This is a genomic window from Shewanella seohaensis (assembly GCF_023283775.1).
Taxonomy (GTDB): domain Bacteria; phylum Pseudomonadota; class Gammaproteobacteria; order Enterobacterales; family Shewanellaceae; genus Shewanella; species Shewanella seohaensis.
In genome coordinates, this window is sequence record NZ_JAKILE010000006.1 from 173,015 (window position 1) to 257,450 (window position 84,436).

Below are 84,436 nucleotides of genomic sequence, written 5' to 3' on the forward strand. Positions count from 1 at the left end.
TCGGCCGAATCCAGCATAGCGAAGCCACACTTAGAGATTTTTTCAGCATATTTTGGGTTAAAGATCAGCTCCATTGAATCAAATGGCGCATCTTCACCTACCGCGGCTTTCACTTTATCGATGTTGTAACCGATACCATTGGTACCCCAAAGGTAAGGTACGGCATATTGGTTACCAGGATCAGCCTTCTCTAACTGTTTCATCAGATCGGCATTGAGGTTTTTAAAATTGCTGAGTTTAGAGCGGTCTAGCGGCTTGAATGCGCCAGCCTTAATTTGTTTAGCGAGGAAATGGTTAGATGGAACCACGATGTCGTAACCACTGCGGCCAGACAGTAACTTGGCTTCCAGCACTTCGTTACTATCAAACACATCGTAAATCACCCGAATGCCCGTTTCTTTCTTGAAGTTTTCTAAGGTATCTTCGGCGATATAATCAGACCAGTTATATACGCGCACTACTTCTTCAGCTTGAGCAGCAACGCTTGCGAGCGCGCCCGCGGTTACTAAAGCCAAAGTCGTCATCTTATTAAATAGCTTCATGCTTTCTCCTTTCTCGGGTAGCAGAATTGCCTTTAACAATTCTGAAATTGTGTCACCGACCATCTGCTCGGTTATTGTTGTTATTCTCGACCAATGCTACACCTTAAAAACCGCATCGGCAGTCTCTACAGCACCATAATGCCTTCATCTCTAGGTGGCTGCAATGAATGGGAGTATCAGATTTCATGCCAAATTTGTCGATTTGCCCACTTGCATTAACAAGCAAAAAAAAAGACTAGATATTTGTACGCCCTACATCTTGCAACATTCAGGCAAATGCCTCAAGCCCCTAGAAAAACCGCTGAAACCATCTCAGGAAAAACTATTTTAAACCTTAACTAACAGCGAGTTACAAACCGTTTCATTCAACTTAATTTATGTATTAGCAACCAAGGTACAAAATCATCATCGCTTTGAGTTCATTGAATGAGATTTCACAGCGCGACTCAGTTACCGTAAAGCATACGTAAGCATTTCAATTTAAAAGCACTCTGCACCAAAGTTAAGCAAACTCACCGAATTGGTGCAGAGCATTTTTACTGATTGTTCAAATATTCCCGCTATCTTGACCCTAAATCCGTTAAGGCCGTGACAGTTTTGAACAAAAACAGTGCAAATTACACACTGAGTAACAGGAACTCACGCTCCCACGAACTCACGACGCGGCGGAAGTTTTCGAGCTCGGCCTGTTTTACCGCCACAAAGCCAGTGGTAAAGGCTTCACCTAAATATTCCTTACAGGCATCGCTCTCTTCCATCGCCGCTAACGCTTCTTCTAAGGTCAACGGCAGGCAATGTGGATTGTTGCTACGGCTTTCGTTCGATTTCCCCTGCACTGGCGTCGAGGGTTTTAACCCTTCCACCATACCGATGTAACCGCAGAGTAAGCTCGCTGCGATGGCTAAATAGCAGTTTGCATCCGCCCCAGGAATACGGTTTTCAATGCGGCGGTTTTGCGGTGAAGACTCAGGAATACGCAGGCCGCAGGTTCTGTTCTCAACGCCCCATTCCAAGTTAACTGGCGCAGAGGTGCCCGGTAAGAAACGACGGAACGAGTTGGCATTAGGTGCCATCAACGGCAAGAGTTCAGGAATAAACTTCTGTAAACCAGCGATATAACTTAGGAATAATGGGCTTTGAGTACCGTCTTCATTGGTGAAGATGTTTTTGCCTGTTTCCTTATTAATCACGCTTTGGTGAATGTGCATGGCACTGCCTGGCTCATCGGTCACAGGTTTAGCCATAAAGGTGGCGCACACATTGTGCTTTAATGCCGCCTCACGCAGGGTGCGCTTGAATACAAACACCTGATCCGCAAGAGATAATGGATTACCGTGGCTGAAGTTAATCTCCATTTGCGCTGGGCCGTCTTCGTGGATCAGCGTATCGATATCTAAACCTTGCAGCTCACACCAGTCATACATATCTTCGAAAAGCGGATCGTATTCGTTAGCCGCATCAATCGAGAAAGACTGACGTCCCGCTTCGGGTCTGCCCGAGCGACCAATTGGTGGCTTAAGGGGTAAATCGTGGTCATCGCTACGGCTGGTAAGATAAAACTCCATTTCAGGTGCAATAACTGGCTCCCAGCCTTTTTGCTCGTATAGCGAGAGCACTTTCTTCAATACGTTACGTGGCGATAATTCGATGGGATTGCCCATTCTGTCGTAGCAATCGTGGATCACTTGCGCTGTGGCTTCAATGGTCCAAGGCAACATAAATACGGCATTTTCATCAGGGACACAGACAAAATCGATGTCGGCGTCGTCGAGCAAACTGTAATAAATATCATCGTCGACAAAGTCACCAGTAACGGTTTGCAGCAACACGCTTTCGGGTAAGCGCATGCCTTTTTCGTCGAGGAACTTATCCACTGGGGCAATTTTTCCGCGGGCGATACCTGTCATATCGCTGATAACACATTCGACTTCTGTGATTTTTCGTTCTTTTAAAAAAGCGATTAGCTTATTCATTTTATTTCACTCGAGTTGTAGCCCTACGACGGCATGCATCACCAAAGGCATTGAATATAGAGAGGAAAAATGGGTTTTCACTCACCTTCCATTCAGGATGCCATTGCACACCGAGGGCAAATTCATTTGCGTCTATAACGGAGAAGGCCTCCACTAGACCATCTGGAGCATAAGCTTCTGGCCGCAACCCAATCCCAAGACGCTCTACGCCCTGAGTATGTACAGAGTTTACCTCTGCCGAGTTACGGCCCCAGGCCTCGTAAATGACCCCCCCAGGCTCCACAGTAATACTGTGGGATGGCCCATATTGCACCTCTAATGAGGCCTCTTTATCTTCTCTGTGTTCAATAAAACCGCCCACTTCGTGCAACTTCTGATGCAGACTGCCACCAAAAGCGACGTTCATCTCTTGAAAGCCACGACAAATCCCAAGCACAGGCACACCCGCCGCAATGGCCGCACGAATAAGCGGTAAGGTGGTGGCATCGCGTTTGGGATCGTGGTGAGTACCGATTTCACTCGGTTCACCCGCATAGAGATGGGGTTCAACATTCGAAGGCGAACCGGTAAAGAGAATGCCATCGAGACTTGCCAGAATCGCCTCTATAGGTTGTTCAGCACCTAATGAGGGGATCACTAAGGGCCAGCCCTTAGCACCATTCACTACACCTAAGAGGTATTTTTCACCAACAATATTAAAGGGATGTGATCCCAATTGTTGATTACACGCAATAACACCAATAAGGGGCAACTCGACAGACATAACTCACCTTCACCTTGAATGACTGCATAATGAACATGTTAAGTTTTGATGTTCATTTTTTCACACAGTACACCGAATTTTAACCTCAGGCAAGAGGTTAAACACTTGTTAATGATCGTTTAGTTGCAAGACAGCATTTTGGGATGTAATACAGGAAATTAGGGGGTATTGTGTTGCCTAAGGGTAACAGAATCGGCTTATAGCGGTTGTTTATGATGAAAATTAGGCAAAGATAATCAGAGCTGATTTAGAGTCATTTGAAAAATATTATTTACACTTTGAAAAATATTTTGTAATCCAAAGCCAGTTTGATGCGAGGTAGATAAGGGGGAAATCTCAAGATGGCGCCATCCTAGACAATCTAGGACAGCGCTCTGCGACTAGCTATGCGATTAGAAATTCGCTGGCGTTGTTGCACTGACCAGTCGACAGGGTTCATCGAAAGGGTTACGAAATCTATGGGGTAATTCACTGTTAAAATAGTAACTATCACCCGCTTCTAAGATATATACCTCATCGCCAACGGTCAGTTCGAATTTGCCTTCGATCACCATGGCCGCCTCTTCACCTTCGTGTTTCAGCATTTCCTCGCCCGTATCCGAACCCGGTGGGTAGGTTTCACTCATCACCGACATGGCACGATTGGGAAAGTCGCGGCCAATCAACTTAAATTCTAACGGCCCAGTACCTATATCGAGGAGTTCATCGGAGCGATAAACCACTTTTTGCTCACTCTCAATCGAGGCTTCAATCGAGAAAAAATCCACTAAAGACATAGGGATACCCGACAATACCTTTTTCAAAGAACTGACGGACGGGCTAACACTGTTTTTTTCGATCATTGAAATTGTACTGTTAGTCACACCAGCACGCTTAGCCAGCTCACGCTGGGATAAGCCTTTCATTTTTCGAACAGTTCTGAGACTGGCTCCAATATCCAAATTTCGCATCTCCCCAAAGGATCGGTTGCCCCGATAGATGAAGAACAGGTTGTTCAGGATAAACATCATCCCAAACACATTTTAGCCCTAAAAGCGTGAGTTTAATCGCTTCCATTGTATTCTATCTAAAAAGTGTGTTAAATAAAATGCACACTTTTTAGCAGTATCACAAAAGTGTGATGAGTATACTGGGACAAGCCCAATTTACAATAAAAACAATTTTTTGGAGCTCAAATGACCACCAAACCTCCCGTTCATAGTGAACAATATCCCCAGTCTTATTATGTTGATACTGCAAAAGAAATTTACGCTCATCCCCAACTTGAGGGCAAGGTAAGCACCGACGTTTGCATTATCGGCGGTGGTTTCAGTGGTATTAACACAGCTATCGAACTGCGGCAAAAGGGCCTAAACGTGGTGCTACTCGAGGCCAAGCGCATAGGCTGGGGAGCCTCAGGGCGTAATGGTGGTGAGCTGATCCGCGGTATTGGCCATGATCCTGCGCAATTTATCAATGAGATAGGCCAAGAAGGCGTGAGCGCCATTGAGCAAATGGGGTTTGAGGCGGTAGAGATTGTGCGAAATCGCATCCAGACCCATCACATCGATTGCGATTTACAAATGGGCTATTGCGATCTGGCAGTTAAACCTCGGCATATGCTCGAACTAGAACAAGAGTTCGACCATCTTAAACACCTTGGATATCAGCATGAAATCAAACTATTAACTCAGTCTCAGCTCGGAGAGGTTATCGGCTCAGACTTTTACCAAGGCGCCCTAGTCGACATGGGCAGCGGCCATTTGCATCCGCTGAATTTGGCCTTGGGCGAGGCTCGTGTCGCCCGTGACTTGGGCGCTCAATTATTTGAATACAGCGCCGCAGAAAAGATTATTCCTGGGGATAAACCGCGAGTATTAACGGCAAAAGGCGAAGTGACTTGCCAATATCTGGTGCTCGCAGGCAACGCTTATATTGGCCATAAACTGAATAGCTACATAGGCGGAAAAGTCCTGCCCGCGGGGAGTTACTTGCTTGCAACCGAGCCACTGACAGAAGTGCAATGCCAAAGCATTATCCCGCAAAATATGGCCTTTGCAGACATGCGAATCGCCTTAGATTACTTCCACTTATCGGCGGATAGACGCTTACTCTTCGGCGGACTTTGTACTTATTCAGGCAAAGATCCTAAGGATATTGAAGCAGCGCTCAGGCCGAACCTCGAGAAGGTATTCCCACAGTTAAAAGGCGTACGCATCGATTACGAATGGGGCGGCATGATAGGCATTGGCGCCAACCGTATGCCCCAAATCGGTCGCCTCCCCGATTCGAGTAATATTTTTTACGCCCAAGCCTACGCAGGCCACGGCGTCAATGCCACCCATATGGCTGCCAAACTGCTCGCCGAAGCCATATGTCAGCAGGCGGGATATTTTGATGTGTTTGCCAAAATCAAACATATGACCTTCCCCGGCGGCCCCACATTCCGCTCGCCCATGCTGGCTGCGGGTATGCTGTACCACAGGTTTAAAGACTTATTCTAAGGTTTGCCCTGTCGTTGGATATGCGAGCAAGCTATCCAACGACACTAAATGGCGCGGACAGAGTTAAGGCGTTTGCGGCGCCTTGACCACAGAATAAAGGGCACCGAGCCAAGATAATGGACTATTAGCGCCACCAGCACGCCAAAGCCTATCCCACTGGTGGTTAACGGGATGCCCGGCTTAAAGTTAACTATGGTTTGCTGTAAATATTCAAAACGAGCTGGATTAAACATATAGGCGGTTTTCTCGAAGAGATTCCCCTGCGCAAAGGTCTGCATTCCCTGCTGCAGCGCTTGATAAAGGGCTAGCGTCTGGCGCTTTTGCTCGGCATCCGCCCTAACGCTAGGCTCCTCGTTTTGCAAATGGCGGGCAATCATGGTTTCTACATCGCCGTAGTGATATTCCTTCGCCGTGGCCTCATAGCCCTCAACTTGCCATTGAGTCGAGGTATAGAGTCCCGCCAAAAATTGCTGATAATGATCGGCTAATTGGGGAAGTTGCAGCGCCATCACTAAGATAAAGCCGAAGATCAGCTTATCGAACAATCGAGTTATCATGGTAAACTCCTTGATAAGTCAAAGGATATATCACTGCCAATGGAGTGCTGCAGGGTGTCCTGCATAGCACTCCAGCTATCAACGCTTATTGCGCTATGGGTAAATCGCTGCGACTGCCCCAGTCGGCCCATGAGCCATCGTAGAGCACAGCATCGGCATGGCCAGAAGCGAGCGACGCTAAGATTAAGATACAGGCGGTAATGCCCGAACCACAGCTGAAAATCCTTAACGGTTTATCACCAGCAAGCCCTTGAAACAGGGTTTGTAATTCGGCCGAGCTTTTGATTTTGAAGCCATCGAGCACCTCTGCAAAAGGTAAATTAACCGAATGGGGAATATGCCCACTACGCACACCTGGGCGTGGCTCACTCACTTGGCCTAAAAAGCGGGCGGCGCCGCGGGCATCGATAATCGCGCTGCCGCTATCATCAAGCTTGGCAAACACGGCCTCGGCATCCATCACCTTGGCAGGCTGATATTCCAAAACGGCAGTGAGTTCCTCACTATCGCTTGCACCATAATCTATCCCTTCTTCCTGATAGCGGGATGAGGTGACTCTGTCTTCAGCCATCCATTGGGGTAAACCACCGTCGAGCACATACACACGGTGAAATCCCATCACCTTGAATATCCACCAAGCGCGCGGAGCTGAATAAATCCCTTGATTATCATAGATAACCACCACGCTTTGTGAGTCTATTCCGAGCTTGGCAATGCCTTCGATAAACTGTTCAAACCTTGGTAAGGCGTGGATTTGAGTGGACGTTTTATCGCAAAAATCCGTTTCGACATCAAAACGCCTTGAGCGCGGAATGCACACAGGTTCGGAATAGATGATAGGCTCTTTGCCCAACACCACGGCCATGCTGGCATCGAGTAACACGAGATCTGGCGAGGTGAGGTGCTCTTCGAGCCATTGAGTACTCACGAGAGGATATTCCATTGGCTGTCCTTATTCTGATTTCCAACTGGGATAATGACTTATCAGCCTGCGTTTTGCTGCACATGCTAAAACCCAAGCGCTATTCAAACCATTCGAACGATACTGTTTCGGTAAAGCACACATAACAAGCTCATTGAGGGTCGATTACTGACTCGCGGCTTGAATCACTTCAATTTTGACATCCAGTAAACCTGCCGAAGTATTGCCTATGCTGCTAAATGCGGATTTGGACAAATCTATAATTCGGCCCCGCACGAAAGGCCCCCTGTCGTTAACCTTAACCACAACCGTTTTACCGTTCTTAAGATTTGTCACTTTAACCACTGAACCAAAAGGAATTTCCTTATGGGCGGCCGTTTTTAATTTATGGCTATAACGCTCACCACTGGCGGTTTTTTTATTTTGATGTTTATCGCCGTAGAAAGAGGCTTGGCCAGACTCGGTAACCCCCTGCCAGCTTCCCGAATGGGTAGAAGAACACCCTGACAAGGCCAAGGTGACTAGCAGCATTAAGGTCAAAGATAAGTATTTGAGACTCACAGAACATCCCTTAGCAAATGAGTTCATCATCCGAGCAATGTACAGCAAAAATCCCTAAGAGGCACCCTTGCGCCACTTTATCCATTTAATTAGAGGGTTAACCAGAAAAAATAAAGCCCCTTTCGCATCGGCGTAAAGAGGCTTGAGAGGGAGTCAAACGACTTATAGGGCTATCCAAGTCGCCTTGATTTCGGTGTATTTGTCGAAGGAATGCATGGATTTATCGCGGCCATTGCCCGATTGTTTGTAACCACCGAAAGGCGCCGTCATATCGCCACCATCATAATGGTTAATCCACACCATACCCGAACGCAGTGCCTTGGCGGTTTTGTGCGCCTTGCTGATATCCGCCGTCCACACCCCAGCCGCTAAGCCGTAAATGGTGTCATTGGCTATCGCAATCGCCTCGTCCATGCCGTTGAATTCAATAACAGATAACACTGGGCCAAAGATTTCCTCGCTGGCGATTTTCATCTTGTTGTGTACTTGGCTAAAGATAGTGGGCTGCACATACACGCCGCCCGTTTCGGCCAGCACTTGTTGTCCACCATGGACTAAACAGGCACCTTCATCCTGGCCCGCCTTGATATAGCTTAAGATGGTATCGAGTTGTTGCTTATCGACCACAGCGCCGCTCACGGTAGCGGGATCCAGCGGATGCCCGGGCTGCCACGAGGCGAGTTCTTCAGCAATCAGCGCAATCAATTGCTCTTTAACCCCAGACTCCACCAGCAAACGCGAGCCAGCGGTACAGACTTCACCTTGGTTAAAGGCAATGGCTTCGGCCGCCGCCACCGCCGCCGCTTTGAGATCGGGCGCATCGTTAAATACAATGTTCGGGCTCTTACCGCCCGCCTCGAGCCACACCCGCTTCATATTCGATTCGCCCGCATAAATCATTAATTGCTTGGCGATTTTTGTTGAACCAGTAAAGACTAAGGTATCCACATCCATATGCAACGCCAGTGCCTTACCGACCGTATGCCCATAACCAGGCAGTACGTTTAGCACGCCCTTAGGGATCCCTGCCTGTACCGCAAGCTCGGCGATACGAATGGCCGTTAAGGGGGATTTCTCAGAGGGTTTAAGAATAACGCTGTTGCCCGTCGCCAGCGCTGGCCCCAGCTTCCAACAGGCCATCAATAACGGGAAGTTCCAAGGCACAATCGCCGCCACCACGCCTACGGGTTCGCGGGTGATCATGCCGATTTCATTATGCGCCGTAGGCGCCAGCTCATCGTAGAGTTTATCAACGGCTTCACCCGACCAACGGATAGCACGGGCGGCGCCGGCAATATCTACCGCCTTTGAAAAACGGATTGGCTTACCCATGTCCAAGGTTTCTAACAGAGCGAGTTCATTGGCATTTTCTTCCAATAACTCGGCAAAACGGATCATCACTTGCTTACGTTTAACGGGAGCTGTCTTTGACCATACGCCAGATTCAAACACCTCACGGGCATTAGCGACGGCAATATTGGCGTCCATCAAATCGCAACTGGCGACCTTGGCTAATACGCGTCCGTCGATTGGGCTGACACAATCAAAAGTGCTGCCCGCTGCCGCATCGCGGTATTCGCCATTGATATAAGCCTTGCCATTGATTGCTAGGCTAGCAGCGAGGCTTTCCCAATCACTCCGTTTTTTAGGTGTACTCATGATGACCTCTTAATCGTTTGTATTTGTTTATTTTAGCTTTATTGGGATGAGGGCTATCTCGACGGCCAAATGCCAAAGATGACCTAAGTCGTTAACTGCTGCTTAGATTACGCTGTTCAATCATTAATATTCAATATTTTTTACAAAAATAGCATTTTTGCCACAAATAACTGCACACACCTCTTCCATGTTCATTATTTCTAACATAGCATAGCAAATATTAGCCACCCTTAACGAAGACCTGACCTCAATTAACAAGGAAAAGGACAAGGTAAACACTATGGCCGATTCACCCTACAACACAACGCATGAGCATCCTTCTCTCGAACATTATTGGATGCCCTTTACCGCCAACCGCCAGTTTAAAGCCAGCCCTCGCCTGCTCGCCCAAGCAGAAGGCATGTACTACACAGATATCAATGGCAACAAGGTATTAGACTCAACGGCTGGCTTGTGGTGTTGTAACGCCGGCCATGGTCGCCGTGAGATCAGCGAAGCCGTTAGCAAGCAAATTCGCGAGATGGATTACGCGCCTTCCTTCCAAATGGGTCATCCCCTCGCCTTCGAACTCGCCGAGCGATTAACTGAACTCAGCCCTGAAGGACTCAATAAGGTCTTCTTTACCAACTCGGGATCAGAGTCCGTCGATACCGCGCTTAAAATGGCACTCTGTTACCACAGAGCCAATGGCCAAGCATCGCGCACCCGTTTTATTGGCCGAGAGCTGGGCTACCATGGCGTAGGATTTGGCGGCATTTCAGTGGGGGGCTTGAGCAATAACCGTAAAGCCTTTAGTGGCCAACTGCTGCAAGGCGTGGATCACCTGCCCCACACCTTAGATATTCAAAATTCAGCCTTTAGCCGTGGCTTACCTAGCCTAGGTGCCGAAAAAGCCGAAGTATTAGAACAACTCGTCACACTCCACGGCGCCGAGAATATTGCCGCCGTTATCGTTGAACCTATGTCGGGTTCGGCGGGGGTGATTTTACCGCCACAGGGTTACTTAAAGCGCCTACGGGAAATCACCCAAAAATACGGCATCCTGTTGATTTTTGATGAGGTGATCACTGCCTTTGGTCGCGTTGGCGCCGCCTTTGCCAGCCAGCGCTGGGGCGTTATCCCCGACATAATCACTACGGCCAAGGCCATCAATAATGGTGCGATCCCAATGGGCGCCGTGTTTGTGCAGGATTTTATTCACGATACCTGTATGCAAGGCCCCACCGAACTCATCGAGTTTTTCCACGGTTACACCTATTCAGGCCATCCAGTAGCGGCGGCCGCGGCGCTCGCCACGCTGTCCATCTATGAAAACGAACAGCTATTTGAACGCAGCTTCGAACTTGAGCGTTATTTTGAGGATGCCGTTCACAGTCTCAAAGGTTTGCCGAATGTGATTGATATTCGCAACACCGGATTGGTCGCAGGCTTCCAACTCGCGCCGAATAGCCAAGGCGTCGGTAAACGCGGTTACAGCGTGTTCGAGCATTGTTTCCATCAAGGCACGCTCGTGCGGGCGACGGGCGATATTATCGCCATCTCCCCACCGTTAATCGTAGAGAAACACCAAATAGACCAAATGGTTAACAGCCTAAGCGATGCGATTCGCGCCGTAGGATGATGCACAATTTTTTATCTAACGCCCAAATTGGGGGCAATTGAAAGGTTACCTATGCTGACAATGACTCATTATGTGAATGGCGAGCACACCGCCGCCAGTACAAGAAGCCAAGAGATTTTCGAACCCGCTACGGGAGAATGCCGAGGTCAGGTCTCCCTCGCGAGTCGCGACGAAGTCTCCGCCGCCATTGCTATCGCCAAATCGGCCTTCGACACTTGGTCACAGGTAACGCCCCTCAATCGTGCTCGTGTGTTATTTAAGTTTAAAGCGCTGGTCGAGCAACATATGGATGAGCTGGCGCGGCTGATTACCTTAGAGCACGGCAAAGTGCTCGATGATGCGCGGGGAGAACTCATCCGCGGCCTCGAAGTCGTCGAATTTGCCTGTGGTATCCCACACTTGCTCAAAGGGGAGCATACGGAGCAGGTCGGCGGTGGCGTAGACGCTTGGTCAGTCAATCAAGCTTTAGGTGTTGTCGCAGGCATAGCGCCCTTTAACTTCCCCGTGATGGTTCCCATGTGGATGTTCCCAATCGCGATTGCCTGCGGTAACACCTTTATTATGAAACCTTCGGAGAAAGACCCAAGCGCGGTAATGCGTATTGCGGAATTACTCACCGAAGCAGGTCTCCCTGCTGGGGTATTTAACGTGGTCAACGGTGATAAAGAGGCCGTCGATACTCTGCTCAGCCATGAAGATATTCAAGCCGTCAGCTTTGTAGGCTCCACCCCGATTGCGGAATACATTTACAGCACCGCATCTAAACACGGTAAACGGGTTCAGGCCCTCGGCGGCGCGAAAAACCATATGCTACTGATGCCGGATGCGGATTTAGATCAAGCGGTGAGTGCCCTCATGGGCGCCGCCTATGGCAGCGCTGGCGAGCGTTGTATGGCTATTTCGGTGGTATTGGCTGTGGGGGATGTGGGCGACAAGCTAGTCGATAAATTATTACCGCAAATTCAACAGTTAAAAGTGGGCAATGGCCTCACCCCAGAGATGGAAATGGGGCCGTTGATCTCCCGCCAGCACCTCGCCAAAGTCACGGAATTTGTCGATGCTGGCGTCCAAGAAGGCGCGACCTTAGTGGTGGACGGTCGCCAGTTAAGCGTGGCCGACCATCAGCAAGGTTACTTCTTAGGAGCCTGTTTATTCGATAACGTCACTCCAGAGATGCGTATTTACCGCGAAGAAATCTTCGGCCCAGTGCTGTCGATTGTGCGGGTTAAAGACTATGCCAGCGCACTGGCGCTTATCAACCAACATGAATTTGGCAATGGCACAGCCATCTTTACCCAAAGCGGTGAAGCTGCCAGACATTTTTGCCACCATGTGCAGGTCGGTATGGTCGGGGTTAACGTGCCCATCCCAGTGCCTATGGCCTTCCACTCCTTCGGTGGCTGGAAACGTTCGCTCTTTGGTCCCCTACATATGCATGGTCCTGATGGGGTACGTTTTTATACCAAACGTAAAGCCATCACGGCACGCTGGCCCGTAGGCAAGCAGACTCAGGCCGAGTTTGTTATGCCCACCATGAAATAACCTCGGTGGAGCCTATATGACCATGAGCGTAACCTCGATCATTCGCTTTGCCAGCGCACAGTCGCCGGTGGAAAGTTATCAAGTCGCCCCAGAAAAGCGCATCTCTGGTAACCCCACCCAGCAATTACAGAATCATTACTCTAGCCCCTGTAATCAATTCCATAGTGGAATTTGGCAAAGCGAATCAGGCGCTTGGAAAATCAACTACACTGAATACGAGTATTGCGAGATCCTCGAAGGGACCAGCGTCATCACCGATCTTGAGGGACTGTCACAAACCTTCAGTGTCGGCGACCGATTTATTATTCCTGCGGGGTTTCAAGGGGTGTGGCAAGTCGTTGAGCCATGCCGCAAGGTTTATGTCATCTTCGAACAAAAGTGAGTTTCATAGGGGGTGCTTTTTACCTCGTTTAACCAAGCTAAAGCAATTTAGCTTAACTCGCCATGAGGTCACAGCTACGGGGTTTCCTGAGTTGTTGTTTGGCAAAGCAACGAATGTACTAGCCTGTTTTAAAAGCTAAAAGAACTTAGTACATCCGTGTCAACCAAGAAAATGGGAGAAATACCGTGAATAACAACCTAAATAAAAAGCGGCTGGCACAAGTTGTTGGGCTCGCGCTAACGACCAGTTTATTCTCCGGCATTGCCGCCGCAGAAGTGTCGGGGGAAATTGGCGTAACCAACGATTATCGCTTCCGTGGTATCTCGCAAACAGCGGGCGATCCTGCGGTTCAAGGTGGTGTCGATTGGAGTTTTGAGTCGGGATTTTCGGTCGGCGCCTGGGCCAGTAATGTCGACTTTGACGAGCCAGGCTACAACGGTCCAGATATCGAGTACGACTTTTATGTTGCCTACGGCGGTGACATCAATGATAACGTCAGTTACGACGTGACCCTCAACCGCTATAACTATTCGGGCGAGAGTGAACTCGGCTATTTCGAAGTAACGGCTGGCGTCGAGTTTAGCGGCTTTCGCGTGGCCTATTGGTACACCAATGATTACGGCGGCAGCGATTTAGATTATCACTACGGCGAAATCAATTACTCCTATGAGTTTGTTGAAAACTGGAGCCTCGATCTGCATTACGGCTACAACGTAGGCGATGCCTTAGACGATGGCGAAGGCTTTGATAGCTACTCGGATTATTCCGTTGGCGTATCCACCGAATTTATGGGATTTGGCCTGTCACTCGCTTGGCTTGGCACCGACTTGAGCGGCGATCAGAAAGTCTCCGACGGTGTGTGGAAAAACGACGATACAGTATTAGCAAGCGTCAGTTACGCCTTCTAATTCACACCCTGCAAATACTAAAAAGCCCTCTGATGAGGGCTTTTTTACATCGCGTGATAACCGATTACCAGTGACGCATCTTATGACCTTTAACGGCATAGAAGAGAATAAACAGGTAGCAAGGTAACATCACCATATAACCGCCCTGCTGCCCCATCTCGGTGGCAGAACTCGTGAGTCCCCAAAACAGTGGACCAAAAGCACCACCCGCAATCCCCATGATGAGCAATGCCGAACCTGTGCTGGTGAGCTTACCTAAACCCGATAGCGCCAGAGGCCACACCGCAGGCCAAACAATCGCATTGGCTAATCCTAAGAAGGCAATGAAGAGTAAGGTATCAGGCAAGGCCACACCGCCGAAAGGCACTAACAAAGCATTTGCAATCACGTAGGAATGGTTATCCCCAAACAGTATGGCTAAGGTCAGTAATAGGCCAAGAATCGCCGAAATCATCAGTGCCGTTGGCTGAGAGATAAAACGAGGAATAAGGATAATCCCTAAGGTATAACCCAGCACCATACACACCATTGTATAGGAGGTCATCACACCGTAATGTTCAACCCCGAGCGATAAGGCAAAGGTACCGATAGTGTCGCCGGCAATCACCTCAACCGCCACGTACACAAACAGCGCGATAACGCCAAATGCGAGGTTAGGATGGGATAAGGCCGCTTTGATTTGGCCTTTATCTGTGTGCTCGGCTGCTTCGTCTTCATTAGAGAGTTCTGGCAGTGGAGATTTTTTAACAGCAAGCGCCAATATCCCAATAAAAATCGCCATGCCGAGGTAAGGGAAAACCAAGCTGTTTGCCATTTCATCAATTTGCACTTGGGTTAACGTAGTGCCAATGCGGTCTTTAAAGCTATCTAAAATCAATGCAGAGAAAACTAAGGGGGCAATCACCCCCGCACCTTTATTCAAAATGCCCATCACACTCACACGGGCCGCGGCAGACTCTTCAGGCCCAAGGCGAACCACGTAGGGATTGACCGCCGTTTGTAACAAGGTTTGGCCTGTGCCCATCACTAATTGCGCACATAAAAACAGACCAAATATTTGGGTCTTAGCCGCAGGAATAAACAGTAAGCCGGCGAGCATCATGATGCCCATTCCCAGTGCCATACCATTTTTATAACCCACTTTACGGATCACCCACGCCGAGGGCAGCGCGGTAAAAGTCACTGCAATGTAGAAAGAGAACAGGATTAATGAGGCTTGGAAGGGATTGAGTTGCAAAATTTGTTTTAAATAGGGCATCAAAGATCCATTCAACCACGTTGCGAATCCGAGGATGAAAAAGAGTGCTGCCACTATCGCCATGGGGAGAAAACTGCTTTTCTGCTGGCTTTTATCGAGTGTCATTTCCATAAACCTGCTTCTTATAGTAATTAATTTTTTAAGGTGATGGCGGGACTAAAAACCGCTGAGTATTCCGCACATCCGTATCGCAACTCATCTGCAATGGCTAATGTTATCATCCGAACGCACCATTGTTTCAGTGATGTTAAAACAAACAACGCAAAAAGACAACGCTGTCATTTGCGATTTAGCCAGCAAAATGGCCTTGTTTGCCCAGAATGAGCCATAAACACTCAGTTAACCGCTGATTTACAACCAAAGATGCTCTGAGCTCTTTGTGTGCTAGAAATAAAAAAGCCACAGAGGTGAGTCTGTGGCTTTAAGAAAAATCTGCTATCGACGTTAGATCCGCACAAAAATATTGCGACGATACATCCAATACAGCACTAACCATTGAACGGTGAGCAAACCAATCACGGCCGCTAAGGGCTGAGCATTTTCCGGTAATGCCGCGATAACACCCCCGAACACACTCTGGGCGATATATTTCCAATCCACCAGACTAGAGGCCAGATAAATAATGATGGCGTTAGTGCCTATCACCACAAAAATAAAGGCGAGCTTTTGCCATTTGAGCACATCCACGAGGGCATAAAACAGCGCTAACAGCAGCATGCTCCAACCGCTAGTGACCAACACAAAAGAGCTTGTCCACAGCTCTTTATTGACGGGAATAACTCCATCCAGCAACCAGCCTAGAGCTAAACAAACACCACCGGCAACACTCAATAGGCCAACCTTAGCCCACTCCCCTTTTGGATGGGATTTCACAATAAAGTGACCCACAAATACACCCGCTAAGGCGTTGACTACGGCAGGCAGTGTCGATAACACGCCTTCAGGATCGGGCGTTCGTCCTTGATAACTCACACCAGGCAGTAAAAGGCTATCCACATAAGCATTGATTGACTCTGTGGGTGATAACACTCCAGCCTGTCCACCAGGAAACGGCAACCAGAGTTGCACCGCGCCATAGGCCACTAATATGCCCAAGGCCATCAGCACTTGGGTCCTCAAACTGGTATGCCACACCAGCAAGGCGGCAAAAAACCACGCAAAGGCGATTCGACCTAAGACGCTGGCATAACGGACTTTTTCAGGATCGGCAGGCGCCCCCGTTCCCCAACCATGGTTGTAAAGAATGCCGAGCAATAATAGAAGAAACAGCCGCTTAACCCCGTGGCGATACACAGGCATACGCTCATGCATTGGCAGTTTATCTAAGCGTTTTGGCGATAATCCAAGAGCAACACCTGAGAGGAATATAAACAGCGGAAAAATCAAATCATAAAAGCGAAACCCATTCCACTCACTATGGTGCATTTGGGTATCACCCCATTGCCAGCCCGCCCAGCCCGTCAAGATAAGCAAGGTGCCAAATAGGGCTTCGCCACCTAAAATCCAAAACATATCGAAGCCGCGCAAGGCATCGAGGGACATCAACCGCGGTTTTGACTGACGCTTTTTCGCGGCAGCCTCCTGAGCATTCACGCCCGTATTGGTGACAGATTCCGGCGCAGTCGTACTCATACCATTATCCTTTATTATTGTTATTTCACTTATTTTATAACTTTTGAGCAAAATGCAGACTGTACAATAAAAAAACTTAGCCCCTGTCATCAAAATAAGACAAGGGCCAAGGTTAACGCTTTACTGACTCAACCCACACTAAGGGCGAACATAAACCGCATTTCCAGCAATATAGTTGGCCAGCACTTTATATTGATTATCCAGCAACACTAAATCGGCACGCTGCCCAACCGCTAATCGACCTACATGCTCGGCAATGCCAAGGAACTCGGCAGGATACAAAGACGCCATCCGCAAGGCCTCACCGAGCGGTAAACCGAGCATGTTCACGCTGTTCTCAACCGCGGTCGCCATGTCTAACACACAGCCTGCCAGTTCACCCGTCACCGCATTTAATTTATCGCCGACACGCAGAACCTGAGTACCAAACAGCTCAAAACTGGTTTCATCATCCATGCCCACTGGCGGCATAGCATCGGTCACCAACATCACTTTGCCACGGGGTTTAGCGCGCAGGGCGACCCTTGCGGCAGCTGGATGCACATGGTGGCCATCGACAATCAAACCACACCAAGCGGTTTCGCTCTCAATCGCTGCGCCCACCACGCCAGGCTCACGGGAACCTAAGGGTGACATGGCATTGTAGAGGTGAGTAAAGCCTGTCGCCCCCGCAGCTAATGCCGTAACAACGGTATCATAGTCCGCATTGGAGTGGCCTAAACACACTTTAACCCCCGACTCCACCAACAGGCGGATCACCTCGGACGAGACATTTTCAGGTGCTAAGGTCACCACTCGAATACCTAAATCCTGACGGCAAAAAATCGCCAGTTCAGCCTCGGTGATCTCACGAATAAAACCTTGTGGATGCACGCCTTTTTTAGGAACCGAAAGATGCGGCCCTTCAAAATGTACGCCTAATACGCCTGCGCTCTTTTGCGCGACCGCACTGGCAACCGCATCGGCAGCCTTGGCCATCACCTGCACATCATCAGTGATAAGCGTGGGTAAAAAGCCTGTGGTACCAAAGCGAGCATGCGCCTTGCCTATGGTTTCAATGCAAGCGACCGTTGGGTTGCTATTGAACAACGCGCCGCCACCGCCGTTAACTTGCACATCGATAAAACCTGGCACTAGGGTGCCTCGGTAGCGGATTTCCTTAGCACCCAATGCGGTGTCTAAGCTGGCTATCAAGCCATCTTCAATGGTGACAGGCACATCCCGATGGAAGGCTTCACCATCAAACAGTTGCTCGGCAATTAAGGTGAATTTCATCCCAAACCTCTTTTCAAATTAACGCGACAACAACGGCCATCCATTACAGCGTTTGAGTGACTTTTTTCAGCCCAGCGGGTTGGTCTGGGTCAATACCGCGGGCAACCGCGACTGCGGCCACGTCGATATAAAAACGTTGTAGCAGGGCTAACGGCGCAACACGTGGGTGAATATCAGTCGATGTTTGATTTAAATGCACTAAATCGGCGCCACGTTGGCTCACATTTTCAATCTGTTCGATATGGCTAGCGTACGACTCATCGCCAATGCAGACATCCACAATCGTGAGTTTTTTCTCCACTAAGGTCACAGGACCATGGAGGAACTCTGCACTACTAAAGGCTTCGGCATGGATAGAACACACTTCTTTTAACTTAAGTGCGATTTCCTTAGACACGGCATAACCTAAACCACGGCCTAACACTACTAAGTTTTTCACGTTTTCAACCGATGCTGGAGTCAATTGAGGCTCAGCATCGACCGCAGTTTGCAGTGCTTGAGGTAAAGAGTTAACAGCCGCCGCGAGGGATTCGCTCTGCGTCCACGCCGAGGCTAATTGTAGAATCGCCGACAGAGTTGCAAGGTAGCTCTTTGTTGCAGCAACGGCTTTCTCTTCGCCAGCACGTAATGGCACCACCACATCGACGATATCCTTGATTGGCGCGGTTTCATCATTCACTAACGCCACACAAAACGCGCCTGCGTTTTTCGCCATACGCGCCTGGGCTAAAATATCAGGGCTGCGGCCAGATTGCGAAATCACAATCACTAATCCGCCTTCTAACTTCAAGGTTTTACCGTAAACGCTGGCCACAGATGGCGCGGCAGCAAAGGTGGGGACACCCGCTTCGATTTCAAAAAGATATTTAGCAAATACACCCGCATGGTCCGATGAACCACGGCCCACAATCATCACAAAACGGGGATCGAAAGCACGCAGTTTTTCACCTAACTGCTGCATTAAATCGGCGTTAGCGGCTAACTGACCCGCAATCTTCTGCGGCGCGGTGCGAGCTTCTTGCTCCATAATAGTGTTTGTCATGTTATTTACCTTACAAATCAATACGGGTATTGCTTTAGCACTGATGCGCTAAAACGGCTTATTCATTAATGTTGACTGAGTTAAATTGCTGCTGAGCGAAGTACATGGCACCCAATTCTGGCGGCGCTAAGGTTTCAGAAATCTTGGCCACCACATCGCTGCCAAGCCATGCCTGTAGCGGTTCGGCAAGACCACCGATCATAGAGAATCGTACCGGATTGAGGCTAAACAGCTTGCGTGCCATTTCACTGATGTAATCGGCGCCTTCCTGCACAATCCCGCGAGCGACTTCATCTCCCGCGTTTGCGCAATCGAGTACGCTTCTAGCCAATTCGGCATAGCAACTCGAAGACTTACCGGCGAGATGCTCGACTATGCCCAAGGCATCACTTACCCCAAAATGGTTTAACAGCATTTTGGTTAAGGCGGTCGGCGCGGCAAAACCATCGAGGGCGAGTAATACATGCTCGGCAGCTTTTAAGCCAAGCCAAGCACCGCTGCCCTTATCGCCCAGCGCAAAACCGTGTCCGCCAATGCTTAAGCTGTCATCACCTACATGGGCATAACCGCAAGAACCTGTACCCGTAATGATCACCGCACCATCCGCGCCGCGGTGTGCACCGATACAAGCGGTATGAAGATCGGTTGTGACATACATGGCAGCAAACGGATGCTGCCAGCTGATCACATCCTGATACAGGCGCGGCACATTGACCCCTGCCAGCCCTAAGCCCGCAACCAGTAAATGGCTATCGGTTTCCTTCATGCCCGCATCCAGCAGAGCTTGGCGAGTCGAAGCTTCAATAGATGCAAATGTTTGTGCAAGACCATGCAGCGGATTAGCGCGCCCAGCAACACCTGTCCCTAAAACGGTACCGTCCGCAGTATAGATAGTGGCTCGGCACTTACTGCCGCCCCCATCTACACCGATAAACAGTTGTTGATCTTTTGTCTGGACTAACCCCATGACACCCCTCTTCATCTCTTAATGCAGCGCTACCGTTGCTTATACTTATGCCGTTAATACGACACTCAACTTTAGTTAACTCAATGTTACAGCAAAAATGACAGCGTTGTCATTTACTTTTTGAAGCAATTTCTAATCAAATGTCAGGCGAAAGAATTGACTGAAAGTGAAAAAGAAAAAGGCTGTATTTTTATTTTAAAATACAGCCAGATATAGCTTTTTATTAATTAACGACTAAGCTGCGGCCTTTACGTTTTCCATCGGCCGCGATGGCGCGGATCTCAACGGGGCCCGTTACCGCCTGCCCAGCTTGATAGGATTGCCATTGTCCACTCGCTTGGCGCCATTCAATCTTAAGTCCCGGATAAGCCACGTTGGCAAACAGTTTACCGTCGCGGATCTCGGCGCCGACGGTCGGCACTCGATAATCGATACCCGCTTTATCGAGTTTGATAAACTCCTTATGTCCTAAGGTGTTAGCCATTTGCTGCCAAGATTGCGCCTGAGCCTCACGCATCGCTGCGGTGAAATGCCCCGTAGTCTGATTATACAAAGCGCCTTGATATTGATATGGCACTTCCCACGCGGCTTGATGCCAAGCACGCTCCGCCAGCATCAGTAAACGCGGGAAAATCATATATTCCACGGTGTTATCGCTGCGGATGGTTTCACTCCAGAGCTGGCCCTGTAATCCGGCAAAGGCTTTACCTTGTTCCCTTGGGCCGGATTGTTTGCCCTTCTCATCGGTTCTGGCCCTATCGTCGGCCTCAAAAGGCAGATTTTGAATGTCGGTCCACTGCTCCGCGTTTGCCACTAAGTTGTCCGGCATAAAGCTAAACACTTTGTGTGCGTTGGTTGCGCGGCTTGCCCAGTAGTAGCCATGCTCCTTAGGATCGGCTTCATAGGGGAAATCAAAGTACAGCACCTCAGGATTTGAGAGCACCACATCCCAGCCGTTGTTGACTTGTTGATTGGCATGCTCGTAACCCTTATAGGCAATCACATCCCAAATGTTGGATTGGACTTTTGCAGGCATGTTGCTTGGGCGCACATGGCTCATACCATCGCTCCAACCCGCCGCTTCTATGCCTTTACTCGCGAGTTGATTCGAAATGCGCTCGATAAAGTACGCCCCTAAATCGTCGATGGATTTCACGCCTTTATCGTTATTGGCCACAAAGTCCAAACAGGCGGGCGATTGCTTCCACGCCCCTGCCGTTTCGTCGGCACCGATATGGTATCGAGTTAATGGCTGGCCCGCTGCTTGGTGTAATTTTGCAATTTCATCAATGACTTTATCGACAAACAGATAGGTCGACTCCATGCAAACGTTCAGGGTGTTATCGTTGTAATACTGCACCGAAGAATACACTGTGGTGTCCGCCGCATCCGACAACAGATAGGTTTTAGCCTCTTCTGCTTTACCTTCGGCCACTAGCTTACGGTAACGCGCCTCCATGGATTTTATCGCCGCGCGGCTATGGCCAGGCATGTCCATCGAAGGGATCACTTGAATTTGGCGCGCATCGGCATATTTAACAATATCGATATAATCTTGCTTGCTATAGAAACCGTTAACAGGCACATCCGCAAAAGGCCCGCTGCCAAGCTGCGGTAACAGACAGGTATTTTCCTCAAGATCGTGGCAACGCTTACTGCCGATGTTGGTTAGTTCAGGCAGGCCATCGATCTCTAGGCGCCAACCTTCATCGTCGGCCATATGTAGGTGCAATTTGTTGAGCTTGTATGCCGCCATTTGATCCAGCAGGTCAAAGATCAACGCCTTGCTATGGAAGTTACGGGCCACGTCGATATGCATGCCGCGGAAGGGATACCTTGGGCTATCCTCAATCGTCATGGTATTTACGCGCAGATCCTGCACATCAATCAAACTGGCAAGTGACGATAACGCATAGGAAAACCCGGCAGCATCGGCAGCGGCAATCTCAATCGCATCCGCTTTAATATCCAGCAGATAGCTGCCCTCAGCGCCTTGACGCCAGTTCAGCTTTACCGCTAAACCTTGTTCTGACTCTTTAACGCCTAAGCGCGCTAAACGGGAAAGTGCCGCCGCCAAGTGTTCAGGATCCAAAGCCTGTTGCGCCGCAGATGCGTTGGTGACCGAGCCGAAATCCAGTTTAATACCAGAAGTCAGTGACACGGCTTTATCTTGGCTGTGGATAGCGACTTTTTGTGGCGTCGGAATAATGGTATTGACCGCTAAGTTGGCATCTTCACTGACGTGTTGATTATTACTAAATAACTGTGCAGGTGTGGCTGGCGCTAATTTGTCCGCATCGGTTCGGCGATACTGCTTCACCATATCGGTGTACGCCTCAACATAGGGGCGCACCTCCATCTGAGTCTCAGGATCTTGCTTTACTTGCGTGCTGGCGATCACTACTGGCGATAAATCGCCTGCAACTATGTAATAGTTGGGCATGGCATCGGTTTCTGAGAGCTGCCACAATTCACCACGGAACCTTAGGGTCTTTTTCTCGCCCTTACTAAAACCGCTAAATGCCTCGGTGGGTGCGATACGATACAGATCGCCCTTGATATGCGTAATACTAAACTCTTCACTTTCAACAGCTTGAACTGGACGCATTTGGCTAAAATAAATCGCCCAATCCCGGCTCTTAAGCTCAACCTCTGGGACAAAATCGATTTCAGCAACAAAACAACGACCTTCGGCGGCAGCTTTGTCACAGCTATCGTCGGGCCTGTTAGTAAATACGCGATAACTCACGCCCAAGGAATCCCCAAACAGCTGCAATTGCGCTTGGGTTAATTGGCTATGCTTAGCCTGCTCGGCAGTACTTGAGCTAGGCACAGCATTGGTTTTAGGCGCATCGCTACAGGCCGTTAAGCCCAGAGCCAATAAAATCGCTGTGGCGGCAATCGTTTTATTCATGATATTCCTTTTCTAGCTTCAGAAATGGCTACAGTCTGAAGGAAGTTACTAACGTCCGCAGTCTTTCCCCTTGGTGAAACAGTCGCTCACTCGATTGTGCTAAGTGCTCACTATCGAGGGAGGCTGAACCTGAGACATTGGCAAGATCATTTAATGTACGAGAAATCGCTTCGGTGACGCAGGTTTGCTCCTGCGCCGCATGGGAAACTTCGATATTCATATTACTGATATTGGAAACTAAATCAGTCACTTTAGACAGCACTAGCTTAATTTCTTCCGAACGGTTGACCCCTTGATTGGAGAGAGTCTGGCTCGATTGCATCACATTCACGGTTTCAGCAACTCGGCTCTGCACCTGTTGGATCATTTTTTGGATTTCTCCCGTCGCCTGTTGGGTGCGGCTCGCTAAAGAGCGCACTTCATCGGCAACGACGGCAAAACCACGCCCCTGCTCACCCGCTCTGGCGGCTTCAATGGCGGCATTGAGGGCGAGTAGATTAGTCTGTTCGGCAATGCTGTTGATCACCACCACCACTTCATCGATGCGTTGGGTTTCCTGTTGTAGCTGCGATACCGATTGGGCAGAACGCGCTAATTCCCCCGCTAATTGACGGGTAATGGCTAAGCCCGAGTCAAACTGACGTTGACCATCGTCGACCGCTCTATCGGCTTGGGTTGCCGCATCGGCAGTACGTTTTGCATTGATGGCCACTTCGTTGGCACTGGCACTCAATTGAGTCACGGCCGTGACCGCGGCTTCGGTTTCTTTAAGCTGAGCTTGCACCCTTTGATTGTTGCTTTGCGACAGCGTCCCAAGTGCCTTAGCATCGCCCAATAGCAGACCTGAGGTTTCATGCACTCTGGTAATAGTGCCATGAATCTGTTCGACAAAACCGTTGAAAGCATTGGCAAGTTTGCCGATTTCATCTTCGCTCTCCACGGGTAATCTGTGGCTTAAATCGCCATCACCATTGGCGATTTCTTCTAACGCGGCGACAACCTTATCTAAGGGACTAATCACTAAGCGTTTAAGAATGATGAAAATCACTAACAGACTGCCCGCTAAAATCAGCAGCGCCTGTAAAAAGTACCCCAGCAGTAACTCAGATAATTGCGCCTTAACCGGCAAAGTCGAGAAGGCAATGGTTAAACGCCCGGTCGGATTACCTTGGTCGCTGAACTGTAACTCTCTTGTTTGTAGATCGCTTGCGGCAACAGCCTCGGCTTGTTTGTCTTCGGCGAGCAACTTACCCCGATGATCCACAACGGTAATTTGATAGATTTGCTCAGACTTTAACATGACAGACAACACGGCACGGATCTGCTCGTAGTCGTAGGTAAAAATCGGCTGCGCCATGGTGACTTGAAGATTAGCAACGGTATTGTCTTCAAAGGCCATTTCGTTGCTGGCCAAGCTATCGCTCGCCAACCAATAGGACACCCCAAACAGCACGCTGACAATCATAAATATCGCAGCTGCTAACCCAATTTGTACTTTTAAGGCTAATGTTTTCATTATTTTGCACCTTGCATACTAAATAGATCTAACCACAACTCTTGGCGTTCAATGGGGGTTAAGGGACTTAAATCGGGCGTATCGAGACGAATAATGACGCGCTGCTCAAACTGGGCATCACGGTAGAGCTTGTCTATCTTAAGCTCACGATTAAACATCTCATCAAAGCTGCCGTCGCTTATCATATTTTCGAGCCCAGCTAAGATTGCCGCCGCTAACTCGGGGCGTTTTGGGGACACAAAAAAATATGCTGGCGAACGGTATTGCAGCAGGATATGAGTATCGATTTTCAGCGCAGGATCGGGGTGGCTTGCGAGTTCATCGCCAATTTCCTGTGCGCCGAGGGCAAGGTAATCGAATCGGCCACCCTCTAACATCGGATACAGATTGGTGTATTGATAGCTAGTCACAACAGGCAAACCATTGGTTTCAAGGATGCTGGCATCGGGCCAATAGCGGTTTTGCCCTGCTTTTAATCGCTTAAAATCCGCCAGCGTTTTTACATTGGCAAATCTAGCCTCATCCGTTTTGCGGATAATTAACAGGCGGTTACCGAGTAATCCCTTAAACAAAGGGATACGAACCGGGAGCACGGTTTCCTCAAGCTCCTTCGAAGTCATGCTCCAAAAAACATCGACAGTACCAGCAAGCGCTTCTTCGACCTTACGTTTTTGGTTCATCTGCGTCGACATTTGTTCGACCTGATAGGGCTGACCTGAGCGGCGCAGCGCCTCTTTGAGGAGATTAAACTGCCACTGCTGTTGGATTGTGGTCACTATCTTAATGGGAGCGGCATTGTTTGCCGTAGAAGTGCCTGCAGTAGCTGCATTGGTAAGCGTAAACGACGCCGACTCCACGGCGGCTATCGCGGTGAAACTAAAAGCGCAAACCATAGCGCTCGCCCAGAGTCCAAGGATGGGCATCAGCAAACGCTTAGCAAAAGTAGTTACTACACTGCCAAGCAGTGTAGCAATATGAATAACCATGAATCGCAGCCTCTTTTTTATGACTGGAATATCCAGCGAGTTTTATTTTTTAATGCCGCTAACTTGTCTGCTTATCCTAAGCAAGGTCGCTCTACCTAAAAAAATGGCTGGGCACTGCTTACAGTACCCAGCCAACGCTAGTTTCTGGGGAGAGACTATCAAAATATTAAAGACAAACGTATCGCCGCCCGACCAGCAATACTTCTGCCAAGTACATGAATAAGGAGACCTCATCCTCTTCATGCAGACCTTACAAAACAACGAATCACACAAGCAGATGACAGCGTTGTCATTGATTAAATTACACAAGAAAGAACAGGTTTTCTACATTTTTTTGACATTTATCGGTACTTTTTTAGCCGAAATACTTTTAACCCTTAAATATCAATATATTATGTTTTAACTTTTTATTTCCACACCAGTGTGACAACGTTGCCTCTGACTGATAACATGCATGCAACAACTCACCCATCCCGCGCGCTAACTCAAAATGCTGCCATATGGCCTTATCTTCAAACGTAGACATATTAACCTCAGCCAATATTATCGACCGATAGCAATCGTCATTGTGCTATTGAGTGTATGGCTATGTTGGTTAGTCCAATTTCATCAACCCGTTGAGTTAATAAAACAATACGGTCAGTTTGTGTTTTTGGGGATAACGGGAGCCATCTTTGCAAACGCCACGGGAGCGGGCGGTGGAGTGATCTTTATTCCGGTGTTCTCTAGTTTAAATTTCAGTGAAGTTCAGAGTGTCTCCACGTCATTTATGATCCAATGCTTTGGTATGACGGCAGGGGCGATTTCATGGTCAGGCTACTATCGACGACACCATCACCATGACAAAACCTGGTCAGGCTTTATTCCGAGCATTTTATTAGCGGCAACCTGCTCAGTGCCTGGTCTTTGGAGCAGTCAGTTATGGCAATTGAACTCACCTTCCTCGCTGCATACCAGCTTTAGCCTTTTCTCTATCGTATTAGGGATAGCGATCATTATCAGCAGCCAGCGCCGTACCCTTCAAAGCCATCGCCTCAACGCCCTAGACTATTGCTGGCTAGCAGTAATTGGTTATTTGGGTGGGATCATCACCGCCTGGTTATCGGTTGGCGTGGGCGAGTTGCTAGTGATCTATCTGATGTTACGGGGAGTGTGCGCCAAGATGGCCGTTGCTATCGGAGTGGTTGTCTCGGCTATTACCGTCTGGTCGGCAAGTCCGATACATGTCTTTTCAAGTAGCAGTCATGCCCTATTCGAACTGGTACTGTTTGCAGGCCCTGGCGCAATTATCGGCGGTTTATTAGCGCGAAAACTGGCGCTATTTCTCCCAGTCAAAACCTTAAAGCTGTTTTTCTCAAGTTGGATTATCTTGACTGGGAGTGTCATGCTCGCAAACTAAAATGGAAAGCTCGCTATCTTATCTATCCATCACTAAATCAATTAAACTTAATGAGCAAAGATGCGCATAAATGGCTGAATAGAAACCCCGTTTCGCGAAATTCAGCAAAGTCGCATCATCAAGCTGCTGTAGTTTAGGCTCATCAATCGTATAGATCCCGTCGATGTTGGTTTTCGTGCCATCCAGCGCCGTCACTGTAAGTGTTCTTGGTTGTAATAACTCATGCTCCAACAATACTTTGATAAAGTACTTCGTCATATCTTGGTAGCTAGCTTGTAAACCCGCGAGTTCAAGCTTCTTGGACAAGTAGTCCGTTTTCTCACCAGCCTCAGTAAATAATCGGTGAGTTTCATTTTCAGCCACGGATGAGTTGTTAATGTCGATACCTAAGATAATCTTTTCCTCATCGACATGGGTCATGCCTAATGGATACAGCTGCACTTGAATAGGTAAGTATCGTGATTGCCATTGCCCATTTTTTAGCAGCTTATTGGTATTCGGTTTTAGCGCGGTAATCGCGATAGAGACGAACTCGCCAGTTTGGTTATTCTTTGTAAATACAATAGGAAAGCTTGTCGCAGCCGACATAAACTCTTGCACTTGCAGTGGTAGCATATGCACAGTTTCAAAGTAGCTGTAATCGACCTTATCACCAATAGCCAAATTCTTATGGCTCGAGTCATTTAAAGGTACAAATTGTGTTTTCATTATATTTTTCCTTTTTACCCATTAAATTTAAAACGATTAAATAGATTGCAAACCATAGGTACAGATTTTATCGAGCAATTCCCTATGCTCAGGCAAACCATCTAGCATCTGTTGTTTTACCTTCGACATTTTGTTCATATACATGTTCAAAGAGGCCTGTGTTGCCGATGACCCACCACGCAAATTAGTCTGATATTTCATGCCATAAAGCACGTATAAATAATTGTCTAAGTTAAACACTTCAAACTTAGATGGAAAATCTTCAGCAATAGGACTATAGGATTTCCATAGTTCGAGTCGTTGCTTTAATCCTTCGGGAATAGTCTCTGAAGCCTGATTATCTAGCCAAAATGACGAGTCAGTTCTATCCGATAAACAGTAATGTAGTTTGGCAAATTCAACGACCCGCTCCCATGCATAGCCCACGGTATCATTAAATCGCTTTGCTAAGTAATCAACATCATCTGTATGCACAGGAAAACGTTCTGCCAGAAAACGTGCAGAGAAATCCGTTAACAATATGGATGTCGCTTCAATCGGCTCCAAAAAGCCTTGAGCTAACCCTAAAGCTACACAGTTTTTTACCCAAAACTGTTGACGATGACCCACTGTCATTGGAATTTTACGATGGGGAACATCGGCAAGTTTGCCACCGAGATAATGGTCAAACTTTCGCTCTGCCTCTGACTGCGCCATATGAGCAGACGAATAGACAAATCCCGTGCCTCGGCGCTGAGTCAATGCGATATCCCAAATCCAACCCGCTTGATGGGCCGTTGCTTGAGTATAAGGAGGGATGATATCCGTAGGTTGCGTCGGGATTTGCGCGACTAACGCAGTATCAATAAACAGTTGATGCGCTTTACTGATAAATGGCACTTTTAGTGCCTTAGCTAACAAAATCGATTCAAAGCCACTGCAATCAATATAAAAATCGAAAGAGAGAGTCCCTTGCTCGGTCTGCAAAGATGAAATTGCACCATCATCGCCTAAACGAACATCCTGCACAGTGGCAAAAATGTGCTCAACGTTGAATTTCTCAATCGCATTTTTAGCCAGTAATTTGGCAAATTTTGCCGCATTTAGATGATAGGCATAGCCTAACACTCCGGCATATTCGGGTGTTGTGATTAGCTTTGGCGCTTTTGCAGCCTCACAAACAAGATGCTGGGGAGAAACATAATCAGCAAAATCGCCTTGTTTCTCGGCCAACCAAGCAGAAACAGTATCTAAGCCTTGTAAATTAATAATATCAAATAGATGGTGGTAGAAATTATCCTTACCATGTCGAGCTTGATCTAACCAATTGACAAATTTAATTGACTGCTTAAATGTCACATCGCATGAGCGAATAAACTCTGATTCACTGATCCCAAAACTCTGTAGTGATTTCCGAATGGACGGTACAGTACCTTCACCAACTCCGATGATAGGAATATCAGGAGATTCAATCAGCGTGATAGATAGCTCAGAGCGCCCCTGCAACACTCGCCCTAAATGATTCGCCGCTAACCAACCTGAAGTCCCGCCCCCTATAATGGCTATTTTTCTGATTGTCATAACGCGCCTCTAAAAATTGCGTAAGCTGAGTTTATTGTTGGTGTTTTTGATAATAAAAAGCCTAGCGATTGCTAGGCTTTTTGGTCACTGAATTGAATTAGAAGCGCAGTGCTACACCAAGTTTGTAGCGAGCTTCACCATCGAAGCTCCACACTGGGTAGTTATCTTTAAACTCACTGATAACGCCTTCAGCATCAACAGGTGATACACCTTTCTGAATGCTATCCTCTTCAAGTAAGTTAACCACTTCAAATGTCACAGATAAGTAGTCAGTTACATCGTAGTTAGCACTTAAATCTAACGTGCCGTAGGCTTGGTGCTCGCGGTTACCGTAGAAGCCTGGTAATTCGCGCATCATGTACTCAGAACGCCAGTTATAAGCTACACGAGCAGAGAAATCATCGATTTCATAGTAACCCACTAAGTTAACAGTATGCTTAGATGAGTCAGAGAACACCCCTACGCGATCCGCATAGTTTTCAGCTGGAGATGAAGCATCTGCAAAGGTGTAGTTAGCTGAGTAACCAAAACCATTGTCAAATGAATCTTGCAACTGCAACTCAATACCATCGATAGAACCACCGTTAGCATTGTAGTTTTCACTCACGGTCCAGCAGTCGTAGATGCCTGCACCACAAGAACTGCCACCTTGCGCAACTAAGTTAGGATCATCAATACCAATCTGTTGGTTCAGCTTTTCTCTTGTCGAAATGAAAGAGTTAACATCTTTAATGAAGTAAGTAACAGCAAATAATCCTTCACCGCTGAAGTACCATTCTAAGCTCAGATCAGCCTGAGAGGCTTTGAACGGCTGCAGATTCACGCTACCAGTCACTTTCTTCTCGTTGCCTGGCGTACCATCGTTGAAACCTGGTAACTTAGACGTCGCGAAGAGATCCGCATAGTTAGGACGAGAAATAACTTGCGCAGCTGATGCTCTTAAAATTAAGTCACTTGCCAAGTCAAACGCAATGTTCATGCTTGGTAATACATCGTGATAGCTTGCCTTATCAGTACTTAAAACATCAGCATAAGTACCAGTTTGGCTAAACGCGTAGTAGTCAGACTCAACATCGGTAGAGATATATCTTAAACCGAAGTTACCACGCACACCTTCACCGGCAAAAGTAGCCATAGTGTACAGGGCTAAGTTTTTCTCTTGCAGTGTACCGTAACCAGACTTATCTAAAGTAAAGCCATCAATAGCGCCATAAGCATCTCTGATCATATTGTCAAAAATTGGCTTAGGTAAGGTAAAACCAGCGCCAGATGACATAGTGCCAGAGTAATATTCAGAGGCATCTTTTGCGACAATATTAGATGATTGTGCAGCTTCAGTCGTTTGAGTTACATCGTGGTCTGCATAGCTAATACCTGATTTAATAGAGGTAATAACGCCAAATTCAACCGGAACAGTAATATCGAAGGTCGCAAATGATTCTTCGTCTGTGTTAGGTTGTTTTTTCAGTGCCCAACCAGCAGTTTCCAATTGACCGTTGAAGTCACCCGCATCAAATGAGTTGTTTGCAATGTTGATGTCAATCACATCACCAGTTGCATCGTAAGTCCCTGCGAAATCTTCTGGTTTACCAATTGATTGACCGTAGTTAGAAGTAAGATCGGTACCTCCTTCAGCTTTAGTTTTACCGATACGGCCTTCTAACTTATAGTTATCAGCCTGATAAGCGAAATCTAAATCCACAGTGTCTGATGACATACTTGCTTTACGAGCCCATGTTTGTGCCCAAGCAAATCCGCCTTTATCTGTGTGTTCAACTAATGTACATACGCCTGCGGCATTTTTCTTAAGACAAGTATTCTCACCTTGCTGGGTTGGGAATAAGAAAATTGACGTGTTAGCGTTGTTAGCATCGAGCTGTAAGCTCATTAAATTCAGACCGAATTCCAGGTTATCAGTTGGTCTGTATTGGAATGCAGCATTTAAAGCTGTGCGCTCACGGTCTTGCTGGAAAGTAGTAGGAACAATTTCCCCCCAACCTAACAGAGTTTCAATACCGTTACGTTGATATTGTGTTTGATCCAAAGAACCTGCCACTAGGAAACCAAACTTCTCATCTTCCGTTTTCCAGCTGTACAAACCTGAAGTTTGTGGATCAATTTCTTCTGAAACGGTTCCGTAATCCCCTTTCGCACTCAGAAAGACTGAGTTCGCTTCCAAATCTAAAGGTTTACGAGTTTTAACAATTACAGTACCGCCGATACCACCTTCAGCGATATCTGCTTGAGATGATTTGTAAACTTGAATACCACCAACCATTTCTGGTGGCAGTAAGCTGTAGTTAAAGCTACGGTCGATAGCTTGTTGGTCAAACCAACCAGTAGAAGCAACTGAATGGCCGTTCAGTAACGTGCTCGTTAATTGGCTTGAAGCGCCACGGATAGAAACTTGCTGTCCTTGACCAAACTGACGGTTTACAGCAACGCCAGGAATACGACCTAAGGACTCCCCTACGTCACCATCAGGGAATTTACCGATATCTTCTGCAGTCACAGCATCAACGACAGAATCAGAAAAACGTTTGTCGTTAACAGAAGCTTTCATCGAAGCTCTCATACCACGAACTTCAATTTTCTCAATATTTTCAGCAGCTGCAGTGGCTTCAGCTTCTGCAGCAACAGCTCCGATTGAAACAGCGCTGCCGAGTAGGATAGCAATGTTTGTAGCTAGTACACTTTTCTTAAAGGATGATGGTCGCATCTCGTTTCCCTTCCATAACTTTATTATCGTTTTAGTATTCATAACCATTCCGATGGAATGACAACGCTGTCATGTCTAGTGCAAACATTACACAATAATTAACAGCCTTGCCACAACAAAATAACTCTGGACGAAAAAAAATGTCATAAAGCGAAGTGTTGAGAAGAGAAAAATCAATATATTCAAGCAAAAATAATCACTTAGATGTTTTGATGTAAAATTACAACTTATAACCGAGTGTTAACAGTTGAAAAATGCCTCAGTTTGTAACAATTCAGCATTGCTATACGCGGTAAATGCTCGCACTATAAGAAGCATAAGAAAAAGTAAGCTGACAACGCTGTCGGCTTGTAAATTGCGCCTAAAGGATTTAGGTTCATCAATTAGCTAGCCCTTCGCACATTTGAATAAAGAGTTTGTAGATCAATGAAAGTCACTATCAACGACGTCGCTAAATATGCTGGAGTGTCAATCAAGACAGTTTCCCGCGTAACCAATAACGAACCTTCGGTAAAACAAGCCACGGTTGATAAAGTGAATGAGGCCATCAAGGTATTAAACTACCAGCCCAATCTCGCGGCCAGAAACCTTGCTGGTACAAAATCCTATGCCATTGGATTTATTTATGATAATCCCAACGCTTATTACATTATTGATATGCAAAACGGGATTTTGTCGGCCTGCAAAGATAAAGGCTATGAGTTGGTTATTCATCCTTGTAATGCCAAATCTGACACCATTTGCGATGAACTGACTCAACTCGTGAAACATTCTCGACTGGCGGGTTTAGTGTTAACACCGCCTCTTTCTGAAGATCCTAAAGTCCTTAAAGCCTTAAGTGATATTGACGCCAACTATGTGCGCATTATTGCCGGCGAAGGTGATAAAGAGCAGGATGGACTGACGATTTTAGTCAATGACAAATTTGGTGCGGTTGAGATTACTCAGCATTTGATCGACTTAGGCCATAAAGAAATTGCCTTTTTAAGTGGCGATCTACACCACGAGTCTACCAAAGAGCGGTTACTTGGTTATAAACAAGCATTAACAAAAAATCGCCTGCTTTTGAATGAAGATTACATAATTGAAGGAAAATACTCATTTGAGTCTGGCGTTGAAGGAGCTAACACACTGATCAAACAGAAGAACCGTCCAACAGCGATAGTTGCCTGTAACGACGAAATTGCAGCAGGGGCACTTTTTGCAGCTCGTTTAGCAGGGCTAGATATCCCTGGCGATCTATCCATTGTCGGCTTCGAAGACAGTCCATTCTCACGCCAAACTTGGCCAAAACTAACAACAGTGCATCAACCTAACGCTGAAATTGCCCAAGTGGCAACAGAGCTGTTAATCGCGAAACGCCGTGAACAAGATGCCAAGTTTGCAAAAACATTTACGCCAGAGCCTGTGATCCGAGACTCTTCAGCCTCTCCCAAACATTAATTTTTAGCTCAGCAAGGCTAAAACAACACAGAGAGCCAAGGCTCTCTGTTTTGTTTTCAGTTAATGCAATTTCAGCTTTGGCCTTTGCCATTTCAGTAGCTTTTGCGCAATGCGATAAATAATTGCGGAGAACCAGCCATATAGGCTCGCTAAGTGTCTTTGGTATAACGAAATATACATGATCCTTGCGATATGACCTTCCACGAAGAAAGTCCCTGAACGCAAATTCCCCATTAGATTACCGACCGCAGAAAAACGACTTAAAGACACCAGAGAACCATAGTCTTTATACACAAAAGGTTTTTCCGCCTTCCCTTGTAAACGATTCACAATATTCTCATACAGGGTATCCGCCATTTGTGCTGCCGCTTGAGCACGCGGTGGCACAGGTTGGCCGGACTCCAAAATTAATAGAGCGCAATCCCCAAGCGCATAAATATCTTGATGGCCTTTAACTCGCATACAAGCATCAACTTCCACTTGATTGCGTGGCGTAATGGGTAACTTAGAGAAGTTTTGAAACGCTTTTGGACCTTTCACACCAGCCGCCCACACTTTAAGCCCCGCTTCGATAACGTCACCATCCTGTGTAATAAACCCATCGCGGGTGACTTCTTTAACCTGCACCCCGATATGCAAGCGGATGCCAATTTTATCCAATACCGCTTGAGCTCTTGCGCTCACACGTTCGGGTAACTGTGGGAGAATTTTTGGTGATGCTTCAATAAGATGCACATCAAGATGATGCTTAGAGATATTGAGGTAACCATACTCTTTCACCGACTCAATAACATGGTGAAGCTCTGCGGCTAATTCGACACCTGTGGCGCCAGCGCCAACAATACCTATACTGACTTTCTCTTGTGTTTCATTAAGTTGCAGTAATGCATCCAATAGCTTTTGATGGAATAAGTTAGCGTTATCTAAACTATCAAGGAAAATACAATGTTTCTCAGCCCCTAGGGTATTAAAGCTATTAGAGACCCCACCTAAGGCTAGCACTAAGTAATCGTATTCAATTTGACGGGGCTCAAGCAGTAATTCACCCGAGTCACTATAAACCGCAGCAAGTTGGATGGTTTTGGCATCGGGTTCACATTGCTCAATTTCGCCACGAATGTAGCGATAGCCATTCTTAAGACCATGATCTCGATACAACAATCCCTCTATAGACTGGTCAATAACCCCAACAGCTACTTCGTGTAATTTTGGCTTCCAAATATGGATTGTGCTTTTATCAATTAAGCAAACATCGACGACATCACTACCGCCCATCTTGCGGCCTAATTTAGAGGCTAGCGCTAAACCTGCCGCCCCACCACCTACTATCACGATTCGTTTCGTAGCCAAAATAACAACCTCAACAAGCCTATTTAAGTGGCTAAGTTATACCATGGAACAGATAAGAGATAACTACTTTAGTCTAACTAAAGAGGCTATTTTGCATTAAAGATATTTCAGGAACAGAAAGACTTAGTCCCATTAATCATAAATTTTAAGCAACAAAAAAGGGCCTAATGGCCCTCTCTTTAAACGGATGAATCACACCGCTTCTTCGTTTTCTTCACCAGTTCTAATGCGGATAACGCGCTCTACATCAGTTACGAAAATCTTACCATCGCCGATTTTACCGGTACGAGCTGTTTCCACAATAACATCAATCGCTTGGTCGACTAAGTCATCTTGAATCACGAGTTCTATTTTAACTTTAGGTAAAAAGTCGACCATATACTCCGCACCGCGGTAAAGCTCGGTGTGCCCTTTTTGACGGCCAAAACCTTTAACCTCTAGCACTGTCATCCCGGTGATACCTATCTCAGCAAGTGACTCGCGTACATCATCCAATTTAAAAGGCTTAATAATCGCTTCAACTTTTTTCATCAAACATTCCTCGGCACTTGCTGACAGATAATCAAATAGAATGCCATTAGCTTACACGGGGTTAGGCGATTATTGAAGTATAGGCAGCGCTTTCCTCATAAAACACAGTTTCTATAAAACAATTCTTAGTCCGTAAAAATCTAAAAGGCTCGTTGGTACGCTTCTATACTTTAACAGCAGCAGTTTTGCTCCAAAGGCTCGTAGGATGCGAGCGACATTTATAACAAAGGAACTGTTATGAAAACTCTACCACATGGCTTTAGCCTGATTGAACTCATCACTACGGTATCCATTTCGACCATTCTGTTATCGATTGGAGCTCCCTCGTTAAGCGATTTCAACACAAGATTCAGAGCTGATAGTAATATCAAAGTCATCCAGCAAACACTAATGCTCGCCCGAAATCATGCCATTTCCTTCAATCGAAAAGTGACAGTCTGTGCCTTAAGCAACAATCAGTGCACATCTAACTGGCAGCTTGGCTTAACGGTATTTATTGATGTAAACAGCAATAGTCAACTCGATGGCAATGAAACGACTATTTTTACCACTAACGCTTTCAATGCCAGTGATACTGTCATCTACAATCGAACCTCAATTCGTTTTCAACCAGATGGTCTTGCCTCTGGTACTAATGGAACATTGAAGTATTGTCCATCAAGTCCCACGAGCCCTCATTCGCGAGGGATTGTGGTAAATCAAGCTGGCAGGGCAAGACTATCGACTGATGCCAATATCCGCTGCGGATAAATGGCGAGAATTGATTGAAGGCAATATCAACTAACAACATAAAGGATTAAGACTATCTTTCAGAAACTAAACAGCACAAAGGATACAACTTAGATACTGAAATCCCGCCTATTCTCGCTTATACTTTAGTTTGTATAAGTGAGGGTTGAGTGCATGCTAAATAAATTGCTTGGTTTCACACTAATTGAACTGATGGTTACGATTGCAGTGGCTGCAATATTATTAACTATCGGAGTACCATCTTTAATATCCGTCTATGAAGGTGTGCGTGTTAATAATAATATCGCCAAAATTCATGACATTATGGTTTTTGCCAGAAATCAAGCCGTCAGTTATGGCGCAACAATTAAAGTTTGTGCATCAAATGGAAGTGCATGTGGTACAAATTGGGGGAATGGGATTAAAGTGATTAGTCCTGATAATAAAGATATTCGTGTTATTGACGCATTCAATACAAATGACAGTGTAAAAAGTAATTCGGCAAGTTTTACCTTTAGCTCTGAAGGCATGTTATCAGCAAACAGTGCTGTAGAAATCATCTACTGCCCAGGCGGCTCTGCGACAAACTCCAAGAGTGTAAACATAAGCTCTAGCGGATTAATCTCCTACGGAGCAGATGGTAAAAGCTGCTCATAAACCAGAAGATATTCCACACACATAAGCTTATCTCAAGGTTAGCTCATCAATTTTCTTACTGTTTTCATTAGTAAACTCTTGACTAAGCTCAACACACTCTACGACCTCTTTAATAAAGAATTTCTTTTTATCTCCACCTATTTTTTGCTTGCTAGGAAGACTAGCCATGTTCAAATTGACATCTTTAATCCTCCATCGATAGAACAGTACTTTATCACCATTTGTCGTTGTGACATGGCATTTGTAATCCTGCATAACAACTGTAGGTTCCGCAGCAAACACAAATGTAGGCAAAGCTAATGCTAATGCTAAAGCAATACAATATTTTATCATTTCCAACACTCCGCAGAAGGCCCCTTTACACCAGCAGATGTCATCGTAATAGTCGCACACGTTGAGTCTCGACTAGCCTGCGAACCTTGTGCAGTCGCAGTGATAGTGAATGAACTGGTTCCACTTGACGCTAAGCTATAACGCCCATGCTCTGTAACAAAAGGATTAGCGGCTAACCCCAGTTTGGTCATATCAGTAGTATAGGCTCGGTTATCCAAATAATACTGCTCTTGAAGATTTGCAACCTTCATCACCGCCGCAACACCTTCAGACCGTCCACTCTTAACCACGTAATCAATGTATGATGGATACGCTATCGAAGCTAAAATCCCCACAATAACAACAGCGATCATGACTTCAATTAAAGTGAACCCTTGCAGTCTATTTTTTTTCATTAATGTTCTTACTCATCAATATGATAATAAATTTTGTTAGTCTTTAAGCCACTACCCAATTCGATCGTTCCCTTGCATTCACCGTTCTCACACTCGCCTTTACCAACACCGATAACATACGCTTTCGGCTCTTCACCCGGTTGTGGCTCAGGGATAACGATTTGGGGGGTATCAGGAATACGTTCACCAACCTCATAGTAAAGTGTACTTGATGTTCGAGTACCTTTATGTAGGTCAAATACATAGAGTCGTCCCTGTCCTGAAAAACCACATACCCCCGCATCCAAATCAACGGCTTGGTTAGTCGGCGGAACAAATGAAGTGAAATAAACTTTACCATCAAAAATAAGCGAGGAAGATAGGCTTTTCTCTCCCGTGGCAGGGAAATCATAATACCAGCCTCTCTTTTGCCCAAAAGCAATATTATCACTCTGCGAAGTAGGTGCCGCAGAGGTCACATCATACAGATTAGAAATCGTTAGAGGGGCCGGTATATCGGTGCCAGTGAATTGTTTAGTGACAACATTTCTATCCTGAAATACATAAAACATGTCATTAGTGGCGATGTCCAATGGATGCGTTCTATTCCCCGTACCCACAGTGACAGCGTCATACGGGATACTCTGATAGGATAAGACCCCATTTTCAGAATGAATATTATTAAACTGGGTTTGGGCCACTGTAGGTTCAGCAAAAAACATGCGGTTGTTAGGAGAGCTCGTTGTTGCAATTTTAGCAAATTGGAATACAGACCAATTTGTTTTATTCGTCGAAGGTAAATCTATTCGCCAAATACTTCCCTCGATGTCACTTGCATATATCCGATCAGAGATACCATCATTATTACTGTCTAACACAGCCACTTTATTTGGGATACTGCTCATTCCCGTAGCGGTAAACTTAGTCACAAATTCACCAGTAAATGCTTTGACAATATAAACAGCAGCCCCAGAACCCTCTGCTGATTCCATCCCGCCACCAAAAATCAATACTGGTTCAGAGATTGATGGGATAAAAGTGACGACAGGTTCTGACCAGCTTTGGCCTAAGTCTTCAAACTTTTCCGTACTAGAATTGATCAGCCACTTATACTGTGGTGAATCTGGGTTTGTGATATCTAACGCATAGTAAGATGTGCCGCCGCGCCTCATCCCAAGGAAAACCCAAGCCTTATTAACTTTACCAACCGAATCCGTCTCAGTATATGCAACCGGTGATAAGTCCATCCCATAAACACTGTGAGTACCAGTCGAATCATCTTGCCTGAGTGTTGGAATGTTATGTACTAATTCAGATGGTATAAATGCCCAAGACTCGGTAACTGAACCAACAGCATAATCGCCACTACCAGTGTCAGAATCTTTAAACATATGTACCAATCCCTGATTGGTGCCAACTAAGATTCGAACATCAAGATTTTCAGATGTCACATTGCCATCGGCATCTGTTGTAGGTTTATTACCGAAGTTAATGGCGAGAGGCTTCGAATGGAGAGGATCCCCCATAATATCATCTCGAGGGTCGGTATAGATTTCATCATTATCTTCATCATCAACATCTACACCATAAATCCAGTCTCGATTCTTGGAGACAGTATCAGAAACGGAGCTAGTTGCAGGACTTCCTAGAAGAGAATAAAAACTCGAATCGCTTATTGTTGTAAGCAAACTCAAACCACTTCCATCATTTATATATATTTTTCTATTTTTTAATTGGGATTTTAAGGTCGGTAACACCCCACCCGATTTAACCTTATTACCATCAATGTTACCTGCGGGACAGGTATTCCAATAGGTGCATGTATCACTTGATATATTGCCGTTAGTATCAATTGCTCCCGTCGTACCACCTGGACCGACAATCTCACCAGAGGAATTAACTTTCAGCTTTTTCAAATTACCACTCCAGCGGGGTCCACCACCGGGTAAAAACATGGCAAAGTAAGCTGAGTTATAGGTCTGAGTTTTATCGAAGTTGTTACTGGCAATACTCGGAGAGGTGAAAGATGAATCAATGGTCAGAATAGACTTTAATGCGTCGTTCATCGCTTCGACTAAATCAAGGCCCGTTTTAGCGACGTAATAACCTTTAGATACGCCATTTACTCTTGGGCTTCCGCCCCTAAAAGCCGCCTCCTCCAAGAGCGCAGCTGCTTTATCCGCACCGTCAGAAAAGCCTATGGTAAACAATCTAACGTTTTGTTTGTTATCAACACCATTCGAATCTTTCGGCCCAACAACAATATCATTGTTGTACATATAAGCCGCTAAAGCAGGCAAATAACTAAAATCATCTTGATTACGATCATCTTTGAAACTCATAGCGCTGTAGTCACCAGCGACTTTAGCGGTTGAAGTTAATTGCTTAATCGAATCGTCCGCAGCATGGTCGATTGTTGGCGCACCATCGGTAATATAAATCACATATGCGGTATCCGGACATGCTTTAAACTTCGTAGCATAATTGCCACTCATCAAGATGCTTGAGGGACTATTTGGCGTATAGTTATCAACCTTATAATATCCTGTCGCATTTTTATCATCATTACCAAAGGTGACAGGTCCGCCACTAAAAAATTGATAAGCTTCATATAATGTTTCACACAGAGGTGTATTGGTTTGAGCAGGCATGTCCCTAATTAAAGATATTAAAGAGGACTTATTGGCTTCCGTCATTTCGGTCATATCATAAATAATACGTCCACCGTCAGCATAATTTTCGGTTGGATAGTTCAAGTTATAAACGGCAAGAGCTGCATCAATGGGAATAGCCAAGGACTCTAATGCTGACTTAAGTGCATTTTTTGCGACATCTAAACGAGTACCAGTACCACCACTATTCTGCCCTTCTGTTGTAGTTGTAGCCCACTTGTACCACACAAGGTAATGTGCAGAGTAAAGTGTCACCGGCGTTTCGGTTCCAAACTTTGTATTATTTAAGCTATATAAACGATCTGTCTCAGAGCTTCCCGATGTATACATTTTGTTAGTATCAACAGGATAACCATTTGCAAACGTTGGGTTTTTATTAGTTGAACCTGGATTTTTAGGGTCTTTATTGAGAATATCTTCGTAGCAGTCAACAATATCGTTCTGATTAAAACCATTATTGTTTGCTAAAGACTCCCACTTATTTTTGTTAAACTCTCGCAAGTATCCTGTGTAACGTCCCTTATCCACTAACGCTTTGGCAGCAGTATTACAGTTATTATTTCCCAAATAAAAACGACGACCATCATTAGGATCATCAGGGGTCGGCATATTGCTGGTATTATCGATACCGCCTGCATTCCAATAGGTACCTTTCTGATTGATATACCCAGAATAACTGTTCATGTATGTCTCAAATCCTGCAGGATAGGTACAAGTACCTGCCGCATGACCAGCTTCGGAACAATATGAGCTGACAGCATTCTGATCTTCCGTTGACATACTCCCTGAGTTATCAAAGATAAATAACACCTGTGGGCGCTTGCCAGTCCTTACCGTTGAGTCAACAAGATAAAGCTCTGTATCATCTGCATGTATTTGCCCTGCAATAATGACTGTTGCAGCCATAAGAGCACAAAAGAGTTTTTTCAACATAACTTTAGTTTCCTGTTAGCACTTGTTGCTCTACACCTGAAACAACGGTTAATGAGCCAAGATTGTCCCGACCAAAGGTCACTGAACTGCTAATCTCAACCCTTCTACAGCTAACCAAATTTGCCCCTGTCGCATTTGTGGTTCTTTGGCATCCCACATCACGCACGCCCGTTTCAGGCAAGGGCTTCAATGTCTGGCTGCTATTAAATACTGTTGTATCCGCCTCTGCGTTAAGGTTTGCCAATTGCTCGCCCGAATAATCTGAAATTACCTGCTCTAAACCACCATCAGCAATCGCTTTAGCTTCTATTCTTTCTGCGCCCGCTCCTGACATTCGCAACGATTGTGTTGAGTTAACCGCCAACGCAACACCAATTACTGTCATGAGGACCAAGACAATTAATGCAAAAAACAACACGATCCCTTTCTGCTTTCTCATCACACATGGCCTCAATTAACTGCGTATAAGTACTGGGTTTTCCAATACGATCGTTGTTGACAATACCTTACGACGATAATGGTCGTTAGCAGGAATAGTGATGGTTTTGTCTCCCAAAAGGTACTCAGTCTCGTTGGTATAGCTCTTGTCTTCGTTAATCGATCTCACCAGTACAAACGCTTTTATCGCAACTAATCGCTGAAAGCCTTCGTTATCCCACATCAACGATGTGACATCTTCAGCAGGCATAAAGCTATCAGGAGTGCTATCCCCGTCATTATCAAAACCATATAAGAATCGAATATTCTCAATGCCTTCAACTAACTGCTCATCGTTACTCATGCCTGTACTGGTTAAGGTTTTACGCCTTAGGATAGGTATTTGATTAGCGTCGTTTGCAATAAAATAGACATGATGTTGATATTCCCATGTTCTCGGATTTTCAAGTGCTGTGGTAGGAGTTGCACCAACAAAAAATACCGCCTGAGAGGAGTTCGCAGCCACATACACAGAGCTTGAGTTCCCAGTTGCGACATTAGGCCCAATAAAGCGTTTTAGCTGTAAAACATCTGTATCCGCATTAACGTCACTGTTCCCCAAACAACTAAGATGTGTACTTGTTGCAGTATTCTCATACCCCCACAATCGCCTAAAATGGGCTGGCTGATTATTAGGCAGCGTCGCGTTATTCAGCCCATCGCCGACACAATCAGCGGTTATGGTAGTGACCTCGATGTTGGTATTTGTCCCGACGATAAAATCAGTGCCCGTTAAATCCCCCATAAAACCTAACTGGCTAATATCTCTTTCCATAATGGCCAAGGCTATACGACCATTCTCTTGCAACTGATTAAACTGACTTGTTGTCGTCACGTTTGAAGACGACATACTAAACATAGTAAAAACACCGGCAGTCAAAAAAAGCCCGATGACCATAGCGACCATCAACTCAACGAGTGACATTCCCCGTTCCATGGTTTTACTTAACTTCATACGAAATGATTTTTTCATCTAAATAATCACTGTCTTAAGTGAAAAAATGCGCCTGTTTTCAGTGTCAGCACCACAAGTGTTTGCAGCATCCGCAACCGCTGAGGTATCAATATTGGTCTCGCGTATTCCTCGCCAAGTAATCACAACAAGCACATCACGATTATTCACTTCAATACAAGCCGTAGGAGAATCCAATCCCCCAACGTTTTGAGTGCCAACAGTCTCAGACTCTCCGGTTAACGAAGATTGCCATTCAAAAATATCCCACAACTTCAATTCTGTTGGATTACAAAGTGTTGTGTTTTCACACACCTTTGCGACAGAACTGGGGATGCCAGTGTATTCTCCGGCATAGCTATCAAGCTGCGTTCGGTTTAGCTTCATGCGGTTGATAATATCATTGGCGTAATAGGAGGCTTGTGTTTGCTGAAAAGATTCAAAGCTGCCGCGTTTGGCCACTATGTGTAAATTAAAAATACCGATCAAGCCAATCACTAGAATCACCAATGCGACAAGCACTTCAATTAAAGAGAAGCCCCGTTGAATTCTGTTATGCGTCAATCGTTCAAATTTAGTCATATTTTTGACAAGCTTTTCAGCTATTTACCCTTTTAAATCTTAATCTTACGATAAAAACATTACTAGCAGTTAATAATAGATGAGTAAAATGTAAGTAGCCAGTAACAATAGCATATAAGCGTTAATTCCATTATGCCTTGTTTGTATTTGGTGAATTTTGATAATAAAAAAGAGGCCGTTGGCCTCTTTTTTATTCATCACATTGATTCGAATGAACTAGCGTAATTCCGCAGGTACTGCAAAGACAGTATCTTCTTTACGCCCTTCAACTTCGGTAACGACACTCGGTGCTAATTTCGCAATCGCTTGAACCACTTGCTGAACCAGTACTTCTGGTGCTGATGCGCCAGCGGTCACCGCAACTTTAGTCACATTTTCAAACCAAGATGAATCGATATCATCCGCGGTATCAACCAGATAAGATTGAGTTCCGGTTTTTAATGCCAATTCACGCAAGCGGTTAGAGTTAGAGCTATTTTTCGAGCCGACCACAATCAACAAATCCACATCGGCCGATAAGTTCCGCACTGCATCCTGACGGTTTTGCGTCGCGTAACAAATATCATCCTTACGCGGACCTTCAATCGAAGGAAAACGCTTTTGCAATGCGGTGATAATATCGAGGGTATCATCTACCGAGAGCGTTGTTTGAGTCACGAAGCAGAGGTTATTTGGATCACGAACTTCTAAAGTTTCGACATCTGCAGGAGATTCAATCAGATAAACACCGCCATTAGGGTTATCATATTGCCCCATGGTGCCTTCCACTTCTGGATGTCCCTCATGACCAATCAAAATACATTCAATCCCCTTGCGACTTGCTCGAGTGACCTGCAAATGCACTTTGGTGACTAATGGGCAAGTCGCATCGAAAACACGCAACCCACGCGCCTTAGCCTCGGCACGCACTGCCTGAGAAACTCCATGAGCACTGAAGATAACAATATTGTTATCAGGTACTTGGTCTAACTCTTCAACAAAAACGGCACCGCGATCTTTTAGGTTTTGCACTACATAGCGGTTATGCACCACTTCATGGCGAACATAAATCGGCGGCGAAAATAACTCGAGTGCGCGCTCGACAATACTAATGGCGCGATCCACACCAGCACAAAAGCCGCGAGGATTGGCCAGCATAATATTTAAACTTGGGCTGGTAGGATCTAATTTCATCTTACAGTACCTTCACCACGTCGAGTTCAAATGTCACTTTGCGTCCCGCTAGAGGGTGATTGAGATCGACGGTAATCGAATCGCCAGCAACCTCACGCACAATTCCAGGGATCTCACTGCCGCCAGGGCCTGCGAAACTGACGATAACGCCAACTTCAAGCTCCATATCGGCTGGGAAGCGGGTTCTATCCATATAATGAATCGCATCGGGATTTGACTCACCAAAGGCATCGACCGCTTCGAGCGTAAAGTTGTGCTTATCGCCTTCATTCAAGGAAACAAGTTGCGCTTCAAATGCAGGGCTTAAAGTACCATCACCGATATTAAGGCGTGCTGGCTTACCCGAGGCTTTAGTGCTATCGGCGGTCGAACCATCTTCAAGCACAATATTCATATGGCACAATAACGAACGTGTCACAGTCACTACTTCACCTCTTCGGTTTTATCTTGTTCGGATTTGCTGTTAAAAAACGAATCCCAAATGATCAGCACTGCACCGATAAAAATCGCGGAATCGGCGATATTAAAGGCGGGATAATGGCTCTTACCCCAATAAAAATCGATAAAATCCACCACAAAACCGTGCATCAATCGATCGATTAAGTTACCTAGGGCGCCACCAATCACTAAGGTGTAAGCCAAGTTTAACTTCCATAGGGATGCCGATTGCTTGCGCAGCCACACAGTCAACAAGGTACTGAAACCAACAGCCACTAGGGTAAATAACCAACGTTGCCAACCGCCCGCTTCACTTAAAAAGCTAAATGCGGCGCCATAGTTACGTACATAGGTGAAATTAAAAAAAGGTAATAACTTCACCGATTCGAACAAATCAAAATTGGCTAAGATCCATTGTTTGGATAGTTGATCGGCTAAAAACACCAACACAACTACCCAATACCAACGTAAGCCACTGTCTTTCCAAGTTAATGGCATACAGATCCTTTATGCAAACAGACGAACTTCGCCGTCACCTTCAATATTGGTTACGCAGCGATGGCACAGCGTTGGGTGAGCCTCAATCGTGCCCACTTCTTCCCTATGGTGCCAACAACGTTCGCATTTCTCTGCTGTTGTTGCATTTACCACTAACTTCAATGAAGCCAATTCAGTTTCAACGGCATCGCTTGTCGCATCTGCCAATGGCAATACTTTGGCTTCTGAAGTTAACAGGACGAAACGCAGCTCATCACCAATGTGCGTTAACTGCTCAGCTAAAGCAGCATCGGCAAACAGCGTGACTTCGGCTTCCAAGGAGCCGCCAATACGTTTATCGCGACGCGCTTGCTCGATAACCTTGTTGACTTCGTTACGCACAGTCAGCAGATTTTCCCAGTACGCATCACTTAAATCAGTATCTAAAGTGATAGATTGCAGATCTTGGTACCATTCTTGGGTAAACACGTAAGCATCACGTTGACCTGGCAGTAATTGCCACACTTCGTCGGCAGTAAAGCTCAGGATTGGCGCAATCCAACGCACCATAGCCTCAGCAATGTGGAACAGTGCCGATTGGCAGCTACGACGGGCATGGCCCTCTTGCTTAGCGGTATATTGACGGTCTTTGATGATGTCTAAGTAGAAGCTACCTAGCTCAACCGAGCAGAACTGCATCAGCTTTTGCGTCACAATATGGAAGTTATATTGCTCATAAGCTTCAATGATTTCTTGCTGCAGCGCTGCCGCGCGGCGCACTGCCCAGCGATCTAACGCCACCATATCTTCTACAGCCACTAAATCCTTATCTGGGTCGAAGCCATTAAGGTTCGCCAGTAAGAAACGAGCAGTGTTACGAATACGGCGATAAGCATCGGCGCTACGGTTTAAGATTTCATCCGATACCGTCATTTCACCGCTGTAGTCGGTTGCCGCAACCCAAAGACGCAGAATATCCGCACCTAGCTTGTTGGTCACTTGCTGAGGCGCAATAACGTTACCGATAGATTTCGACATCTTGCGACCTTTACCATCAACGGTAAAGCCGTGGGTTAGCACTTGCTTGTAAGGTGCTTTGCCAGTCATTGCGGTAGAAATCATCAGAGATGACATAAACCAACCACGGTGTTGATCGCTACCTTCAAGGTATAAATCGACACCATGACCATGAAACTCTGGGCGCGCACCTACCACAGAAGCAAAGGTTGAGCCTGAGTCGTACCATACGTCTAAGGTATCGGTCACTTTACGGTATTGTTCGGCTTCTTCGCCCAGTAATTCGGCGGCATCGAGATCCCACCAAGCTTGAATGCCTTCTTGCTCAATACGATTAGCTACACGTGCCATTAGCGACACGCTGTCAGGGTGCAGCTCTTCGGTTTCACGGTGTACGAATAAGGTAATTGGCACGCCCCAAGTACGTTGACGGGAGATACACCAATCAGGGCGATTCTCAACCATCTTCTCGATACGGCTTTGGCCCCAGTCAGGGATCCACTGAGTCTGTTCAATTTCGCTTAATGCTTGCTTGCGCAGGTTTTGGTTATCCATTGAGATAAACCATTGCGGCGTAGCACGGAAGATAATGGGCGTTTTATGGCGCCAGCAGTGTGGGTAGCTGTGACGGTACGCAACATGGTGTAATAGCGCACCTTGTTCTTTCAGCAGGGCAACCACATTGTCGTTTGCTTTAAATACGTGTTGACCGGCAAAAAACTCAGTGTCTGGTTTGTAAACGCCATTATCACCAACAGGGTTGGCCACTTCTAAGCCGTATTTTTGACCTACCACGAAGTCGTCTTGACCATGGCCAGGTGCCGTGTGAACCACACCCGTACCCGCGTCAGTCGTCACGTGGTCGCCTAAAATCGCAGGTACGTCAAAGGCTAAGAATGGATGCTTAAAGCGAACCAGCTCAAGTGCTGCGCCTTTAACTTTACCTAACACGCTGTGACTCTCGGCGCCGTAACGCGTCATACAAGCTTCAACTAACACATCGGCCAGAATAACTGCGTGAGTCGCTCCATCTTTCGTAAATTCAACCAAGCTGTAATCAAGCTCTGGGCTGATAGATAACGCACGGTTAGCAGGCAGCGTCCAAGGGGTGGTAGTCCAAATCACCATAGCCACAGGATGTGAGTAATCGCTTACACCAAATTGAGCGGCTAAAGCTTTGCTATCAGTCGCAGTAAAGGCCACATCGATAGCGGGAGAGGTTTTATCCTCGTATTCCACTTCGGCTTCAGCCAATGCTGAACCACAGTCTGTACACCAATGAACAGGTTTAACACCTTTATGTAAGTGACCGTTTTCAATCACTTTAGATAAAGAGCGTACGATATTGGCTTCGGTAGCAAAGTCCATCGTTAAATAAGGCTTTTGCCAATCACCCAGCACGCCTAAACGAATAAAGTCAGCACGTTGGCCATCGACTTGCTCGGCAGCATATTTACGGCATTCCTCACGGAATTCGGCCGCTGAAATTTTTTGACCAGGCTTACCGACTTTTTGCTCAACTTTCAGTTCAATTGGCAGACCGTGGCAATCCCAACCAGGCACATAAGGCGCGTCAAAACCTGACATGGTTTTTGACTTAACAATAATGTCCTTAAGAATTTTGTTGACTGAGTGACCAATATGAATACTGCCGTTCGCATACGGTGGGCCGTCATGCAAAATAAAAGGTGTGCGGCCAATTCGGCTATCACGGATCTGCTGATACAGACCGTCTTTCGTCCAGCGCTCTAACATCTCTGGCTCGCGATTTGCCAAATTACCACGCATCGGAAACTCAGTTTCCGGCAAATTCAAAGTAAATTTATAGTCGCTCATTGATCCTATACCGTTAATTAAACTGATAAATATCAGCCTGCATCGTTACCAAATAAAGCTCTGGCCTCATTTGCATCATTCAAAATCTGTTGTTTTAGTGCATCCAATGAATCAAAGGGTTGTTCATCGCGAAGTTTTGCCACTAACTCAACCTCAACATGCTTGCCATAAATGTCACCTTCAAAATCAAAAAGATGCACCTCAAGCTGACAAACTTGACCATTTACGGTCGGGCGGAAACCAATGTTGGCAACCCCTTCATAAATATCGCTCTCATCCCAATAGAGTTTCACCGCAAACACCCCGCGCACGGGCACCACATTGCGTTTGAGGGCAATATTGGCGGTGGGGAAACCTATGGTTCGGCCAATTTTTTGGCCATGGGCCACACGGCCGCTTAAGGTAAAAGGATGACCGAGTAGGCGTCTTGCCTGCTCAAGGTTTCCTTTAGCCAATTGTTCTCTTACCGCAGTCGAACTCACACGTTGCGAGCCCACCACAAAACTCTGGGTGCTGACCACAGTAAAGCCATAACGAGCTCCCGCCTGCATCAGCATTTCAAAATTGCCTTTTCGGCCTTGACCAAAGCAAAAGTCATCGCCAACGACGAGGTATTTCACCCCGAGCTTGCGCACCAACAGTTCTTCGATGAAATGCTCTGCCGGTTGGTCTGCAAAGGCACGGTTGAAGTTAACACACACTAACCGTTCAACGCCTAATTCATCTAACAGGATAATTTTGTCCCGCAATAAACTCAGACGCGCGGGCGCATTCTCACCACGGAACAACTCCTGTGGTTGAGGCTCAAACGTCATCACCGTCGGAGGTAATGAAAGCTGCTTGGCCTTTTGCACCAGATTGGCAATCACCTGTGCATGGCCGCGATGCACGCCATCAAAATTACCTATCGTCAGCACACAGCCATGGTGAGATGACAAAATGTTATGTATACCGCGGATTAATTCCATAACTTTAGACAACTGCCAAGCGCAAATCGGCTGATTATATAACAGCTAACGATAAGAATCAGCAATCAAACTCCCCGTTTCATTGACCAAGGACGAATTCCTAACGCCAATAAGCCAAGTAAATACGTCATAGCGCCAACAGCAATCAAACCAATCAAAGCCTTAGCACGCCCAACCAGCTGCCATTCCAACCATTGGGATTGTGAAGGTAAGAAGTAGTACAAGACTACCACCATCAAGGCTGCCGAAACCACGGCTTTAAGGAAAAACACCATTGTTGGCTTAGAAATTCGGTAAACACCCGCCTTATGTAGGCCGCGATATAACAAAGTGGCATTCAATAAAGCCGACATCGATGTCGCAATCGCTAAGCCGACATAACCAAAGGGAATCGCAAAGATCAAGTTAAAGCCCATATTGGTGATCATGGCGATAATGCCGTAGCGCACTGGAGTCTTAGTGTCTTGGCGCGAGTAATATCCAGGCGCTAACACTTTAATAAGCATAAAGCTGAGTAAACCACTGCCATAAGCCATCAAGCTGTAGGATGCCATCTCAACGTCTTGGATAGAGAAGGCGCCGCGCATAAACAGCACCATCAACATAGGTTGGGCGAGCACAATCAGCCCCATCATGGCGGGTAATCCTAATAACAGAATCGCCTTGATGCCCCAATCCATGGTTTTACCAAAGCCATCGCCTTCTGCATTTACATGATTTCGAGATAGAGCAGGTAAAATCACTGTACCAATGGCAATACCAAACAAACCGAGTGGAAATTCCAATAAACGGTCCGAATAGTACAACCAGCTAATAGAGCCCGTCATCAGGAAGCTGGCGATAAAAGTATCGAATAACAGATTGATTTGTGAGACAGACACACCAAAAAGCGCAGGGATCATCAGAGTTCTAATCTTCACGACCCCAGGGTGTTTCCAGCCCCATGACGGTTTAACGAGAGCCTTTTCTCTAAGTAGAAAGGGGATCTGGAATAAAAACTGAATTAAACCGCCACAGAACACCCCCCACGCCAAGGTAATTTCAGGCTGGGAAGACGTAGGCGCAAAAAACATCGCCGCCGCAATAATGGCCACGTTTAAGAATACTGGGGTAAAGGCTGATACAGCAAAACGCCCACGGGTATTTAGGATGGACCCCGCTAACGCGGTAAAGGTGATAAACCACAAATACGGGAAGGTGATTTTAAGCACAACGGTTGCCAGCTCAAACTTGGCACCATCGGGCTCATTGTTAAGCCAGGCCACAAACCAGCCGCCACCAAATAAGGCCGACAATACGGGGGAAGCGATAACACCGACAAGAGTCACAATGGTCACCAAGAGCCCTAAGGTCCCCGCCACTTTACTGAGTAACTCTCGAGTCTCGTCCGAAGTGTGTTTTTCCTGATATTCGGTCAATACGGGAACAAATGCCTGAGCAAAAGCGCCCTCGGCAAATAATCGACGTAAAAAGTTAGGAATTTTATTGGCGAAGAAAAAAACGTCGGCGCTTGTACCTGCCCCCATTAAATTGGCAACAACTACATCTCGAACCAAACCTAAAACACGAGAAATCAACGTCATAGCACTAACAATCATGCCAGATTTCAATAATTTTTTACTCAAACGTCCCCCAGACCTACATCGAATGGATTAGGTGATTCATCTCAAAAAATCGACTCAGGCTCTGTCACACTGCGGCAATAGCTGTTAGAATTGCGCCACATATTACACGAGTTGGGTTGAAGATAGCCAAGGCGGGTTGAATTAATTTATCTTTATGATGATTATTCAATCATAGTCATTGACAAAGTGACTAAATGCAGGCATATTCCTCGGCCTTTAAAAGTATCAAATCCAGTTTTTAGGAGTTGCACCTTGGCTAATAGCAAGTCTGCAAAGAAGCGCGCGCTTCAATCTGAAAAGCGTCGTCAGCATAACGCCAGCCGTCGCTCAATGTTACGTACATACGTTAAAAAAGTAATCGCTGCTATCAAAGCTGGCGATCACAAAACAGCAACTGAAGCTTTCGCTGCTGCACAACCAATCGTTGACCGTATGGCGACTAAAGGCCTTATTCACAAGAATAAAGCTGCCCGTCATAAGGCTCGTTTGAACGCTAAGATCAAAGCACTTGCGGCTTAATTTTCTTAGTAAATAAAAAAAACCGGCAATTGCCGGTTTTTTTATATCTGATGATTACCATTAATGACAATAAATATTGTTCAGTAAATGGATCATCTCACGCACTTCATCACTCTTAAGCGAATAAAATACGGTTTGCGCTTCTTTGCGTGTGGTTACTAAATTATCTTTGCGCAACCAAGCAAGGTGTTGTGATAGTGCCGATTGACTTAAGCCTAATTTTTTATTCATTTCGCCAACGCACATTTCACCTTCGTTCAATAAATAACAAAGGATAAATAAACGGCGTTCGTTTGCGAGTGCTTTTAATAGCACTACGGCATGATCGGCTCGCTCCTGCATCAATTCAATATTCATTACGCACTTTTTCTCCTAAAACTAACCCCTGCGCTAATATAGCGTTGCCTTACAGATATAGTCGGGACATAAAGCACACTTTTTGCTAGATTGTTTTCAAAAATGGGACATGCTTAATAAAAATAAAGGAAACCTATGAAATCCTACCAAACAACACTAATAACAGGGCTATTTATTGGCGGTTTGAGCGCTTGCCAAACTCACGTAGAGACACCCGTAAAAAACGATATTCCGGCTCAATTGCAGCAAACCGCATTAGCTTCATCTTTAGGATATGACATAGTCGAATCCCTCACTGTAGAAGTCGGCCCACGCTTAGCTGGCAGCCCAAAAGACATTATTGCCGTAAACTGGGCAATGAATAAGTTAACAAGTCTTGGGTTTGATAAGGTTTATAAAGAGCCTGTACAAGTTCCGATTTGGGAACGCGGTGAAGCCAAAGCCAAGATGATCTCGCCGGTAGAACAGCCTTTAGTGATAACTGCCTTAGGGGGCAGTATTGCCACGCCAGCCGAAGGCATTCAAGCCAAAATTGCTCGTTTTGATAGCCTTGCGGCACTACAAGCGGCAAATCCAGAAGATGTAAAAGGCAAGATTGCCTTTATCGACCAAAAGACCGAACGTCACATCACAGGTGAAGGTTATGGCAAAAGTGTCGGCGGCCGCTCAAAAGGCGCAGTCGCAGCCGCACAAAAGGGAGCCGTAGCAATTGTCATTCGCTCGATTGGCACCGACCATGACCGCATGGCGCACACTGGTGTGATGCGTTATCAAGATGGCGTGCCTAAAATCCCAGCCGCAGCGATGTCTAATCCCGATGCCGACTTAGTAGATGCGATGTTAAAACGCGATCCAAACGCGGTGCTCGAGCTACACATGTCACCAAAGGATTTAGGCTCCAACACATCCTACAATGTGATTGCAGAAGTCACAGGCAGTAGTAAACCTAGCGAAATCGTTCTGATTGGTGCTCACTTAGATTCTTGGGACGAAGGTACAGGCGCGATTGATGATGGCGCAGGCGTTGCGATTGTGACGGCAGCGGCGAAACATATTCAAGATCTTCCGCAAAAGCCCGCTCGTACGGTACGAGTGGTTCTATATGCTGCTGAAGAAATTGGTTTAGTGGGAGGCAAGGCTTATGCTGAAGCGCACAAAGCCGAGCTACCTCTGCATTATATTGCTGCCGAATCGGACTTTGGCGCAGGCCCAATTTATCAAATCGACACTAAGGTAAGTGACGGCATTTTCGCCCAAGTTCAAGAAAGCATAAAACCAATGACATACAACGGTGTTGCCCTCGGCAATAACCAAGCCTCTGGTGGGCCTGATGTCTCTATGCTGCCCGCATTAGGCGTACCAGTTGCTTCATTAAGACAGGATGGTCACGATTACTTCGATTACCACCACACCCCTAACGATACCTTAGATAAAATAGACCCTAAGGCGCTGGCACAAAATGTGGCTGCGTACGCTCAATTTGCTTATATCATGGCAAACTCGAATTTACTGTTAACCCCCATTAGCACTGAATCGAAATAAGCCTCATAAGTAAATCTTTCACCCATAAAAAGAGCAGCCTAAGCTGCTCTTTTTATTTAAACCGTAATAAGTTACTGCGCTTCACGCAAGAATGTTGGCTCATTAGGTTTACTCAATTCTTCACTGTAGTAATAACCTGCCATATCAAACGCTTTTAATTCATCAATTGAACTGACTTGCTGATCAATGATATATCTTGCCAGCATTCCCCGTGCTTTTTTCGCAAAGAAACTGATGATTTTATATTGGCCATTTTTAAAATCTTTAAAGACAGGAGTGATTAATTGCCCAGTTAATTGCTTTGGTTTAACCGCTTTAAAATATTCATTCGATGCAAGGTTAATTATCAGCTCATCACCCTGCTCTGCAACGGCACGATTGACCGCTTCGGTGAGAATATTGCCCCAGAAATCGTAGAGATTCTTACCTTTAGGATTGGCAAGCGCAGTCCCCATTTCTAAACGGTAAGGTAAAATCAAATCCAAGGGTCGCAGTAAACCATAGAGACCAGATAAAATACGCAATTGTGACTGAGTACGTTCGAGCTGTTCAGGCGTCAACGTATCGGCATCAAACCCCGTATACACATCCCCCCGAAACGCAAAAATCGCCTGTTTGGCGTTGGCAATACTGTAGTCGGGCGTCCACTCACCAAAACGCGCGGCATTTAAGCCCGCGATGTTATCGCTCACCTTCATTAATGTTGCAATGTCACTCGGGGTTAACCGTTGGCAGACTTGAATGAGTTCTTGGCTATAAGCTAAAAAATCGGGCCGAGTATGGGTTTGAGTCAAAGGAGGTTGCTCAAAATCTAGGGTTTTCGCCGGTGAAACCAAAATCAACATTAACACGCTCCAAGAAATAAAATAAGCCACTATGATACTGAACAGGTATAAAAAAACCACGTGCGGATGACGTGGTTTTTCCGATAGCGCTAATCAGTGAACTTGAGTTTAGCGACTCAGCGCAGATTCTGTACGCGTTTTCGCCTGCTCGTTAGCACTATTATCCTGCCAAATACCATCATCGAGTTGTTCCATTAACTCAGGGAACTTGCTGCGATCGAACTCAGGCATTTTGCCACTCTTCAATTGTTCACAATAATCATTAATAACCCGAATCGCGAGGCCCGATAACAACAGCAATGCAATAATATTGACCGTGGCCATCAGCCCCATAGACACGTCCGCTAAGTTCCACACTAAGCTGATTTTAGCCACAGCACCAAACATCACCATGCCCAATACGCACAGACGGAATAGCGGTAACGCCTTAGTGCTGTTGCCCGTCAGGAACATCACATTGGTTTCCGCGTAGGAATAGTTAGCAATGATAGAGGTAAAACAGAATAGGAAAATCGCTATCGCGATAAAGGCGCCGCCCCAGTCTCCAACGTGGTTTGACATCGCATTTATGGTGAGACGAATGCCGTCTTCACTAGAACCGATGTCGCCTGAAAGTAAAATAATTGCCGCAGTTGCAGTACAGATAACGATGGTATCGACAAACACTCCCATCATCTGCACAAAACCTTGGGATGCTGGATGGTTAGGATTCGGTGATGCACTGGCCGCGACGTTTGCTGCGCTCCCCATCCCCGCCTCGTTTGAGAACAAACCACGGGCAATCCCCGCTTGCATGGCTTGTGCGACAGTATAAGCAACGCCACCCGCAGCGGCCTCTTGCCAACCGAAGGCACTCTTTACGATCAGGCTTATCACGGCTGGTAATTGTTCTAAATTGAACAGCACAATAATGAAAGCGATCAGAATATAAGCCAGCGCCATGATAGGCACGATAAACTCAGACACTCGAGCAACTTTACGTAACCCACCGACAATCACAAAGCCACTGGCTATCACTAACCCAATACCCACATAGGTTGGATTGAAGCCAAACACCCGCTCCATTGCCCCCGTAATGGTATTCGCTTGCACCGCGTTAAACACCAGACCAAAGGCAATGATCAGGAAGAAAGCAAACAACACTCCCATCCATCTCTGACCAAGCCCTTTCTCCATATAATAGGAAGGACCGCCGCGGAATTGACCGTTGGTGTCACGCACCTTATATACTTGCGCAAGAGTCGACTCCACCATAGCCGTCGCCATACCTAACATGGCAATAAGCCACATCCAGAATACGGCGCCAGGTCCAGCTGCGCCGATAGCCACAGCCACCCCAGCCATGTTTCCAGCCCCCACACGGGCCGCCATACTGGTACAAAAGACTTGGAATGAAGACAGACCACTCTCGCAACCTTGGCGGCTCATGGTCATCACTTTAAGAGAATGTTTGAAATGCGTAATTTGAATAAAAACAAGTCGTAAGGTGAAATAAAGGCCCGCACCCACCAGTCCGTATACGAGCAATTTGCCCCAGAGCAGTGCGTTCAAAAAGTTTACAATGGTTTCTAGCATATTATTTTACTTCTTCCCGTAGCAAATGCCCTCCTCTACCTATAATTAAGGGAGAGGTGCAACATTTGTGGTGAATGAATCCTTCCAAATAAAGGTAAGAATATCGGTAGATTTATTCTTTCAAATTATCCTTCCGTGAATTTACAACATCACGGCTACCGAATTCAACGCAGCAAAATAGCACAGTATTCGAAATTACTCATGTGATCAAGCCTACGTTTGCCCACTAAAACAGCAGTGAACTCACACAGACAAAGCTCAGATAAGTCACTGTTAATATTAAATTAACAAAAATACAAACTTAAGCCACATGCGTTAACCACAGACACAAGTTTTAAAATTTGGATGTAGAACACATTTTTGTAAGAAAATTACAAATATAGTAACTCCAAGAAAACACAATTCACTTCCGTCTGCTCCAATGAGGCTTAATATGACGACTACTACACATGAGATTAATGCTCTTAAAAAGTATGTAAGAGCCACAAACTTCCTCGCTACGTCTCAGATTTATTTAAAACAAAACGTATTACACAAACGACCCCTTGCGCATTCGGACATTAAGCCTCGTTTGCTCGGTCACTGGGGAACCTGTCCAGGTATCAACTTTGTCTATGCCAACGTCAACCGACTCATTGTAAAACATAATCGTCCTTTCATTTACCTCGTCGGCCCAGGCCATGGTTTCCCCGCAGTACAAGCTAACTTATTCATTGAAGGCTCACTCAGCCACTTCTATCCAGAAACCATTCCTTATAATGAAACCGGTATCGAAGATATCTGTAAGAAGTTTTCTGCGGCCTATGGTTATCCATCACACGCAAACCCTGAAGCCCCCGGTCAAATCCTTGAAGGAGGCGAATTAGGTTACTCATTAGCTGTAGGTTGGGGCGCCGTATTAGACAATCCTGATCTTATCGCAACAGTATTAGTCGGTGACGGTGAATCTGAAACCGGCCCTCTGGCAGCCTCTTGGTATGCTAACCGTTTAGTCTCCCCCGCAACCAACGGTGCCGTGTTACCTATCGTGCATATCAACGGCTATAAAATTTCAGGCCCAACCCGTATGGGACGTATGAGCCATGAAGAGCTAGATCTTGAATTCCGTGGTCTGGGTTATCACCCAATTATTGTCGACAGTGAAGCGGAAGAAGATATCTACGTTCAAATGACTGCCGCGATGGATACTGCTTACAGCATGATTAACGATATCCAAACCCGTGCTCGTAACGGTGAAGATATTGTCAAACCTCGCTGGCCAGTGATTTTAATGCGCACCGCTAAAGGTTGGACAGGGGTAAGCGAATATAATGGTACAAAATTAGAAGGTAACTGCGAATCGCACCAAGTTATCGTCAATAAATGCGCGACGGATAAAGGTCACCTTAGCGCACTGGATAACTGGCTTGCCAGCTATCAGTTCCAAGAGCTCTACCAAATTAATGCCCAGGGTGAACTGATTTTTGATGCGGATATTAGCTCTCTGATCCCACCCAAACATTTAGCCTGTGGTCGTCAACATCTTACTTATGGTGGTGAAGTCGTCAGAGCCCTATCGAATCCAGATCTCGAAAAGCTCAGCTACGGCCCAGAAGTACCACGTGGACACCGCGGTTACTCCATGTTGAAAATGGGACAATGGATGCGTGACGCATTCAAACTGAACCGTGATCAACGTAACTTACGCATCTTTAGCCCAGACGAAACCTATTCAAACCAACTGCAAGCGGTATTTGAAGAAACCGACCGCGCATGGCAATGGCCAATTGAAAGTTGGGACGAGGATATGACTCGTGATGGCCGCGTACTCGAGTTACTCTCTGAAAACTTACTGTTTGGTATGCTACATGGTTACACTGTGACAGGTCGTCACGGCATGTTCCCAACCTATGAGTCTTTCTCACAGGTTGTGTCCTCAATGGCCGACCAATACTGTAAGTACGTTTATGCCAGCCAAGGGGTGCATTTCCGTAAACCCTTACCCGCATGCAACGTCGTACTATCTTCATTATTAGAGCGTCAAGATCACAACGGTTACTCGCATCAGAATCCATCATTCTTGGGTGCGATGCTGGAAAAACATCCGAAGATCATTTCGGCTTATTTACCTGCGGATGCAAACAGCACTTTAGTTTATACCGAACGCGCTTTTGCCGATCGTGACAAACTGAACATCCTAGTGGCAGGTAAAAAAGAACTGCCACAATGGTTGAGTTTAGAAGAAGCACGTAAGCAAGCCAAAGACGGTGTGATGGTGTGGGATTTTGCTTCCGATGAAAATCCAGATATCGTTCTTGCGGGTTGTGGTGATTATGTCACTCAAGAATGTATGGCTTCACTTGTGATTATTCGTGAACTCTTGCCTAGAGTGAGAATTCGTTTTGTCAGCGTGACCGAATTAAGCAGTGATGGTTTAGGTAGCCGTAAGTTTAAAGAAAAACCTTGGATAATGGATGAAATATTTACCCAAGATAAAGGGGTTGTATTTAACTATCACGGTTATCCAAATACTATCAAAAAGTTAATTTTTGACTACAAAGGAAGTCGCCGTTTCAGAATTAAAGGTTATGAAGAAGAAGGTTCAACTACAACACCATTTGATATGGGTGTTCGTAATGGTACTTCTCGCTATCACCTTGTTATTGATATGGCTTACAAACTATTCCAACAAGGCGTCATCGATGAAACCAAGCACGTTTCGATCACAACCGATATGCTGCAACGACTCGTTGATCATCGCAACTATATTAAGGCAAACGGTGTTGACCCTGTCGAAATTGAAAATTGGGTTTGGACCCGTTAATCCCAAATTTTAATTAACAAATTAAATACAATTAAAAGGCATCCTTCAGGATGCCTTTTTAACATCAATCAAAAGTAACAACATGCTATTCCATAAAAAAACTTTGGACTAAGCACTGGAAAAATTTAACAAATGAAGTGATAATTAATCGCTGGCTACAATACCAAAGGATCCCCACACTAAGTGCTAGCAATGTTTTGCATAAAACCTGCAAAGCATATTGGTGGAGAATCATAAACAATGGACTTAGAGAAAATGATGAAGAATACATTAAAAGTAGTTTTGCTTACATCAATGCTTCCACTTGCTGCCAGTGCATCTCAAGAGTTAACACCTTGGTATGTTGGTGCAGGTTTAGGCGTTAATAACTATGAACACATTGCAACTGACAACGGCGATGACAACCCATACGCATGGGACATCTTTGCAGGCTATATGTTTAATGACTACTTTGGTGCTGAAATCGGCTATCGTGATCTAGGTAGTGCAGATTGGACCTATGCAGGCATTGGCAATGATGCAGACGTTAAAGGTGCAACTCTTGGCTTAGTTGGTGTATGGCCACTAGGTAACCGTTGGAGCCTATCTGCTGAAGCTGGCGCAATGTACTACACCCTAGAAAACAACCAACGCGTTGGTGGCGTTTCTAGTTCTTACAGCGAAAACGACTTTGCACCTTACTTCGGCGCAGGTGTTGGTTATAACTTCACTGATAACCTGAAGTTACAAGCTAAATACCGTCGCTATGAAAACTTAGACGATAACGCTGGTGCCAGTGCGATCGTTCCAGTAAATGCTGACAGCAACTACTGGGGCTTAGAATTAAGCTACCGTTTCGGTTCTCCAGCTGCTCCAGTAGCTGCAGCAGTTGTTGCTGCAACACCAGTTGACTCTGACAACGATGGCGTTTACGACGATAAAGATCAGTGCCCAGCAACTCCTGCAACTCACAAAGTTGACTCTGTTGGCTGTACTATCTATGAAAACGTTAAGAAGCAAGAAGATGTAGGTTCTATCCAGTTTGCTAACGATTCTGCTGTAGTGAAGAAAGAGTACTACAAAGACATCGAAAGACTGGCTAACTACATGAACAAAAACCCAGAATTCACAGTTGAAATTGCTGGTCACGCTTCTAACGTAGGTAAACCAGAATACAACATGGTTCTGTCTGACAAGCGTGCTGACGCTGTTGCTAAGATCCTTGTTGAAAAATATGGCATCAGCCAAAGCCGTGTAACTTCTAACGGTTACGGTATCACTAAGCCATTAGTCGCTGGTGACACTAAAGAAGCTCATGCTGCAAACCGTCGCATCGAAGCTATCGTGACAACTACTGAGAAACAACCTGTTCTGAAGTAATTGCACTCTTAAGAATAAAAAAGTCGCTGCTTGCAGCGACTTTTTGTTTTTGTAACATCTACACTATGCAATCTGATGACGCTTAGCTCACTGTTGTAATGCAATCACAGCTTTTCGCCTAAATTCGATATAGTTTTACCATTTTTGTAATTTTTTTACATTGATGGTTGGAAAAGTTGGCAAAATCGCTTCTAATAGTCATCAGTTCATTTCTGAGTTTAGACCGCTATCTGAGAAGGATGTTTTTCATGGCAAATACATTAGAGCAACTCAAGTCATACACTACGATTGTGGCCGATACTGGCGATATTGAAGCGATCAAACGCTATCAGCCAGAAGACGCAACGACCAACCCATCACTCATTTTAAAAGCGGCTCAAATTCCCGAGTATAGCGCTCTAATCGACAATGCTATCGCGTGGGCTAAATTACAAAGTGCTGATATTGAGCAACAGATTGATGATGCCAGCGATAAACTTGCAGTGAACATTGGTGTCGAGATCCTAAAACTGGTCCCAGGCCGTATTTCGACCGAAGTGGATGCCCGCTTATCCTTCGATAAAGAAAAATCCATTGCCAAAGCGCATAAGCTAGTACGTCTGTACCAAGAAGCGGGTGTGGATAAATCTCGCATTCTGATCAAATTAGCCTCAACGTGGGAAGGCATTTGTGCCGCCAAAGAGTTAGAGCAAGAAGGCATCAACTGTAACTTAACCCTACTATTTAGCTTTGCTCAAGCACGTGCCTGTGCAGAAGCGGGCGTGTACTTAATTTCTCCATTCGTTGGCCGCATCCTCGACTGGTACAAAAAAGACACAGGTAAAGACTATGACGCAGTAAATGACCCAGGTGTTGTTTCTGTGACTGAAATTTACAACTACTACAAACAGCATGGCTATAACACGGTAGTCATGGGTGCAAGTTTCCGTAATATCGGTGAAATCATCGAATTAGCGGGTTGTGACCGCCTGACTATTGGCCCTTCATTACTCGAAGAGCTGGCAAACTCTCAAGTCGCTATTCAACCTAAACTCATTCCTGCCAGCACCACAGTTGCTGCCGGTGAGCTGTTAACCGAAGCGCAATTCCGTTGGGACTTCAACCAAGATCCTATGGCTGTCGACAAGTTAGCAGAAGGTATCCGTAACTTCGCCATCGACCAAGGCAAACTCGAAGTCATGCTCAAGGCAAAACTGGCAAACTAAGTATCTTCGGAGACGATTCGATGACTATCTTGACCCAAAGCACAACTTGGCAAGCGTTAGCAGCGCATAGCCATCAGCTCCCGCATATGCGGGAACTCTTTGCAGGCGATCCTGCACGCTTTAGCAACATGTCGCTTTCTACCTGTGGCTTATTTTTAGATTATTCAAAAAATAGAGCGACACCTGAGACACTCAACTTGCTGTTGACACTGGCGCAAGAGGCAAAGCTTGACGCTAAAATCAAGGCGATGTTTGCCGGTGATATTATTAACACCACCGAAAAACGTCCCGTATTACATACCGCACTGCGCAGCACCGCCGAGCAATCCATTGTTGCCGAAGGTCAAGATATCGTTCCAGAAGTACAGCAAACGCTGCACAAAATGCTGCAGTTTGTTACTTCAGTCACCTCAGGACAATGGAAAGGTTTCACTGGCAAAGCCATTACCGATATCGTCAGTATCGGAATCGGTGGTTCGTTCCTTGGCCCTAAAATTGTTTCCCAAGCATTACGCCCTTACTGGATTACGGGTCTCAACTGCCATTTCGTTGCCAACGTCGATGGCACCTCGATCAGTGAAAAACTCAAGCTGCTCGATCCAGAAACCACTCTGTTTATCATGTCGTCTAAGTCTTTTGGTACACAAGAGACGCTGACCAATACCCTAACGGCGAAGGCGTGGTTCTTAGCCAAAGGTGGTTCACAGTCAGATGTGGCGAAACACTTTGTTGCCGTGACCTCTAACGTGGCAAAAGCGACCGATTTTGGTATCGATGCTGACAATATTTTCCCAATGTGGGACTGGGTTGGTGGTCGTTATTCACTTTGGTCAGCCATTGGTTTACCCATCGCTTTACTCATCGGCATGGATAACTTCCGCTCCCTATTAAAGGGCGCGCACCAAATGGATACCCATTTTGCCAATGCGCCTCTAGCGGAAAACATGCCAGTGATCATGGGATTACTGTCTCTGTGGTATGGCAATTTCTTTAATGCTCAAAGTCATGTGGTATTGACCTACGATCATTACCTACGCGGACTTCCCGCTTACTTCCAACAACTGGATATGGAAAGTAACGGTAAGTCAGTCACCCTTAATGGTACCCATGTGGATTACAGCACGGGTCCTGTGATTTGGGGCGGCGAAGGTACAAATGGTCAGCACGCTTACCACCAGCTGCTACATCAAGGTACTGCATTAATTCCGGCCGATTTCATTATGCCGCTGCAAAGCCATAATCCTATTGGTGAACACCATGATCAGTTAGCTTCTAACTGCTTCGGACAGACTCAGGCGCTCATGCAAGGCCGCACCTTAGATGAAGCGCTGGCCGAATTGAGCAAGAGCAACTTAAGTGATGAAGAGAAGTTACTTATCGCCAAACATAAAGTCATGCCTGGCAATAAGCCAAGCAATACTCTGTTAATGGATAAGCTGACTCCTGAAACCTTAGGTGCACTGATTGCGCTCTATGAGCACAGAACCTTTGTCCAAGGCGCTATTTGGGACATCAACTCCTTCGACCAATGGGGTGTTGAACTCGGTAAAAGCTTAGGTAATGACGTCCTCGCCCGTATCGGCGCAGAGCAAGATGCCACCGCCTTAGATGCCTCGAGCAATGGGTTAATTAACCTATATCGACACGGTAAAATCTGATCGAGCAAAAAGCCAGCAACCGCTGGCTTTTTTATTTTATCTCATTAATAAACTTAAGATATTCCCTCACAACTTCCTCTACCACTCCCGCGAAGATCAATGACATATCATTCAAACTTCATTTCAAGTTAACACAAATGAAACATAATTCTTGCACCCTGTTTTGAAAATATGTTATTTAATCGCTGACAAAACATACAACAACAGGAGGTTACCATGGATCGTTTAGATTATGGTTGTGCGCTAGATGAAGTCGTAGAAAGACCCGATCGCTCGCGAGGCTCCAATAAAAAGCGTAAGTGGCGAGAAATTGAAGCGTTAAAGGACAAACATCGTTTACTCAAGGAACTTCAAGAGATTGATAACAACTTTGATTACGATATAGACGCTATCCAGTTGTAACCCATTGTTTGATAAACAGCATATAAAGAAAAAGCGCCAATGGCGCTTTTTCTGTTTTTACATTCCGCTATTCGGCTGTCCTGAGGTAAGAGCGCAGTTCATCAAAGGCCTGTTGCTCGCGGTCGAGGAATAACGGATCATCGATTAAAGACGCTTGGCACTGTTGCTCAATTACCTGCCAATCCTTATCGGTTAAGGTTTTAGCCAGTAACGGGAAGATTTCCCGCTCCTCCATTTGCATATGCTTTTCTTGCAGCTCCACATATTCTGCAAAATCAGCGACTAACTTATCCCTCGCGACCACAATATCACTCAAAATGAGATTTAAGGTATTCATTAACGCCGAGGATGCCGCCGTCACCACTTGGTGCTCGTCACTCAGCTTATCAATTTCATCGTTCGCCTTATGCGCCAAATAGTAAGCATAGATAATGTCTTCCACAGGATGATGACTGCGCTCAGCATATCCTTGCATATACTCAACTATGTCCCGAACCACGATAAAATTGATGGCTTCACCTTCAGCTAATTTCATCTGCTTGTTTTTCAAGACATTCAACAACACTGCTATATGTTTATGATCATGCATGAGTCTTTTAAGCATATCGCCTCCTGAAACTGGGACTCTGACTATTGATACTAGTCAAGTCGTTTATCGATCTCCAATATAACAGGCGAATTCGTGTTCACTTTATGACCACGATCAAGTAATTAACATGAGAGTCTGTAAAAATACGTGAATTGATAGGCTGATTAACCCTAAATGCCTAATAAAGAATGGACAGTGAGTTAACTAAAGCAAAGCTAACTCACTGTTTATTTATGTTATTTTGTAAGTTGATTCAACTGGCGTTGCAATGCCTTAAACTTCGCTATCGCTTGCGTATCATCTGCGGTTGCTTCTCCCTCGGCTTTTGCCAACTCTGGGTATTGCTTCTGTAGCGTCTGCACTAAGGCAGATGCCTCCTGTGTTTGTTTGGCTTCAATCAAGGCTTGTAAGTGAGTTAAAGACTCCATCATAGCTTCTTCCCGAGCCATTACAGGTGTATCTTGCTGCGGTAGTGCCCGTGCCATTTGTGTTGCTGCTCGAGACTCTAGTTGCTGATTTTCCTGCGCAGACATCTTAGCCTGTGCCCTCATTGCTTCCCTTTGCCTATTTTGTGTGGCAGCTTCTTCTCTAGCTTGATGCGCCATATCTGCTTGTTGTGCAGCATTATCTAACTCAGCCTGAGCGGGCATAGGCGCACTCATAGTCAGAGCGGCTGGCGCAACTAACTCTTCCTCAAAATGGCCTCGGTTGAGGATCACTAAACCGACGACGAGCACTAAGGAGGCTGCGCTCGATAACGCCCATGGAAAACGGCGCCACACAGGCGTGACAGAAGGCTTGAGCTGGTTAACGTTGATGTCAGCCAAATGAGCCTGTGACAGGCGCAATATATCTTGGTCAAGTCGCTCAGGTGGCATTTCCAGTGCTTGCTTGTGATACCAAGCCGAAACTTCCTGACGTAGCGCCTCTTCTTCCGATGACAGAGTCAAATTACTCATGACCCACCTCCTGCCATTTAGCATTGACACAATCTTTTAAGCTTTGATACGCGTAGCGAATTCGGCTCTTGGTCGCTTCGAGTGTTACCCCTGCGATATCGCTTATCACTGCAGCGGTAAAACCCATTTCGATATTGAGAATAAAGGCCTCTTTTTGCACTTGGGGTAACAGGGCAATACAGGTTTTCAGCAACAAGCTTTTTTGCGTTTCCTGCCAATGCACATCGGGTTGTTCCTGCTCTGCTCCCACAAAAGTATCTAGCCCTTCCTCGTTATCGTGACTGACTAGATCAACTGGCTTAACCGCCCTAACATGGTCAATCAACAGATTATGGGCAATCCGATAGAGCCAAGTATTAAATTTGGCGCTCGGCTCATAATTGGTGGCGGCACGGATCACCCGCCCCCAGGTTTCCTGATATAAATCTTCGGCTAACTGTTTGTCTCCGAGTTGACGCACAAAGTAACGGTACAAGGCGCCTTTGTGTTTAAGATAAAGCTGCTCAAAAGCTTTGCCATCGCCCTTGGCATAGCGTTGCATTAACTGTTCATCGGTATGCTCATGGGCATGCATTTGCGATATCGCCAAGGCCATAGCAGCTCCCTAATGGTTAACTAACTGAAACATAATAATTTGGCTCATTGTTGATGCGGTTTATCCTCGGGCGGGAAAGGTTTATCTCCGGCATCAAAGGATTTTTTGATTGGCACTCGCTGTGTTTGTGCAAGCATTGCAGCGGTATCGACAAGTTGCATAAATTCATGTCGGTAGCCACTGGTATCGTCCCCCAGCGCAGAACGTGTGAGCGCACTAAGCTTATTATAATCAAATTGATGCAAATAGTGGCTTTGATTCAGCAACTGTCCTAATCCTGCCACTGCAGCGGCAAAACGAAAATCATCACTCGCCAGTGCTAATGAGTTTACCCTTTGGTCGGCACGGATTGGATAACTCAGTAACTGGCTTTGAGTCGCATCCGGTAGCTGATAACGTAATTTAAGATAGGCGATTTCATCGCGGCTATATTTTTCATTGCCAGTCTTGGGATTATAGCCATAGCGAAGTTGATCATTAGCCAAATTACCCGCATCAACATAACGCAGCTCGTAAAGTGCCGTGACCGTATGCCCAGCGCCTATTTCGCCCGCATCCACCTTGTCGTTATTAAAATCTTCACGCGCTAAGGCGCGGTTCTCATAACCGATAAGACGGTATTCGGCCACAAGAGCAGGATTAAACTCGACCTGCACTTTCACCTCTTTTGCTATGGTGAGTAAAGTTGCACTTAACTGTTCCACCAGCACTTTTCTCGCCTCATTGATAGAATCAATGTAGGCGTATTGTCCGTTGCCCTTATCGGCCAATTGCTCCATCAGATGGTCATTGTAATCGCCCATACCAAAGCCGAGCGTCGTTAGCCCAATGCCCTGTTGTTTCTGCTCGCTAACCAAATCGATTAATTCATCGAGGTTGGTCGTGCCGACATTAAAGTCACCGTCTGTCGCGAGAATGGCTCGATTAATGCCGCCTTCAACAAAGTGCTTTTTCGCAAGCTGATAGGCAAGCTGAATCCCCTGCGCCCCATTGGTAGAACCACCCGCACTGAGCTGCTCTAACGCATAGTTAAGGGTTTGGCTGTCGTTACCTGCCGCGCCATCTAACACGACTCCAGCGGCGCCAGCATAGACGACAATCGATACCTTATCCTGAGCATCAAGTTGCTGAGTCAGCATTTTCCAGGCAGTTTGCAATAGAGGTAACTTATCTGGCGATGCCATTGACCCTGACACATCCAGCAGAAACACTAAGTTACTGGCGCCGAGTTCGGCTTTACTCTGCTCATAGCCTTTCAAACCGATGCGAAGTAACATCATGTCATCGTTATAGGGCGATGGTGCAAGCTCAGTGGTAACACTAAATGGCGCCTCATTTTTCCCCGGCAGTGGATAGTCATAGGAAAAATAATTCAGCATTTCCTCAACCCGCAGCGTATCCTTCTGTGGTAATCGACCTTCCTTCAACATTCGTCTTAAGGTCGTGTAACTACCGGTATCAACATCGATAGCAAAGGTGGAAACCGGGATCTCCCCCGCAACCATGATGCCGTTTTGCACTTGTTTCTCAAATCGATTGCGCTCCGGTGGCACAGCCCCTGGCCAATCGCCGTTGAACGCGGGCGCCGCACTGATACTGGCCGCAGGTTGAGCGATATAGGCTCGACTCTCAGCACTCATTGTCCGCAGTTTTGCTGACGAGACTTGCTCATGCATGGCGATAGCGGCATCCCGCTGCATATTGGCCTGACGCTCGGTCCTTTCATTAAGCTCAGCTTTTTCATCAAGCTCTGCCTGTTGCTCTGCGGCGAGTTTTGCTTGAGCGGCTAATTCAGCACGCTTTTGCTGCTCCGGGGTTTTATCACTGCAACCACTCAAACCAAGTAATACGGCGAGTGTTAATCCCGAAACAACAAAGCTTAAATGCGTTCTGTGGTGAAAGACTGAAGATGGATATCTCATGATAGTGGCCTAATCAAAGTGTTCTCAATGGTTGATATCTCTATAAACGCAGACCCGGCACAAAAGGGTTATTTGGAGAGAGAAATTGTCACATTCACTTTACCAAGCACAGTATTTATTAAAAACAAAGACATTTAACCGCCTTTTGCAACTATGATCACACAAGGACATTTTTCTGGACTCTAAAATAGAGCCTTGTAACAAGCCGCGTTTATGGACCCACACGTGTCACACTCTGCTCATTTATTTTCATTAAGAATTGCCCACGCCCTTAGCGAGGCGTGCGTAAAAGATAAGTATTCGGTTAAGCGTTTTGGACAAGATCTGCTGGCGGGACTCACCGTCGGGATTATTGCCATTCCGCTCGCAATGGCACTAGCGATTGCCAGCGGCGTCGCACCACAATATGGCCTATACACCGCCATTGTCGGTGGTTTTATCATTGCGATGACGGGCGGCTCCCGTTATAGCGTGTCAGGGCCAACGGCCGCCTTCGTGGTATTACTCTATCCCATCGCCCAGCAATTTGGTTTGGCGGGGCTGCTCATTGCCACAGTGATGTCAGGCATGATGTTAGTTGCCATGGCGATGTTAAGGCTCGGCAGATTGATCCTCTACATTCCAGAATCCGTCACCTTAGGCTTTACCGCGGGGATCGGGGTGGTGATTGCAACCTTGCAGCTAAAAGACTTCTTTGGCCTGCATATAGAACACATGCCAGAGCAGTATTTTGCCAAACTCATGGCCTTAGGTCAGGCATTACCCAGCCTTCACTTGCCAAGCTTATTCGTCGCCAGTGCCACCTTAGCCACTATGCTACTTTGGCCTAAATTGAAGATCCCAGTACCAGCTCATCTGCCCGCAATCGCCCTAGGCAGTATTCTCGCTCTAGTGCTAAATGCCATGGGCGCAGAGATTGAAACCATAGGGACACGCTTTCATTATCAATTAAGCGACGGCAGTGTCGGCACAGGGATCCCCGCGGTTCTCCCCCACTTTGAATGGCCTTGGTTACAAACTGGCGCCAACGGTCAAGCCTTTGAATTTAATCTGGCGACCTTTCAAGCATTACTTCCCGCCGCCTTTGCGATTGCCATGCTAGGCGCGATTGAATCGCTACTGTGTGCAGTAGTGCTTGATGGCATGACAGGCAAACGCCACAGCGCAAACAGCGAACTTCTCGGCCAAGGCATAGGTAATATTATTACCCCCTTCTTTGGCGGTATCCCGGCAACAGCCGCCATTGCGCGCAGCGCGGCAAACGTTAAGGCAGGCGCCCAGAGCCCGATAGCATCGATGCTCCACGCTCTTGTGGTGTTAATAGGGTTAGTCGCGCTCGCAGGAGTACTCGCCTATTTACCCATGTCGGCCATGGCCGCATTATTACTGGTAGTGGCTTGGAATATGAGTGAAGCCCCCAAAGCGGTGCATTTACTTAAAACGGCGCCCACCAGCGATATCTTAGTGTTTTTAAGCTGTTTCTCCTTAACGGTGATCTTCGATATGGTGATCGCCATCAGCGTGGGCATTATCTTAGCCGCTCTGCTGTTTATGAAAGAAATAGCCGAGATGACCAAGCTCTATGATATCAGCACCAATAAACGCTATGTTGATCAACCACTTCCCGCTGACTGGGCGGTGATAAAGATTAACGGACCATTATTCTTTGCCGCGGCGGATCGGATTTTTGCCGAGATAGCGAGCCTCACCCAAGACAAACAAGTGATAGTGCTTTACTTAGATGGGGTGTCCATTCTCGATGCGGGCGGTTTGTCGGCGCTCAATAAACTCATCGATAAGTGTAAACTTAACCACACTAAATTGATTGTGGCGGATTTGCAGTTCCAGCCCATTCGTACCCTTGCGAGAGCTAAAGTGCAGCCGATTGAAGGGGTATTGAAGTTTTATCCCACTCTGCGCGAAGCGTTGGCGGAGGCACCGCTGCCAGAACAGACCTGCGAATCAAGCGCGGCAGAGACAACTAACATTTAGGATTAACGATTTTGTACCTCATCCCCAAAGCCCCTTATCGGTCTTTGTGGATGACCGCGACGTTAAGCCCATTCAGCGAACACTTTATCCACGCTAAAAGCGCTATTTTTACGCGCAAAAAACGTCAGAAATCAGGCTTTACATGCTATTATTCTGCGCCATGATGCTCCCGGCTCTGACAGGGGTTGCGGACATCGACTGTACCCAGACCTGATACAAGGTCGAAATATAATTAAAATTAGTGAGTTAAGGAGTTATCATGCAAGCCCTTGTTGCTGTTGTTATGGGTTCTAAGAGTGATTGGCCCACAATGGAAGCCGCCGCTGAGATCATGGATAAACTGCAAGTGCCTTACCATGTTGAAGTCGTATCTGCCCATAGAACGCCAGATAAACTGATGGAGTTTGCAGCCGGTGCCGCTGACCGTGGTTTTAAAATTATTATCGGTGGTGCGGGCGGTGCTGCTCACTTACCCGGTATGATTGCCTCAAAAACTCGCTTACCCGTATTAGGTGTACCAGTACAAAGCAAAGCGCTGTCGGGCATGGATAGCTTACTGTCTATCGTACAGATGCCAAAAGGCATTGCCGTTGGCACACTGGCCATCGGAACCGCTGGAGCCTTTAACGCCGGACTACTCGCCTGCCAAATTCTTGCGAATAACGATGCTGAACTTGCCGCACGTTTAGAAGCCTTTAGAGAAGAACAAACCCGCGCAGTGCTGGACAATCCCGATCCGAGGGAAGCCTAATGACTCAAGCAAGTTCAAAACCTAAGGTTTGGGTATTAGGTAATGGCCAGCTTGGCGCCATGCTGACCCATGCGGGCGAACCTCTGGCGATTGATGTTCGCGCCGTCGATATCATGACGCCCACCGATGAAATCCTGCCGCTGGCACCTCACGATATCATCACCGCTGAACGCGAGCAGTGGCCTGAATCCGCCCTAAGCTTACAACTCAGCACCCATCCGCATTTTGTTAACGGCCCAGTATTTAGCCGTTTGGCCGACCGTTACAGCCAAAAAAGCTTACTCGATCAGATCCAAGTCCCAACCGCGCCTTGGACACTCGTCGATGATAAGACCAACGTCGAAAACCTATACCAAGCCTTTGGTCCTCGCGTGCTGATGAAGCGCCGTACGGGTGGCTACGACGGTAAGGGCCAACATTGGCTAAAACAAGCCGAAGCGGGAGAGATCCCCCAAGATTGGCGTAACTTGGCCATTGCCGAGCAAGCAATTAACTTCGATGAAGAAGTCTCCTTAGTCGGCGTACGTACCCGTGAAGGTCAATGCGTGTTTTATCCATTAACACTCAACCTGCACCAAGATGGCATTTTGATGGCCTCAATTTCGCCACTGACTCGTCTGAATCACCTGCAAGCGCAAGCGGAAGGCATGCTGAGTGCTATTATGCATGAGCTAGAATATGTCGGCGTGATGGCGATGGAATGTTTCCGAGTGGGCGATAAGCTGCTGGTTAACGAGTTAGCGCCGCGGGTGCACAACTCAGGCCATTGGACCCAAGCGGGTACCCATATGGATCAATTCCAACTGCATTTAAGAGCCCTGTGCGGTATTGCGATTCCGCAGCCACAGGTGAACTTTCAATGCGTGATGGTCAACCTGATTGGTATCGAAAACGATCCCCGCTGGTTAAGCCTGCCCAATGCCGAACTGTATTGGTACAACAAAGAGGTTCGTCCTGGCCGTAAAGTCGGGCATTTAAACCTTTCTGTGCCGAATACTGCCGTGTTAAAAGACAGCATTAGCGCGCTGCAAACTTGGATGCCAAGCCAATACCAAGCGCCCCTCGCGTGGATTTTAGCTGAGTTTGCTAAAGCCTAATTGAGCGCACAGATCACTGATAAGAGTACATATTTGTGCTCTTATCAGTTGATTTCTCCATCTTCGTTATATACTTATCCAAACTCAACGTGAATGAGTTAGTGACCGAGTGATTAAAACAGACTAACCGGAGCACGAATAAGGGAACTGCCGAGTGAAATTAAGGGATAATTTTAAACGTAAAACCATAGACCGCTTGGACTATCGTTATCATCTATTGCTCTTGATAGTGCCGATAGTGCTATTCGTCTTATTATTTGTGTTTAATGCCCCCACCGAAGGCTGGACTATCCTCCCCCTGCTGTTTGTCTGTCTTATCTATGTGATTGCCTACAGCCTTATTTATTATCTTCACCAGGGCCGCTTAATGCGGTTATGGCAACACTTAGAGCAGGTCGTCAGTATTAACGATGCTATTTATGAACTTGCCCACCTGTCGAGCCAATATAAAAATGAGCATGCGTTTCTCGACGCGCTGCTCAATAAAGCCGTCTGTATCATTAACGGTGCAGAAATGGGCAGCATCATCAAAGTCAACGAAGAGACCCATAGGCTGCATTTCGAATCCGTGGTGGGACTCGACCTTAACATGCTCAAGCAATTGAATTTTTCCCTCGAGCAATCCTTCGAATATCGACTCACTAAGGGGAAATGCGATCGCGTGGTGGTAGTCGATGATATGAAGAACATCAATGCCGCCAGCACGCTCACAACCGAAGAACAGCACATCTTACTCACGGCTGCCAAACATCCTATCCGCTCGACGCTGTCCAGCCCGATACGCATCGACGGCAAACTCTACGGCATGCTTAATCTCGATAGCAGTAGCGTAGGCGCATTTAGCGACTACGACCGTAATCTGGTCTCCATTCTCACCCATGAAGCCAGCAATGCGATTGCCTTGTATCAAAAGTCACTGCAAATCACCAAATTGGCGAATTTCGACAATCTCACTGGACTCTATAACCGCAAAAATTTTGAAGATGCCCTACTGCATTGGCAACCCAAGGCACACTTAGGCAGTTATTTGGTGATTATCGATATGGATAATCTCAAGAGCATTAATGACCAACAGGGGCACCAAGTCGGCGATTTAGCGATAAAGCAAGTGGCTAAGACTATCCTCGGCTTTTGGAAGCATAAAGGCATCATCTCACGCTTTGGGGGTGATGAGTTTGTTGCCCTCTGCCATGGCCCGCTAGAGCAGCTCGAAAATGACCTTGATGCCATGCGCCTCAAGCTGCACCAAGAGTCGTCGCTCAATCTAAACTTCAGCGTGGGCATGTCGGCCTATGACAATGATTGGGCCAAGTCTTTCAAACAGGCGGATAATGCAATGTATGAGCAAAAACGCGGTAAGAAAAAAGCGATAAAAGCACTCGAAGCGATTGCGGCCAATAACCAACTGACGCAATGAGTTTAGCAAGGAGCCTATCCGCGATAAGCTCCACAAATGGATTTAGGCTACCCGAAGAATAAGCGCCATAGCCAAGAAGAATCTAAATCCTCCTGACAGGTTTTATACTGGGCCGCATAACGCTTAGCCCTGTCATCCACCTTAGCCGCAACTTTGACCAGCCACGCCTTAGATTTATAAGTCCCACGGCGATAGCCACCCCATCCTTCGTGGTAGTTGAGGTATTGCGCCCTCGCATCCCACTTGGACACCCCATTAATTTTATTGGTCTTGTAAATAAACCAACCCATAAAATCCATGGCATCATCAAAATTACTCCGCGAAGACCAACTGTTTCCCGTTTCACGAACATAATCATCCCAGGTCATGGTTTTTGCCTGCGCATAGCCATAGGCATCACTGGCTCGCCCGATGGGAATAAACCCTAAAAAATACTCCATTGGCGGCGCGGCATTATGCTTGAAGGAGCTTTCTTGATACATCATCGCCAGCGGCACATGCACAGGCACGCCCCATTTATCACGGGTGTCCTTAGCGGCTTCGTACCATGAACGATGCTCTTGAAAAATATCGCAAAGGTTATCGGGAGATTTAGGCGGAGAAGTGGCGCAGCCAGAGAGAAAACCTATGGATGCACATAACAGAGTTGTCGAAAGCCATTTCATTAATCGCTTGTTCTCCCAAGAAATAAAACTGGCCCATCATCGCACAGTCATAGGGTGAGGCAAAGCGCCAATCCTGTTTTTGGCGCTAAGATCACCTTAGCGCCTATTATCAGGTCAAACTCATTAACAGAAATGACAATCCGTTGTTAAATCTGATTATTTTGTTTCAGGGCTAAGATCAAACTGACATTCATGGTTTTCTTGCTGCCACACACCGGGTTCCCAATAGTTGGTATCTTTCCCCATATAGCGCTTATCCGTGTGGAATAAGGCGCCAATATGGTAACGCTGATGTCCTTCAACCTTTAACTTAAAGGTTTTAGGAGTGCGCGCACTGAGGGATACGCCCAAAGAAGGTGCATCAATCAACTCGGCGACCGTGAACTCATATTCCCCAGGCGCCAATTGATAATTAGGTTTAGATACCACAGGCTTACCATTGAGATGGGTCACCACCACGCGATACCAATGGGTGCTGGCATCGGGCTGTAAATACCCAGACACAGTCCCGCAACTTAAGTCATCTTCAGGCGAGGAGGCGCAACCTGACAAGAATGCCGTGAGCCCTAGTAGACTGGCAGCCAGTGTAAGTTTGTGCCCGGTTAAATAGTGACTCATTAGGATGAAGTCCCGAAATAGTCCGTCAGATAATCATCAAAGGATACCGCACTTTGCGCCGCTTCGATGTCTGCTTGCTTATTAAGCGATGCTTGCGCCTCGGCTTGATAATCGCTGACAACCTCGGCTGATAAGGGGTAATCCATAAAATATTGGTGATATTGCTGCGCCAGTGACATCACCCATTGTCCATGGTCTTGGCCTTTGGTGATTAATTGCTGGATGACTTGCCCAGACAAGGTCTTTTGTGGGTCATTCACGGCTTCACGCCAATGGGCTAATGCCGCTTGGTAATCCTGTTTATCGCCATCGAGTAACTTAGCCAATGAATCCAAATGCTCAAACAGATCCAAAAGCCACGTTTGCAGTGAGCGTGTACCTGTCTCGGTTAATAACTCAAGCCCTGGCTTACGGCCTTCAAGCACGACAGATTTTAAGTTAGCACTTAAACGGGCTTCTTCTGCCGCATCGGACTTAGGCGACTCGGTTAGTAAGCAATAGAGTAAGAACAAGTCGAGGAAACGCACTTGGTTCTCTTCAATCCCAATCGGGCTGAAGGGATTTACATCTAATGCACGCACCTCAATATATTCAACCCCCGCACGGGCAAGGGCTTCAGAGGGCTTCTCACCGCTTTTGGTGACGCGCTTCGCACGGATAGGCGAGTAAAATTCATTTTCAATTTGCAGCACATTGGCATTGAGCTGGCGATATTCACCATCCACCTTCACCCCAATATTGGCAAAGTTGGCCGATGGCATCTTAATCGCGGCGCTCACCCCAGCCAGATACTCAGGCAGGGAGTTATAGCTGATATTGAGATCTTCCTGCTCTTTATTGGTGTAACCCAGATCGCTCATTCGCAACGAAGTCGCATAGGGTAAATACAAGGTGCCGCGACCCGATTTTTCAAAGCGTAAATCGGTCTTCTGCCCCTTAATAAACGAGCTACACAGCGCAGGCGATGCGCCAAACAGATAAGGTAACACCCAGACTAAACGGCGGTAATTGCGAATGAGACCAAAGTAAGATTCGGAGATAAAATCCTCAAAGCTCACGCTTTTATCACTCAACTCATAGAGGCTTTGCCACAGCTCCTGCGATACCGAGAAGTTAAAATGCACCCCAGAGATGATCTGCATCAGAGCGCCATAACGGTAGGTTAAGCCCTTGCGATACAAGGTTTTCATCTTGCCTGTGTTAGAACTGCCATAACGGGCGACCGGAATATTCTGCTCATCCTTCACGTAACATGGCATGCTCACGGGCCACAGGCGCTGACCATGCAAATGACGCACGCTAAAGGCATGGGTCTCGGTGAGTCCTTGCAATAGGGGGCCAACGTGATTGTTTACCGGCGTGATAAATTCAAGCAGTGCTTCACTGTAATCTGTCGTAATGCGCGAATGCGTTAATGCCGAGCCGAGCTCTAATGGATGACCATCTAACGCAAGGTAGCCTGACTCGTCGATACGTAGCGCTTCACGCTCAATTCCACGTAACATGCCAAGGAGTGCGGCACGCCCTTGAGCGTCCGAGAAATGTTGTACTAATTCATTGAATGGCTTCAATTTGCGCTTCTCTGATTGGTGATTCGCTATCGCGACAAGGTTAACAGTCAGACCTTTATTTTGAGGCTTATCTTTCAAAATACGCCTCAAAATAAATCTAAACCTGTCCGTGGAGCAAGCCTAATTACATTCTTCTGCGATAAAACGCAGACGGTGACAGCTAATGCTGTCACCGTCTTACTCGTTAATACTTTAGACTGGCAGCGAGGTTGTGCTGCACAATTAGCTTGTCTGCAATTTATATTGGGTCGAAAAGCTAATTTACAATACTAAAGTTTCAATTGGATAGCCTAAAGTTGCTAAATCCGCTTCAATTTTCGCCTTATCTCCCACCACTAAGATGATCATTTTCGAGATATCTAGCTCGGAAGCCGCGAGGGCATTGAGTTCATCTTTTGTTACAGTATTTATAATTTTGTCCTGCTCGGTAGTAAAATCTTGGCTCAGCTGGTAACGCTGGATCATCCGCATAAAGCCCGCCTTCTGATAAGGCGTCTCATAATCCAAAGCTTGTCCTTGGGAAACCGAGTTACGCATAAAGCCGAGCTCAGTGTCCGTCATCCCATTCTGCTGATAGGCTTTGATCTCTTTGATAAATTCATTTACCGCCTTGGCAGTCACATCGGTACGCACATCACTCGAGGCCACAAAATCACCGACTTCGACGCCACCAGTAAATGAGCTGCGAGCCCCATAGGTATACCCCTTGTTCTCACGTAAATTGAGGTTAATACGGCTATTGAAGGCGCCACCTAGCGGATAGTTCATCAGGTAAGATTTGAAATAATTACCTGTTGCATCATAGGGTAAGGCACGTTTGGCAATGTTAATCACCGACTGCGCGGCGCCCGGTTTATCGATCAGATAGATAGTCCCGCCCTTCAGCGCAGGGAATGACTTGAGTGGAGGCAATCTACTCGCCTCACCTTGCCATTGACTCAATCCAGCAAGTTTGGGTAGCAATGCACTTTCAGGCAGATTCGCTACCGTAATGATTTTAGCGTTCGCACCACGGTACTGCTCAACGTAAAACGCCTTCACATCCGCAAGTGTCAGCGCGGCAACGGAATCTAAGGTCCCTGCATCGCTGACGCCTTGAGTGTTATTCTTGCCATAAAGCAAGCTATACAGCGCAGAGTTAGCGACATAGCCTGGGTCTGACTGCATATGCTGAATTTGCTGCAACTGTTGCTGCTTCACCCGCGCAAAGTCGGCCTCGTTAAACGCAGGCTGGAACAGCTTTTCTTCCAATATGGCTAAGGTTTCATCCAAGTGCTCGGTGAGCGCCGACACCTTAATCGTGCTTTGGGATTCGGAGGCACTAAAGTCCACCGTACTGCCGAGCATCTCAAGCGCCTGCGACAATTGCTCTGTTGAGCGCTTTTGAGTCGACTCATTCAGCATCTCAGCGGTTAAGCTTGCTAGGCCAGCCTTTTCAACGGGCACTAATCTGTGCCCGCCGTTAAGATAAATCACTAACTCCACAGTCGGGGTTTCACTGCTTTGAGTGCCCATCACTTCGATGCCATTTGCTAACTTAGTGGTCCAAATTGTCGGGACTTTAAGCACGGGTGCTGCGCCCGAGGCTGGCATTGTTGAGCGGTCGAAACTTGACACCAACTTAGCGACGGGTAAATCGCCCTCTACAGCCGTATCCGCCACGGGCAAGGTTTGAGGGGTGAAGTTATCCGGATGAGCGACTAAAGCCGTCATTCCCTGCGGTACCACACTCATCACCACCATGGGCTTGTCTTTGATGTACTTTTTAAATACCCGCATTACATCGTCTTTGGTCACATTGGCATAGCGCGCAAGGTCTACTCCAATCTTATTCGGCTCACCAAACATGGTTTGATTCAAGGCAAGCATAGACACTTTGCCTTTTACGCTCTGCAGGCCAAAAATGGTATCGGCCTCAAACTGCACTTTCACTTTTTGCAGGTCATCGTCGGTGACGCCGCGCTGCTCAAACTCATTAATCGAGTCGAGAATGCGCTGTTCAAGTTCGGCTAAAGTCGCGCCCTTTTGCGGATTGGCTAAGGCATAAATTGACATCTGGCAGGCTAACTCTTGGCAGGGTTGGCTCACGCTTGCCTGCACGGCATAACCATCCTTCACCAAGTTTTTGTACACGAGTGAGGTTTTACCGCCACCGAGGATATTGGCTAATAAGTCCAGCGCGGCTTCATCGGGATGGCTGGCATACACAGTCGGAAAGCCGATACGGATCAGCGGCAGATGCACGTTATCTTCCATCGAGATATAGCGCGTCTTATCGAGCGTAACTAAGGTCTTAGGCTCAGGTTGAACCTCGGGGCCACGGGGGATTTCGCCAAAGTATTTGTTTACCCAGGCTAAGGCTTGTAGTTCATCAAAATCGCCGCCAATGGTCAGTGTGGCGTTATTCGGGCCGTACCAACGCTGGAAAAAGTGTTTCACATCATCCACTGTGGCGCGGTTAAGATCCTCTGGCCAGCCGATCACAGGCCAAGAATACGGATGACCGACCGGGAACATCGCCTGGTTAAAGCGCTCGCTCATTCGGCCATAGGGTTGATTATCAATGCGTTGAGCACGCTCGTTTTTCACCGTCTCGCGCTGTACTTCAAACTTTTCGCTGGTTAGCGCCGGCAACAAAAAGCCCATGCGGTCAGACTCGAGCCACAGCATTTTTTCGAGCTGGTTGCTAGGGACAGTCTCAAAGTAGTTCGTTCTGTCGGTATTGGTTGAGCCGTTCAGCGTCCCCCCAGCCTCGGTTACCACCTCAAAATGTTGCTCATCGGCGACGTGCTCAGAGCCCTGGAACATCATATGTTCGAATAAATGGGCGAATCCTGAACGGCCTGCCAGTTCTCTAGCCGAGCCGACGTGATAAGTCACATCGACATGCACTAAGGGATCGGAATGATCTTGATGCAGAATAACCGTTAGACCATTGGCAAGCTGATATTTTTTAAAGGGAATACCGACTTCAGAGTCCTTCAGTTGCACATTTTCAATTAACTTTACGCCCGCGGGTAATTGGGTTGAGGTTTGGCTGGCACAACCTGCGAGTGCGGCAGAAATTGCAACCGCTAATATCCATTTTTTCAAGGTATTCCCCTTATACATCAATAGGCTAAAAAATTAGCCCCTGTAGAATGCTCGGTATCAATAATGAGTTCAGACTCATTAAGCCCTACAAAGTTCCAAGCAATACAAGGACTTCCTTTGCAGCGTTATCATCCTTTAACCGAACAACGAGTGTAAAAACTAACTAAACCAATGCAATGTGGCGGCCGCCACGATAAGGTAACGCAGGGTTTTGCCGATCAAAATCATCACTAATGCGGGGCACGCCCTAAGCTTTAACCATCCCGCCAATAAACATAATAGGTCGCCAATCACTGGCGCCCACGACAACAATAACGACCAAACACCGTAACGCTCAATAAGGGCTAAGGCTTTGGCATGCTTTCCCTCACTTAGGGCCTCGGGGGACTTTGCAAACCGGCCAATACGCCCTAGATAAAAACTCGTCATCGCCCCAAAGGTATTGCCGACACTGGCCACCACCACTAATGCAACCCAAGCTTGCGGCGCTTTATTCAGCAACGCAATCAGTAAAACTTCTGATCCTCCCGGTAACAAGGTCGCGGCTAAAAAAGCCCCAGAAAACATCATGCTTAATTCAGACATAAAAGCTTACTCTATGAAATTACAGCTCTTTCACGATCTCGAACAGAGAACTACCACAGCGTTAAAAGGATGTAGCGACTAACCATTTCACAACAAACTCATTTATCACAATAAGTTATAAGAAAATCGGTTTGTTATAACCCTATCACAGCCGATACAATGCCTTTAATGGCAAAAAATGTCCTGTACCTGACTCGTCGCTTGGTATAAGTTCACTCACTTCAAGTGGATACTCATACTAGCATCTCAGGTCCATGGGCTTGTAATGATATATTTTTTGGAAAACGCATGATTCTTCAAACCATTAGCCGCATTCCTTTTTGGCAAAAAGTCCTCGCCGGCTTTATTTTAGGTGCGCTCGTTGGCGTACTTTTAGGTGAAACCGCCACTGTGCTTAAACCGCTTGGCGATTTGTTTATCAGCGCCATTAAGATGCTGGTTGCCCCATTGGTCTTCTGTGCGATTGTGGTCAGTATCACCTCGCTCGGCTCTCAAACGAATCTCAAACGCTTAAGTCTTAAGACCTTAGGCATGTTTATGCTGACTGGCACTGTTGCCTCACTGATTGGCTTAGCGGTTGGCTCGCTTATCGATATGGGCGGCACAATGCAACTGGCCACCACGGAAGTGCGTGAGCGCAATATTCCAGGATTTGCGCAGGTGCTGCTCGATATGATCCCAGTCAATCCCTTTGCCTCACTGGCGGATGGAAAAGTACTGCAGATCATTGTATTTGCTGCGTTAGTCGGGATCGCCATCAACAAAGTTGGCGAGAAAGCCGAGCCACTAAAACGCACCATCGAAGCGGGTGCTGAAGTCATGTTCCAACTGACACGCATGGTGCTCAAACTCACCCCTATCGGCGTGTTTGGTTTAATGGCTTGGGTGGTCGGTGAATATGGTTTATCGACCCTATTACCTCTAGGTAAGTTTATCGCCGCTATCTATATTGCCGCCCTTATCCATATGATTTTTGTCTACGGCGGACTGGTGAAATTTGCCGCGGGCTTGAGCCCTGTGCAATTTTTCCGTAAGGCCATGCCGGCGCAATTAGTGGCTTTTAGTACCTCTTCAAGTTTCGGCACTCTGCCTGCAAGTACCAGAGCGGTTGAGACTATGGGTGTTTCAAAGCGTTATAGCGCCTTCGTTATGCCGCTTGGCGCCACCATGAACATGGACGGCTGTGGTGGTATCTACCCTGCGATTGCCGCGATTTTTATCGCTCAAATTTACGGTATTCCACTCGATACCTTAGATTATGTGATGATTGCCGTTACAGCCACTGTGGCCTCAGTCGGAACCGCTGGCGTGCCTGGCAGCGCTATGGTGATGTTAACTGTTACCTTAGGCGTGATTGGTTTACCCCTAGAAGGTATCGCCTTTATTGCCGCCATCGACCGTATTATCGATATGATCCGCACCGCGACCAACGTCACAGGTGATATGATGACCGCCGTGGTGATTGGCAAATCTGAAAATGAGCTTGATGTTGATCAGTTCTACAGCAATGAGACTCAAACGACTGCGATTGCCGATAATTAATCACTCAGGGTAAATCATGAAAGATTTATCCAATAAAAAGACCGCAAATGCGGTCTTTTTTATTATCCGTATTTCACTTATTGCGAATAAAACGTCCATGACTTTCGACCAAACAAGCTGTTAAACTCTTCACTTATTTACCAAAAGTAGAATGAAGCATGACTAAACTATTTTTATTCCCGCTTATCCTTTGCTTGCTGTGGATACTGTTTTTAAAAGCCAATGGTTTACCGCTGGCTCAAGGAAAACGTGGCTTTATCTACATCATAGCCATCAGCGGCACGGTGATTTTGCTTCTTATGCTGCTCCTGTGGTTAACGGCTTAAAAGCCTATTGGTTCACAATAGGCTTTGCTCTAGCCTCCAAATTCGCAGCTTAGCCAAGCACAGCCAGTAAAATCCCAGCCGCAACCGCAGAGCCTAACACCCCAGCAACGTTTGGCCCCATAGCGTGCATCAGCAAAAAGTTATGATGATTAGCCTCTAATCCCACCTTATTCACCACCCTTGCCGCCATTGGCACAGCTGATACGCCCGCCGCGCCAATTAATGGATTGACCTTACCGCCTGTTAATTTGCACATCAGTTTTGCCATCAGCACCCCTGCAGCAGTACCAATACCGAACGCCAACGCGCCCAAAACTAAGATCCCTAAGGTTTCGACGCGTAAGAACTGCTCTGCAGAAAGTTTAGAACCGACGGCCAAGCCTAAGAAAATAGTGACGATATTGATCAGCTCGTTTTGCGCCGTTTTCGATAATCTATCTACCACACCCGACTCACGCATTAGATTGCCAAGGCAAAACATACCAACCAGAGGAGTTGCTGCGGGTAAGAATAAAATCGTTAAGCCCAATACCATCAGCGGGAAAATGATCTTCTCCTTCTTACTCACCTCCCTGAGCTGCTCCATCTTTATCTCACGCTCGGCTTGGGTCGTGAGTAAACGCATGATCGGCGGCTGAATAATCGGCACCAGCGCCATATAGGAATAGGCCGCCACAGCAATCGCCCCCAACAACTCAGGCGCAAGCTTAGAGGCAAGGAAAATCGCCGTTGGTCCATCCGCGCCACCGATAATGGCAATGGCTGCGGCATCCTGCATGGTAAATTCAAAGCCTGGCACCAGATTCAGCGCTATCGCCCCAATTAAGGTTGCGAAAATCCCAAACTGCGCCGCCGCGCCGAGTAGCAAGGTCTTTGGATTGGCAATCAGCGCACTAAAATCTGTCAGCGCGCCAACCCCAATAAAGATCAGCAGCGGAAATACCCCGGTTTCAATCCCAACATGGTAGGCGTAATACAGCATACCGCCCTCTTCGGTAAAGCCCGCATTGGGAATATTCGCCAGCACAGCGCCAAAACCAATAGGTAACAACAGTAGTGGCTCAAAGCCACGCACTATCGCAAGGTATAACAGCAAGGCGCCCACAGCCATCATCAAGGCTTGCCCCGCAGTAAAATGGGCTATGCCCGTTTCGGCCCAGAAAGCCAGTAAACCATCCATAACGACTCCTAAGCTAAGGCCAGTAATTGAGAACCCACGGCAACCGAATCCCCTTCTTTCACAAAGAGATGGGTAATAATGCCATCCCCCTGTGCGCGGATTTCGGTCTCCATTTTCATGGCCTCTAGGATGATAACAACATCGCCGGCGCACACCTTGTCACCAATGCCGACATGCACTTTGAAGATATTGCCCGATAGTGGCGCGCTCATCTTAAGTTTCACCTCACTGGTTTGAGTCACTGGCGCAGCGCTCGGCTGAGAAGGATAAGCTTGACCAAGCGGCAGTGCGGCTTGTCCCTGAACTTGGATCTGGCTAATTTCGCCGCCCTCGGCAACCTCAACCACATAAGTTTGCCCTTCAACCGTAACAGTATAAGTTTCGGCCTCACGCGGTGTAGTAGGTAACACTGGCGCAAGCTCTGGTTTTGGCTCAAAGGCGGTTGGATCGTGACGGTGTTTTAAAAACTGTAAACCAATCTGCGGGAAGAGCGCATAGATGAGTAAATCATCGTCCTGAGACTTTTCTTTGCTCTCTGAGACGAGACGAATCCCTTGCTCCTGCGCCTTTGATAATAACTCCGTACGCAGTTTGTCCAACTCGGGTGCGAGTAAATCTGCAGGACGGCAAGTGATCGCCGCCGCACCGTTAAGCACTCGAGCCTGCAACTCGGGATTAACAGGGGCTGGAGTAGCACCATATTCGCCCCTTAACACGCCTTCAGTCTCTTTGGTCAACGATTGATATCTTTGCCCCATCAGTACGTTGATAACGGCCTGCGAGCCAACAATTTGCGACGTTGGTGTAACCAAAGGCAGAAAACCTAAATCCTGACGTACCCGAGGGATCTCCTCCAGCACAACGTCCAGCTTATCGGCCGCGCCTTGTTCTTTGAGCTGACTCTCCATATTCGTCAACATGCCACCGGGGACTTGAGCGCGAAGGATCCGCGAATCGATACCTTTTAATGCCCCTTCAAACTTGGCGTACTTTTTCCGCACCTCTCGGAAATAAGCGGCAATCTCTTCAAGTAAGACAAGGTCATAGTGAGTTTCACGCTCGGTCTCCGCCACCATAGCAACCACGGTTTCAGTTGCCGTATGGCCATAGGTTTGGCTCATCGAGGAAATAGCAGTATCGAGTACATCGATTCCCGCCTCTATCGCCTTTTGATAGGTTGCGGTACTCAGCCCCGTCGTGGCGTGGCAGTGCAATGAGAGCATGAGTTGAGTTTGTGATTTTAAGCGACTGATCAGCTCAAAGGCTTCCATCGGCTTGAGTAGGCCCGCCATGTCTTTAATGCACAGAGAATGGCAGCCCATGTCCTCAAGGCGCTTTGCCATATCGACCCAAGTATCAACCGTATGAACAGGGCTGGTCGTATAAGAAATTGTGCCTTGTGCATGTCCACCGACGTCACGCACCGCTTTTACCGCCATCTCGAGGTTACGCACATCATTCATCGCATCAAAGATACGGAATACATCGACACCATTGGCATGGGCACGCTCGACAAAACGTGTCACTAAATCATCGGCATAATGGCGATAACCCAATAGGTTTTGACCGCGCAGTAACATTTGTTGAGGTGTATTTGGCATTAACTTTTTCAGCTCACGGATCCTGTCCCAAGGATCCTCACCTAAATAACGGATACAGGCATCGAAAGTCGCTCCGCCCCAAGACTCGAGCGACCAAAATCCCACTTTATCGAGCAGAGGTGCTATCGGAAGCATGTCATCGAGGCGTAAACGCGTCGCTAAAATAGACTGATGTGCATCCCTCAAGACGACATCGGTTAACTGTAATGGCTTAGACGCCACAATCGAATTTACTCGGTTCATATGGCGCTCCATTATTTAGCCTGAGAACGATACTGCTGGACGGCTAAGCTAATCGCAGCCACCAATTTAGGATCTAAGGTGTTTGCAGCTCCGATAGAGCTCGCATCATTCACCTTTAACGGATCTGCTGCTTTAGGCTCTTCACGGCACCACTTAGCAACCAGATTCACACCTAATATCAATACACTTAAAAATAAATACACCAGCCCCATGCCCAATAACATGATGCCAACAGCATCTAATAGCTGCTGCGTTAGCTCCCCTTTCACGTCAGTACCTCCTCCAGCTTTCAACCCAATCAAGTGCTATATTTACAACTTCACAACATCCTCATTGATAACAAACTCAATCTATGGTTGTAAATTGGTAAGACCAATTTACATAAGATCGGCAATAAGTGTCTGAGGGATCCTTAGTGAACGAGCGATAAAATGAATATTCGTTAATGAAACAGCAAAGCAGATATTTTTATTGGGGAAAGAAGGGTTACTGGCTCTCAAGATTAAGGCCCGAGTAAACAGCAGCAGAAAGTGCAATCTAACGATAATGAGGTCTTGAATCTCTTATTAAATGAGTACAAGTTTAAATCGAACGATGAGCCTTATAAGTAAGGACATAATCCAAGAAGCATCGAAATACAGCGCTAAAGCATTAAGCTGCCAAGAAGGTGTTTAGAGGAATAATGAGAACACAGGTTTAAAAGTCTAGAAAACAAGATAATCAGCCGTTCTCCATTAACGCTGCATCTTAGACCGTAGAGTAATAACGTTAGTAATTAAAGAAGGCTTATGAAGAATACAGAAACTGAAATGGTAAACACGAAAAACAAAAAAGCCAGCTTATTCAGCTGGCTTCTTCGTTTAATTAGGCGCTTGGCGATGACCTACTCTCACATGGGGAGACCCCACACTACCATCGGCGCGATTGCGTTTCACTTCTGAGTTCGGGATGGGATCAGGTGGGACCACA

70 protein-coding genes and 1 rRNA gene (1 of these 71 only partly in view) are annotated in these 84,436 nt (G+C 46.6%); 22 read left to right on the top strand and 49 right to left on the bottom strand.

Annotated features, from left to right (window positions below):
* The 4 genes from L2713_RS09210 to L2713_RS09225 form a co-directional block, all read right to left on the bottom strand.
* Positions 1-542: the start of a polyamine ABC transporter substrate-binding protein gene (locus L2713_RS09210; protein ID WP_041408839.1), read on the bottom strand. It extends 559 nt beyond the left edge of the window; only the first 542 of its 1,101 coding nucleotides appear in the window; it begins with the start codon at positions 540-542; the stop codon falls past the left edge of the window.
* Between the two features lie 617 nt (positions 543-1,159).
* Positions 1,160-2,515: a glutamine synthetase family protein gene (locus L2713_RS09215; RefSeq protein ID WP_011623668.1), complete on the bottom strand. Its 1,356-nt coding sequence runs from the start codon at positions 2,513-2,515 to the stop codon at positions 1,160-1,162.
* Between the two features lies 1 nt (position 2,516).
* Positions 2,517-3,278, bottom strand: a complete 762-nt coding sequence (locus L2713_RS09220) for a gamma-glutamyl-gamma-aminobutyrate hydrolase family protein (RefSeq protein ID WP_248967670.1) — start codon at positions 3,276-3,278, stop codon at positions 2,517-2,519.
* A 392-nt stretch (positions 3,279-3,670) separates the two neighbouring features.
* The gene (locus tag L2713_RS09225) at positions 3,671-4,219 is read right to left on the bottom strand and encodes a cupin domain-containing protein (RefSeq protein WP_039977919.1); all 549 of its coding nucleotides are present in this window, start codon (positions 4,217-4,219) and stop codon (positions 3,671-3,673) included.
* Between the two features lie 234 nt (positions 4,220-4,453).
* Here L2713_RS09225 and L2713_RS09230 point away from each other — a divergent pair, with 234 nt between their 5' ends.
* On the top strand, positions 4,454-5,761 hold the full coding sequence (locus L2713_RS09230; RefSeq protein WP_248967671.1) for an NAD(P)/FAD-dependent oxidoreductase: 1,308 nt from the start codon (positions 4,454-4,456) through the stop codon (positions 5,759-5,761).
* A gap of 44 nt (positions 5,762-5,805) precedes the next feature.
* Here L2713_RS09230 and L2713_RS09235 read toward each other — a convergent pair whose 3' ends face one another.
* The 4 genes from L2713_RS09235 to L2713_RS09250 form a co-directional block, all read right to left on the bottom strand.
* A complete protein-coding gene (locus tag L2713_RS09235; protein WP_089067230.1) occupies positions 5,806-6,318 on the bottom strand; it encodes a DUF2937 family protein in 513 nt (170 codons plus the stop codon).
* 85 nt (positions 6,319-6,403) lie between these two features.
* Positions 6,404-7,261, bottom strand: a complete 858-nt coding sequence (locus tag L2713_RS09240; RefSeq protein WP_248967672.1) for a sulfurtransferase — start codon at positions 7,259-7,261, stop codon at positions 6,404-6,406.
* Positions 7,262-7,405: 144 nt separating this feature from the next.
* On the bottom strand, positions 7,406-7,771 hold the full coding sequence (locus L2713_RS09245) for a septal ring lytic transglycosylase RlpA family protein (RefSeq protein ID WP_380823006.1): 366 nt from the start codon (positions 7,769-7,771) through the stop codon (positions 7,406-7,408).
* Between the two features lie 192 nt (positions 7,772-7,963).
* Positions 7,964-9,460, bottom strand: a complete 1,497-nt coding sequence (locus L2713_RS09250) for an aldehyde dehydrogenase (RefSeq protein ID WP_248967674.1) — start codon at positions 9,458-9,460, stop codon at positions 7,964-7,966.
* A 280-nt stretch (positions 9,461-9,740) separates the two neighbouring features.
* Between L2713_RS09250 and aptA the strand changes: the two genes are divergently transcribed.
* The 4 genes from aptA to L2713_RS09270 all read left to right on the top strand — a co-directional run bounded on the left by aptA (position 9,741) and on the right by L2713_RS09270 (position 13,913).
* Positions 9,741-11,081, top strand: coding sequence for an omega-aminotransferase AptA (aptA, locus tag L2713_RS09255; protein WP_248967675.1), 1,341 nt, complete (start codon positions 9,741-9,743; stop codon positions 11,079-11,081).
* A gap of 51 nt (positions 11,082-11,132) precedes the next feature.
* Positions 11,133-12,623: a CoA-acylating methylmalonate-semialdehyde dehydrogenase gene (locus tag L2713_RS09260; RefSeq protein WP_109285536.1), complete on the top strand. Its 1,491-nt coding sequence runs from the start codon at positions 11,133-11,135 to the stop codon at positions 12,621-12,623.
* Between the two features lie 16 nt (positions 12,624-12,639).
* The gene (locus tag L2713_RS09265) at positions 12,640-13,005 is read left to right on the top strand and encodes a cupin domain-containing protein (protein ID WP_248967676.1); all 366 of its coding nucleotides are present in this window, start codon (positions 12,640-12,642) and stop codon (positions 13,003-13,005) included.
* 185 nt (positions 13,006-13,190) lie between these two features.
* Positions 13,191-13,913, top strand: a complete 723-nt coding sequence (locus L2713_RS09270; protein WP_248967677.1) for a TorF family putative porin — start codon at positions 13,191-13,193, stop codon at positions 13,911-13,913.
* Positions 13,914-13,977: 64 nt separating this feature from the next.
* Here the strand turns inward: L2713_RS09270 and nagP are convergent, their stop codons facing one another.
* From nagP to L2713_RS09310, 8 genes are all read right to left on the bottom strand, one after another.
* Positions 13,978-15,276 (bottom strand): N-acetylglucosamine MFS transporter NagP, encoded by a 1,299-nt coding sequence (gene nagP / locus L2713_RS09275; protein ID WP_248967717.1) that lies wholly within the window; start codon positions 15,274-15,276, stop codon positions 13,978-13,980.
* A gap of 339 nt (positions 15,277-15,615) precedes the next feature.
* Entirely contained in the window at positions 15,616-16,803 is a 1,188-nt protein-coding gene (gene nagX, locus L2713_RS09280; RefSeq protein WP_248967678.1) for a transmembrane glucosamine N-acetyltransferase NagX, read from the bottom strand.
* A gap of 138 nt (positions 16,804-16,941) precedes the next feature.
* Positions 16,942-18,078, bottom strand: a complete 1,137-nt coding sequence (nagA, locus tag L2713_RS09285) for an N-acetylglucosamine-6-phosphate deacetylase (RefSeq protein WP_248967679.1) — start codon at positions 18,076-18,078, stop codon at positions 16,942-16,944.
* A gap of 43 nt (positions 18,079-18,121) precedes the next feature.
* Positions 18,122-19,120 carry a glucosamine-6-phosphate deaminase NagB-II gene (gene nagB-II, locus L2713_RS09290; RefSeq protein ID WP_248967680.1) on the bottom strand — a complete coding sequence of 333 codons (999 nt, stop codon included), beginning with the start codon at positions 19,118-19,120 and terminating at the stop codon, positions 18,122-18,124.
* A gap of 58 nt (positions 19,121-19,178) precedes the next feature.
* Positions 19,179-20,087 carry an N-acetylglucosamine kinase gene (gene nagK / locus L2713_RS09295; RefSeq protein ID WP_169548102.1) on the bottom strand — a complete coding sequence of 303 codons (909 nt, stop codon included), beginning with the start codon at positions 20,085-20,087 and terminating at the stop codon, positions 19,179-19,181.
* A gap of 223 nt (positions 20,088-20,310) precedes the next feature.
* Positions 20,311-23,001, bottom strand: a complete 2,691-nt coding sequence (locus L2713_RS09300) for a beta-N-acetylhexosaminidase (protein ID WP_248967681.1) — start codon at positions 22,999-23,001, stop codon at positions 20,311-20,313.
* A gap of 28 nt (positions 23,002-23,029) precedes the next feature.
* Complete coding sequence (locus tag L2713_RS09305; RefSeq protein ID WP_248967682.1) at positions 23,030-24,517, bottom strand: methyl-accepting chemotaxis protein; 1,488 nt, start codon at positions 24,515-24,517, stop codon at positions 23,030-23,032.
* Positions 24,517-25,503 carry a substrate-binding periplasmic protein gene (locus L2713_RS09310; RefSeq protein WP_248967683.1) on the bottom strand — a complete coding sequence of 329 codons (987 nt, stop codon included), beginning with the start codon at positions 25,501-25,503 and terminating at the stop codon, positions 24,517-24,519. The genes L2713_RS09305 and L2713_RS09310 overlap by 1 nt, the downstream gene beginning before the upstream one ends.
* A 490-nt stretch (positions 25,504-25,993) precedes the next feature.
* Here L2713_RS09310 and L2713_RS09315 point away from each other — a divergent pair, with 490 nt between their 5' ends.
* Positions 25,994-26,902 carry a sulfite exporter TauE/SafE family protein gene (locus L2713_RS09315; RefSeq protein WP_248967684.1) on the top strand — a complete coding sequence of 303 codons (909 nt, stop codon included), beginning with the start codon at positions 25,994-25,996 and terminating at the stop codon, positions 26,900-26,902.
* A gap of 18 nt (positions 26,903-26,920) precedes the next feature.
* Here the strand turns inward: L2713_RS09315 and L2713_RS09320 are convergent, their stop codons facing one another.
* From L2713_RS09320 to L2713_RS09330, 3 genes are all read right to left on the bottom strand, one after another.
* Positions 26,921-27,610: a SapC family protein gene (locus L2713_RS09320; protein ID WP_248967685.1), complete on the bottom strand. Its 690-nt coding sequence runs from the start codon at positions 27,608-27,610 to the stop codon at positions 26,921-26,923.
* A gap of 36 nt (positions 27,611-27,646) precedes the next feature.
* On the bottom strand, positions 27,647-29,170 hold the full coding sequence (locus L2713_RS09325; protein ID WP_248967686.1) for a tryptophan halogenase family protein: 1,524 nt from the start codon (positions 29,168-29,170) through the stop codon (positions 27,647-27,649).
* Positions 29,171-29,267: 97 nt separating this feature from the next.
* Positions 29,268-31,889 carry a TonB-dependent receptor gene (locus L2713_RS09330; protein WP_248967718.1) on the bottom strand — a complete coding sequence of 874 codons (2,622 nt, stop codon included), beginning with the start codon at positions 31,887-31,889 and terminating at the stop codon, positions 29,268-29,270.
* A 426-nt stretch (positions 31,890-32,315) separates the two neighbouring features.
* On the opposite strand from L2713_RS09330, the gene L2713_RS09335 reads away from it, so the two are divergent.
* The gene (locus L2713_RS09335) at positions 32,316-33,332 is read left to right on the top strand and encodes a LacI family DNA-binding transcriptional regulator (protein ID WP_248967687.1); all 1,017 of its coding nucleotides are present in this window, start codon (positions 32,316-32,318) and stop codon (positions 33,330-33,332) included.
* 60 nt (positions 33,333-33,392) lie between these two features.
* Here the strand turns inward: L2713_RS09335 and L2713_RS09340 are convergent, their stop codons facing one another.
* Both L2713_RS09340 and glnB read right to left on the bottom strand, forming a co-directional pair.
* A complete protein-coding gene (locus L2713_RS09340; protein WP_248967688.1) occupies positions 33,393-34,682 on the bottom strand; it encodes an NAD(P)/FAD-dependent oxidoreductase in 1,290 nt (429 codons plus the stop codon).
* Between the two features lie 192 nt (positions 34,683-34,874).
* On the bottom strand, positions 34,875-35,213 hold the full coding sequence (gene glnB, locus L2713_RS09345) for a nitrogen regulatory protein P-II (RefSeq protein ID WP_011073353.1): 339 nt from the start codon (positions 35,211-35,213) through the stop codon (positions 34,875-34,877).
* A gap of 237 nt (positions 35,214-35,450) precedes the next feature.
* Here glnB and L2713_RS09350 point away from each other — a divergent pair, with 237 nt between their 5' ends.
* A complete protein-coding gene (locus L2713_RS09350; protein ID WP_248967689.1) occupies positions 35,451-35,963 on the top strand; it encodes a GspH/FimT family pseudopilin in 513 nt (170 codons plus the stop codon).
* A 153-nt stretch (positions 35,964-36,116) separates the two neighbouring features.
* Positions 36,117-36,599, top strand: a complete 483-nt coding sequence (locus L2713_RS09355) for a GspH/FimT family pseudopilin (protein WP_109285549.1) — start codon at positions 36,117-36,119, stop codon at positions 36,597-36,599.
* 27 nt (positions 36,600-36,626) lie between these two features.
* On the opposite strand, the gene L2713_RS09360 is transcribed toward L2713_RS09355, so the two are convergent.
* The 12 genes from L2713_RS09360 to murJ all read right to left on the bottom strand — a co-directional run bounded on the left by L2713_RS09360 (position 36,627) and on the right by murJ (position 50,456).
* Positions 36,627-36,932, bottom strand: a complete 306-nt coding sequence (locus tag L2713_RS09360; protein ID WP_248967690.1) for a TapY2 family type IVa secretion system protein — start codon at positions 36,930-36,932, stop codon at positions 36,627-36,629.
* Positions 36,929-37,327, bottom strand: coding sequence for a type IV pilin protein (locus L2713_RS09365; protein WP_248967691.1), 399 nt, complete (start codon positions 37,325-37,327; stop codon positions 36,929-36,931). Before L2713_RS09365 ends, L2713_RS09360 begins: the two co-directional genes overlap by 4 nt.
* A gap of 8 nt (positions 37,328-37,335) precedes the next feature.
* Positions 37,336-40,911: a pilus assembly protein gene (locus L2713_RS09370; RefSeq protein ID WP_248967692.1), complete on the bottom strand. Its 3,576-nt coding sequence runs from the start codon at positions 40,909-40,911 to the stop codon at positions 37,336-37,338.
* Positions 40,912-40,915: 4 nt separating this feature from the next.
* Positions 40,916-41,350 carry a pilus assembly PilX family protein gene (locus tag L2713_RS09375; RefSeq protein WP_089067208.1) on the bottom strand — a complete coding sequence of 145 codons (435 nt, stop codon included), beginning with the start codon at positions 41,348-41,350 and terminating at the stop codon, positions 40,916-40,918.
* A gap of 15 nt (positions 41,351-41,365) precedes the next feature.
* Positions 41,366-42,343 (bottom strand): PilW family protein, encoded by a 978-nt coding sequence (locus tag L2713_RS09380; protein WP_380823004.1) that lies wholly within the window; start codon positions 42,341-42,343, stop codon positions 41,366-41,368.
* Between the two features lie 18 nt (positions 42,344-42,361).
* Positions 42,362-42,922 carry a type IV pilus modification protein PilV gene (gene pilV, locus L2713_RS09385; protein WP_248967694.1) on the bottom strand — a complete coding sequence of 187 codons (561 nt, stop codon included), beginning with the start codon at positions 42,920-42,922 and terminating at the stop codon, positions 42,362-42,364.
* 216 nt (positions 42,923-43,138) lie between these two features.
* The gene (gene ispH / locus L2713_RS09390; protein WP_011623702.1) at positions 43,139-44,095 is read right to left on the bottom strand and encodes a 4-hydroxy-3-methylbut-2-enyl diphosphate reductase; all 957 of its coding nucleotides are present in this window, start codon (positions 44,093-44,095) and stop codon (positions 43,139-43,141) included.
* 1 nt (position 44,096) lies between these two features.
* The gene (gene fkpB / locus L2713_RS09395; RefSeq protein ID WP_011717963.1) at positions 44,097-44,519 is read right to left on the bottom strand and encodes an FKBP-type peptidyl-prolyl cis-trans isomerase; all 423 of its coding nucleotides are present in this window, start codon (positions 44,517-44,519) and stop codon (positions 44,097-44,099) included.
* Entirely contained in the window at positions 44,519-45,031 is a 513-nt protein-coding gene (gene lspA / locus L2713_RS09400; protein WP_248967695.1) for a signal peptidase II, read from the bottom strand. The genes fkpB and lspA overlap by 1 nt, the downstream gene beginning before the upstream one ends.
* Before the next feature lie 9 nt (positions 45,032-45,040).
* Positions 45,041-47,863 (bottom strand): isoleucine--tRNA ligase, encoded by a 2,823-nt coding sequence (gene ileS, locus L2713_RS09405; RefSeq protein ID WP_248967696.1) that lies wholly within the window; start codon positions 47,861-47,863, stop codon positions 45,041-45,043.
* A gap of 32 nt (positions 47,864-47,895) precedes the next feature.
* The gene (gene ribF, locus L2713_RS09410; protein ID WP_248967719.1) at positions 47,896-48,831 is read right to left on the bottom strand and encodes a bifunctional riboflavin kinase/FAD synthetase; all 936 of its coding nucleotides are present in this window, start codon (positions 48,829-48,831) and stop codon (positions 47,896-47,898) included.
* Positions 48,832-48,896: 65 nt separating this feature from the next.
* Positions 48,897-50,456 (bottom strand): murein biosynthesis integral membrane protein MurJ, encoded by a 1,560-nt coding sequence (murJ, locus tag L2713_RS09415; protein ID WP_248967697.1) that lies wholly within the window; start codon positions 50,454-50,456, stop codon positions 48,897-48,899.
* Between the two features lie 252 nt (positions 50,457-50,708).
* Between murJ and rpsT the strand changes: the two genes are divergently transcribed.
* A complete protein-coding gene (rpsT, locus tag L2713_RS09420) occupies positions 50,709-50,975 on the top strand; it encodes a 30S ribosomal protein S20 (RefSeq protein WP_011623708.1) in 267 nt (88 codons plus the stop codon).
* Between the two features lie 60 nt (positions 50,976-51,035).
* Here rpsT and L2713_RS09425 read toward each other — a convergent pair whose 3' ends face one another.
* Positions 51,036-51,332 (bottom strand): ArsR/SmtB family transcription factor, encoded by a 297-nt coding sequence (locus L2713_RS09425; RefSeq protein ID WP_006084975.1) that lies wholly within the window; start codon positions 51,330-51,332, stop codon positions 51,036-51,038.
* 135 nt (positions 51,333-51,467) lie between these two features.
* Here L2713_RS09425 and L2713_RS09430 point away from each other — a divergent pair, with 135 nt between their 5' ends.
* On the top strand, positions 51,468-52,874 hold the full coding sequence (locus L2713_RS09430) for a M28 family metallopeptidase (protein WP_248967698.1): 1,407 nt from the start codon (positions 51,468-51,470) through the stop codon (positions 52,872-52,874).
* Positions 52,875-52,945: 71 nt separating this feature from the next.
* Here the strand turns inward: L2713_RS09430 and yaaA are convergent, their stop codons facing one another.
* Together yaaA and L2713_RS09440 are read right to left on the bottom strand one after the other, a co-directional pair.
* Positions 52,946-53,719 carry a peroxide stress protein YaaA gene (yaaA, locus tag L2713_RS09435; RefSeq protein WP_248967699.1) on the bottom strand — a complete coding sequence of 258 codons (774 nt, stop codon included), beginning with the start codon at positions 53,717-53,719 and terminating at the stop codon, positions 52,946-52,948.
* 108 nt (positions 53,720-53,827) lie between these two features.
* Positions 53,828-55,294 (bottom strand): alanine/glycine:cation symporter family protein, encoded by a 1,467-nt coding sequence (locus tag L2713_RS09440; protein WP_109285558.1) that lies wholly within the window; start codon positions 55,292-55,294, stop codon positions 53,828-53,830.
* Positions 55,295-55,727: 433 nt separating this feature from the next.
* Between L2713_RS09440 and L2713_RS09445 the strand changes: the two genes are divergently transcribed.
* The 5 genes from L2713_RS09445 (at position 55,728) to L2713_RS09465 (ending at position 62,721) form a co-directional block, all read left to right on the top strand.
* Positions 55,728-58,097, top strand: a complete 2,370-nt coding sequence (locus L2713_RS09445; protein ID WP_248967700.1) for a phosphoketolase family protein — start codon at positions 55,728-55,730, stop codon at positions 58,095-58,097.
* Between the two features lie 240 nt (positions 58,098-58,337).
* A complete protein-coding gene (locus tag L2713_RS09450; protein ID WP_248967701.1) occupies positions 58,338-59,456 on the top strand; it encodes an OmpA family protein in 1,119 nt (372 codons plus the stop codon).
* Positions 59,457-59,704: 248 nt separating this feature from the next.
* Positions 59,705-60,661 (top strand): transaldolase, encoded by a 957-nt coding sequence (gene tal / locus L2713_RS09455; RefSeq protein ID WP_248967702.1) that lies wholly within the window; start codon positions 59,705-59,707, stop codon positions 60,659-60,661.
* 20 nt (positions 60,662-60,681) lie between these two features.
* Positions 60,682-62,319, top strand: a complete 1,638-nt coding sequence (pgi, locus tag L2713_RS09460) for a glucose-6-phosphate isomerase (RefSeq protein WP_248967703.1) — start codon at positions 60,682-60,684, stop codon at positions 62,317-62,319.
* Positions 62,320-62,535: 216 nt separating this feature from the next.
* Positions 62,536-62,721 carry a DUF3545 family protein gene (locus tag L2713_RS09465; RefSeq protein WP_007650190.1) on the top strand — a complete coding sequence of 62 codons (186 nt, stop codon included), beginning with the start codon at positions 62,536-62,538 and terminating at the stop codon, positions 62,719-62,721.
* 67 nt (positions 62,722-62,788) lie between these two features.
* Here L2713_RS09465 and L2713_RS09470 read toward each other — a convergent pair whose 3' ends face one another.
* From L2713_RS09470 to L2713_RS09485, 4 genes are all read right to left on the bottom strand, one after another.
* Positions 62,789-63,325 (bottom strand): hemerythrin domain-containing protein, encoded by a 537-nt coding sequence (locus L2713_RS09470; protein ID WP_109285562.1) that lies wholly within the window; start codon positions 63,323-63,325, stop codon positions 62,789-62,791.
* Between the two features lie 221 nt (positions 63,326-63,546).
* Positions 63,547-64,269 carry a hypothetical protein gene (locus tag L2713_RS09475; RefSeq protein WP_248967704.1) on the bottom strand — a complete coding sequence of 241 codons (723 nt, stop codon included), beginning with the start codon at positions 64,267-64,269 and terminating at the stop codon, positions 63,547-63,549.
* A complete protein-coding gene (locus tag L2713_RS09480) occupies positions 64,262-64,864 on the bottom strand; it encodes a sigma-70 family RNA polymerase sigma factor (RefSeq protein WP_248967705.1) in 603 nt (200 codons plus the stop codon). Before L2713_RS09480 ends, L2713_RS09475 begins: the two co-directional genes overlap by 8 nt.
* A 44-nt stretch (positions 64,865-64,908) precedes the next feature.
* The gene (locus tag L2713_RS09485; protein WP_248967706.1) at positions 64,909-66,786 is read right to left on the bottom strand and encodes a vWA domain-containing protein; all 1,878 of its coding nucleotides are present in this window, start codon (positions 66,784-66,786) and stop codon (positions 64,909-64,911) included.
* Between the two features lie 225 nt (positions 66,787-67,011).
* Here L2713_RS09485 and dauA point away from each other — a divergent pair, with 225 nt between their 5' ends.
* The 4 genes from dauA (at position 67,012) to L2713_RS09505 (ending at position 72,043) form a co-directional block, all read left to right on the top strand.
* The gene (dauA, locus tag L2713_RS09490) at positions 67,012-68,778 is read left to right on the top strand and encodes a C4-dicarboxylic acid transporter DauA (protein ID WP_248967707.1); all 1,767 of its coding nucleotides are present in this window, start codon (positions 67,012-67,014) and stop codon (positions 68,776-68,778) included.
* A 259-nt stretch (positions 68,779-69,037) separates the two neighbouring features.
* Positions 69,038-69,529: a 5-(carboxyamino)imidazole ribonucleotide mutase gene (purE, locus tag L2713_RS09495; protein WP_011626975.1), complete on the top strand. Its 492-nt coding sequence runs from the start codon at positions 69,038-69,040 to the stop codon at positions 69,527-69,529.
* Positions 69,529-70,626: a 5-(carboxyamino)imidazole ribonucleotide synthase gene (gene purK, locus L2713_RS09500; protein WP_248967708.1), complete on the top strand. Its 1,098-nt coding sequence runs from the start codon at positions 69,529-69,531 to the stop codon at positions 70,624-70,626. The genes purE and purK overlap by 1 nt, the downstream gene beginning before the upstream one ends.
* Positions 70,627-70,780: 154 nt before the next feature.
* Entirely contained in the window at positions 70,781-72,043 is a 1,263-nt protein-coding gene (locus tag L2713_RS09505) for a GGDEF domain-containing protein (protein ID WP_089067192.1), read from the top strand.
* A 47-nt stretch (positions 72,044-72,090) separates the two neighbouring features.
* On the opposite strand, the gene L2713_RS09510 is transcribed toward L2713_RS09505, so the two are convergent.
* The 5 genes from L2713_RS09510 to L2713_RS09530 all read right to left on the bottom strand — a co-directional run bounded on the left by L2713_RS09510 (position 72,091) and on the right by L2713_RS09530 (position 78,575).
* Entirely contained in the window at positions 72,091-72,708 is a 618-nt protein-coding gene (locus tag L2713_RS09510; RefSeq protein ID WP_011626978.1) for a transglycosylase SLT domain-containing protein, read from the bottom strand.
* Positions 72,709-72,864: 156 nt separating this feature from the next.
* Positions 72,865-73,326 carry a hypothetical protein gene (locus L2713_RS09515; protein WP_248967709.1) on the bottom strand — a complete coding sequence of 154 codons (462 nt, stop codon included), beginning with the start codon at positions 73,324-73,326 and terminating at the stop codon, positions 72,865-72,867.
* Complete coding sequence (gene gshA / locus L2713_RS09520; RefSeq protein ID WP_248967710.1) at positions 73,326-74,975, bottom strand: glutamate--cysteine ligase; 1,650 nt, start codon at positions 74,973-74,975, stop codon at positions 73,326-73,328. The genes L2713_RS09515 and gshA overlap by 1 nt, the downstream gene beginning before the upstream one ends.
* A 183-nt stretch (positions 74,976-75,158) precedes the next feature.
* Entirely contained in the window at positions 75,159-78,008 is a 2,850-nt protein-coding gene (locus L2713_RS09525; RefSeq protein WP_248967711.1) for a M16 family metallopeptidase, read from the bottom strand.
* A 141-nt stretch (positions 78,009-78,149) separates the two neighbouring features.
* Complete coding sequence (locus tag L2713_RS09530; protein ID WP_248967712.1) at positions 78,150-78,575, bottom strand: YqaA family protein; 426 nt, start codon at positions 78,573-78,575, stop codon at positions 78,150-78,152.
* A 288-nt stretch (positions 78,576-78,863) separates the two neighbouring features.
* On the opposite strand from L2713_RS09530, the gene L2713_RS09535 reads away from it, so the two are divergent.
* Both L2713_RS09535 and L2713_RS09540 read left to right on the top strand, forming a co-directional pair.
* Entirely contained in the window at positions 78,864-80,117 is a 1,254-nt protein-coding gene (locus L2713_RS09535) for a dicarboxylate/amino acid:cation symporter (protein ID WP_248967713.1), read from the top strand.
* Between the two features lie 158 nt (positions 80,118-80,275).
* A complete protein-coding gene (locus L2713_RS09540; RefSeq protein ID WP_011623730.1) occupies positions 80,276-80,443 on the top strand; it encodes a hypothetical protein in 168 nt (55 codons plus the stop codon).
* A 49-nt stretch (positions 80,444-80,492) separates the two neighbouring features.
* Here L2713_RS09540 and L2713_RS09545 read toward each other — a convergent pair whose 3' ends face one another.
* The 4 genes from L2713_RS09545 to rrf all read right to left on the bottom strand — a co-directional run.
* The gene (locus L2713_RS09545; protein WP_248967714.1) at positions 80,493-81,623 is read right to left on the bottom strand and encodes a sodium ion-translocating decarboxylase subunit beta; all 1,131 of its coding nucleotides are present in this window, start codon (positions 81,621-81,623) and stop codon (positions 80,493-80,495) included.
* An 8-nt stretch (positions 81,624-81,631) separates the two neighbouring features.
* Positions 81,632-83,467 (bottom strand): sodium-extruding oxaloacetate decarboxylase subunit alpha, encoded by a 1,836-nt coding sequence (gene oadA / locus L2713_RS09550; RefSeq protein WP_248967715.1) that lies wholly within the window; start codon positions 83,465-83,467, stop codon positions 81,632-81,634.
* Between the two features lie 11 nt (positions 83,468-83,478).
* Entirely contained in the window at positions 83,479-83,691 is a 213-nt protein-coding gene (locus L2713_RS09555; protein WP_232015344.1) for an OadG family protein, read from the bottom strand.
* Positions 83,692-84,337: 646 nt separating this feature from the next.
* A 5S ribosomal RNA gene (gene rrf, locus L2713_RS09560) occupies positions 84,338-84,436 on the bottom strand; the annotation flags it as partial.

Bases quoted from the DNA above. Each gene is read 5' to 3' on its own strand.
- L2713_RS09215 (WP_011623668.1), bottom strand. From the start codon at position 2,515: ATGAATAAGCTAATCGCTTTTTTAAAAGAACGAAAAATCACAGAAGTC.
- L2713_RS09220 (WP_248967670.1), bottom strand. From the start codon at position 3,278: ATGTCTGTCGAGTTGCCCCTTATTGGTGTTATTGCGTGTAATCAACAA.
- L2713_RS09230 (WP_248967671.1), top strand. From the start codon at position 4,454: ATGACCACCAAACCTCCCGTTCATAGTGAACAATATCCCCAGTCTTAT.
- L2713_RS09235 (WP_089067230.1), bottom strand. From the start codon at position 6,318: ATGATAACTCGATTGTTCGATAAGCTGATCTTCGGCTTTATCTTAGTG.
- L2713_RS09240 (WP_248967672.1), bottom strand. From the start codon at position 7,261: ATGGAATATCCTCTCGTGAGTACTCAATGGCTCGAAGAGCACCTCACC.
- L2713_RS09245 (WP_380823006.1), bottom strand. From the start codon at position 7,771: ATGCTGCTAGTCACCTTGGCCTTGTCAGGGTGTTCTTCTACCCATTCG.
- L2713_RS09250 (WP_248967674.1), bottom strand. From the start codon at position 9,460: ATGAGTACACCTAAAAAACGGAGTGATTGGGAAAGCCTCGCTGCTAGC.
- aptA (WP_248967675.1), top strand. From the start codon at position 9,741: ATGGCCGATTCACCCTACAACACAACGCATGAGCATCCTTCTCTCGAA.
- L2713_RS09260 (WP_109285536.1), top strand. From the start codon at position 11,133: ATGCTGACAATGACTCATTATGTGAATGGCGAGCACACCGCCGCCAGT.
- L2713_RS09265 (WP_248967676.1), top strand. From the start codon at position 12,640: ATGACCATGAGCGTAACCTCGATCATTCGCTTTGCCAGCGCACAGTCG.
- nagP (WP_248967717.1), bottom strand. From the start codon at position 15,276: ATGACACTCGATAAAAGCCAGCAGAAAAGCAGTTTTCTCCCCATGGCG.
- nagX (WP_248967678.1), bottom strand. From the start codon at position 16,803: ATGAGTACGACTGCGCCGGAATCTGTCACCAATACGGGCGTGAATGCT.
- nagA (WP_248967679.1), bottom strand. From the start codon at position 18,078: ATGAAATTCACCTTAATTGCCGAGCAACTGTTTGATGGTGAAGCCTTC.
- nagB-II (WP_248967680.1), bottom strand. From the start codon at position 19,120: ATGACAAACACTATTATGGAGCAAGAAGCTCGCACCGCGCCGCAGAAG.
- nagK (WP_169548102.1), bottom strand. From the start codon at position 20,087: ATGGGGTTAGTCCAGACAAAAGATCAACAACTGTTTATCGGTGTAGAT.
- L2713_RS09300 (WP_248967681.1), bottom strand. From the start codon at position 23,001: ATGAATAAAACGATTGCCGCCACAGCGATTTTATTGGCTCTGGGCTTA.
- L2713_RS09305 (WP_248967682.1), bottom strand. From the start codon at position 24,517: ATGAAAACATTAGCCTTAAAAGTACAAATTGGGTTAGCAGCTGCGATA.
- L2713_RS09310 (WP_248967683.1), bottom strand. From the start codon at position 25,503: ATGGTTATTCATATTGCTACACTGCTTGGCAGTGTAGTAACTACTTTT.
- L2713_RS09315 (WP_248967684.1), top strand. From the start codon at position 25,994: ATGCTGCCATATGGCCTTATCTTCAAACGTAGACATATTAACCTCAGC.
- L2713_RS09320 (WP_248967685.1), bottom strand. From the start codon at position 27,610: ATGAAAACACAATTTGTACCTTTAAATGACTCGAGCCATAAGAATTTG.
- L2713_RS09325 (WP_248967686.1), bottom strand. From the start codon at position 29,170: ATGACAATCAGAAAAATAGCCATTATAGGGGGCGGGACTTCAGGTTGG.
- L2713_RS09330 (WP_248967718.1), bottom strand. From the start codon at position 31,889: ATGCGACCATCATCCTTTAAGAAAAGTGTACTAGCTACAAACATTGCT.
- L2713_RS09335 (WP_248967687.1), top strand. From the start codon at position 32,316: ATGAAAGTCACTATCAACGACGTCGCTAAATATGCTGGAGTGTCAATC.
- glnB (WP_011073353.1), bottom strand. From the start codon at position 35,213: ATGAAAAAAGTTGAAGCGATTATTAAGCCTTTTAAATTGGATGATGTA.
- L2713_RS09350 (WP_248967689.1), top strand. From the start codon at position 35,451: ATGAAAACTCTACCACATGGCTTTAGCCTGATTGAACTCATCACTACG.
- L2713_RS09355 (WP_109285549.1), top strand. From the start codon at position 36,117: ATGCTAAATAAATTGCTTGGTTTCACACTAATTGAACTGATGGTTACG.
- L2713_RS09360 (WP_248967690.1), bottom strand. From the start codon at position 36,932: ATGATAAAATATTGTATTGCTTTAGCATTAGCATTAGCTTTGCCTACA.
- L2713_RS09365 (WP_248967691.1), bottom strand. From the start codon at position 37,327: ATGAAAAAAAATAGACTGCAAGGGTTCACTTTAATTGAAGTCATGATC.
- L2713_RS09370 (WP_248967692.1), bottom strand. From the start codon at position 40,911: ATGTTGAAAAAACTCTTTTGTGCTCTTATGGCTGCAACAGTCATTATT.
- L2713_RS09375 (WP_089067208.1), bottom strand. From the start codon at position 41,350: ATGAGAAAGCAGAAAGGGATCGTGTTGTTTTTTGCATTAATTGTCTTG.
- L2713_RS09380 (WP_380823004.1), bottom strand. From the start codon at position 42,343: ATGAAGTTAAGTAAAACCATGGAACGGGGAATGTCACTCGTTGAGTTG.
- pilV (WP_248967694.1), bottom strand. From the start codon at position 42,922: ATGACTAAATTTGAACGATTGACGCATAACAGAATTCAACGGGGCTTC.
- ispH (WP_011623702.1), bottom strand. From the start codon at position 44,095: ATGAAATTAGATCCTACCAGCCCAAGTTTAAATATTATGCTGGCCAAT.
- lspA (WP_248967695.1), bottom strand. From the start codon at position 45,031: ATGCCATTAACTTGGAAAGACAGTGGCTTACGTTGGTATTGGGTAGTT.
- ileS (WP_248967696.1), bottom strand. From the start codon at position 47,863: ATGAGCGACTATAAATTTACTTTGAATTTGCCGGAAACTGAGTTTCCG.
- ribF (WP_248967719.1), bottom strand. From the start codon at position 48,831: ATGGAATTAATCCGCGGTATACATAACATTTTGTCATCTCACCATGGC.
- L2713_RS09425 (WP_006084975.1), bottom strand. From the start codon at position 51,332: ATGAATATTGAATTGATGCAGGAGCGAGCCGATCATGCCGTAGTGCTA.
- L2713_RS09430 (WP_248967698.1), top strand. From the start codon at position 51,468: ATGAAATCCTACCAAACAACACTAATAACAGGGCTATTTATTGGCGGT.
- yaaA (WP_248967699.1), bottom strand. From the start codon at position 53,719: ATGTTGATTTTGGTTTCACCGGCGAAAACCCTAGATTTTGAGCAACCT.
- L2713_RS09440 (WP_109285558.1), bottom strand. From the start codon at position 55,294: ATGCTAGAAACCATTGTAAACTTTTTGAACGCACTGCTCTGGGGCAAA.
- L2713_RS09445 (WP_248967700.1), top strand. From the start codon at position 55,728: ATGACGACTACTACACATGAGATTAATGCTCTTAAAAAGTATGTAAGA.
- L2713_RS09450 (WP_248967701.1), top strand. From the start codon at position 58,338: ATGGACTTAGAGAAAATGATGAAGAATACATTAAAAGTAGTTTTGCTT.
- tal (WP_248967702.1), top strand. From the start codon at position 59,705: ATGGCAAATACATTAGAGCAACTCAAGTCATACACTACGATTGTGGCC.
- pgi (WP_248967703.1), top strand. From the start codon at position 60,682: ATGACTATCTTGACCCAAAGCACAACTTGGCAAGCGTTAGCAGCGCAT.
- L2713_RS09465 (WP_007650190.1), top strand. From the start codon at position 62,536: ATGGATCGTTTAGATTATGGTTGTGCGCTAGATGAAGTCGTAGAAAGA.
- L2713_RS09470 (WP_109285562.1), bottom strand. From the start codon at position 63,325: ATGCTTAAAAGACTCATGCATGATCATAAACATATAGCAGTGTTGTTG.
- L2713_RS09475 (WP_248967704.1), bottom strand. From the start codon at position 64,269: ATGAGTAATTTGACTCTGTCATCGGAAGAAGAGGCGCTACGTCAGGAA.
- L2713_RS09480 (WP_248967705.1), bottom strand. From the start codon at position 64,864: ATGGCCTTGGCGATATCGCAAATGCATGCCCATGAGCATACCGATGAA.
- L2713_RS09485 (WP_248967706.1), bottom strand. From the start codon at position 66,786: ATGAGATATCCATCTTCAGTCTTTCACCACAGAACGCATTTAAGCTTT.
- purE (WP_011626975.1), top strand. From the start codon at position 69,038: ATGCAAGCCCTTGTTGCTGTTGTTATGGGTTCTAAGAGTGATTGGCCC.
- purK (WP_248967708.1), top strand. From the start codon at position 69,529: ATGACTCAAGCAAGTTCAAAACCTAAGGTTTGGGTATTAGGTAATGGC.
- L2713_RS09510 (WP_011626978.1), bottom strand. From the start codon at position 72,708: ATGAAATGGCTTTCGACAACTCTGTTATGTGCATCCATAGGTTTTCTC.
- L2713_RS09515 (WP_248967709.1), bottom strand. From the start codon at position 73,326: ATGAGTCACTATTTAACCGGGCACAAACTTACACTGGCTGCCAGTCTA.
- L2713_RS09525 (WP_248967711.1), bottom strand. From the start codon at position 78,008: ATGTATAAGGGGAATACCTTGAAAAAATGGATATTAGCGGTTGCAATT.
- L2713_RS09530 (WP_248967712.1), bottom strand. From the start codon at position 78,575: ATGTCTGAATTAAGCATGATGTTTTCTGGGGCTTTTTTAGCCGCGACC.
- L2713_RS09535 (WP_248967713.1), top strand. From the start codon at position 78,864: ATGATTCTTCAAACCATTAGCCGCATTCCTTTTTGGCAAAAAGTCCTC.
- L2713_RS09540 (WP_011623730.1), top strand. From the start codon at position 80,276: ATGACTAAACTATTTTTATTCCCGCTTATCCTTTGCTTGCTGTGGATA.
- L2713_RS09545 (WP_248967714.1), bottom strand. From the start codon at position 81,623: ATGGATGGTTTACTGGCTTTCTGGGCCGAAACGGGCATAGCCCATTTT.
- oadA (WP_248967715.1), bottom strand. From the start codon at position 83,467: ATGAACCGAGTAAATTCGATTGTGGCGTCTAAGCCATTACAGTTAACC.
- L2713_RS09555 (WP_232015344.1), bottom strand. From the start codon at position 83,691: ATGTTATTGGGCATGGGGCTGGTGTATTTATTTTTAAGTGTATTGATA.